This window comes from Olsenella sp. AGMB03486, assembly GCF_040884255.1.
GTDB lineage: Bacteria > Actinomycetota > Coriobacteriia > Coriobacteriales > Atopobiaceae > Olsenella_L > Olsenella_L kribbiana.
Window position 1 is genome coordinate 57,030 of record NZ_JBEVTM010000004.1, and the last position, 112,181, is coordinate 169,210.

Consider the following 112,181-nt stretch of genomic DNA (forward strand, 5'->3'; position numbering starts at 1 on the left):
GCCCACCTCCGATGCATCTGTGCCCCTCTCGTCGCGGAACCATCTGGGCATGAGCGAGAACGCATCGCGGTAGGAGGCGACGGTCTCCGGCGAGAGCTGCCTTCCGGCAGCCATCCACTGGAGGAAGAACCCCTTCAGGAGCTGTGGGAGGATGTCCTTCATGCCCGGTCCGCCTCCATCCGCATCGCGCGGCGGAACGAGTCTGCCGCCACTGCCATGAGCTCGGGGACGCCTGTCAGATACCAGTAGGTATCCGAGAGCCTGCGGTGCCCGACATAGGCCGAGAGGCAGGGCATCATCGCGTTCACATCCTCGCCTTCCGCATGCCAGCGCAGCAGGGTCGACACGCAGAACGAATGGCGCAGGTCGTGCAGGCGCGGCCTCCTTCCTGAGAAGGCCCCGCCCCTCCCGATGAGCGTCCAGCGGATCTCCGAGAACATGCCTTCCGCAGAGTCCCTGCTGAGCGGCCTTCCGCCGGCCGAGACGATCATCCGGGCCGGAGCCCTGCCGCCTGCCTTCCCGCTGCGCCCCTCGACGTATCCTGCGATGCGCTCTGCGGTGCCCGGCGATACCGGGATCGTCCTGGACGATCCGAACTTGGAATCCCTTACAGCAAGGGTCCCGGCATGCGCATCGAAGTCGGCATCCTCGAGACCGAGCGCCTCGCCTATGCGGAGCCCGCATGACCACATGAGCCCGATCGGGAACGAGAGGCCCCTGCCCCTGAGGCCGTCTGGCGAGCCTTCCGAGAGCGCAGCGCGCATGAGCAGGCAGACATCCTCCTCGCTGTAGATGTACGGGACGACCCGGTCGGATGTGCGTCCGAGGAGCCCGGGCCGCATTGCGGGAAAGGCAGGGTCGAGCGCATGGGCGAATCCCGAGAAGCGCCTGACCGTCTCGTACCGCTGTGCCTGGTACGACCTCGGATGGCCGGCGCCGCTGCATGCCCAGGCGAGCGCCGACCCCTCGGTCGCATCGCCGCCGCCGAGGAAGGCCGCGAAGGCGCGCAGCCTCTGGGCCTCTCCGGCGAAGTCGAACCCGAGCGCCTGCTTGGTCTCTATGTATCTGCTGGCCATCTCCTCGATCCCGCTCATCGCAGCCCCTCTCCGGGCCACGGCGCCGCAGCCCTGCGGAGGTTCTCCGTGCTGACCTTCACGTATCCCATCGTCGTGTCCACGCGCTCGTGCCCCAGCACGTCCGCGACAGTCTTCGCGTCGATCCCCGCATTGGCCATGTTCGTGGCCACCATCCTGCGCAGCCCATGCGTCCCGTGGTGCGCCTCGATTCCCGCACGGCCGGCAGCCAGCGACATCGCCGTCTGGACCTGGTGCGACCGCATGGGCGTTCCGGCCGTGCTCAGGAAGAGGGAGCGGGTTCCTTCGGCCTTCCCCCGCATCGTGGCATAGCGCTCCAGCGCCGCTCCTGTCCGCTCGCCCAGGGGCAGCACCCTCCCTGTCCTGCTCTTCGACCCGCGCACGGCGATCGTGCCGTCTGCCCATGAGATGTCGTCCAGGGCCAGGTTCGCGACATCGCATGCCCTGAGTCCGAGCATGCCCATGCACAGGGCCATCGCCGCATCCCTCGCCCCGCGCACCGTGCCGGAATCGCAGGATGCCAGAAGGGCCTCGAAATCCTCCTCGGAAAGCCGCCCGGGAACCGTGCGCCCGCGGCGCGCAGGGCCGTTCAGCGACACCGCATCGAGCGGCACGCACTCCATGCCCTTCCATCTCAGGAAGCGGATGTACGATCTCAGGTCGCTTCCCTGGAGGGCGCGCATCGACGCGCCTTCGGCCGTGGCTGCGGCCGTATGGCAGCCGGCGAAGCCATGCAGAGTGATCGCCCTGCGCTCGAAGGTGCCATCGGGAAAGACGGCGTGCAGGAACAGCTTTATGGAGGCGATCCTGTTCCTGATGGTCACGGGCTTTATGTTGCCGTGGATGGAGAGATACTTCCCGAATTCCGCAAGCTCCGCATCGATGGCTGCATCCGGCCGGAGCTCCGACGGGACGATGCGCTCGCGGTAGGGCTTCCCGAACCTGTAGGTCCACCATCTCCTCACAGCCGCTGCAGGGATGGTCGACGCCGTGTTGCGCGGCAGCTCCGAGATGTAGCCCTCGACGATCCTCCTGGCCTCGTCCTCTCCCGCTCCGAGCGCTTCCGGCCTCCTCTTCAGGAACGTGCTGACCCGGAAGCGGTAGTTCTTCGATGCAGTCTCCGAGTAGCCGTTGCCGAGCAGATGCCTGTGGAAGCCTTCAAGCTGCTGTATCCTGTCCATTCCGTCTCCTCTCTGCAGGATGCAGTCCCGACAGGGAAGACGTTACAGCGTTATGTGCTCAGCGGGTTGCCGATATGCCCCTCCGCCTGCCGTCCGGCACCCACTCGGCACATAATCGCATCCAGCGCATTAGAGGGCTTATGTGCTTGAGCACATAAGCCCTCCGCGACCGCATTGCCGTGGCAGCTGCCCGTGCGGCCCACAGAGAGCCTCACGCCGTGCGCTGCGGCCCAGGCGGCGAGCTCTGCGCCCGCGTACTGGCTGCCGCGGCCGCTGCGGGATATGGCCCCTCCGGCGACGTATCCGCGCGAATATGCCATATCGAGCGCCGAGACGACGAGCCCTGCCCTCATGCTGTCCCTTATGCTCCAGCCGACGACCATGCGCGTGCACAGGTCCATGGCCACGGCCAGGTAGATGAATCCTCCTGTGGTCCTGAGATAGGCTGTGTCGCCCACGAGCCTCGTGGTCGGCACAGGGCATGAGAAGTCCCGCCTGATGAGGTCAGGACGCTCCGGGGCTTCGGGATCGGGCACGGTGGTCCTCTCCGGGGCATTGGGGCAGATGCCGCGTATCCCCAGCTCGGACATGCATTTCCGCACGCGGCAGCGTGTCGTGCCTGCGAATTCGGCGTACCTGGGATCCCCTGCCAGCTTGGACCAGACCTTGCGGAAGCCGAACCGCCTCCCGCTCGCGTCCCATATCTCGATGATGGCCTCCTTGAGGGGACCCCACGGATCCTCCCCGCTGCCGCCCGCCTTCAGCCACCGGCAGGACCCGACCTGCTCACGCCCAGCACCCGCGCCATCATCGAGACGCTGCAGCTCGCCCTCTCCGCCAGCATCAGCCGGAACCTGTCCTCCGTCAGAGGCTCCTGGCGAAGAAGGCTGCTGCTTTCTTCAGGAACCCGTTCTCGCTCCCGGGCTCCCTGATGCGCTTCCTCGCCTCGCCGAGCTCCTTCTGCTCTCCGGTCCTGGCCTGGGTGGCCTTTCCCGTCCTCCCGTACCTGATGGCCCAGTCGCTGAGGGTCTTGTCGCTGGTCCCGAGCTCCGAGGCGCACTCCCTGATGCTCTTCTTCGGATCCGCCTCCCGGGCCTTCCTGCAGTGCCCGGCCGCCTCGAGCCGGTACTCCTCCGTGTACTGCCGGGGGAGCCTGCTCCTGTCCCTCGATTCAGCCTTCTCGATCTCGCCTGCGCTCACCGGCATCTCTCTGCTCCGATCTGCCGGTGGCGATGGGGGCATCTCATCTGAGCATATCGGCTGCAGGTTCCTGCCATCCCGCTGTCCACCAGAAGATTACAGCTCACAGATGCTCTGCATGTGCTTCGCGATCGCGAACCTGCTGATGCTCGGGCGCAGGAGGGTGGCCGTCGCGGCCGCGTAGGCGGGTGCGGGGCAGGGCTAGCCCCGAGACTTTGCCCCGGGGAGCGGCGCGCCCGCAGCCGTAGCCCCGACTGCGGTCAGCCGGACGGCCGCGGCGACTGGTGACAGGGAGGCCCGCCTGCGGCAACCCGATTAATCACCGCTTCCCTAGGTGTCCTTGCTGTCAGTGTGGCATATGCGGAAGGCCTTGCTCTCGACTCACTCCCCTTCGGCACAGGACACTAGGCGAGATGCCAGGCGACAGGGTCTTTCCTGGGCGACCACTTCCTACCCGCTGCTACCGCGCCATTACGTCGGCCGCGCAGATATGAGGCTGAGCGTAACGGCTCCTCCCCTAACGAGTGGCAGATCACCTATCCCTGCATGAGCCGAGCGAGGAGCTCTGCCGCAAAGTCGCGGCCGATGGTGTCGGTGCATAGCATGAGGTCATAGGTCGCAGGATCGCCCCAACGGGTGTCGTCGCCGCCGAGCGCATGCCACGTGCGGCGGCGCGCGTCCTCATGGGCGATGGCGGCGTCAAGCTCGTCCGGGTCGGTAAGGTGCGCGTACACGGGTGAGTACTGCGCACGCACACGCATGGCGGGCCTGTCGCTCGCGTAGGTCATGGCCGACACGCAGGTCTTCCCGAGGCTCTCCACGAAGGCTTTGGTCACTCGGTCATGGATGAGGCAGGGTCCCTGATTGAGGGCACGTTCAGCTGCTAGGCGGAAAGCGCCAGAGATGCGCTTGTACTCGTCGCTTTCGCGCAGGGCCGCAAGGTCGGCACCCTCGACCGTCGCCTCGTTCTCGAATGCCTCCACGTCATCCATCGTCACGCCGCACTCGGGCACCAAGGCCAGCAGAGTGTTGCTGTCATGCATGGTCCACCCAGCGGCATCGCAGGCGCGCAGGGCCACCATGCGGCCCATCGAGCAGTAGGCGCTGTCCAGCACCACGCAGTCGGGCACCACGTAGCCGCGTTCGAACTCGACAATGCCCTCAGGGTTGGCTATCTTGTGAATGTCCTCTGCCATCTCTATTCCTCCTCTAGGCTTGCGCCGTTAGTCTCGCAGACCCTCTTGTACCACTCGTACGAATCCTTCTTGATGCGGCGCAGTGTGCCCTTGCCCGCATCGTCCATGTCCACATAGATGAAGCCATAGCGCTTGGTCATCTCGCCCGTGGAGGCAGCGACGATGTCGATGGGTCCCCAGCAGGTATAGCCCATCACGTCCACGCCGTCCTCCTCGATGGCAAGGCGCAGCTGCTCAAGGTGCTTGCGTAAGTAGTCAATCCGATACGGATCGTGGATGCGCTCCACGCCGTCCTCCACCACAACCTCGTCCACGGCACCCAAGCCATTTTCCACCACCATCACGGGCAGCTGGTATCGGTCATAGAGTTGGTTGCAGATGAAGCGCAATCCCTGCGGGTCGACGCCCCATCCCCACGCGCTCTTCTCGAGGTACGGGTTGTCGTAGCCCGTCTGGATGCCCTGCAGCCCCTTGAAGATGCCACGCGTCTTCTGGCCGGTCACGTGGGAGAGGTAGTAGCTAAAGCTCACAAAGTCCACTGTGCCCTCGCGCAGGATGGCGTCGTCACCAGCCTCAACCGGCAGCTCGATACCCTCGCGCTCAAACTGGCGCAGCTTGTAGCCGGGGTAGCGCCCATGGCACATGACGTCGCAGTAGTACATCATCAGGTGCTCGAACTTCATCGTGCCGATGGCGTCCGATGGGTCGCAGGTAGCCGCATAGGTGAGGTGGCCGTTGTACATGAGGCCCACGCGGTTGGCAGGGTCAATCTCGTGGGCTGCCTTCACGGCAAGCGCGCTCGCGAGAAACTCGTGGTACGCGGCACGGGCGCGTACGCCCTCGTCGGTGGAGTCCACGCCGGCAGCCACCCAGGAGTTGGTGCTCATGTTGTTGATCTCGTTGAAGGTGAGCCAGAGGTGGCAGCGGCCCCGATAGCGCGCGAAGAGCGTGCGCGCATAGCGCACATAGCAGTCCACCATCTGCCGGCTCTCCCAGCCGCCGAACTTCCTGATTACGCCGAGCGGCGTCTCGAAGTGGCTGATGGTTACGAGTGGCTCAATGCCCCAGCGCTCGAGCTCGTCAAAAAGGCGATCGTAGAAGGCCAGGCCTGCCTCGTTGGGCTCAAGCTCGTCGCCTTCTGGGAAGATGCGCGTCCAGTTGATGGAGAAGCGGTAGCACTTCCAGCCCATCTGCCCAAAGAGCGCGATGTCCTCGGCCATGTGGTGGTAGTGGTCGATGGCAACGTGACTGGGATAGTACAGCTCGGGATTGATGCCGTCCTTGGTGACCTGCCGTGCCTTGCCGCGTCCCCCAACCGTCATGACGTCAGCTGTGGAGAGGCCCTTGCCATCGACGTCATAAGCGCCCTCGCACTGGTTCGCGGCGGTGGCGCCGCCCCAGAGAAATCCCTGCGGAAATGCCATAATGTCCCTTTCCAAAGTCTTCGTCCCATAGGTCTCGCAAGAGCCGCTGGGAGACGGGTTCTCCCAGCGCTCTATAGGCGAAGAGGCCTACTTGCCCTTCTCCTCGATGCCCATCACGAAGGTCACGGCAAAGGCGATGGCGAAGGCGATGGCGCAGGCGATGCAGGCGCAGATGAGCGCATGCATGTTGGTGGGATCCTCGGGATTGATGTAGCTGGGGAGGGCGAGAAGTCCGGGAGCCACCTGAGCGAAGCGCCCGACCTTCATGATGCCAAGGAAGAGGCCTGCCACACCACCACCAACCATAGCGCCGATGAGCGGAGTCTTATAGGGAATATTGACGCCGTAGAGCGCAGGCTCGGTGATGCCCAGGACTGCCGTGAGTGAGCAGGAGGCAGCGAGCGACTTAAGGTCGGCGCCCTTGGCCTTGAGGGCGACAGCCAGCGAGGAGCCGCCCTGAGCCACGTTTGAGACGAGCATGCCGGGGCCGACGATGGTATCGACACCGGTGGCAGCAAGCTGCTGGATGCCCATGGGGATGATGCCGTAGTGCATGCCGCACATGACCAACAGCGGAGTGAAGGCGCCCATAAGCGTCGGAACAAGCCAGGGCACGTAGTTGTTGAGCAGGTCGAAGAAGGCGCCAAGGCCGTTGCCGACCCACATGCCGATGGGTCCAAGCGCGCAGAAGGCCGCGATACCGCAGACAAGCGTGGTAATCATGGGAACAAAGATCATCCTGCCTGCCTCAAAGCAGTGCTTGCGCACGAAGGGCTCCACGTAGCTCTGCAGCCACACCGTAAGGATGATGGGAATGACGGAGCTAGCGTAGCTCACGAGCTGCACAGGTATGCCAAAGAGCGCAATGCCGGTGCCCGCCTCCTTGGCTGCCGCGACCATGGAGATGAACGTGGGCGAGATGAGCATGCCGCCGAGGGCGCCCGCCACGTACTTGTTGACCTTGAACTTCTCGGCAGCAGAGACACCAATGAGCACGGGCATGAAGTAGAAGCAGGCATCACCCATAAAGTTGAGCATCTGGAAGGTGCTCATCTCCCTAGTGAGCACGCCAACCGCCACGAGGATGGCCATGATGGCCTTGAGCATGCCGCCGCCCACCATGGCGGGGACCACGGGGAAGAAGATGCCGGCAATCACGTCGAGCACCGCGGCGATGCCCTTCTTCTGCTCATCCTCGTCCTCGACGACCTCAACGACGCCGAAGTGCCCCAGACCCTGCACCGCGATGCACACGTCTGCGGCCGCAGGACCGATCACGACCTGGTATTGCTCGCCTGCCTGCACCACATCGATGACGCCCTTGGTGGACTTGAGCTCTGCGGTCTTGGCCTTGGCTTCATCCTTGAGTACAAGGCGCAGACGCGTGGCGCAGTGGCCCACGGAGGTCACGTTCTCCTCGCCGCCCACGAGCTCGAGGATGGTTTCTGCCAGTGCTTTGTAGTCAGCCACGACTGCCTTCCTTCCGTTGGTCTTGCCTCTGCCGACTTGCTTGCTGAGACTAGTAAACCGCAGGTGAAAGGTATTGCTGCACATGAAGCGCGCGTTTCGAATAGCGTTGCGCGGTTTGGTTTGGAAAACGCCCTGAGACGCGCAACGCTGTTGCCGAAGAACCTCGTCTGAGGTGGGATGGGCGCTACGGACTACTCGCGTCGGTCATGCAGGATGGGGTTGTTCGAATCGCGAAACTGCTCATATGAGCGCGTGATTTTGACACGGCGAACCACGTTACGGTCATAGTCGCGTGCAAGCACGCAGGAGTAGAGCACGTCAAGCAAGAGCATGGTGGAGATGCTCATGCTATAGCACCCAAGCTTCTCCACTAGCTTCTCGCGCGTGGACACGCGCAGTGTGACGTCCGCCAATTCGGACAGGGTATTGCGCCCGTATGAGGTGATGGCAATGAGCTTTCCGCCTACCTCCTTAACCCTCTTGGCAACTCTTAAGGCATTACCGGTCTCACCGGAGTACGAAAGCTCGATGAAGACCTCATCAGGGCGTACCCCCGAAGCTAAGAAGTACGAGGTGTCACCCTTGTACGCCACGACGATGCGACGCCCGATGCGGGCCATCTTATCCACGAAGTCCTCGGCAAGATAGGACTGGGGCCCTGCTGAATGCACGAAGACAGTTCGGGCGTTTGCCACAAGCTCTACTGCACGACCAAGCGCTTCGGTCTCAGTGAGCTGCAGCGTGTCGTCTACCGTCTCGCGATACAGCGTTCCGATCTTGGCCGCGATAGTACGTGCGTCGTCACTTTTTCGGAAGGGCTGATTGGCGTCGATGGAGATGAAGGCAGAGGAGAGATAGCGCAGCTCGTCAAGATAGGCATCCCGAAAGTCCGTGTAGCCTTCATAGCCAAGCCGCTTGCACAGGCGCGACACCGTGGAAGGTGCTGTATGCAGCCTGGCGGCAATGGAGCGAGCGCTCTGGTCATGAAGCGCATCTCCCACTTCAAGGAAGTAGTCGGCGATTGAGCATTCAATCGGAGAGAAGCCCGCCTGTTCACGCAGCTGTTCAACAAGCATACACATCTCCTATATCAGGAAGAACACGGTAGATACATCTTAAGGCAGATTCTCTCTTCAACCTGAGACAGCAAGCAGCCCAAAAGCGCGAAACACCGTTGCGCCACAGCGGCCTGCACGTGCCGCTGTGGCGCAACGGTGTTCGAGGTGTGCCCCCGGCATCATCTCGGACGGGCCTCGCATGCTTCAATGCTCGTAAACAGCATTTCGTTAGTGCCCATGGGAGGGCCAACTATGCAGTACCTGTATGCCAACTACCACGACGACATGATCTTGCGCGACCACCTGGCCTACGATCGCACCAAGTTCGCGCTCATCCGCACCTTCCTCGCCATCGCCCGAACGGCGCTCGGCCTCTATGCCTCGGGCATGGGCCTCATCATCCTGCAGACCTCCGCGGCGCTCATCACCCTGGGCTGGCTCATCATGGCAGTGGCGACAGTCGTTCTTGTCGTAGGCTGCATCTATAGCTGGCATGCTAAGGTGCGTCTCGACGGGCTGAGCACAGAAGCGTAGCACGGGACCAGGCGGGATCAGAAGGTCCGACCCTCTTGTCCCGTGCTTCGATTCTTGATATGGCTACAGCGCGAGCACGTTGGCCACGCAGTTATAGAGCGAGATGAGGGGCAAAAGTGCCATCACGAAGACGTAGATCTTGCGCACGCCTTCCTCAGAAAGCTTGCGGTTGGAGTGGGTGCCGATGAAGCCGTCCGCAATGGCCGGGATCACTATGAACGGAACAACGGTGAGGTCAACGGCCCAAAGCGCACCACACGTGGCAGAGAGCATGAGCTTGGAAAGCTTGCTGAGGAAGATGGCCAGACTGTAGACCGCGCCCTCCTTGGCGCCAAGCGAAAAGAGCAGGCTGAGTGCCGCCACGTTGGGCGGCCCGCCGCCGATGCCCAGAAAGACCGCCAGCGCTCCCAGCAGGAATCCCGCCACAAAGATGGTGACGGGATTGGTAAGCTTCCAGCTGGGCATCTGGTCCTACTTGATGGTGTAGACAGAGATGAGGCCCAAGACCGCGGCCAGAACGCCCGCCAGCACGGCCTTGACCAGATGGTTGTCGAAGGAGCCCGTCAGCGCCGAGAAGACCTTGTCGCCGGCGATGCCGCCCAGAAGCGAGCCGACCGAGACGGAAAGCACCATTTTCTTGTCGAACTCAAACCCCGCACGCAGCTGCTTGGTTCAACTCACGCAGCACATCACGAAGACGGCCACGCTTCTGTTGATGTTGATGGTAGCCGCATCATGAGCGCCAGCCAGATCGAGCAGAGGCTTGATGATGACACCGCCGTCGAGGCCCGCCACCGCCTCAAGCGAGGTTGCCACAATGATGACCAAGGCATAGATGAGATTGAGCATGGAAAGCCTCTTTCAAGGAGAAGTGTGCACCCGCTGGCGAAAAGCCCAAGCAGGTGCACAAAGGCGCAGGTTAGCGCATGTCCTTGCGGTTGGGTACCCAGTCGGCGGTCTCCTGGTACCAGGTGAGCAGGCGCTCACGCATCTGTGCGACCTTCTCGGCGTAGGCCGGGTCATTAATGCGGTTGACCTGCTCATGCGGGTCAAGGTCCAGGTCATACAGGGTGTCGCGCTCGTAGGGGCGCATGGTGTACTTGAGGCTGCCCATGCAAATCATCGTGGCACGGGTATGGTTGGGGCCCTCCTCATGCTGGGTAGAGATGCGCGTGGCAAGCTCCTTGGCGGCCTTCTCCGTGAAGGTCGCTACGAGGATAGCCGAAGGCTTCACGTGCTTCTTGAGGATGAGGTATGCCACACGCTTGACGAGCGTGAAGGTCTTGCCCGTGCCGAGTCCGGCCGTGATGAGCACCGGCCCTTCGGTCGTGGTGATGGCACGGCGCTGCTCGTCGTTTGCATTGCCAAAGTCGAATGCTTGGTCCATGGGCTACAACCTAGCCCACAACCATATGCGGCGAAAAGAATCAATATGTAACAGATTCTACCATCCGAAGAGAGCGGCCGCTGAAAGCCGTATGCCCGCTTGCGTCGTGGCTCAGCTTCCCACAGCGGGGGACGGACTCGCCGACGACAACCCCCTGCTCAGTGCCCATACATGTATGCATGACGCTTGAGGTGCACGCCTTCCACAGCTAGCAACCATCTCGCACCCCCTGTTTCCTGCCTGCTCTTATGCCCTGCCGGAAAGCCTGCAGCCGTCCCGGACCGATCGGCCGTGATGGGGCTTCGGGCCAGCTGGACTACCTCCTGAAGATGGTATTTCAAGCGCGATGATTGCCTTGCGGTGCCGCATCTTCCACGAAGCAGACCGGATGCTGGGCGCTACGTTCCCGATACACTGGCATCCATGACGGGGCTCAAGGGTTAGGATCTTGAATGCCGTTATCTGCTGTCGAGCTGACAGATGTTCGCAAGCTGCGCCCAAGGAGAGACCCATGGCTGTAGAGCAGGAACGCATAGTCACCTTCGACGACGTTATGGAATACCTCTCGTCGCACAACCGCACGAACACCGAGAAGGGCGAGATGTGGGAGCGCGTGACTGCGTGGTACCTCCGCAACGATCCCGCCCTGCGCCAGGTCGTGGGGAACGTATGGCGCTGGAACGACAGCAGCAACCCTATGAGAAACGGCCACGATACAGGCATCGATATCGTGGCCGAGAGGACCGACAGGCCAGGGACATATTGGGCCATACAGTGCAAGTATTACAGCCCGAGCCACAAGCTCTCCTACCAGGACCTCGACACCTTCTTCGCGGCAGCGGAGGCGGATGACAGCTACACGGGCCTCGTGATAGCCTCTGTCGGCGGGGATATCTCGGCCAACATCGAGAAGCATCTCCTCACCCTGAGGCAGAAGAGGGGGATGGATTCCTCCGTCCTGACCCCTGTCGACATGAGGCATTCGAATGTCGACTGGTCGCTGCTCATGCTTGGATATGCCGAGGACGACGCCGCACGCCGTGCAAGGACATACAGCCCCCGTCCGCACCAGCAGGCGGCAATCAACCAGATCCAGTCATGCTTCGAGACGCAGAGCCGGGCCAAGGCCATAATGGCCTGCGGCACCGGCAAGACCCTCATGTCGCTCAGGCTCGCAGAGGAGCGCTTCCGTGGCCAGGGCTGCAAGGATGTCCTCTTCTGCGCCCCGTCCATCGCTCTTGTCAGCCAGGCGATGCGCGAGTGGACGAACCAGGCACGGACCCAGATGCGCTCGCTCGTGGTCTGCTCGGACGCGAAGGCATCGAAGCCCCTGGACGATGACATCCTCGACAGCGTGATAGACCTGTCCTTCCCGGCCAACACGGATCCCCAGAGCCTCTATGGCCGCTATCTTTGGACCCGCGAGAAGTATCCGGATTCCATGATCGTCGTCTTCACCACATATCAGTCCATGCAGGTGATACAGGATGCCCAGGACATGGGACTTCCAAGGTTCGGCCTCTGCATCTGCGACGAGGCGCACCGGACGGCCGGGACCAAGTATGCAGAGGATGACGATGTGGCCAGCTACCAGATCGTGATAGATGGCGAGAGAATCCGCGCCGACAAGCGCCTCTTCATGACAGCGACGCCCAAGATCTATGGCGACAACATCAAGACCAAGGCCGAGGAGAAGGCGGCGGAGCTCTACTCGATGGACGATGAGGGGAAGTATGGCCCCATCGCCTACGAGCTCACCTTCGCATCCGCCGTCGAGCAGGGGCTCCTCTGCGACTACCGCGTCGTCGTCCTGGCAATCAACGAGGATGCAGTCCCTGACAGGAAGATAATCGTCCCGCATGGGGAGACGGACTTCGAGCTCGAGGTCGGCGATGCCGCGAAGATCATCGGATGCTGGCGCGGCCTTGCGACGCATGGCGAGGAGGCCCAGAAGAGGCTTGAGGCCTATGAAGGCGACGAGGCAGGCAGCACCCCGGACTTCCTCCTCATCGACAGCTTCGATGGCAAGGAGGAAGGGGGCGGCGCCGGCGAGGAGGGCGGGGATTCCTCGAGCCTCCATGGCGTCGAGCCGCTGCACAGGGCGGTCGGCTTCTGCTCCACCATACAGGCATCGAAGGACATCGACGCGGCCTTTACGCAGGTGGTGGCGCAGTACGAGCTCTCCACAGGGGACATCGCCGGACCGGTGTGCGAGCTCGACCATGTCGACGGCTCCATGGATTCGAAGGTCCGCGCAGAGAAGCTCGAATGGCTCGCCTCCGGATCGGGCGCGAACGAGTGCAGGATCCTCACCAATGCGCGCTGCCTGGCGGAGGGCGTCGATGTGCCTTCGCTCGATGCAGTCATCTTCTTCAGCCCCAAGAGGAGCAAGGTGGATGTGGTGCAGGCCGTCGGCCGCGTCATGCGAACCTTCACGGACAAGAGGACAGGCAGGGAGAAGCAGCTTGGCTATATCATCCTGCCTGTCGTCATCCCTTCTGAGATGACGCCTGAGAAGGCCCTCAACCATTCCGACACCTTCGATGTCGTATGGGGCGTGCTCCAGGCCCTGCGCTCCCATGACCAGAGGATAGACGCCTACATCAACAGCCTGCCCATGAGGAAGCCCAGGAAGAAGGGGCAGGAGCTCGGCATCGGCAGCAAATCTGGGCATGCCGACGAGGGGGAGGGCTCCGGGAGCGGCGAATCCGCAGCAGCCGGCCAGCAACAGCAGCTTGCCTTGTCCTTCGGAGCGACAGAGCTCGAGCGTGCCGTATATGCCAAGGCAGTCGAGAAATGCGGCTCCAAGGTCTACTGGTCGAGCTGGCAGAGGATGTGGGCAGGATCGCGCGCAGCCATGTCGAGCAGATCGGGCAGGCCATCGCGTCCGATCCTGTCGCCGAGAAGGCCATGCAAGCTTTCCTGAAATCGCTGCGCGACTCCCTGAACCCGGGCGTCACGCAGCAGGCCGCCATCGAGATGGTGGCGCAGCATATGGTGACGCTGCCTGTCTTCGACGCCCTCTTCGGGGACTATGCCTTCGCGGAGTCGAATCCCGTCTCCGTCGCGATCACGCGTTTCCTGGGCGAGCTCCAGGGGCACGGCATTGGCGACATGGCTGACGAGGACAGGCGCAACCTCGATGAGCTCTATGCCTCCGTCAGGCGCCGCGCATCCTTCTGCCGGACGGACTCCAACAGGCAGGCGCTCATCAAGGACCTCTACAACGACTTCTTCTCCAAGGCATTCAAGAGCACCTCGGAGAAGCTGGGCATCGTCTACACTCCAATCGAGATCGTGGACTGCATCCTCCATGCGACGGACCGCGCCCTGCAGCGCGAGTTCGGCAAGAGGCTCTCGGATCCAGGCGTGCATATCCTCGACCCCTTCGCTGGCACAGGGTCATTCATGGCAGAGCTCATCAGCGACCCCGAGCTCATGCCGAGGGAGCGGCTTGAGGACAAGTACAAACACGAGCTGCACAGCAACGAGATCCTGCTCCTTGCCTACTACATCATGGTCGTGAATGTCGAGTATGCCTATCACTCGCGTATGGGTGGCGACTACATCCCCTTCGATGGGGGTGTCCTTACAGACACCTTCCAGATGGATGAGAGGAACGACCAGCTAGATCTTGGCATGTTCGTGGACAACTCCGAGCGCGTGCTGGCCCAGCAGGAGGCTCCTATCAGGGTCATCGTCGGAAACCCACCCTACTCGGCAGGGCAGAGAAACGCCAACGACGATAATCAGAACGAGCACTATCCGACGCTCGAGCAGAGGATAAGGGAGACGTATTCGGTCCATGCCAGCGCCACCAACAAGAACTCCCTGATGGATTCCTATATCGAGGCCTTCCGCTGGGCATCCGACCGCATCGGCGACGAGGGCGTCGTCTGCTTTGTCTCGAACGCCGGGTGGCTGCGCTCTGAGGCTGGCGTTGGCGTGCGCCGCTGCTTCTCGGAGGAATTCAGCTCGATCTATGTCTTCGACCTTCTTGGAAACCAGCGCACGCATGGCGAGGAGAGCCGCAGACAGGGTGGAAAGGTCTTCGGCAGCGGCAGCCGTGCCCCCATCGCAATCACCATGCTTGTGAAGAATCCGGAGTCGCAGGAGAATGGCGCCATCCACTACCATTGCGTGGGCGAATACCTTACACAGCAGCAGAAGCTCTCTGCCGTCGCATCCTGCATAGACCAGGATCCCGAGTGGGAGGCGCTCTCGCAGGACCGTCACGGCGACTGGCTTGACCAGCGAGACGACAGCTGGTACGAGTTCGCTCCCTCTGGCCTGCAGAAGCTCAAGACGCCCCTCGGTATCTGGTCCATCTGGTCATCAGGTCTCAAGACCCAGCGCGATTCATGGTGCTGGAACTACTCAAGCCACGCGCTAAACGAAAATGTGACGAGGCTTGTCGAAGATACCAACGCGGAAATCGCGAGGGTCGACGGCAACGTCGACGAGCTCACGTTCGACACGAAGAGGTATAGCTGGACAGAGGCTATGAGAGGTACGCCAGAAAAAGCACGACCATCCCATTCGACGAGGCCAACCTCATAGTCGGCTCCTACCGTCCTTTCTGCAGGCAGTGGCTCTACTACGAGCCCCATTTAAATGAGAGGGTCTACCAGCAGCAGAGACTCTTCCCGCTCATTCGTCCGAATGAGACCGCCCCGAATGTCGTCATAGACACTGGCGAGCGAGGAACCTTCATCTCAAACCTGCTACCAGATCTCGAGCTCAACCACCATGGTCAGTGCTTCCCCATGTATTGGTACGAGAAGGACGAGGGCTCGACGATGGAGCTCGCGGCAGGAGTCGGCGAGAAGGTCGTCCGCGACGCATGGGGCAACAGGTACGTCCGCCACGATGCCATAACCGACGAGGCGCTCCATATCTTCCAGGAAGCCTATCCCGATGCCTTCGCGGCCCGCTCCAAGAAGGATGGCGGTCCCGGCATCTGCAAGGATGATATCTTCTGGTATGTCTATGGCATCCTCCACAGCCCGCAGTACCGCACGAAGTATGCGGCGAACCTCCAGCGCGAGCTTCCCCGCATCCCGCTCGTCGAGGATTTCGAGAGGTTCTGCAATGCCGGAAGGGACCTCGGCAGGCTGCATCTCGGATATGAGTCCGTGGAGCCCTGGCCCAACCTGCGGATCTCAGGCGTGATGCCTGGCTGCGACCCCGGACCGGTCACGAAGCTCGCCTGGGGCAGGAAGCGCAATCCCGAGACGGGGAAGATGGAGAAGGATTTCACGAAGCTCGTCTACAACAAGCGGGTGACGGTTTCGGACATCCCCAAGGAGGCTCAGGAATACGTGGTGAACGGCCGCTCGCCCCTCGACTGGATGATCGACCGCTACCAGGTGAAGACCGATAAGGCGACCGGCATCGTCAACGACCCCAACAGCTACTCCGACGACCCGCGCTACATACTCGATCTCATCTGCCGGCTCGTCACGGTGTCCATGATGACGAACGAGATTGCATCTGGGCTCTCGCCTCTCGGCGAGACGGTCAAGCCTGCAAGCTGGCCTATCATATGGAGCATGCCGCACTGAGATCGGGCAGGGCATCGGTAAGGAGAGATGATGGCAAGATACTGGAACAGCAGGAGCGCAGCGAGAAGAAATGCCACGCATGCCAGCAGGTCTGCTAAGAAGTACGGAGTGGCTCCGGTTGTCCTCTTGGGGGTGTGGTCGGTTGGCATAGCGGTTATCATGCACAGGTACTACCTCGATTACAATAAGCTTTCCCTTGAGGCTAAGGTCCATTTCGCATCCCTTGAGAACCCGCTTTTTGTCTACAATTTCATCCTCCCCACGGTGCTGATCAGTGCGGCATGCGTGTTTGCAGGAATCATCCTTGACAGGAGGGCGAAGCGTCTGCGGCGCGAGCGCTTGGATGCCCTCATGCGCCGCGATGGCGGCGTCACTCCCGAGGAGTTCCTGAAGAGGAGGCTCTATGACGATGCGGGGGATTTCACTGGCATATATGTGCTGCACAACGAGACGAATGGCAAGTACTATGTCGGCCAGAGCGTCCATGTACTGCAGAGGGTCCATCAGCACTTCGCCGGCCGTGGCAATGGCGATGTCTATGCAGACTGGAAGAACGGCGACTCATTCACCATCCAGACGACAAGGCTTGTGGACACTGATTATGACAACCTGAACAATCTCGAACGTGATGCCATAGAGGCCTACGATGCCTACGGCAGCGGATACAACCGGACGAGTGGGAACAACGCCTGACCTCGATGCCAGCAGGTACCAATACCATACGGGGTGTCCTGCATTTCCCTCCCCTCCGTCGTAAGGTGTTCCTGACGGCGGGGAGGGCGGCCGCGGGAGGGCTTGGCTGCGGCCGCGGCGGGTGGGAAAAGGCCGCCGGGTCAATCCCCGAGCGGCCGGTTTCCTGCCGTGAGCGGTCTTCCTAATCTTCGACCTCCTCCCAAGTCCATGCGCCTACGAGGTGGCGCAGGCGTGCGTGGCGTTCGCCGACAATTGCGATGGATATCGCGTCGTGGCGGACAGAGGACACGTCCTCATGGTCTGCCGCATAGAGCAGGCATGCCCTGCGCATGGCAGCGAAATCCTCGGGCGCCAGCTCCAGCTGCGGGATGGCGGCCGCATCCGGGCCGAGGCAGGCGCGGATGCTCACGAGCACTGCCTGCCCATTATCCTCCGCAACCAGGAGCGGCTCCTCGCAGTCGCAGCTCCAGCTCCCGCAGCGGCTGACCTGGTAGCCGCGGTGCTCCAGGTAGCCCTCTGCAAGGCTCAGGCCAAACTCTTTAATCTCCTCTTCGGGCATGGTCGGCTGGCTCTCTTCGGTCATGGTGACCTCCCTAGGACGTGGGAGCCCTTTGCCCCCGCTGGGGACTGGATGGCAAGCCATGGCAGGGCGGAAGCCGCGTCCTTGCGGGCGTGGCGCGGCGGCTTGCGCCCTACCATGGCGCCAGGGAGCGGGAAGAGGTGCTTGCTCCCTGTGCTAGCCTGTCTCCAGCGGGGGCACCCTGGATGTCATCTCGGCAATCCGGTTTTCCTGGAATCGGCCTGATTCCGCCAAGAACAGCGCATCTGCCTGCGGGAACCATCTAACAGAGCTCTTTTCCCGATATGCCCCGCAGGCCTTCAGCTAGCAGGGCCATCTCCGTATGCTGGATACATGCTGGCTTGGGACCGCAAGGGAGGTGATGCGCGATGGCATGGCTTGACGAAAAGAGACTGTCTGAGACCTATATAGTCGATGGCAAGGAGACCACGCTGCGCGAGATGCTTGCAGATGTGCCCTTCGAAGACTGGCCAGAGGATGAGGAGGATCTGAAGTGACTCCTCTTCTGCTTCGAGGTCACTGACTCGGTCTGATGAAGCATGGCCCGCAGCTTCGCAGCTGCGGGCCACACACATTTGGTCTCAGGAAAACAATCTGTCATGAGAATCGTGAAATTGCTGAGAAACCCTCCACAAATAAACCACTCGAAAAATTCCTCCCAAAATTCCACCCATATACACATGAAAACGAAAACAGGTCAGAAGCAAAACAGCCTCTGACCTGCGAATGTTTGGTCGCGGGGGGCGGACTTGAACCACCGACCTCCGGGTTATGAGCCCGGCGAGCTACCAACTGCTCCACCCCGCAATATTTTGTGTGCGCCTCAGCGCAAGAAAAGATACTATGCTCTTGGCCATGCTTAGTCAAATATGTGAACGATTCTCCACATTTGCTTCTGATATCCTCCTTCCTCCTTCCGGAAGCAGAACAGACGAGAAAGGACTTGCATGCACATCCAGGAGATTGCAAGCTGCACGCCCAATCTCTCAGATGAGCTTCTGGGTGTATGGGAGCGTTCTGTCAGAGCCACCCATCATTTCCTCGCCGAATCCGATATCGTCCGCATCCGGGCTTACATCCCTAAAGCAATTCAGACAGTCGAGCACCTTGCCGCGGCTGAGGACAGCGATGGCAAGACGCTTGCGCTCATAGGTGCGCAGGAAGGCAGGCCCGAGATGCTCTTCGTCGACAGCAGCTGCCGGGGCGGGGCATAGGCTCGACCCTTCTCGATTACGCTCTCTCCCATTGGGATGTCAGCAAGCTCACCGTGAACGAGCAGAATCCTCAAGCCATAGCGTTCTACGAACACGAGGGCTTTGCGGCATACATGCGCACCGATACCGACGAGGAAGGCGAACCTTTCCCGCTCATCTGCATGCGCCTTGCTGATCGCTGAAGCTCATCAGCGACAAGACAAACGGACGTAGAATGAGTTCCAGCTCCACCCTCATGGAAAGGGATGCTGGGATGAAGAGATATGCCATACCAATCTGTCTGCTTGCTGTCTTCGAGGCAGTGGGCATCTCGCTCTGGCTCACAAAGGAAAACCTCTTCTATCTCTTCAACTTCAGCTATATCGGGGCTGCCCTCTCCCTTTCCCTTGCCCTCTTCATCCAGGGCAACAGGAATGCCAGAAGGATTGCCCAGCTCATGGTCGGCCTCTACATGCTTGTCTATCTGGGACTCCTCTCCCATGAGAACATGCAGATCGAAGGGTTCTGGTACTACCTCTTCCTTGGCAGCTTCGAGGCAGCGACCATACACTATGCGGTAGCAAAGATATTCGGCCCGCTCCTTTTTGGCCGCGGCTGGTGCGGCTATGCCTGCTGGACCGCTATGGTCCTCGACTTCCTCCCCTATCCTGTGCCTCAGGAGCCGAGGAAGAAGATCGGCTGGATCCGCTATCTCACGTTCACAGCTTCCCTCATCTTCGTCGCCGCACTCTTCGTGGCGCAGGTAGCCAATATCGAAGACATCATGTTCTGGGCCTTCATCGCAGGAAATGCTGCCTACTACGCCCTCGGTATCGCACTTGCGTTTGCCTTCAAGGACAACCGCGCCTTCTGCAAATACATCTGCCCTATCACAGTGTTCCTGAAGCCCATGAGCTATTTCTCGCTCGTACGGATCACCTGCGACCACACGAAGTGCATCTCCTGCAACAGATGCCGGAAAGTCTGCCCGATGGATGTCGATATGCTTGATGATTCGAGGAAGCGCAGGAATGGCACCGAGTGCATCCTCTGCCTTGAATGCGTGAAGGCCTGTCCGAAGAAGGCACTCTAACCATAGCGGTGCCACCAGCCGACTCATCTGTCCATTAAGTTATTGCACACTAACATCTATCCTGTGCTGATCTAGAATCATCTCAGCATCAGCCGCAGCAGGATGGAGGCCCTTATGGACCAGCGATTCGAAGGCGTTCCAGATGCCCTCTTCATCCCGCTCTGGGCGAGGATAGAAGTTTCGAAGAGATTCCCTGAGCTTCTCTTTGACCAGCGTGCGCTCGCACTCGAGCCGGCACTGGCAGGACATGCTCTTGCCAGCACGACTTCCGAGTTCAATCTGCTCTCTTCTGCCGTCCGTGCCCATGTGATGGACGCGATGGCAGAGGACTTCATCGCAGCGCACGGCCTCTCGACCCTCATCGTCCTTGGCTGCGGGCTCGATGCGGCAAGCTCACGGATAGATGGCAGGGGTTCTGTCTTCTTTGAGCTCGATCTGCCTGATGTGATTGCTTACCGCCGCCAGGTCCTCGGCGAGGATCCGGATGAGCACCTCATCGCCCACGACCTCTTCGACCTTGCCTGGACGGATGCCGTGCCACACGACAAGCCCATTCTCATCTACGCCGCAGGTGTCTTCCAGTATTTCGATGATGAGAGGATTGTCTCGCTCATGCAGGATCTCAGGCGCATCTTCCCCGGCGCCGAGCTCATCTTCGACGCCGTGGACTCCCGCGGTCTCCGCTATGCAGAGCGGTATGTGGAGAAGACCGGAAATGCTTCTGCAGCGATGCATTTTGCGCTCGACGATGCCGCTGCCTTCGCCGAGAAGGCAGGCGTCACCCTGATTGCCCGTGAGCCCTTCTTCGGCGACGCTCTCAGGCTCTTGAAAGGCAAGATCGGCCTCTATACAAGGATTTCCATGCAGGTATGCGACCGCCAAGGCAGGCTCAAGGTCATCCGTGTGAAGCTCTGAGCATCATGCGTGTGCATTGCTCCGCTTCCTTGAGCTCTCAGTGGGTAGAAAGAAGGATGCATGCAATGGAATCGAGGCCGCTATGGAGTGTCTTCTTGCGTTTCCGATCGGCTATGCCTTCGGCTGCTTTCTGACGGCAGATGTCGTCTGCCGTATGTCCGTGCATAAAAGCTGCTTCTCCATAGGAGATGGCAACCCAGGCATGGCAAACGTCGGACATGTGCTCGGCACGAAGGCAGCGCTTGCCGTCCTCGCAGGAGACATCCTGAAGACCCTGCTAGCCGTCCTCATCTCCTGGGCTCTTCTGGGCCATACACTTGCTGTCACGCTCTGGGCAGGCTTCGGAGCCACGGCAGGGCACAACTTCCCGATCTGGCATCGTTTCCAGGGCGGCAAGGGCGTCACGACGACCTGCTCCACGATCATCCTCGCCTCTCCTCTTGCAGGCATCCTCTCCTCTATCGCAGGCTTTGCCGTAGGCGTCGTCGCTCTGGGCTATCTCTGCCTCGGCGCGCTCCTGATTCCCTCGATCTTCTTCGTCTGGATTGCGCTCGCAGGTGCCGGCGCCTGGGCACTCGTGCCGGCAGCGCTCCTCGTCCTTCTCATGTTCAAGGCGCATCTTCCCGCAGCTCTCCACATCAAGGATGGCTCGACGCCCCATGCATCGATAGCCGACAAGACGCTCGAGCTCCTGCACCTCAAGAAGTCCTAGGGCCAGATCGAAAGCGCAATCAGGGTCTGCGCTGCATAGTAGAGGACAAGGCTCCAGGTTCGCCGCACCTGCGTATGCCTCTCGCCGAACGAGTTCAGCACAAGCAGCGTGTCTGACACAAGAAACGAGATGCCGCCGGCAGCAAAGAGCGCCTGCTGAAGAGCAGGCATGCTGAGGCAGGCGGTAGCCGCAAACCCTGCTGTAAGGCCGACGACCGCGATATAGGCAGCACCTGCCAAGGCAAAGAGGCTGCGCTCATGCACGGACTTCGAGAGCCGCCAGAAGATGATGGCCAGGACTGCTGCCGTCACGACGAGCGCCGGCACGGGGTGTCTCACAAGCGAGAGCAGATAGCTGATGTAGCAGAAGTGCCCTGCCGCAAAGAAGAGGGCGCCAATCGTGAAGAGCTTCTTCTCCCGTACCTTGGCCGCCCGCACGTCCGCATCTTTCTTCTGGATGAAGCGCAGGGCATGGAGGATATCTCCGACCATGCCAAGAAGAAGGCCAAGGCAGACCAGAAGCGAAGCCGGAATCCTCGGCGGCACGAAGGCGCCCACCAGACCGAGTGCAACGAAGGCAGCCGAAGCAAGCGCCTTCAGGACCGCCGCAGCAACGTAGCGGCCCTGGGCATCCTTGCGTATGAAGACGCCTTGCAGGATGGCGCCTGCAGCGATGAGCGACGGAGCGATGAGCTCTGGCATGGCATTCCTACCTGTCCACAGGGAAGGCGATGCCGCACTGGCGTCTGATGTCGTCCATCACGGCAAGCGAGGCAAGCGTGAGCTTCTCGTGCTCTGCTGCTTCGGCAAGAGCTTCCGAGTCGCCCTGGATCGCATGGACGAAGGAGGCAAGCTCGAACTGCATGTCGTTTTCCGGCATATCGACAGAGGTGGTCTCTGCCCCTTCCCCGCCAATCGTTCCGTACACCATGCCCTTGTCCACATAGGGCGTGAACGTGAAGGTTCTGGGGCAGGATGTCTCTTTCCAGAAGAGCGTGCCGGCAGAGCCCTCGATCTGGGAGGCGAGATAGTCATTCGACACCTTGCCGTATGAGAGACTCACGAGGAAGCCCGGATAGGAAAGGATGGCCTCTCCCGCAAGGTCGATCGTCGTATAGGGATCGTCGGCGCTCCGCCCCTCCACTTGATGTGTCACGGCAGAGGCCTTGACGGACTCAGGGGCACCGAAGACCTGGAGCGCAGACTCGACGCAGTAGACGCCGATGTCCATGAGGGCACCTGCTGCCATGTGCGGATCGAAGATGTTCACATGCTCGCCCGCTTCGAGCTTCTTGATGCGCGACGTCACCTTCGAGAAGCGGAAGGTCGCAAGGCGCACCTTGCCGGTCTTGGAGACGGCATCCTTCAGATAGGCAGCGCCGGGACCGAACGTGTTCCGTGCTGCTTCGAGAGCGACAAGGCCCTGCTCATGCGCAAGGCCGAAGACCTCTTCGGCGAGCTTCCTGTTTGCTGCAAACGACTTCTCGACGAGCACGTGCTTGCCGCCGGCAAGGAGCGTCTTTGCCTGCTCAGCGTGAAGCACATTCGGCGAGCCGATATAGACAGCGTCTATCTGATCGCTTGCACCGAGCTCCTCAAGCGAGGAGAACGCGAGATGTGCTCCATGTACCTCGGCGAAGGAGCGAGCATCCTCTTCCTTGCGCGAATACGATGCCACATATTCCGCTTCCGGCACCTGGCCGAGCGCATCGAGGAAGCGCTCCGTGATCGCTGACCTGCCGATAGTTGCAATCCGTACCTTGTCCATGCATCCTCCTGACGCCGCATTCACTGCCTCAAGCATACCCGAGGTTGCACCATTCCATAAAGAGGCTTGGGCAGAGCACCCCTCCCCACTTGTGCCATACTTGCAACTGTTATGAAAGATGCAATACTGGAAAGGGGAGATTATGGCTACTGCTGATTCCTTCACCGATTCCTATGCCTCCCGCGCGGAGGTGCCCGAGAAGTATACCTGGGACCTGACATCGCTCTTCGCAGATGAGGATGCCTTCAGAAAGGCACTTGCCGAAGCGCAGGAGCTGCCTCATGCCTACGCCTCCTGGGAGGACAAGGCCTTCGCTTCCGGCGAGGACCTTCTTGCCTATCTCAAGTTCGACGACGAGGCGACGATGCAGTTCCAGCGCGTCTGGAACTATGCCGGCAGGAAGGCCGACGAGGATACCCGCGTGAGCCGCTGGCAGGACACGGTCTCCCAGGTCGTCACGCTCGAGTCCGCTATCGATGCCGCCCGTGCCTGGTTCCAGCCAGCACTCCTTGCGCTTTCCGATTCCGACCTTGCCGCATGGTATGAGAGCACGCCGGGCCTTTCCCTCTACAAGCTCGCCCTCGACCGCATGCGCGCACTCAAGGCCCATACGCTGAGCCCGAAGGAGGAGCAGCTCCTTGCACAGGCAGGCGTGCTTGCAACGCAGCCGGGCCAGATCTTCACGATGATGAACGACGCAGACATGAAGTTCCCGGATGCCGTGGACGCGCAGGGCAAGGCACATCCTGTCACGCATGGCACGTACTCGGCCTTGATCCTGACTTCTCCTGACAGGACGCTCCGCGAGAGCGGCTACCACAGCGTCTATGGTGCGTACGCAAAGGTCAAGAACACGGCTGCCGCCACGCTTGCCGCGCAGATGCGCCAGCTCAAGTTCTTCTCCGATGCCCGTCACTACGAGAGCTCGCTCGAGGCATCGCTTGTCCCGACCGAGGTGCCGGTCTCTGTCTACAACTCCCTCATCGACTCCGTCCATGCGCACGCAGATTCCATGCACCGCTACATGGAGCTCAGGAAGCGCGTCCTCGGCGTCGACCACCTGCGCTACTGGGATGTCTATGTGCCGATCGTCGAGGCGCCAGAGCGCCGCTATACGTTCGAGGAGGCCTGCGACCTCATGTACAAGGCGCTCGCTCCTCTGGGAGACGACTACGTCTCGACCGTGAAGAAGGGCGTGGCCTCCCGCTGGATCGATGTCTTCGAGACGCCGGGCAAGATGAGCGGTGCCTATTCGGCAGACGGCCATGGCATGACGCCCTTGATCCTTCTCAACTACCAGGGCACGCTCGACGAGGTCTCGACGCTCTGCCATGAGATGGGCCACTCGATGCAGACCTGGCTCTCGAACCACACGCAGCCTGCCCGCTATGCGGAGTACGCGATGTTCGTGGCAGAGGTCGCCTCGACGACGAACGAGTGCCTCCTCATCCACTACCTCCTCGAGCATGAGACAGATCCGCACGAGCGCGCCTATCTCCTGAACGAGTACCTCGAGAAGTTCCGTGGCACGCTCTTCCGCCAGACGCTCTTCGCCGAGTTCGAGCGCGACGCAAATGCCGCCTGCGCAGAAGGCACCGGCATGGGCGCAGACGATCTGAGCCGCCGCTACCGTGCCCTCAACGACCTCTACTACGGCCCTGCCATCGAGACCGACGACGAGATCGCCCTCGAGTGGGCACGCATCCCGCACTTCTACTACGACTTCTACGTCTATGTCTATGCGACGAGCTTCGCCGCAGCCGTCGCGCTCTCGAACCGCATCCTCACAGAGGGCCAGCCTGCCGTGGACGACTATCTCGCCTTCCTTTCCGGCGGCTGCTCGAAGAGCCCAATCGAGCTTCTGCGCGGTGCCGGCGTGGACATGGCATCGGGCGAGGCGGTCGATGCTGCGCTCGAGGAGTTCTCGAAGCTCGTGGACGAGCTCTCGAAGCTTCTGTAGCCCATCAGCATCCGCAGGCACGAATCAGGCCAGGAGCACCGCCTCCTGGCCTTTTCTGTTCTGCATCCTCGAGGTCGGCTATCATGGACAGACGAAAAGAGAGCTCACCTGAAGGGCAGAAGACATATGGACGACATCACCGTTATCGGCGTAGCAGGCGGCACGGGATCGGGCAAGACCACCATCACGAATGCCATAGCCGAGCGCTTCGGCGACGAGGTCACGGTCATCTCCCAGGACTCCTACTACCGTGCCCATCACGATATGCCCTTCGAGGAGCGCACAAAGCTCAACTACGACCATCCTGATGCCTTCGAGAACGAGCTCCTGATCGCACAGCTCAAGGAGCTCAAGGCAGGACATGCAATCGAGGAGCCGGTCTATGACTTCACGAAGCATGACCGCTCGAGCGAGACCGTGACGGTCACGCCTTCCCGCGTCATCGTCGTCGAGGGCATCCTCATCTTCTGCGACCTGGCCCTGCGCGACCTTATGGACATCAAGGTCTATGTCGATACGGATGCCGACGTCAGGATTCTGCGCCGCATCCTGCGCGATGTGGAGGAGCGCGGGCGCAGCCTCTCCTCCGTGATCGATCAGTACCTCACGACCGTGAAGCCGATGCATGAGGCCTTCGTCGAGCCCTCGAAGAAATATGCTGACATTATCATCCCCGTCGGCGGCGAGAACCAGGTCGCGCTCGAGATGCTCGTGAACCAGATCAGGGCGCATCTCGACGGAACGGCCCGCGTCTAGGAGTCGATACCTTTCGGCATTGCAAATGTCAGGCTCTCTGCAAGCTTCCGGTAGCGTGCATCGGTCGCAGGATCCATGAAGGCAGGCATCGAGCCGGTCTTTGCTGCCTCTGCGATGTCCTCGAAGGCTGCGCTCACAGAATCGTCGAAGGATGTCCCGATGTGCCAGCGGGCCTTGGCTATGATGTCCTCGAAGCCATTGGCGACAGCAACCGAGTTCGGGATCTTGTCGATCAGGGGCTCGTCGTTTCCGGCATCGCCGAAGGCGCAGATCTCGTCGTGGCTGATGCCGAGCTGGTCTGCAAGCCAGAGCGTTGCCTGCCCCTTGTCCCAGCCATGCGTCGTGATATCGATGATGCCGCCGACCGGACAGGTGAAGTCGAGCTCCGGACATGCCCAGGCAAGCTCATGCATGAAGGCAAGGAGGTCTTCGGTCCTGCCATCGAAGTGGCAGTTCGCCTTCACGGCACGTCGGCCCTCCGGCAGCTCCTCCGAGACGCCGTCTGCCGTCGGCAGATGCCTGAGGTCATGCTCTATCGCATCGTCCAAGGTCGTGCCGGCAATCCAGATCCTGCCGGTATCGTCGAAGAGCAGAAGCCCCGCCCGTTCATCGGTCGTGCAGAGCTTGGCCACCTTCGCGAGGCCCTCTTCGGGAAGCTCGCGCTCCAGGACCTTCTCTCCCTGGTAGTAGACCTTCATGCCATTTGCCACGACCGCTGTGCTATAGAGCGCATGGTCGAAGCGGAAGCTGTAGCCGACACGGTAGATGTCGCGTCCTGTCGCAGGACCGACAACAATTCCTGCACCCATCAGGGCATGCATCGCTGCCTGTCCCCGCTTTGTTATAACCCGCCTCTCGCGGCAGACGAGCGTATCGTCGATATCGGTGACGACGAGCTTGATCATCGGGTCTCCTGCAGGAAGTCGGGAAGGACGCCCGTGCGTGCCGCCTCTGCAATCTGCAGGAATGCCGTGCCGACAGAGTCCTCAGAGGCCGCCGGGATGAAGTAGCGGGCTGCCGCCTTGGCAGCAGGAGACGCGTTCGCGACGACGACCGGATAGCCCACGCAGGAAAGCATCTCGATATCGTTCTCGGAGTCGCCGAAAGCGCAGATCTCGTCCATCGTGATGTGGAGGGCATCGGCAAGCACCTTGATAGCGGTCGCCTTGTTGACGCCGTGAGGCACGACGTCGACCCAGTTCGGAAGCGGCTTCACGAAGTCGAGCTCGGGAATCTGGGGCGAGACGGCGTCGCAGATCTCGTCGCGGCGCGCGGCATCGGTCTCCATTGCGATGCCGAGCTTCGAGAACTCGATGTCAGGCCACGTAGAGACGAAGCTAATGCCTTCAGGGAAGGCCGTCTTGATGATCTCGATCTCGCCGGGGTCCGGGCGCCTTGCATAGGCATGGGCCTTCTTGTCGTAGAGGATGAGGGCTGCCTCATCGGCAAAGGGAGCAAGTGCCTCATCGAGGCGGTAGAGCAGCTCTGGGGCAATCTCTGCCTTCTGGATCACCTTGCCGTCGAGCCTGATCACAAGGCCGTTTGCCGTGATGGCAGATGAGAGGACCGAGAGATTGTCTGCAAAGAAGGTCTTGAGCTCCTCGAAGTCGCGGCCCGATGCCGGAGCGAAGCGGATGCCCTCCTCTTCCATCTCGCGGATGCCTTCCATTGCCCGAGGAGACGCCTTCTTCTGTCCCCAGGGGATGAGCGTGTTGTCCATATCCGTCAGCACAAGCTTGATCATGAGACCTGCCTTCCGGGCTGCATAGCCTTCCATGTGTTTCCTCGACCAGTATGGCAGGTAGGAACGTTCTCCCTCTCTGCCAGCTTCCAGCTGCATGAAGAAAGCAGGCCTGGCAGCTATCCGGCAAGGCGTGCTGTCTTCTGGATGAAGCGGGCAGGAATCGGTCGCTCGAGCTTCCAGATAATGTTCATGGGACGGGAGCCCGAAGCATCCGCACAGTGCACGAAGCCGAGGAACGTATACGGTTCGGCTCCGTACTGGTCAGCCTTCTCCTCGCGCACGAAGAGCGCAATCTTCGCCGGGACCCTGTCTTTCGCGTCCCAGCCCGTCTGGTAGCGCTGGCCCGTCTCCGACTCGGGTGTCGTCTTGTTCTGGCTCTGCCAGTGAAAGTGCCTCTCATCAATCGAGTAGTCCTCATATCGCGTCTCCGGACTGAATTCCTTGTCCGACTTCACGAGCGTATTCAGGAGCACGTCCACATGGCAATCCCTCAGATAGGCGACGCCCTGGCGCATGTTCTGGGGATCCTTGCGTCCAAGCGCCAGGAAGATCTGATCGCGGCTGTACTGGCAGTGGAGGTCGAGCGGGCAGGGGAAGCCCCAGGAAAGCTCCTCATCGATGAAGTCGATATGGTCGAGACGATAGGCAAGGATCCTGCGCACATCGCGTGCCATATGGGGCTCAGAAGCAAGCTCTCGGAGGCACTCGAGCGCATTGTCGAACTCAGGGCTCCCCTCTTTCACCTTCATATGCGCTTCGCGTCTGAACGAGTCAGGCCAGAGCGTGATCTGGAACATGTCGAGCATGCGCTGCTGCTCGCTCGTGAGCTCATCCCATATCAGCTTGTCGGCATTGTCCAAGCAGGACAGGAGAAAGCGTATCCATCTCCTCGAGTCAATCGTGCAGAGTCTTGGGAATGCCTTCGTGAGACCGGCTTCATCTGGTTCTTCGAACTCAGGCTCAAGTCCCGCTTCGACGAGAAGCCGCTCGAAGGGAGCCACCTTGTAGACAGCACGGATATCGAGATGATGGAAGGCAAGGAAGCTCCCGAGCGTCAGCTTCTGTCCCGCATCCTCCTCGAAGGTCGCAAGGGCCGAGACAAGCCTGCTTCTCGTTCCCTGTGCCACAGCGAGGTTCTTGAGGACGTATTCCTGTGCCACACGTTCGAGCCTGATGTAGCAGCCCTTAGGAGCCTCGGGAAAGCCTTCCTCGACCTCGCGCCTGAGCGCATGCGTCGGAGATGCCAGAAGAGCCCTGAGCTTCGGCGCAAAGTCGTATCTCCTGTTCTGCTGGCCGATGAAATCGAGGACGGTCAGGCATTCCTTGCCCGGTGCCAGGCGGAGCCCTCGGCCGAGCTGCTGCATGAAGATGGTGAGCGACTCGGTCGGACGCAGGAATAGCACCGTATCGATTTCGGGGATATCGACGCCCTCGTTGTAGATATCGACTGCAAAGACGATCTTGATGGTGCCGTCAGCAAGATTCGTCCGCGCCTTCTCCCTGCCATCTTCGTCCATATCTGCCGTCACCGCGACCGCAGGGATGCCAGCCTCCTGGAATCTCTCTGCCATGAACCTTGCATGGGCCTTGCTCACGCAGAAGCCGAGTGCATGCATGCGGGAGACATCGGTCACATAGCGGCTGAGCGCCTCAAGGACGAGCGAGCATCTGCGCTCTGCAATCTTCTCGCTGAAGACATAGACCTGCTCGAGCTCTGATGTCTCATATCCTCCCCGCTTCCACGTGAGGCCCGAGAGGTCTGATGGGTCGGAGACGCCGAAATACGTGAAGGGACACAGGAGCTTGCGCTCGATTGCATCGGCGAGGCTTATCTCTGCTGCGATCCTGTTGTCGAAATACGACAGGATGGACTGCCCATCCATGCGCTCCGGCGTCGCCGTGAGGCCGAGGAGCACCTTGGGGCGCAGCGCATTGAATATCGCCTGATAGGAGTCGGCAGCACCATGGTGGATCTCGTCGACGACGATGCAGTCGAAATAGTCTGCCGAAACCTTCTCCCAGAGCCTCTGAGACTGGAAGCTCTGGATCGAAGCGAAGAGATGCGCATAGCTCTCCGGATGATGGTTTCCGACAAGGAGGCTGCCGAAGTTCTGGTCATGCAATATCCCCCGGAAGCACGAGCGGGCCTGTTCCAGGATCTCCTGGCGATGTGCGACGAAGAGGAGATGGACTCTTTGTCCCTCCCTCTCGCAGAAGCGCCTGTAGTCGAAGGCAGCGATGACGGTCTTGCCAGTGCCGGTTGCCGCGACGACGAGGTTCTTCCAGTGCCCGCCGACGGTGCGCTCCGCTTCGAGTGCATCGAGAATCTTCTGCTGGTACGGATAGGGCCTGATATCGAAGGCGTAGGCCGCAGAGGTCAATCCTTCTGCGTCCCCGCCGTGCTCATGAGCGATGGCAGAGGCAAGCCGCTTGCTGTCGGCAGCCGTATAGGGCTCGAAGTCGGGCGAGGCCCAGTAGGCATCGAAGGTTCCCTCGATCTTGTCGAGGGCATCCGCTTCATCGGCACGGCTGATTTTCAAGTTCCATTCGAGCCCGCTTGTCATTGCCGGGTTCGTGAGGTTCGAGGAGCCCACATAGGCCGTCGTGTACCCGGTCTTCCTTCTGAAGACATAGGCCTTTGCATGGAGACGGGTCCGTTTCGTGTCATAGGACACCCTGACCGAAGCCCCTGGCAGCGCAGCGAGAGCGCTCACCGCCTTGGGGTCCGTCGCTCCCATGTACGTCGTTGTTATGACCCGAATCCTGCTGCCACGGTCTGCAAACTCCTGGAGCGCATCCATAAGGAGCCTGAGGCCGCTCCACTTCACGAAGGAGACAAGCATCAAGATCTCGTCTGCCGAGGCAATCTCGCGCCTGAGCTCGCTGAAGAGCTGCGGCTCATGGGCAGCGCCTGTGAAGAGCGAGGTCTGCGCGACCGACGTCAGCGGACGCACGAGTCCCTTCTTCTGCTCTGCCACAGAGGCATTCTGCCTCGGCACGAGCGAGAGCAGCTGCTCGGGCTTCGTACGGGAAAGGTCGACACGCTCGCCTTCGATCAGGTCCGAAAGCCTGCTGTCGCTGTCCTTCAGCTGCGAAGCCAGATTGTCTATCAGGCTGTTCACAAGCCGTGCCTGGCGCACGGGCGCGTCGTCGCCTTCGATGGAATCGAGCGCCTGCTTCACGGCCTCCTCTGCATAGGCAGCAAGCACGCGGGCAGCATCTGCATGGTCGAGACGCCCTGTCTGGGATACGAGCTCGTCGTCCTCTGCGTCGAGTTCGCGCCTGAGGTCTGTGCCTATCGTCTTCTCATAGAGGCCGCGCTCGAGCATGGCTCCCCTCCCCGCCAGATCGGATCATCCCAGTATCTGACGGAGCCCGCCTCAGATCAAGCGCTCGAGAAGAATGCCTGCCCCACGCAGGGGCAGGGCAGGCATTCCATCCTCCACGTCGAGGATTGCCTCTCAGAGGATGGCAGCGCCGATACCGAGGATGATCGGTATCGATACGAGCGAGAGCAGCGTCGAGAGCGAGACGATGCCAGCACCATACTCGTAGTTCGCACCGTACTTCTGGGAGAGCATGGCGACCATAGCACCGATGGGCGTCGAGAATGTGATGAGGACGACCATCTTGATGTCAGACGGGACAAGAGCGGAAGGCACAAGCCAGAGCAGGAGCAGCGTGAGCACAGGCGCCACAATGAGGCGCAGGACGCTCACCTTGTAGGCGCGCAGATCGCGAACAATGAGGGAAAGGCGGGTCTGTGCCAGATAGCAGCCCAGGACGACCATTGCGAGGCCGGTGTTGACTTCGCCCAGGGTGTCGAGCGAGCCCGAGATGAAGTCGGGCACGGGCACGCTGAAGAGGAAGAAGGCAAAGCCGATGAAGAGCGTCACGACGGCAGGATTCGTGAACACCTTCTTGAGCGATATCTCCTTGGTATTGCCCGTCACGAGGTAGACGCCGTAGGTCCAGATCAGGAAGGTCAGTACAGCGATGCAGACCGTCACATAGAAGACGTAGCTCTGCCCAAGCGCATGCTGGACAAGAGGGATGCCGACAAAGCCGGTATTGGAGAAGATGACGCCGAACTGGGAGATGGGATCTTTCTTCCCATAGGCGACATGGGCCACGAGGGCGCAGATGGCAAGGACCGCAACGCTCAGCACAGCGCAGAGGCCAGCATTCATGAGATGCGTTCCATCGAAGGGCTGGATGAATGAGGCCATCATCAGGCAGGGCGATGCGATGTACATGACCGTGCGGGAGAGGTCGCCCACGCTGCCTTCCGTGATGAGCTTCGTGCGGTAGGCGATGTATCCTACCGCAAGCATGAGAAACATCGAGAGGACCTGATTGACAAGGACGGTGAATGTCGAGCTCACGCTGCGCCTCCAAGCTGCTCTGGATCTGTGCAGCAACGCAGACCGCACGCGAGAACTCTAGCGCTTATGCAGCTCGCAAGGCATCAATTTCGCCGTTATCTAAGAATGAACCAGATATGAAACGAGGCTGCAGGATTTCTCCTGCAGCCCCAGATGCAATCCCCTGTCTTCCTTACCAGGCGTAGGTGCCGCGCACCTCGAGAAGGTCGAAGCGGTCGATCGTCGTGAGCACCTGATCGATATCGATGCCGTCCCAGAGCGTCGCTATCCGCTTGTCGCCCACGAAGACATTGATGCTGGCACCAGTGAAGCCGAAGTGGAGACGCGACCACCTGAGCGCGGTGATGTCCGCGTAGGCAATGGTGACCGGACGTCCGACAAACGGCGTCACCACCATATGGTCCTCATACGTCACGACACGGTAGCGCTTCATGCCATACCAGATGCAGAAGAGCACAATCTCGAATGCCGCGAAGAACATCATGACCGACGGGAAGCTCCAGCCATTCTCCGCAGCTTCGATATAGATGCCGGCAACGACACCGAGAAGGCCCATGCCGGCCATCACCACGACGAGGGCATGGAAGAGCGCAGACGGCGCCTCATAGGTGTCGTGGTGGCTATGATGGCGCTCGGAGATGGCAGAGCCAAGCCAGTCCATGACCGTTGCAGCAAAGGGGATGCCGGCGACGACGATGTAGAGAAACTGATAGTCCATGGTCCATTCCGTCCCAAGAAGGGCTTGCCTGTTCGATGCTGACGTCCCCACTGCTGGCTGAAAACGTTTCCATTCCTGTCGGAAACGTTTCCAGCTCTATTGGAAACGCTTCCAGCATACTAGACCACTATGAGCGGCAGGTCTGCCTTGCATCAGCTTCTTGTCATGATCTGGCATGTCAGCGGCATGATTTGCGGGGTGAACGGCAGGTCCTTCATTTCCCGGAACCAAGATTGAAAGATGAATGAAAAGGGAGCCAGCCCACGGCAAGCTCCCTCCACTCAATCCTGCATCTCTCCCCTATGCCTTCTGGGGCACGGCGAACTTTGCGACGAGATGCTCGAGCACGTCGACCGTCTTCTCGAGCGACCTGACCGGGATGAACTCGCGTACCGAGTGGGCATTGTAGCCGCCGGTCGCGATATTCGGGCACGGAAGCCCGCGCACCGTGAGCTGCGAGCCGTCGGTGCCGCCGCGCACTGCCACGACATGGGGCTCGATGCCGGCTTCGCGGTTCGCCTCGAGGGCATTGTCGACGAGGAAGTCCATGCCGTCGAAATAGTCCGCCATGTTCCGGTACTGCTCCTTGATCGTGACCTTGACCGTCCCCTCGCCGTGGCGGCGGTTGAGGAATGCCGCAATGTCCTTCAAGGTCTCCTCGCGTGCCGCGAACTTCTTCCCGTCATGGTCGCGCACGATGTAGGTGAGGCGCACCTCCGATGCCGTGCCCGTGATGGCAATCGGATGATAGAAGCCCTCATAGCCTTCCGCGTGCTCCGGACGCTCGAAGGCAGGCACGAGGTTGTCGAACTCGGCTGCCACGGTGATCGCATTGACCATAACGTCCTTGGCTGTGCCCGGGTGCACCATCACGCCCTTGATATCGACGATGGCCTCGGAGGCATTGAACGTCTCGTAGTTGAACTCGCCGAGGGCCTCGCCGTCGACCGTGTAGCACCACTTCGCACCGAACTTCTTGAGGTCGAGAAGCGCCGCGCCGTGGCCGATCTCCTCATCCGGCACGAAGGCGATCTTGAGCGTCGGATGCGGAAGCTCCGGATGCTCGCCGAGACGTTTCAGAAGCGAGCAGATCTCGGCCACGCCTGCTTTGTCGTCGGCAGAGAGAAGTGTACGTCCGTCGGAGCAGACGATGTCCTGGCCCACAAGCTTCTCGAGATCGGGCACCTGTGCAGGCGTCGTCTCGATGCTTGCCCCGTCCACGACGCCTGCAACGAGAGGACCTCCCTCGTAGTGCACGATATGGGGATGGACGTTTTCTGCCGGCGCATCGGGCGACGTGTCGATATGGGCGCAGAGGCCAAGTGCCGGAAGGTCCTCGGCACCTGCCGACGCCGGGAAGCTCGCCGTCACATAGGCATGCTCGTCCTGCTCGACATCCTCGCACCCAAGCTCCTCGAGGTCATGTGCAAGCGTCTCTGCCATCTTGAGCTGGGACGGCGTCGAGGGCGTCTGGTCCTCATGGGCCTCGTCTGACTGCGAGGGAACCTGCACGATGCGCATGAAGCGCTCCACGACATCCGAAAGCTGATCTGTATCTGCCATCGTCTCTCCTTTTCGGCGAGATGCCCGGAGAGCACATCTGCTCTCCAGGCATCATCATGTCAGTTAGATCATATGAAACGATACAGCGCTTCCGGCTTCGCGGCAAATCCTAGATGAGGCGCGCCGCGATGCGGTCGAGCTCGGCTGCCGGGATGCCGCAGCCGTCCTCGAGATACTTGCGGACACCGCCGTTCTCGCTCACCCAGTCATAGACGAAGGAGCCCATGCGTGCGCTCATATCGATGCAGGCCTGCTGGACTGCCGGAGCGAGCTTCGTCCATTCCTCGTGGACGCCGTCCGCTGCAAAGAGATCCGGATAGGAGCGCATGTAGTCGGCGACGCAGTCCTCGCGGCTCACGCCTGCGAGCATGAGGAGAAGCATCGAGATGACGCCGGTACGATCCTTGCCGGCACTGCAGTGGATCAGGATGCAGGCATCATCCGGCGCCTGTGAGATTGTGCGGAAGATGATGCGGAGCGCCTGCGTGTTCTCGAGCATCGAGGCGTAGAGCTCCTTGGCACGGGGCAGAGCGCCGCCGTGCTCCTGTACCATGCGCTCGACGAGCTTCGGGTCGGACAGGTCCTCTCCGCCCAGCTCAGCATGGATGTAGGCAATGTCGCTCTCACCGCAGGCGCGGTCAGGCGCAGCCTCCACCTCCTTCTCGGAGCGCAGGTCGATGACCATGCGCACACCGTAGCGGTGGAGGAATTCGCAGTCTTCGTCCGTGACATGCTGGAGAGCGCCTGCACGCAGGAAGGCATGCCATTTCGTCTGGCGAAGGCCTACCGGGTATCCACCCAGATCGCGCACATTGTCGGCGCCGGTCAAGGGGAGCCTCTGCCAGTTCAGCTCTGCTGGATGTGCCATGTTATGTACCTCTAATCAGATGGAGAGCACCGGAGCATCCGCTCCTCGCTCGAAAGCAGCCCCTTCCAAGGTTCGCTGCTTTTCATGTGACCACAGGCCCGCAGGATCATCTGTGGCTGCAGGGCGTCATTCCTGCTCCTGCATGCCCCTACTATAGCCACTGGGAGCTAATTGTATTCCAATCACACAATTTTGCTTGATTTCCTCCATCGTTTCTGGATGGTTTGCTGAGCTGCGTAACAGGAATGTTTCAGAACGTGCAATAGTCTTGTACCCGAGGCTGGGTATATAGCCTTGTGGTCCGAAATCCATTGGGAAAGGATAGTTTCATGGCACGCATCTTCATCAGCCCCAGCAAGTACATCCAGGGTCCGGGCGAGCTCGACAATCTCGGCACCTATACGAAGGCCTATGGCGCAAAGCCTCTCGTGATCATCTCCGCAGGCGGCATCCGCCGCTTCGGCGACCGCGTGAAGGCAAGCCTCTCCGATGCAGGCTTGGCGCCTGTCTTCGAGGAGTTCAATGGCGAGTGCTCGCAGGACGAGATTGACCGTCTCTCTGCGCTCGCAAAGTCGAACGAGGCTGACGTCGTGATCGGCCTTGGCGGCGGCAAGATCTTCGATACGGCCAAGGCAGTCGCGAATGCCGTCGACGCCCCCGTCGTGATCGTCCCGACGATTGCTGCAACCGATGCTCCCTGCTCGGCGCTCTCCGTCGTCTATACGCCGGAAGGCCAGTTCAAGGAGTACCAGTTCTTCAAGCACAACCCGAACCTCGTCCTTATGGACTCTGCCGTCATCGCGAAGAGCCCTTTGCGCCTCACGGTCTCCGGCATGGGCGATGCACTTGCCACCTACTTCGAGGCACGTGCCTGCAAGCGCTCCGATGCCACGACCTGCGCAGGCGGCCATGTGACGAATGCCGCCATGGCGCTCGCGAAGCTCTGCTTCGATACTCTCATGTCTGACGGCGTGAAGGCGAAGTGCGCCCTCGAGGCAGGAGCCCTGAGCGAGTCTGTCGAGAAGATCATCGAGGCCAACACGCTGCTCTCCGGTCTCGGCTTCGAGTCTGCCGGCCTTGCCGGTGCCCACGCTATCCACAATGGCATGACAGCCATGCCTGAGACCCACAAGATGTATCACGGCGAGAAGGTCGCCTTCGGCACGATCTCCCAGCTCGTGCTCGAGGATGCGCCGGAGCTCGACGAGGTGCTGCTGTTCTGCGTCGAGGTCGGCCTTCCTGTCACCTTCAAGCAGCTCGGTGTCGAGGATGCCTCCTTCGAGCGCGTGCTCGAGGTCGCAAAGCTTGCATGCGCCGACAACGACACGCTGCACAACATGCCGTTCGAGGTCACGCCGGAGAAGGTCGCCCATGCGATGCTCGCAGCCGATGCCCTCGGCCAGAAGGCGCTTGCCGACTGGAGCGACTAGCTTCGCCCACACAGAGTCAGGACAAGCGGTCCTCGCACCTAGGTGCGGGGACCGCTTTTCTGTGTCGTTGTCTCTCAACTCGACAGGCTTGGAGTACGAACTCGACAGGCACATCATCCAACTCGACAGCAAAGAAGGGCAGGCTCTGCAGCCTGCCCTTCTCCTTGAAGCTATGGATGAGTCCTTAGAGGACGCCTGCCTTGCGCTTTGCCTCGTCGATCTCCTTGAGCTGCTCAGGCGTCAGATGGATGGCACCTTCTCCTGTGCCATACGTCTTTCCGCCGTCAGCATCCGTCGTCTCGCCGTATGACGCATAGGCTCCCGTTGCCTTCGAGCCTTCGCGCACGAAGGAATCCTCGAGCTCGCCCGGGCGGCGCCTGTGGTAGACCGCACGCGGCAGCATGCTCTCATTCGTCACCGGATCGTCGGGGTTCTCGAGATGGAAGCTCTCGGAGCGTCCATTCTTGAAGTTCTCCTTTGCGACCGAGATCATGAGCTTGATGCGGTTCAGCTGATTGACCTCGGAAGCGCCCGGGTCGTAGTCGACAGCGACGATGTTGCTCTCAGGGTGCATCTGGCGCAGGCGCTTGATCACGGACTTGCCGACGACGTGGTTCGGCAGGCATGCGAACGGCGAGCAGACGATGATGTTCGGCGTGCCGGACTCGATGAGGTCGCACATCTCGGCCGTCAGGAGCCAGCCCTCGCCCATCGTGTTGCAGAGCGACAGCACTTCCTTCGCCTTGTCCGCAAGGCTCCAGATCGAGCCATACGGCTCGAAGCGCTCCGACTTCTCGAGCATCTCGTCGATCGGCTTCCTCATGCCCTCGATCGCATCGATGCCGATCTTGTGCGTGAGGCGGCTCGTCGCCTTCGTGCCGAGCTCCTCCTTCATGTTGATCTGGTTCGAGAGGCCGAACAGGAAGAAGTCGACAAGGCCCGGGACGTCTGCCTCGCAGCCCTCGTTCTCGATGACGCGGACAACCTGGTTGTTCGCGGTCGGGTGGAACTTCACGAGGATCTCGCCGACGACACCGACGCGCGGCTTCGAGCGGTCGTTCTCGAGCGGCAGCGCATCGAACGCCTTGACCGTATCCTCGCAGAGACGGTAGAACGGCTTCGGCGAAGCGCTGTGGGAGAGCTGGATCTTGGCACGCTCCATGAACTCGTCGTAGAGCCTGTCGGCGCTCCCCTCTCTGGCCTCATAGGGGCGCACGCGGTACGTGCACTTCATGAGGAGGTCGCCGTAGAGAAGGGCATAGACAGCCTTCGTGAGCAGGCGCGGGTTCTTGAGCGCCTTGAAGCCCGGGTTGCTCTCGTCGAGGTTCGTGGCAGCCGTAAGCGAGATGACCGGCACCTCGGGGTGGCCCGAATCCTTGAGCGCCTTCCTGATGAGGGCGATGTAGTTCGTTGCACGGCAGCCGCCGCCGGTCTGGGAGATCATGACAGCCGTACGGGAGAGATCGTACTTGCCCGAAAGGACCGCCTCCATGATCTGGCCCGTGACGAGGATCGACGGGTAGCAGATGTCGTTGTTCACGTACTTCAGGCCCGTGTCGACGGCCTTGTGGTCGACAGACGGGAGCAGCACGACGTTGTAGCCTTCGGAGCGAAGGATGGCTTCGACGATCTCGAAGTGCACAGGGGACATCTGCGGTGCCAGGATCGTGTAGCCCTCGTCCTGCATCTCCTCCGTGTAGCGTACCTTCTTGAAGGCAGCGCTCTTTGCCTCGCGGTAGACCGGCGTACGACGGGTGAGATCGGTCTTCCTTGCATGCTCGAGCGAGCCGTCAGCCATGTGGACGTTGACCGGTGCCACCTCATGCACCTTGCCGGCACGCGTCTCGCGCTCGAGCTCGGCACGTTCCTCCTTGAGGGCGGCCATGAGGGAGCGGACACGGATGCGGGCAGCGCCGAGGTTCGAGACCTCGTCGATCTTGAGCACGGTATAGATCTTGCCGGATGCCTCGAGGATCTCCTGGACCTCGTCGGTCGTGAGGGCATCAAGGCCGCAGCCGAAGCTCTGGAGCTGGATGAGGTCGAGGTCGTTCCTCTCTGCGACAAAGCGTGCCGCACGGTAGAGGCGGGAGTGGTACATCCACTGGTCGATGACGCGGATCGGGCGCTCGACAGGAACCTTGTGGGCGATGGAGTCCTCGGTAAGCACGGCGAAGCCGAAGCCATGCAGCATCTCGGGGATTGCATGGTTGATCTCGCCGTCGTTGTGGTACGGACGGCCTGCGAGGACGATGCCGTGGGCGTCGTTGTCCTCGATCCACTTCAGGGCATCGTCTCCTGCCTTGTGCATCGCGTTCTTGAAGTCGATGTCTGCCTGCCAGGCATAGTTCACGGCCTCGTCGATCTCTTCGCGCGTGATGTGGGAGCCACGGAAGCGGCCCTTGCCCTTGGCAGCATCCTCCTCGCGCTGGACAGAGACGACCTCGTAGAGCCTGCGCTTGAGCTCGTTCTTCTTGTCATACGGCAGGAACGGATCGAGGTACTCGACAGAGGGATCCGAGAGCTCGTCGATGTTGAGCTCCAGGGACTGCGGATAGGACATGACGATCGGGCAGTTGTAGTGGTTCGTGGCCGTATCGTCCTCGGCGCGCTCCCAGCGGATGCACGGCATCCAGATGAAGTCCGGATTCTTCGAGAGGAGGTTCATGATGTGGCCATGGCTGAGCTTTGCCGGGTAGCAGACGCTCTCGGACGGCATCGACTCGGTGCCTGCCTCGTAGGTCTTCCTCGTCGTCCTGTCGGACAGGATGACCGAGAAGCCGAGCTTCGTGAAGAACGCATGCCAGAACGGATAGTTCTCGTACATGTTGAGGGCGCGGGGAATGCCGACAGTACCGCGCGGTGCTGCATCAGGATCGAGGCATTCGCGGTCGAACAGCAGATGATTCTTGAACTCGAAGAGGTTCGGCGCCTTGCTCTGCTCCTTGACAGGCTTGCCGGAGCCTTTCTCGCAGCGGTTGCCCGTGATGAAGCGGCGGCCGTTGCCGAAGGAGTTGATCGTGAGGAGGCAGTTGTTCGAGCAGCGTCCGCAGTGGGCGTTCGTGTGCTTGACCTTGAGGCTGTCGATCTCCTCGCGGGAGAGGATGGTGGAGACACCGTCTGTACCAGCACGGTCGCGGGCGAGGAGCGCTGCACCGTAGGCGCCCATCGTGCCTGCGATGTCCGGCCTGATCACGTCGCGGCCAGTCAGGAGCTCGAAGGCACGCAGTGTCGCGTCGCTCATGAACGTGCCGCCCTGGACGACGACGTACTTGCCGATCTCGTCGTAGTCGCGCAGCTTGATGACCTTGAAGAGGGCATTCTTGATGACAGAGTAGGAAAGGCCGGCAGCGACATCGCCGATCGTAGCGCCTTCCTTCTGGGCCTGCTTGACGCGGGAGTTCATGAAGACGGTGCAGCGGCTGCCGAGGTCGACCGGGTGCTCGCCGTGGACTGCTGCCTTCGCGAATTCCTGTACCGTCATGCCCATGGAGTCAGCGAAGTTCGCGATGAAGGAGCCGCAGCCCGAAGAGCAGGCCTCGTTCAGGGCGATGTGCTCGATGATGCCATTCTTCACCTGGAGGCATTTCATGTCCTGGCCGCCGATATCGAGGATGAAGTTGACATCGGGCACGAAGGCCTTGGCGCCACGCAGGTGCGCGACCGTCTCGATCTCGCCGGAGTCTGCCTGCAGGGCTTCGATCAGGATGCCCTCGCCGTAGCCGGTCGTCGTGACATGGCCGATCGTGCAGCCTTCCGGCAGATGGTCGTAGATGTCGTCCATGATCTTGCGGGCGGTGCCGAGGACATCGCCGTTGTTGTTGTCATACCACGTGTAGAGGAGCTCGCCGTCCTCGCCGACGACAGCTGCCTTCATCGTCGTGGAGCCGGCGTCGAGGCCGATGAAGACACGGCCCTGGTAGCCCTCGAGCGTGCCCTTCGGCACGACCTGTGCGTCGTGGCGGGCACGGAACTCCTGGTAGTCCTTCTCCGTCTTGAAGAGCGGGTCGAGACGCGCGACCTCGGAGCCCTGCGTGTCGCCGAGGCTGTCGAGCTTGTCGATGACCTCCTTAAACGTCACGGTATCGGTGGACTCGCCCGCAAGAGCTGCGCCGGTAGCGACAAAGAGGTGTGCGTTCTCGGGGACGATCCTGTGCTCCTCATCGAGGTTGAGCGTGATGTAGAAGCGCTTCCTCAGCTCGGAGAGATACTGGAGCGGGCCGCCCAGGAAGGCGACATAGCCACGGATCGGGTGTCCGCAGGCAAGGCCGGAGACCGTCTGGTTCGCGACAGCCTGGAAAATCGATGCTGCCACATCCTCGCGTGCTGCGCCCTCATTGAGGAGCGGCTGCACGTCGGACTTCGCGAAGACGCCGCAACGGGATGCGATCGGATAGATGTGCGTCGCACCCTTGGCAAGCTCGTTCAGTCCCGTGGCATCCGTCTCCATGAGGGAAGCCATCTGGTCGATGAAGGCACCGGTGCCGCCGGCACACGTGCCGTTCATGCGCTGCTCGATGCCATTGTCGAAGTAGATGATCTTGGCGTCCTCGCCGCCGAGCTCGATTGCGACATCCGTCTCGGGAATCAGGGACTCGACGGCACGCTTCGAGGCGATGACCTCCTGGACGAACTCGACACCGAGCCACTTGGCGAGCAGCATGCCGCCGGAGCCCGTGATGGAGACGCGCATCTTTGCATCTCCCAGGACCTTCTGGGCCTTGCGGAATACCTCACGGGCCGTTGCCTTCACGTCCGTGTGGTGGCGCTCATAGTTTGCATAGACCAGATGCTCGTTCTCGTCGATGACAGCGAGCTTCACCGTCGTGGAGCCGACATCGATGCCGAGACGAAGACGGGCGTGGCGGAAATCGGCACGCTGCTTCGGCTTGAGCTCGGCACCCTCCTGCACGAGCGGCATCGCATAGTGGGCATTGCGCTCCGCCTGGACGGAATTGCCATTCTCGGTCATTCCTGCATCTCCTTCTTCTCCTGTGCCAGGTCTGCCAGATCGTCGAGGCAGGGCACGCCGAACTTGATCTTCTTGCCGTAGAGGTCGCCGGGGCGCACGAACATGAGCGCGGTCATCACGCATGCCATGAGGTGCGCCGGCTCTTCCATGCCGCTGCGCATCCAGCGCAGGAGCACGCCGACCTCGGCCGATATCGCGAATGTCAGATAGTAGTCGAAGAGCTCCTGGGGAATATCGAATACGACGCCTTCCTCGGCACGACCGCAGACGATCTCGAAGACTTTCTCTTTGATCTTCTCGACGAATCCCGGATCTCCGCCTGCACCCAGAAGGGCCGGCAGATAGCTTCTGCGCTCCTGGAAGTACTCGAGGAGCTCGACAGAGCCCGGGCACGGCTCGAAGTTCGAGATGGCGTCCTGGAGCTCGTCGAGGTTCGTCCTCGCAAGCCTCCTCACGAGGCAGCCGACTTCGGAGACGGTCTCCTCCTCGATCTGCCCAACGAGATCGTTGATGTCCTTGAAATGCGAATAGAAGGTACGCCTCGTCACGCCTGCCGTATCGGCAACCGCCTTGACCGTGACACGGGAGAGATCTCCTGTCTCCTCGATCTGGCGGGCAAGAGCGTCGCGCAGCGCCTGGCGCGTACGCACCGTGCGCCGGTCCTGGCCGGCACCGACGAGCGAAAGCTGCCTCTCTGCAGTCTGAGCCGTCATTTCAGGCACGCTCGCGGCCTCCTTTCCTGCTCTGTTTTTCACAGTGTGTGCAGAATTGCGCACTGTGCGTAGTATTGCACACCGTGAGCAAGAAATTCAGCCATTTGCGGACTGCACAGAAGCGGCACAGAGATGAAGCCTCAGCGTCCCGCAGCCTGCTGAGAGCAATCGTCGATGAGGCCTGGCTTGCGCGTGAGCGGCAAGGTCTTCTCGAGGTAGGAGATGCTTCTGGGCCAGGATGTCGCACAGACCGAGCCGAAGAGCGTGTCGAGCACATACTGCACAGCAAGATGCGACGCGAACTGCGTGATGCGCCGCTGGTAGCGCTCGGCATCGCTCACGAAGAGATAGCCGTCAAGGCCGGGATTGAGACGCGCTGCAGCAGGTGTTCCCACAAGAAAGGTCGGGACACCCCGCTCTGAGAGCACGGGAAGCGCACGTTCGAGTGCCATGGAGACGCCTGAGTAGGAGATGCCTATCGCGACACAGTCCTTCCCCATCAGGAGGGCGCAGCGGATCTGCCGCTCGGTATCTGCCTCGCAGCGTGCATCGATTCCGACAGAGAGCAGGCGGTCTGCGAACATGCTTGCCGGATAGCGGTTGTGCGATTCCGTGAAGAGCGCGACCTGGCGGGCCATGCAGATGAGGGATGCAGCGTGCTCGACCGTATCCATATCGAGCATGGACTGGGTCTGGGCAAGCGTCTGCTCGAAGACGGAGCGTATGCTTGCAGCCACCTCCCCTGCCGTCCATCCTTCGCCGAACGGAAAGTTGATGTCGGCTGTGCCAGCAGCCTGGGCACGCTCCAGGGAGCGCGCCATCTCGATCTTGAGCTCCTTCATGCCTTCGAGGCCGAGCTTGCGGCAGAGGCGGTGGATCGTCGCGATCGAGCAGTGGGCAGCCTGTGCGAGCTCCTTGATCGAATAGTCCGAAAAGCGCGGTCCGAGGCAGAGGATCGTATGTGCCAGCTCCTGCTCTGTCGGCGTGAAGCCTTCTGCCTCCCGCATCTTCTGCACGACATCCATGTCCCGCTCCTTTCCCCACAGAAGAAAAGTATCAGAAAGTGTCAGCCTGTGCCGTGGCCATCTGCCTTCAGACGAAAAGAAGTCTCCTTCTGCGCCCAGAACCTGGAGGGCGCACCTCTCATTCCCTATGCTTGAAAGCGATGGAGGTGCCTGCACGAGCAGGCAGGAAGAAGGAGGAAAGCTATGGGCAAGGGATTCCCGGAGGGCTTCTATTGGGGCGGCGCTACTGCTGCAAACCAGTTCGAAGGTGCCTGGAACGTAGACGGCCGCGGACCGTCTGTCGATGACCACTTCACGGGCGGCACGAAGGACAGGCCGCGCACGATCACGGTCGATATCGAGCCCGATGTGCTCTACCCGAACCATGACGGAATCGACTTCTACCACCACTACGAGGAGGACATCGCGCTCTTCGCCGAGATGGGCTTCAACATGTTCCGCATGTCCATCTCCTGGTCGCGCATCTTCCCGAACGGCGACGACGAGCAGCCGAACGAGCTCGGCCTTGCCTTCTATGACAGGGTTTTCGACTGCTGCAAGGCTCATGGCATCGAGCCGCTCGTGACGCTTTCCCACTACGAGATGCCCTACCACCTCGTCGAGAAGTACAACGGCTGGGCTAGCCGCGAGCTCATCGGCTTCTTCGAGAAGTACTGCCAGACCGTCTTCGACCGCTATCACGACAAGGTGCGCTACTGGCTCACGTTCAACGAGATCAACTGCGGCACGATGGACATGGGCAACCTCTTTGAGACGTCCATGATCCGCGGCTTCGCAGGTCCTGCCTCCGAAGCGCACACGACCCCGCAGGAGCGCTACCAGGCACTCCATCACCAGTTCGTGGCCTCTGCCCGCGTCGTGAAGTACGCGCATGGGCACTATCCTCAGTTCCGCATGGGCAACATGGACTGCTTCATCCTATCCTACGCCGCAACCTGCGACCCCAAGGACGTCCTTGCAAACGAGTCCGAGATGCGCCGCATGAACTGGTACTGCTCCGATGTCCAGGTCAGGGGCTGCTATCCTTCCTACGCAAAGCGCTTCTGGCGCGAGAACGATATCAGTCTCAAGATCGAGGACGGCGATCTCGAGGACCTCAAGGAGGGCACAATCGACTTCTACACGTTCTCCTACTACATGAGCTCTGTCGTCGGCACGCACGACGTGAAGCAGGCAGCAGGAAACATGACGTTCGGCGGCGTGAACCCCTACCTCAAGAGCACCGACTGGGGCTGGCAGATCGACCCGGATGGCCTGCGCTTTGCCCTGAACGAGATCTATGACCGCTACCAGATTCCTCTGATGGTCGTCGAGAATGGCATGGGCGCCCTCGACAAGGTCGAGGGGGATGGCTCCATCCACGATACGTACCGCATCGATTACCTGAAGAGCCATGTCCGCGCCATGCGCGAGGCAGTGGATGACGGAGTGGACCTCAAGGGCTACACCTGGTGGGGACCGATCGACCTCGTCTCTGCTGGCACCGGCGAGATGCGCAAGCGCTACGGCTTCATCTACGTCGACAAGCACGACGACGGAAGCGGCACCTACAAGCGCAGCCGCAAGGACTCCTTCTACGCCTACCAGAAGATCATCAAGTCGAATGGCACTGAAGGCCTCGACTAGGGCAGCAAGCCAGAGCTGACATATAATACGGACACCAGAGAGGGCCGGGATGCATGTCCCGGCCCTCTCTATGTTCAATGCCCCAGCTTCTATTCAGGAATATATCTCATCTGTGATTACATCGGTACCTGTGCAATATACCAATTAGCAAGGTACCATGCATTTAGACGACGGAAAGACAGACGGACCGCCCCATTTGCCAGCAAGCACGTCCTGCAGCATCTCATCAAACGAGCGGCAGCGTCTGTAGCGCTCCGGATATTCCTTCATTGCATCGAATTCCGCCAGCACTGCCCTGGTCCCTTCAGAAAGGCACACCCCTTCCTCGAGCGGCTTCTCGCTATGCTCAGATAGCTGCTTGGAATCAGCATCATGTGCCAGCATTGCACTGCCCTTTCCGTCTGGAAGTCTGTCATTGCAGCATTCAAAATGCCACTTCCGCATAGACCAATCAACACAAGCTCACTTCATTGAAGGCGATCGACCTGCCTCCGAAGAAAGGAATCCATCTTATGGATACGAACAAGACGAACGAAGAGAACGAGAATATCGGTACCGAAACTGCCACAACGGCAGAGGCTCCCCGCCACGACCACCGCCATGAAGCCGGTCATCATCACGATGAAGATAGCCGCCACATCCATAGCCATCATCATGGCGGAGATGCCGCCGAAGCCGGATATCATTGCCACCACCATCACCACCACGATGGAGAAGATGGCGCAGACGAGCACCATTGCCGCCACCATCATGGTGATGCAGCCGGAGATGAACATGAGCACTGCCATCACCACCACGGCGACGACGATGAGTTCCATGGCAAGCATCGCCACCATCACGGTGAGCACGGCCACTTCAATGGAGAGGATGGTGCTGCCCATCACGGGCATCGACACGATGACGAAGAGATGGGTGATGGCCACCGCGGTGGCGGCTACAGCGCCGACGAGGAGGGGCTCGTCTGTCCCTGCATGGGAACGACGAAAGACGAGATCTTCGAGGCTGTGGCAGCAGGAGCGCGGAACATCGAGGATGTCGAGCGCGCAACTGGCGCAGGCACCCGTTGCGGTCGCTGCCGCGCTGCCGTCGCAGCAGTTGTCGAGGAGGCACTTGCCCAGACTGCATAGGCTGCAGAGGCAGGCAATGGCATCCGAAGGAGGCAGGGCTTAGGCTCTGCCTCCTTCTTCCCGTCAGAAGCTTTCTGCCGTATCCGGCGTGAGCGATTCGGCCACAGCCACGCAGACCTTGGCCGCTTCCTCGATATCATCGAGGGCGCAGATGGCACATCCTGCATGGACATAGCGGCAGGGAACTCCTGCCACGACGCTCGGCACATCGAGCATATGTGCAGGGCCTCCATCGGTGCCGCCGCCCTCGCGCACGCTCGTCTGCACCTTGAGGCCATGCTCTCTTGCCGTAGCCAGCACGTAGCGCTGGTACCTTGGGTTCGTTATCATGCAGCAATCGAAGTAGCGAAACATCGGGCCTTTGTGGAGCGCTGCCTGGATATCGTCTGCTTGCTGGAAGGTGTCATCTGCCGGGCAGCCCTCGAACATGAAGGCAAGCTTTGGCTGGAAGGTCCTGACCGCAGCGGCAACACCGCGCTCCCCTACCTCCTCCATCGACGAGATCGAGGCCACCACATCGAAGGGCAGGTCTTTCTTCGAGAGCTCCCGGAGTGCAAGGAGCATTGCCGCGACACCTGCCCGGCAGTCGAAGGCCTTGCCGAAAGCAATGCCGTGCTCCTTGTCGTATTCAAACTGCGTCGCCGGCACGAAGGGCTCGCCCATGCCCATATGGAAGCGTTTGATAGCCTCTTCCTTCGATGTGGCACCGCAGTCGAGGATGAGCTCCTCTCTGCCGGCAGCCTTCTCCGCTTCGCTCATGAAGTGCGGCGGCTTCACGCCGATGACGGCACGGACCCACGTGCCTTCTGTCGTGCGCACGAAGACATCCTGTCCTGCCAGCACGTGGGGCGAGAAGCGCCCGAGCTCGACGAAGCTCATGGTGCCGTTCGAGCGGATCGAGCGGACCATGCCGCCGACCTCGTCTCCATGGGCATCGAGCATGAGGACCGGCTTCGTGCCGCTGAAGCTCCTGGGATAGATCAGGGCATCCATCAAAGAATTCGTCTTCACATCAGCCCAGCCGGCGCAGAACTCCTTTGCTACAGCCACCGTCTCATCCTCGAAGCCCGAAGGCGACTTCGCAGAGCTCAGCTTTCCCAGAAGCTCTGCCACCTCATCGCGTACCAGATCCATTGCATCCTCCCTCTCCCAGATTCGGCCTCTACCATAGCCCAAGCCCTGGCATCTCGCAGCAGGCACGTCTCTTCAGTCACCAGCTGGAAATGCATCGCGGCAGCACCTCATGCCTTCGAGGAGTACAGTCGTTATGCACGGAACTCCAGAGGAAGGCAGGGACATATGCCAGAAGATTCAGCAGGGACAGGCACGTCTGCAGGCAGGAGCGCGCTTGCCGATGCGGCAGCGCACAAGATCTCGTCGCTTCTTGCAGCAGCATTCCTCGAGCAGGAGCAGCGCACTCCTGACGAGTCAAGGATCTATGGTGCAAAGCTCCGCGAGGAAGTGCCAGCAGAGGCCCAGGCCATGTGGCCGCCGAAGAGCCAGGCACGTCCCGATCCGCTCGGACTCCTCGAGAGCCAGGCAGCCGATCGCGTCCCGGAGCTCCTGCCGATCCGCTACGAGCGCATGGCACAGGATCCCTTTGCGTTCTACCGAGGCTGTGCCCTTCCGATGGCAGGAGACCTTGCCACGACGCCTATGACGCCTTTGCGTGTCCAGGCATCGGGAGACGCCCATATCGCAAACTTCGGCATCTTTGCAACGCCGGAGCGCCAGCGCGTCTTCGACCTCAACGACTTCGACGAGACAGCACGCGGCCCCTGGGAGTGGGACCTGAAGCGTCTCGCAGCCTCTGTCGATGTCTGTGCCCGTGTGCTCGGACTCTCAAGAGAGAAGACCGACAAGGCCGTACGTGCCTGTGTGAACACCTATCACCAGGCAATGGCACAGTTTGCCGAGATGGGCAATCTCGAGGTCTGGTATGCCCAGGCAGACACAGACCATCTGAAGGCCCTTGCCGAGGAAGTGGGCGGCAAGTCGGAGCGCAAGGCCTTCGAGAAGACGCTCAGCAAGGCAGAGCGCAAGAACAGCGCCCGCGCGGTCCAGAAGTTCACGGAGGTCGTGGACGGGAAGCTCAGAATCGTGAGCGACCCGCCCCTCATCGTGCCGCTGCGCGATGTTGCCCAGAAAAAGGTCTCCGAGAGCGGCTTCAAGGAGACGATCATGCGCGAGCTTGCCCTGGACACGAGGTTCGCTCATGAGGACTCGGCAGCCAGACTCATCCGCCTAATCTTGAAGGGATACCGCGCTTCCCTGCCCGATAACAGGAAGGCGCTCCTTGACTCCTACCACGGTGTCGATATTGCCCGCAAGGTCGTGGGCGTGGGGTCTGTCGGTCTCAGGGCCTGGATCTGCGTCTTTGAGGGAGCGGATGCTGACGACTCCCTCGTGCTCCAGATCAAGGAGGCCGTGCCCTCCGTCCTCGAGCGCTATGTCGGGAAGAGCGGCTATGCCGAGCAGGGGCAGCGCGTCGTAGAAGGACAGCGCGCCATCGAGGTCTCCTCGGACCTCCTTCTGGGCTGGACGAGGCTTCCTGCCGAGGATGGCCGCATGCATGACTACTACGTACGCCAGCTCTGGGACGGCAAGGGGGCGCCTGACCTCACGAAGATCGATGCCCACCGCCTGACACATCTTGCTGCCCTCTGCGGCTGGACGCTTGCCCGGGCGCACGCAAGAACCGGCGACCGCTTCGCTATTGCCTCCTATCTGGGACGCGACACGGCGATGGACGATGCCTTCTGCACGTTTGCCCATGCCTACGCCGACCAGACCGAAGAAGACTATGAGGCGTTTCTCGCTGCCAGGAAGCAGGGCAGGTTCTGCTAAGAGACGCATGGAAACGCAACAAAGCGGAGAAGCCCATGCTTTCGGGCTTCTCCGCTTTGCCATCTCTTGAAGTGCTTCTCTAGCCTGCAAACGGCGTGAGGTTGGCTACAGCTTCCTCGACGCTCATGCGCCTGCCGTCGTGATCGAGATCGATCAGCACGTAGCGGTCATTGCCGATGCCGAGCTCCTTCATATAGGAGAGCTGCCTGAGCCCGTGCCTTGTTGTCATCCTCTCCACGAGGTCGTGGTTCTCTTCCGGCTTCATCGCGAAGACCATATCGACCGAAGCCTGGTCTGCCGCAAGCATATCCGTCGAGGCAAGGATGCCGACATTCGGCGTCACGACCGGCTGGGCATGGACGCCTTCGCAGTCGCAGGAGACCGACATGTTCCTGAGCACGTTCACGAAGGTGATGGAGCGTCCCTCAGACGAGAAGAAGTCTACGGTCGCCTTTGCAGACTCGCTGATGCGCTCCATGAGCTCCTCTTCGGCAATATCCCACATGTTGGACGACCCCGGCGTCGTATGGATCTGTGCCTTGCCGCGGCGGCCGTCAGCGCAGCCGATGCCGATGTTCTTGTTCGAGCCGCCGAAGCCACCCATCGTATGGCCTTTGAAGTGCGTGAGCACGACCAGGGAGTCATAGCTCAGCATGTGGTCGCCCACACCGATCGTGTCGAACCATTTGCCGCCCAGAACCGGCAGGTCTGCCACGCCGTCCTCATCCATAATGTCGACAGGGCAGAACGTCCAGCCATTGACCTCGAGCGTCTTTCGGTGCTGCTCGGTCGTATAGCGGTCGCCCTCGTAGTAGGTGTTCGTCTCGACGATATGGGAATCCTGAAGCTCAGGCTCCTTCTCACGAAGAGACTTGACCCAGTCCCTAGGAAGGATGTTCGGTCCATGCTGCTCTCCGGTGTGGAGCTTGAGCCCCACCTTCCCGTGGATGTTGCCATTCACCTGCTCATAGGCACGTGCCAGGCCCTGGGCAGAAAGATCGCGGGTGAAATAGACGATCGATTCGTTGCCCGTGCGTTCCTCATAGGGGACATAGATATTCCGCCTGTGCCGGGCTGGGGCTTCGCTCCCATGCTCCACCTCTTCCTTCCGAAATCCGTTGCTCCCATCATGGGGACAATGGATGCATCCAGACCGTCCTCTTTAGGCATACTGCTCTACAAGCTTCGCAAGACGAGCATCCGATGCGCCATTCAGGAGCACGCCTGATTCGACGTGAGCTCCCGGAGCAGACGGCGCAAGGTCGCGCGTAGAAGCTGCTGCATTGCTTCCGCCCGAGGTTGCAAACGGCACGATCGTCTTGCCCGAGAAATCAGCTGACTCGAGGAACGTGTTCACGATGTTCGGTGCCGTGTACCACCAAATCGGGAATCCGACATAGACGACGTCGTAGCCAGACACATCAGGCATCGTGCCCTTAAGGGCAGGACGGATGCTGCGGTCATTCTTCTCCTGTGTCGTGCGCGAATGGCGGTCGCGCCAGTTGAGGTCTGCCGACGTATAGGGCGTCTCAGGCTCGATCCTGAAGAGGTCTGCCCCTGCCGCTTCTGCAAGACGTTCTGCCACGCGCTTTGTCGTGCCCGAAGCGCTGAAATATGCCACCAGGGTGTGGGCCATCTGCAATATCCCCTCTCTTTGTTTTCTGCATCAAGCGTAAGCCAGCCTGCCGCCCGTGTGAAATGCCTAGAGAGGAAGCTTGCCATGCTCTGTCCGTATGGCAGGGCTGCCCGACCAGCTCAAGCCGCATCTCCTGAGACGGCCCGAAGCCTCAGGAACGGGACCGGCCTGTCTGCCAGATTACTGCAGCATGAGAGGCAAAGCAGGATCCGAAGGATCCCCTGAAACACGCCTCTCATGCCATAAGCCAGGACAGGAACTGGAAGAGATGGCATGAGCCGCTATTTCTTCAGGACCTTGCGGAAGGACGAGGATCCATGCCCGAAATGCACATCGAGGCGGTAGCGGTCTGCACGGGACAGGATGTAGGCAAGCTCGTAGGGAATGCCAGACGAAGAATAATTGATGCGCACGAGCTTGAGCGCTGCGGCATTGCGCCGGGTCCCGAGCATCCGCGCCTGCTGGGCATCGAGCGTCACTGCTTCATATATGCCATCCATCGAAGCGGGGACCAGACCTTCCCTCTCTGCCAGCACACGCTGCAGCGACCCCTCCAGATCCTTTCTCTCGAGGCAGGAAAGGCGGCATTGCGGTATATAGATGCAGTGGTAGGATACGGGCATCCCGTCGGCAAGCCTGACCCGGCGTATCTCCCAGAGCGGGTCTCCTTCCGCGACTTCGAGCGCGGAGGCCTTCTCCCGGTCTGCTGCAATCTGGCCGAAGCCGATGATGCGGGAGCCAGGCGTTCTTCCTTGGGCAAGCATCTCTGCCGTGAAGCTGTAGCCATAGCCATCCGAGGCGTTCGAGATGGCAGAGAGGACATACGTGCCACGTCCGGGCGTCCTTGAAACCAGGCCGTCTTCCGCAAGCGCCTCATAGACAAGCCGTATGGTCGTCCGCGACACGCCCAGGCCATCTGCCAGCTGCCGCTCCGCAGGAAGGCGGCTCCCCTGTACAAGGGCGCCTGCCGCTATGAGCTGCCGTATGCGGCTCTCAATCTGTGCCCGAAGTGTCAGGGAAGATGCCGGATCGAGTCCGTCCTGCACGATGAGCCCAAGCGCATCCATTGCCGCTCCTTTGGTTTCATCTTGGCATCATTGGTATGTATCCATAATACCTTTTGTGCTGGCAGCGCGCAGTGACGCTGCCGCCTCCTCTACGCTGGTGCCACAGAGCATGAAAGGGAGGATCTTCATATGGCAGCAATCAAGGCCCTGTTCAGCGATATCGATGGCACGGCCATCAGAAGCGACCACACCATGAGCAAGGCGGTAGCGCGCTCTTTCAGGGACTGCATGGACCGAGGATGCACGGTCGTGCTTGCCTCTTCAAGAAGCCCCCAGGGCATGATGCCGCTCGTCAGGTCGAACGGCCTCGAAGGCGTCTGGATATCAGCGTATGGCGGAGGGCTTTTGGTCGACGAATGTGGCAGGACGCTTGCCGAGCACGGATTCGGCCGCGCACTTGCGCTTTCCATCGTGCAGTTTGTCGAAGAGCGCTTTGGCGATGCCGCTGCTGCAGGGGTCTACACCGCACAGCACTGGTATGTGAAGAGCAGAAAGGATCCCCGGATTGCGCGCGAGGAGCGCATTGTCCAGACGACTTCCCAGGAAGGAGGGCCCGAAGCGCTCGAAGAGGACGAGACCGTCGGAAAGATCCTCTTCATCTGCAGACCCGAGGCCACCCTTTCTGTCCGCGATGCCCTGAGGCAGCGCTTCGGCGCGCTCCATGTCTCGACATCCTCCGACATCCTCGTCGAGGTGAATGCCGCGGGTATTTCGAAGGCAACCGCCGTCGCCGATGTCTGCTCCAACCTCGGCATAGCCCCCGCAGAGACTGCCGCCATAGGCGATGCAGCGAACGACCTTCCGATGCTCGACGCGGCGGGCATAGCCATTGCGATGGGAAATGCAGTCCCTGCGGTCAAGGAGAAGGCAGACTTCGTCTGTGGCACGAACGACGAAGACGGCGTCGCCGAAGCCTGCGCCAGGCTCTGGAGGAGCTAGCTGCCATCCGGCAGGAACATGAAGCCGCCTCCCCGGCGGAGCGGAGAGGCGGCGATGAGATCATTTCTTCTGGGGCTGCCGTCCATAGAGGATCTTGAGCGCCTGCTTTGCCTGTGCAAAGTCCGAAGCAGCCGATCTTTTGGCAGGAGCTTTCTTCTCCTGGGGGGCGCCGATGGGCTTTCCGGTCTTCTCGTCGATCGGGCGTCCTGTGGCAAGATCGATGCCTGCCGCACGCAGGAGCGCCGCGACGTTTGTCTTGGCATGCGCGATGCCGACATGGAAGACGGCACTGATTGCGCCTGCGAGGACAACGACGATGATGCCTGCCACGCCCGCTTCGAAGGGTCCGCCATAGGTGAAGTGCCACAGGCCGAGGATGACACCCAGTGCCAGAAGGCCGTAGAAGAGCCGGGCCCAGGTCTCAAGCCGCTGGATCGCATCGGTCTGGGCCCTTGCCTCGCTCACGAGCTGAGCGCGCTTTTCAGCCTGTGCATCGTGTCCTGCCATCGAAGTGCCATCCTTTCAGATTCTGGCCAGATACAAAAGGAAGGCAGGTATATACCCTGCCTTCCTTCTTTCCAAAACAGCAGCTGTGCCTAGTAGGACAGGCCCGGATCGAAGAAGCCGACCAGGACGCCGACGAAGGCGATAACGACCATGATGAGCATGACCTTCGTGGCGGAGACCTTCTTCTTCGTCATGAGCCACCAGCAGAGGTAGACGAAGACGAAGTTCAGGATCTTCGGGTAGATGCCGGAGCCAAAGACATTGAGCGTGACGGCGCCGGAAGAAGAGAGGGCATCGGCAGAGACAGTCTGCGAGCTTGCCCAGAGAACCTTGGACAGGGGTCCGAGGCCCGGGAGGATGAGTGCCGTGTCGATGGAGATCCACGTTGCGGCAACGGCGCCGATTACGATGGTGCCGACCATGATGATGGAGTTGCGCAGAGCTTCGGACTGCGGGCCGACCAGTGCCTCGACTGCCGATCCGCCGAGCTCATAGCCACGGCGATAGGCGAACTTCATGCCGAAGTACATGATCGCGTTCCAGGCCACGATGTAGAAGATCGGGCCAAGGACAGAGCCGCCCTGGGCAAGGCCGAGTGCAATGCCCAGAAGGATGGGGATGAAGGTGCCGACGATGATGGAGTCGCCCAGTCCGGCGAGCGGGCCCATGAGGCCGGCGCGGATGCCGTTGATGGTCTCGTCCTCGACAGGCTCGCCGTTTGCACGTGCCTCTTCGAGGCCTGCGGTCAGGCCGACGACCATGGTGCCGATCTGCGGCTCGGTGTTGAAGAAGGTCGTGTAGGTCGTAAGCGCATTGACCTTGTCTTCATCCTTCTCGTAGAGATCCTCCACGATAGGAAGCATTGCGTACAGATAGCCGAACGTCTGCATGTGCTCCTGAGAGAAGCAGGTGAGGTTGCCGTAGGCCCAATTGTGGAAGGACTTCGCAAGCGCCTTCTCGGACAGCTTCTTGTTCATATCTGCCATGATCAGATGTCCTCCTCTTCGTCGTCATCGTCGTCGCCGGAAGAAAGGGCAACGGTGCCATTCTTGAGCTGCGTCCTGAGCTGCTGGATCTCGAAGTTGATCATTGCGAAGAAGACAGCGATGATTGCAGACGCGATGAGGTTGCAGTGCAGCACTGCAGCGAGCGTGAAGCCGAAGGCGAACGTGATCCAGTCAAGCGGCTTAGTGATGACCTGCTTGCAGAGGATGCCGATACCGACAGCAGGAAGCAGGGAGCCGACGGTGAACAGCGTCTTCATCGCGATGCCGTCCATAGGCAGGTAGTCCTTCATGACCTGGACCATGCCAGCGCCTGCGAGGCAGATGATGAAGGTCGGGAGGAAGGAGAAGAGGATGTGGGAAATCCAGGGGTAGACGACGTCGACCAGAGGAATGGTCTTCTTGATCTTGTTCCAGTCCTTCGTCTCCATGACCTTCCAGCCAATGCCCTGCCAGACAAGGTTGAGCGTTGCGGTGCCATAGAACAGGACGGTGCCGAGGGTGCCGACTGCTGCGCCGAGTGCTGCAGCGAGGTTCGCGGCCTCAGTGGAAGCAGGGTCGAGCCCCTGTGCGTGGATAGCAAGAATCGAAAGCGGGATGCCGATATAGGTGACGGCACGCACATCGGCGGAGACCGTTCCGCCCGGGGTCACCAGTGCGATGTAGACGACCTGGATTGCAGAGCCGACGATGATGCCGGTCTGGACATCGCCCAGGATGAGGCCGACGACAAGGCCGCCGACCAGAGGACGGCCGAGCGTATAGTTGCCTATCGTCGTGCCGCCCATGCCGGGCAGAGATGCCAGGCAGGCAAATACGCCGAGCAATGCTGCCTGGAATACGTTGATTTCCATAGCGTTCCTTTCTTCGTACAGAGGCAGAAGCTGTGCCTACTTGAGATCGAACTGGCCGCGGAACTTCGACCAGGGGCCAATCGAGTTGTCCTTGAGAAGCGCGAAGACAACGTCGTAGCCCTTCTTCGTGATGTCCTCAAGCGCCTGTGCCTCCTCGGGAGTGATGGACTGGTTGTTGCCCAGCTTCACGGCACCCGGACGGTCGTTGCACGGACCGACGATGACGGTCTTCACGTCGGAGGGGACAAAGCCCAGGTCGCAGAGGATCCACTTCATATCGAGCGGGTTCTTCGTGATGAGGAAATAGCGGGAGCTGCTCTCGAGCACCTTCTGTGCCTTCTCCTTGAAGTGCTCCTTGGTCCAGACGAAGATCTTCTTGTCAGGAGCTGCGCCTTTGTAGGCAGACTTCAGCACCTTGTTCGATGCCGCAGCATCGTTCACGGCAATGATGCCGTCGCAGGGGTACTCCAGTGCCCATCTGGTGACGGTCTGACCATGGATCATGCGATCGTCGATGCGGACAAATGAAATCATGTCCCCTCCCCTTTCTTTGCCCGGAGCCCTTCTGGCTCCGTTCTGCGCCTCTTACAGGTCTTCCTCGTCGTCCTCGTCGTCGCCGAGGTCGATCTCGATTTCGCGGATGGCCGCACGTCCCTCATCGACAATCTGGGAAGCCAGCTCGTCGAAGGCGACGTCGTCGCCCATCACAGCAGTGATTGCCATAGGCAGGCTCAGGCCGCCGAAGGCATGGGTATGAGCAAGAAGGCCCTTTTCGGTGAGGACATTCATCGTGTTCGTCAGCGGAGAGCCGCCGATAACATCGCCGAGCACGACAATCTCGTCGTCTGCGCCAACAGGCGCCAGAACCTCCTTGAGGTTCTCGACGAACTTGTCTGCCCCCATGCCGTCAGGCATGTTGCACACGAGCACGTTGTCGTGATGTCCCACCAGCATGTCTAGAACGCTCGATACGCCTGGTGCCATCGTTCCATGGCTTACCAGTAGCAGGTATCTCATAGCCAATCCTCCCACTCGGCCAAGACGCTGCAGATGCAGCACACTGTTCCAGCTCCCGGGCAGCTGCAGTACAATGTACTGTGACATTTATAGCACGGCTCCAGTACGTTGTACTGGGTATTCTTGAACAGCGGTGAACGGTAGCCTATTTAGCGCAAGCGGTATTTTCGTTAACCAATGCAGGTCTGTAAGTCATCAATGCAGAAGTTCTCCACAACAGCAACCGGGGACCGCATGGATGCGGTCCCCGGCGGCAGAAGTCACATCAGCTGACTGGACGAATCAGAACGAGACCCCGTGCTGCTCGCAGATCGAGATGTATTCATCCCGGTGTTCCGGCTCGATTGCCGGAAGCAGGACGCCGCAGAGCGCATCTGCCATGCGGATCGGGCGGGCATTCTTCGTATGGTCTGCCTTTGCGTCGAGCACCCAGCTCGACTCGACCGTCACGATCGTCGATGCCATCACGCCGAGACTCCAGTCCGAGAGCTTGGTGCTCAGATAGCCATCCTTGCGCAGGCGCTTGAGCCCGCGGGTATAGTAGCTCTGGAGCTCGCGGGACAGGAGCGAGCTTGTGAGACGGCGCGACTTCTTCTGGCCATTCTTTCCCCGCTTCGTGACGGGGACCGCCGTTCCGAGCTTGAAATAGAAGGGGTAGCGTTCTGCCATCTCGCTGCCCATGACAAAGAGGTCGACGAAGCGCTCAAGCAGCTCATGGCCTTTGAGCGTCGTATCCAGGAGCGCGATATAGCCTTCAAGCGGCTCCGACATGACGGCTTCCAGAAGATCTGCTTTTGTATGGAAGTGATAGGTCAGGTTGCCGATCGTCGTGTCTGCGGCAACGGCAATCTCTCTCAGAGAGACTGCGTCATAGCCTTCCGCATTGAACAACGTGACCGCTGTTTCCTCGATTCTTTGACGCGCACTATCCATTGAGCAACCTCGTCGTCGAGCCTCTCGCTTCGCTGTGTAGGATACCCTAACTCTTCAGGACGGTCGCAGGACCACGCAAACTGAACATCGCGTCTCTTCCACAGCAACTGCACTGAACCGGACTATCATGGATGAGTCTGTGTCAGCAGAAATGCCATGCAGCCAGCCAGTGCTTCGGAATGCGCCGCTCGACGCCCATCCTCTGCGAGACCGGCTCGAACCTGCTGGCCGCGAGGGGCACGCAGTCTTCCTGAGACATGGCCACCCATCTAGGCCTCAGGATCTGATGCCACCAGAGATTCCGAAGGATTGCCTGGCGCCTGCCTCCCTGCTTTGGCAGACCCTTGCCCTTCTGCATAATTGTAAAGTTGCTATACTAATAAATCCATATCAAATATTAAATATGCGTTGGATGCATACCCTGCTCGGCAGCAACGAAAGCCTTGGTACGCAGCAGGGAGGCTGCGCCTGCGCTCCGGGCAGCGTTCGGACATATTGCCAGGACAGCCAGGCGTGCCTCCCCTAAGAGCATCAGAGTCGGTCCTCCCTGAGCGCATGGGCACGGCACTGGATCATGAGGTGCCTTGCACAGGGCTGCGAATGGCCTGTGCAGATTCGATGACGGCTGCTGAAAAAAAGCAGCAGACCTGTCCAGAGAACATGTCCCGCTCCGCATGCCGATGATTTGTCTCGGAGCTCCTCCTCAAAGGCTCAGGTTCGATGATTTCTTGCCATTCCATCCAGGGCTGGTCTGCCAGAGAGCCTCACGGCCTCCAGGAGCAGCCAGCCTCATCGAACCGGCACAGATCCGCTCTGGAGGACAGGTCTTCGCCTGTCCAGGCAACGTGCCGCCAGGCACCCATTCGGCCATGTCTCTCCAGCTTCCCTGCTCGCTGAGCAAGCGCTGCATTCCCGCCGGACGGAAAGGCCGGCGATACCATCGCCTTGCCGTGCCATGGCAGCACAGACTGTCATGACGTGTTTTCTGCCGTTCTGGACAGCTGCAGCCACTCCTTGGCTGATAATTGTTCTGAACTGGGAAACAGGTCGTTTTGATGCATCTTGCAGTGGAGCGTTGCTATGGAGATAAGGACTCTCAGATACTTCTTGGCGGTCGCCCGCGAAGAGAGCATGACAGAGGCAGCCAATGTCCTGCATGTGACACAGCCGACGCTCTCGCGCCAGATTGCGGAGCTCGAACAGGAACTGGGATGCACACTCTTCAGGCGCACGAACCGCTCGACGACGCTCACCGAAGACGGCATGAGGCTCCGCCAGCGTGCAGAGGAGATTCTGGCGCTTGTGGAGCAGACCGAGTCCGAAGTGGGTCCTGGTGCAGAGCTCCAGGGCACGGTCCGCATCGGCGCAGCAGAGACCCAGGCCATGTCTTCTGTGGTCGAGGCATTCCGCCAGCTCCAGGCACTCCACCCCAAAGTCAATCTCAACCTCTCGACCGGCAATGCCGACACGATCGAGGAGCAGCTCGAACGGGGCGTCGTGGATTTTGCTGTCGTGCTCGATCCCTTCAAGGTCGACAAGTACGACCACCTCGAGCTTCCCCGGAAGGAACGTGTCGGTCTCCTTGTTCGTCCTGACCACCCGCTGGCACGAAAAGCCAGCGTCCATCCGGAAGACCTCGAAGGCCTCGACCTAATGGTCTCCTCCCGTACGGCACACGAGACCTTCGACCTCATCTCCTGGTCTTCTGGTGTGCTCCAAGAGGGAAGCTGCCACATCGTTGCCCGCTTCGATATGATCGGCAACGCCCTGCTGCTTGTACGCGATGGCCTGGCTTCTGCCATCTCGATCGAAGGCGTCTGCCCTGACGACCTTGTCTTCGTGCCTCTCGAGCCGGCGCTCACAGCAGGCGCCCACCTCATCTGGAAGAAGTTCCGTCTCCTCTCGAAGACAGGAGAGGCCTTCATCAGCGAGATGCGCCGCGTCGTAGCCGAGTGCTGAAGAGGTTCCTTTCCTTGTGCAGTTCAGACAGGATTGCAGAGTCTCAGAACGTGGCACTGTCATCCGGCTGCCGAGCAGGAGCCTGGCAGGCGCGAAGCAGCGGATTCTGCCATTTAGTCCACGCGTCGCAGGCACGCTCCTCCAAGATCTGGCTGGCTGCAAGACGACTGTCAGTGCTTGGTTGTGCCGCCATGTCCCGGACGCGGCTTCTTTGGCTTTGCGGCAGCTGCAGCTGGTGGCAAAAGCACCTCATGCATGCTGCCAGCATCTGATAGCACGGAGCAGGAGAGCCCGACAGCTCTTCCCGTCTTTGCCTTCGTGCAGAGGAACAGGCAGCCTTACCTCTGCCCGTTCCGTGCATGCAGAGCCTGCCCGCTACCGGATAAGCCACACAGCAGACTCCGGATGCCGAGATGTTCCAGCTATGGGAAGAGGGCCTGGAGCAATGGTGCCTCCAGGCCCTCCCGTCTGGCCATCTCTAGGCAAGTGCCAGGTAATCCTTGTCCTCGACCGGCTCGAGCCACTCGTTCGTGGCGCCCTCTGCCGGCACCGCGAGCGCGATGTGCTGGAACCAGGAATCCTTTGTTGCGCCATGCCAGTGCTTGACCTCGGGTGCAATGCTCACGACATCGCCCGGCGTAAGCTTCTGGACCGGCTTGCCCCACTCCTGGTACCAGCCCTCGCCTGCGATGCAGATGAGGACCTGGCCACCCTTGTGATGCACGTGCCAGTTGTTGCGGCAGCCCGGCTCGAAGGTCACGTTGCAGGCACCAAGCTGCGGGTCTCCGAGCGATGCCAGATAGCTGTTGCCGATGAAGAACTTCACATAGGCCGTATTCGGGTCGCCCACCGGGAAGTCCTCGGAAAGGCCTTCGGGAGAGGTCACGGCGCCTTCCTCGTCCTCGGTCCAGACCTGCTTCGCGAGGTTGAAGACAGCCCAGCCCTTCGGCCAGCCGGCATACATCGTGACATGGGTGATGAGAGCTGCGATCTCGGCACGCGTCACGCCGTGCTTCTTTGCGTTCTGGAGATGGTAGAGAAGCGAGGAGTCCGTGATGCCCTGTGCCATGAGGGTCGTGACTGTGAGCATGCACTTCGTCTTCGTGGAGAGCGCTTCCTGGTCCCACACCTCTCCGAAGAGGATATCGTCGTTCAGATGGGCGAACTCCGGTGCGAAGGTTCCGAGCTGATCGCGTCCTGCTGTCTGCTTCATTGCAATCCCTTTCCTCATCCTGCTCTGCGCAGGAAGCCTCATGCGTTCTCCGACTTCTTGAGCATGTAGATCAGATAGTCGAGATGTTCGAGCTTCTCCTGCTCTGCGTGAAGGCTCTCGAGCCTTCTGTTCCGGCAGCGGCTCAGAAATGCAACCTGGGCAGCCGTGCCAGAAAGGCCTGCGAAAGCCTCGACGTCCGCTTCGGTGAGCCCAGTATCTTCAGGCCTGACTGCGCTGTATGCATCCATTGCCGTCCCTTCCTCTCTCTTGCCGCTTACAGCATAGGATTGGACAAGCGCAATGTGAAATGCCTATCATGCTGACTCTGCAATAGTAGATATGCATAGCAAGAGAGGCATCAAGAAAGAGCCTTGCGCACCTCATCCTGGAGCGCCGGCACAACCTCCGACTCGAACCAGGGGTTCTTCTTCATCCAGATCTGGTTTCTGGGAGACGGATGGACAAGAGGGAAGGCTCCTGGCAGATAGTCCTCATATCCCCGCACGATATCGGTGAGCTTCACCTTCTGCGGCAGCTCCAGATAGTGGTGCACGGCATAGGTCCCCACAAGCACGAGGAGCTTCACGTCGGGCATCTGAGAGAGCAGAAGCGGGTGCCACTTCTCGGCAAATCCTGCACGTGGCGGCAGGTCTCCTGACTTCCCTTTGCCCGGGAAATAGAAGTCCATAGGAAGGATTGCGACCTGGGCAGGGTCGTAAAAGACGGAAGGCTCCATCCCGAGCCAGGACCTCAGGCGCTCGCCGCTCTTGTCGTTCCAGGGGATATGCGTCTCCTCTGCGATGCGCCCCGGTGCTTGGCCGACGATCACGACACGGGAGGTAGCAGAGGCCGTGTAGAGCGGATCTATCCCCCGCTCTGTATAGGACACGTTCTGCTCGTCCTGCCTGATTGCCTCATAGATCTCTGCGAAGTCCATATGCACCCTCTTCCCTGCGAAAAACGGGCTCCCGGCTCGCTGCCGGAAGCCCGTCTCAGATCCAGTCTTTGAGATCCTAGCCGATGAGGAGCTTGAGGTCGTCGTCGACCGTCGTGATGCCGGCAATGCCGAAGTTGTCCACGAGGACCTTTGCGACGTTCGGCGAGAGGAATGCCGGAAGCGTGGGGCCGAGGTGGATGTTCTTGACGCCGAGGGAGAGCAGGGCAAGAAGGACGATGACGGCCTTCTGCTCATACCAGGCGATGTTGAAGGCAAGCGGCAGGTCGTTGATATCGTCGAGGCCGAAAATCTCCTTGAGCTTGAGTGCGATCAGGGCAAGCGAGTAGGAGTCGTTGCACTGGCCAGCGTCGAGCACGCGGGGGATGCCATCGATGTCGCCGAGGTTGAGCTTGTTGTAGCGGTACTTCGCGCAGCCTGCCGTGAGGATGACAACGTCCTTCGGGAGCTTCTCTGCGAACTCCGTGTAGTAGCTCCTCGTCTTCTGGCGGCCGTCGCAGCCTGCCATGACAACGAACTTGCGGATGGCGCCAGACTTGACAGCAGCGACAACCTTGTCGGCAAGCGCGAAGACCTGCTCATGGGCGAAGCCGCCGACGATTGTGCCATGCTCGATCTCAGTCGGAGACGGCAGTGTCTTTGCCTGCTCGATGATCGGCGTGAAGTCCTTGTAGCCGTTCTCATCTGCCTCGATGTGGCCGCATCCCGGATAGCCTGCAGCACCCGTCGTCCACATGCGGTCCTTGTAGCTGGCCTTCGGCGGCACGATGCAGTTCGTGGTCATGAGGATGGCGCCATTGAACTTCTCGAACTCGGTCGTCTGCTGCCACCAGGCGTTGCCGTAGTTGCCAGCGAAGTGAGGATACTTCTTGAAGGCAGGATAATAGTGGGCAGGAAGCATCTCGGAGTGCGTGTAGACATCGACGCCGGTGCCTGCGGTCTGCTCGAGGAGCATCTCGAGGTCCTTGAGGTCATGGCCGGAGATCAGGATAGCGGGGTTCTTGCGAACGCCGATCTCGACCTCGGTCACCTCCGGGTTGCCATACGTCTCGGTATTGGCGGAATCGAGCAGAGCCATGCCCTTGACGCCGAAGGAACCGGTCTCGAGCGTCAGCGCCACGAGATCGTCGACTGTGAGGCTGTCGTCCGTGACCTTGGCAAGCGCCTGCTGGATGAAAGCGTCGATCTCGTCTGCATCGCGGCCGAGGACATTGGCATGCTTCGAGTAGGCAGCGAGACCCTTGAGGCCGTAGGTGATGAGCTCGCGGAGGGAGCGGACATCCTCATCCTCGGTGGCAAGGACGCCGACCGTGCGTGCCTTCTCCTCGAAGGAATCGCGCGTGCCCTCCCAGAGCGCTGCCTCAGGCAGGCCCTCGGTGGAGGAAAGCTCGGCGAGAAGCTGCTTCTTTGCGACGAGGGTGTCCTCGATGCGCTTGATGATGGCTTCCTTATCGAAGTTGGCGTTCGTGATTGTGGTGAAGAGGTTCGTCGTCACGAGGTGGTTCGTGTCCTTCGTGACCTCCTTGCCCTCGGCACGGAGTGCCGAAGCAACCTGGGAGATACCCTTCGTCACGTAGATGAGCAGGTCCTGCATTGCTGCCACATCAGGGGTCTTGCCGCAGACGCCCGAACGCGTGCAGCCCTTGCAGCCGGCAGTCTCCTGGCACTGGAAGCAGAACATCGGCGTATCCATGCTATTTGTCCTTTCTTTCACTGCAGGCATCCGTACCTGCAGGCCTCTCCATCCACCGAATATGTTTCATATCCGGTATCATTTCCTCTTCATTGTTGGCCGCATCTCTGCTAGAGTACGTTGCCAGGACCACATTTTGAGAAAATTGCGGCAAAGGGGATACAATGGATCTGGCCGTCCTCTCAGATATCCCGCTCTTCAGGGGCATCAGCGCCCAAGCGCTCGAAGAGATGGCAGAAGCGCTCCGGATGCATGAGGAGCGCTATCGCAAAGATGAGCTCATCCTCAAGGCCGGCACGTTCACGCAGTCTCTGGGCATCGTGCTTGCCGGATCTGTGACGATCGAGAGCAACGATGTTTGGGGCACCCGCACGATTCTCGGCTTTGCTGGCAAAGGCGAGGCCTTCGCAGAGACCTATGCGCTCCTGCCGAAGGAGCCGCTGCTCGTCGATGTGCGCTCACATGAGTCCTGCCGCATCCTCTTCATCAGGATTTCGCTTCTTGCGCACTATGCAGAAGCGCAGAAGCTCTGGACCACACAGCTCTCCCAGAACCTCCTCATGAACGCTGCCAAGAAGAACCTCATGCTCTCGCGCAGGAGCTTCCTCATCGCCTCGAAGAGCGTCCGCGAGAAGGTCATGGCCTATCTCAATGCGGAGTCCATCAAGCACAAGGCCAACACCTTCGAGATCCCCTTCAACCGCCAGCAGCTTGCCGACTACCTGAATGTCGAGCGTACGGCGCTCTCGAAGGAGCTCAGCCGAATGCAGGCAGAAGGCTATATCAGCTACCGCAAGAACCGCTTCACGATCCTGGCAAAGACGCCCACCCGCTAGGGCCATCCCTCCTGGCCTCATGCCATCCCCCAGCTCCTTCTCTCATGCGTTGGGATGAAGCAACAGATCCCTCTTTCCGCCATGCTTCTGGCCATGGGACTCTGTACTGGCCACCCCTGCCAGGCAGGAGAATGACAGGGCATTCGGCTTCAGGCTCAAGACCATCAAGACAAGCAGGGTTCGGCAGCCAGAAGGAGCTCTTCAACCGCATCAAGGATGAGACCTTCATGAAGGCAGGCCCAATCCCGTGGAGGACGGCTTTGCCGACACGATCGTGTCCGCACCCTTCGACCGCCAGAGCCAGGTCTGAGTCATGCTCCAGGGGAAGAACAGGATCATCGTCCAGAAGAACCAGACAGCAGTGTTACCGACGTGCTCATCAACGCCGCGCTCGGCGTGGCCACAGACGACATGTTCGCAATCGGCTCCGCCTTCGTCGCCAATGCGAAGAAGACCGAAAAGTTTGTCGAGATGACCGCCTCAGAGCTCAAGGCCCTCAGCCTCTGAGGCAGAAGAGCCCCCTTCGCTGGGCGCCCCTGTCTGGGCCTTCCAGGAGGGGCGCCTTCCTGCATGCCAGCATTGCTGCGGGGACCTCTGAGGCAGCATGCCGCACAGAACGGCTGTCCTCAGGTACATGCCGTCAGGAGACAGAACGCCGTGTAAAGCGCAAGCACGGCGAGCGTGAGCTTCATGAAGACGGCGCGCTTCAGGTCCACATAGGCCACCCATTCGCGCACGAGCGCATTGAGGGCGAAGTAGAGCCGCACCTTGGCGCCTGCTCCGTCGGCAGCGATGCCGAGGGTGCGGGTGATCAGAAGCGCACGGAACACATGGTAGTCATCAGAGACAACAAGAAGCCGTCCTTCAGAAGTGAGCTCTTCTTGTTCGCGGAGCCTCTCGGTGAAGGCAAGGTTCTCGCGCGTGTTTGCAGAGCGGTCCTCGACAAACACTGCATCTTCGGGCACACCCTGCGCAAGCGCGAAGGCACGCATGGCATGGGACTCAGGCTGGAGCTCATCTGCACCTTGCCCGCCTGACATGATGAGCTTCGCTTCGGGATGGAGATGCCAGAGCTCGATGCCGCGCTTCACCCTGTTTGCCAAAAGCGGCGTGACCGTGCCGTCCTCCATGAGGGCAGCGCCGAGAACGACGACCGCATCGTAGCGGCGATGCCGGTGCGGCCACTGCACGGCGACGCCTGCCACGGTATAGAAAGCGAAGGCTGTGCCCAGAAGAGCGATGAGAAGAGCTATGAAGCCGAAGATGAAATCGAAGACATTGCCGAAAACCGGAACGTCGCTGAGAGCGCTCCGCACAAACGGCCAGATGGTCACATAGGCGACCATCGCGCATCCGAGGCCAAGCGAAAGCATGTTGCGCAGGCTTCTTCCCTCGCTCCGGACGAGCCGTATGCCCGTAGCGATGAGCGTCACGACGAGGACGATCGGAAACATGAGGAGGAAGATGAAGAAGATAGCAAGGATCGCCAGGACGAGCGTCTGCACCCAAGGGAAGACGCCCTCAGGGAAGATGACAACAAGCAGGATGGAGAGAGCCATGACAGCAGTGCCAGCCGCCACAAGCGCAGCACATCCAAGCCAGATCGTGCGCTCCTCGCCGAGACGGAGCCGCCAGAACCAGAGCTGTCCCAGACCGGCCATGACTGCTGCCAGAGCGACGAAGATCCCTTCGCCTGCAAGGTCCACTGCCGCCGCCTTTCCTCTGCGCCTCTGGGCACAAGCATAGCATCTCAGAGATAGCGGCCCGTCACCGACGCCGGACAGCTGCTGGCACCAGCCGGCACCCCTGCATAGACGATGCGGCCGCCTGCCTCGCCGCCTCCCGGTCCCATATCTATCATCCAGTCGGCATTCGCGATCATATCGAGATCGTGCTCGATCACAAGGACCGTCGCCCCATGGTCGATGAGGGTCTGAAGCACCCCTTCGAGCACTTCCACATCATGGGGATGAAGGCCGATCGTCGGCTCATCGAAGACGAAGAGCGCATCCTTCTGGTCGCGCTCCATCTCCCCGGCAAGCTTGAGCCTCTGCGCTTCGCCGCCCGAAAGAGCAGGCGTCGCCTCGCCGAGCGTGAGATAGCCAAGGCCCAGATCGTGGAGCACCTGGAGCTGGGCATGGACGCGCCTGAGCGAGGATATGGCTGCAAGTGCCTCGTCGACCGTCATCTCCATGAGCTCGGGAAGCGCAAACGACCTCGGCTCTGTCCCTTTCTTCGCACGGGCGAAGCTGCGTCTTATCTGCCATGCTGCCTCGCCGAACCTCCCGCCGTGGCAGGAAGGACAGGCAATCTCGACATCCGGCAGGAACTGTACATCGAGCGAGATCGTGCCGGTGCCATCGCAGACGGGGCAGCGCAGAGACCCCGTGTTGTAGGAGAAGTCTCCCGCATGGAGACTGCGTTCCTTGGCAGAGGGAGCCTGCGCGAAGGCACGTCTGAGCTCGTCCATCACGCCCGAATAGGTGGCGACTGTCGAGCGGACATTCGCGCCGATCGGCGTCGAATCGATCAGATGCACCCTGCGGATGCCGGCAGGAGCGAGGCTCCTCACCTGGGAGGGAAGCTTCTCTCCCTTCGAGAATGCTTCGAGTGCCGGCACGAGGCATTCGAGGACAAGCGTCGTCTTGCCGGAACCGGAGACGCCCGTGACGACCGTCAGCGCTCCCAGTGGCAGCTCCACATCGAGCGGATGCACGGTATGGAGCGCGTTCGTGGAAAGCCTGAGCGCACCGTGCGAGAAGATGTCTTCCACCGAGCGGACAGGCCGTATCCTTTTCGGCTTTTCCTGCAGCAGATAGGCAGCGATGCGGGAGTCGGGGCTTTCTGCCACTTCGGCAGGCGTGCCCTGGGCGATGATGCGGCCGCCTTCCTTGCCAGAGCCTGGCCCCACTTCGATCAGATGCTGCGCATGCTCGAGCACATGGACATCGTGGTCCACGACGACGACCGAATTGCCGTCTGCCAGAAGGTCGTCCATCACGCCGAGGAGTCCCTCGACATTTGCCGGATGCAGGCCGATCGAAGGCTCGTCGAGCACGTAGAGAACGCCTGTCGTCCTGTTGCGCACCGAACGCGCGAGCTGCACACGCTGGCGCTCTCCTGTCGAGAGCGTATAGCCCGCGCGGTCAAGCGCAAGATAGCCAAGGCCGAGCTGCTGGAGACGGGAGAGAGGCTCATCGAGCGTCGCGACGATGGATGAGCCTATCGCCTTCACCTCTTCGGGCAGGCTCGGCACGACCTTGGGCAGCCAGCAGGCAAGCTCATCCACCGTCTTGGCTGTCGCCTCAGCCAGATCGATGCCCAGGACCTGGGGATTGCGTGCCGCATCGGAGAGGCGCGTTCCTTTGCAGGCCGGGCAGGGCTCCTCCTTCAGGAAGCGGGCAATGCGCTTGACCGCGCTTTCCGTCTTTGCCTTGGCAAGCGCATTCTCGACCGTAGCGACGGCGGAGTAGTAGGTGAAGTCAAGCTCTGTTGCCGTATTCGAGCTCTTCATATGCACGACGATATGGCGCTTCTCCTGAGGGCCATGGAAGACGATTTCGCGTTCCTTCGGCGTCAGCTCCGAGAATGGCACGTCGGTACGCACGCCCATCTCGCGGCAGACATCCTTCATCAAAGACCACATGAGCGTGCCCCAGGGCGCGACCGCTCCCTCGTCAATCGTCTTCGACTCGTCCGGCACAAGTGTGCTCTCGTCGACGACGCGCATCGTGCCGGTGCCACCGCAGGCAGGGCAGGCACCATCGCTGTTGAAGGCAAGCTCTTCCGCGCCAAGGCCGTAGAAGCTCGCGCCGCAGACCGGGCAGACGATCGGCTTCTCGAGCGCCACATTCATCGACGGCGCGACCCTGTGTCCGTTCGGACACCTATAGGAGCCGACGCGGGAGAACAGGAGCCTGAGCGAGTTCAGCGCTTCTGTCATCGTTCCGAAGGTCGACCTGATGCCTGGTACCGGTGGCCTCTGATGGAGTGCCAGCGCTGCCGGCACATAGCGCACCTCGTCGACGTCGGCCCTGGCTGCCTGCGTGAGGCGGCGCCTCGTATAGGTCGAGAGCGCCTCAAGATAGCGGCGAGATCCTTCTGCGTAGAGGACGCCAAGCGCAAGCGAGCTCTTGCCGGAGCCCGAGACGCCGGCAATGCCGACAATCTCGTGGAGCGGCACACGCACATCGACCGACTTCAGGTTGTGGACCCTCGCGCCTTTGACCTCTATCGCTTCAGGGATGTTCTGCATGCATGCCTCCAGGACTCTTCAGGTCCTCTTAGGATATCTCGCATATATGATGCAGGACAAGCCTGCTACTCGTCCCAGGCCCTGATCTCTGCCGTATGGGGATAGCGGCGCAGGACCGCCTGCCAGCCAAGAGCAGCACAGATCATGCTGACAAGAATTGTCCAGGCAAGAGATGACACATAGTCCGTGCCGATAGCGCCGACAAGAAGCATGCCGCAAGACCCCTGGACCGTGCTTGTGAAGTTGATGGCAGAAGCCGTCGTGCCGCCGGCATCGCGGAACTTGGACAGCAGGATATTTGTCGAGAGCGGACGCAGGCTCGCCTCCACGATTGCAAAGACAGCGAAGGCGGCGCAGAAGAGCCAGGGTGCAAGATGGCCAAAGACGAGAAGAGCCGCCCCTGCCGCCACAGCCACGCCGATCTCTGCTGTGATGAAGGTCCTGGCCTGCATATGGCGGGAAGCAAGCTCCCAGGCAAAGGGGCCAAGCACGGTCACAAGGGCAGCGATTGCATAGTACATGCCATAGCCAAGCTCAGAGAGCCCGAAGTAAGACTCATAGACGAAGGAGGCCACCGACACATAGGCCATGAAGCCGAGGTTTGGAAGCGTGAACACGAGAAGGGGCAGCGTGAAGGCAGGAACCTTGAGGACAGCAGCGAACTGCCGCACCGTCTCCCCTTTCTCGCTCGAGACATAACGCTCGGACACAGGAAGCGATTCCTCGAAGGCACATGCCAGGACGGACAGGAACACGCCCGACGCCGTCAGAATCCAGAATGTAGCCCGCCAGTCGAGGGCCATAACGACCCAGGCGCCGACAAGGGGTGCCACGACAGGACCCAGGATGAACATGAGCTGGATGAAGGAGATGGCAAGCTGGCGTCTCTGCTCCGTGAAGGCATCCTTCACGATCGCGTTTGTCATTGCATCGGCAGCTCCCGCCCCAAGCGACTGGACGATGCGCGCCACAATCAGCACCTCGATCGAAGGAGCGAGGGCACAGGCAAGAGATCCGGCCACATAGAATGCCAGCCCGCTCAGAAGGACCGGACGCCTGCCGCGCCTGTCAGAGAGCGGACCGAAGATCAGGAGCCCCACTGCGAAGAAGAAGTTGTAGCCCACCAGCGTCAGGTTCACCATCGCCGTGGTCGTGAAGAGACGTTCTGCCATATGGGGAACGGCAGGCGTATACATGTCGAGGGAGAGCGGCATGAGCATCGAGGTACCGACGAGCAGGACCATGAGGCCCAACGTGCCAAGATGCTCCTGCGGGCGTGCCAGCCAGCTGCCTTGCGTCTCCATAAGCCATCCTGTCGAAGTAGGGGCATCTGCCCATAAGGCAGGTTCCACGTATATGCAGTGCCGTCTATGGTAGCAGGTACAGCACAGAGGGCAGCCTCGCCCAGAAACCTGCCTGCTTCATGCCGCGCAGCGGACAGGCGTGCCTGCTCGGACCAAGGCCTTGCTCCGAGCAGACACCATCTATCTTCTGCATTCAATGTCCCACAACGCTGCATCGCACGGGCATTCCGTCAGCACCTGCAGCCTGCGCGCTGAAAGCGCTCCAGAACACTCCTGAAAGGCACTTCCTTCAAAGCATGCGCCACACTGCCGGACCTGGCCAGGACCAGAGCCTCGGCACAGCGCTCCTTTCCGTCGGTGCCCGCCGGACAGGATGAGAGGCACCATAGCCAAGACAGCCACACCAGCCGCTTGTGGTCCATCGACAAGGCTCGACGCCTTTGGGGCCAGTCACGCATGCATGCGCAGCATGAGAGATGCTGTCATCCAGCTTCCTGTCAGCAAGATCCTCCGTATTTGGTGCCTTCCTGTTTGTCTGGATTCTCTGGAAGATGCAGGATCGTCGGCACAGGCACAAGCTTGCGCCAGGATTCGCGCCCGCGCGGACATGCAGAGCTTCTGCATTGGATTGCAAAACGAAACGCAGGGGATACCGCACGGCCGCAGATTTCGCCTACACTGGTGCAGGACGGCGGAAGAGAAGGAGCGAGGCCATGCTCAGGCTCATGATCGGATCGGACATCCACCGGAAGCTCGACCATCTCAAAGAGGCACTGGACAATGCCAGGTCCGAAGGCGCGCTCGATGCCATCCTCCTCGCAGGCGACTTCGAGGCAGCGCAGGAAGATATCGACCGCCTGGACATCCCCGAGCCTCTCTATCTCGTCCACGGAAACAACGATGCGCTGCTTGCGCCATCAGATCCTGCCGACGAGCTTGTGATCGATATCGAAGACGACAGGATCTCAGGCGTCCATGCAGCTGGCTACACAGACCCGCTGCCGCCACGTCCTGCATCCTCTGCCCACCGCATCCTCATGACCCACGGCCATAGGTACCACGCGCCGCGGCTTCTGGCCCTGCGCGCCCGGGCCCTTGAGGCGGGAGCCGACATCGTGGTATATGGGCATACACACCGCTATCAGGAAGATGCCGGAGAGCCAGGAGATGCCCTCGTCCTCAATCCTGGCACCCTCATGCCGGCACCAGGCTCGGGGCGCTGCACCTACATGATCCTCGAGATTGCAGGCAGCAAGGTCCGTCCCCTCAGGCACGAGCTCTGAACCTCGAAGCGATGCATGCAGCTCCGATAAGGAGGGGCTGCCCGCTGCACCCTGTCTGCATCATGCAGACAGGCCCAACCCTTCATATCCTCGTGCATGGTACTCAAAAGATGTTTGGCTTGTCTTGAGGGCATGACGTCAAGACAGGGCGCCCCACACCCCGGTCTGGAATCTGGACCTTGCTGCATAGCATCGCTTGCTTCCACCCGCTCGGTGGGTGGCTTTCTGTGCCGCGCTGCGCCTGCACAGGCTGAAGCTTTTGACAAACGGGGCGCAGTTTACGGCGCCAGCCCCCTCCTTGGATCCTGCGAGCCTCATGCCTTTTCGAGAAGGCGTGCCACGGTATCCATCGCTGAGGCCAGCTCCTCGCGCTCGGATGGACTCAGATGTCCGAGCAGACGACGCACCTCTTGGGAACCCTCTTCGATATGGGCTTCCACATAGGCCCTGCCGGCATCGGTCAGGCAGACCTTGCGGCAGCGGCTGTCCTCATCGTCTGGCACCTGCCTCGCGAAGCCACGCCCCTCGAGCCGCGCTGCAATCTTCGATGCATGCTGCTTCGTGATCCTGAGGGCTGCTGCGAGCTCCTGCTGGCGGAGCTCCCCTGCCTGGTAGAGCTCTTCCAGGGCTTCGACCTGGGCAGGCCCAAGATCGCCCCGGTAGGTATCGCGGTAGGGCGCCATCACCTTCTGCTCGAAGACAGCGCGCATGCGCCAGGCCGGCTCCAGGGCATGGTCCTTCCAGGATGCGGACAGCTCCTCTTCTGCCATACGCTACCAGGTCCTCGAGCCCATGGCACGGAACTGGGCCACTGTCGAGGCATGGGAGTTCATGCCGCCATCCACATTGATGATCTGCCCGGTGACATAGGCGCTCTCGTCGGAGGCGAAGAAGAGGCATGCCTGCGCGATATCGTCCGGGCAGCCATAGCGGTTGACCTCGATGTTCGAGAGGAAGATGTCCTTGAGCTGCTGCGGCACATGGGCCTCGTTCTGCGGCGTCACGATGAGCCCGGGACGCACGCAGTTGCATCGGATGTTCTCCTTGCCATACTGGAGCGCGACCGACGAGGTCAGCATATCGACCGCAGCCTTGCTGCAGGCATAGGCTGTCGAGCCCAGATCCCCTGCAACCGATGCCATCGATCCGATGTTCACGATCGAGCCCGCCTTCTTCTTGCGCATGTAGGGCAGGGCTGCCTTGATCGCATAGAAGGTGCCACGCACGCCGGAGGCAAACATGGCATCCCAGTCCTCGAGCGAGATCTCGTCCACCCGGCCATCTGCCAGGCCGACGCCGGCAGCATTGTTGATGAGGATATCGATGCGGCCATATTCCTGGGCAGTATCTGCCATCAGCGCATCGACCGTCGCCAGATCGTTCAGGTCCATGCGGTGGAAGCTGGCGCTTCCGCCTGCCTCATGGATGGCCTCCACGACCTCCTGCCCCCGCGCTTCGCGCCTGCCGCATACGACCACATGGGCGCCTTCCTTGGCAAATGCTTCGGCGATGCCGATGCCGATGCCGCTTGTCGAACCGGTCACGATTGCGATCTTGCCTTCAAGCCTCTTCATGTAGACCTCCCATACAGCAGTCTATTGTCATATCTATATGACCTTTAAGGAGATAGTAACATAGATATGACCAAAGGGTCAGGAAATCCGGCCTCCATGGTTCCGCCATGAGCCAAAGCTACTCCCCTGGCAGCAAGGCCCTCCGTCCATCCCTGGCAGGCAAGCCCGGCACAGAACAATGTGGCAGCAGGGCCATGCCGATTGCCAGGATCTGGATGGCAGCAGGCGGGTCCGCAGCCTCGTTTCTGCCTCTCTCGATCAGGCAGCTGCAAGAAGCTTCGTGATGCGCTCCATGAACTGGGAAAGGAAGCGTTCGGTGTCGACGGCGACAGCCACCTTCATGGTCTTCTTCGCATCGTTCAGCCTGGTCTCGTCGCCAATCGTGCGCCCCCTGGTCGCTCCTTCGGTATCCACCTTCATGTTGATGGCAAGACACGTCACCAGCGTCGGGTCGAGCGCCACAGCAGCTGCCAGAGGATCGTGCAGGCCGCATCCTCCAAGATAGGGAGCGGTCTTGGCATAGGCGCCGATATAGTAGTCGACGATATCGGCGTAGGCATTTCCTGCCTTCGTCCCGAGCGCACGCCACTGCCCTGTCTCCTGCTTTGTGAGAAGCGTCTGGAGCGTGACGTCGAGCCCCACCATCGTGACATCAGTGCCAGAGCGGAATACCTCGTCGGCAGCTTCGGGATCCTGGCTGATATTGGCTTCTGTCCAGGCATTCACGTTGCCGGGCACCGTGAGCGCGCCTCCCATCATCACCACGTGCAGGCATGCTGAAAGCGAGGGGTCCTTCCTGAGCGCAGCAGCCAGATTGGTAAGCGCACCGGTCGGCACATAGACAAGATCGTCTCCCAGACGATGCGCTGCCTCAATCAGGAAATCGACTGCCGGCGTCTTCTCGGCAGCACGCCGGGAAGCAGGCACCTCGACCCCGCCGATGCCATTTCTCCCATGGATGAAGGCAGAGGCCTCGCTCACGGCGAAGCCATCCTGTGCCAGCGCATGGGTCTTGCCCGGAAAGACCGGGACCTCGGGATGGCCCAGAAGCTCGGTCAGGGCAAGGCTGTTGGCAAGGCCCTGCTCCATCAGGACATTGCCGTAGGTGCCGGTGATGCCGATGAGCTCGGCGTCAGGGCTTCCGAGCACATAGGCGATTGCGAGGGCATCATCGATGCCGGTATCGAGGTCGAGGATGATCTTCTTCATAGCAAGCCTCTCATGTCTTTCCGCCATCTGGGAAGCCTCGAAACCATCAGGGACTTCCTGCGTCTGTTCAGCATATAGAGTATAGCCAGGAACAGATATCCGCCAGATTGCCGCCGCCTGACGGATCGGAGAGGAGAGCTACATGATCTGGTTCACCGCAGACCTCCATCTGGGACATGAGAGCCTCGCCACCCAGAAGCGCGGCTTTTCCTCCCTGGAGGCTATGGAGCACACCATCATCCAGAACATCAATATCAAGGTTGCTCCGACCGATACGCTCTATATCCTCGGCGACTTCTCCTACCGCTGCACGGTCGAGCATGCCCATGCGCTCAGGAAGAAGATTGTCTGCCGCAAGGTCCACCTGATTTCAGGCAACCACGACAAGGACTGGTCGCGTCCGGAGGCTGCCCACACCTTCATCCTGGATCCGCCGCTCATGCGCATGAAGACGGAGGACGGGCAGATCCTCGTGCTCTGCCACTATCCACTGCTCTCCTGGGAAGGCATGCACAGGGGCGCCATCATGCTGCATGGCCATATCCATTCAGGCCAGGACGAGCAGGCACCCGGCTCCTACAACATCCGTATGAAGGAGGAAGGGATCTTCCGCTACGACGTGGGCGTCGATGCGAATGCAATGGCACCGGTAGCGCTCGGCGATATCCTTGCCTGGTTCAGGGATGCAGATGCCCAGGTGCCGGAAGGCCTCTAGAAGCTAGCGCCAGATGTGGGCACGCAGCCACTCTGCCGCCTCGCTCACGACCTGCCAGTAATAGGGGTCGACAAAGCCATGGCCACCGCCTGGAATCACATGGAGCTCGCAGCGCGGGAAGAGTGCCTGCGCCCGCTGCGAATAGGAAAGCGGCACTGCCTGGTCTGCGTCCCCATGGAAGATAAGGACATCCTGGGGAAATGCCGGGATATGCTCGAAGAAGTCGTAATCCCAACAGGAGCGCAGGAAGTCTCCCGACGCGTCCATGCTCATGATGTGGAAGCGCTCGGGAAGATCCTCCCTCCTCTGGCAGGCAGCATGCACTGCATCATGCAGGTTGAAGGCAGGATAGAGCAGAAGGCAGGCCTTCACGAGCTGCACATTCGCCCTTGCTGCCATGAGCGCGATTGTGGCACCGAGCGAGGCACCGCAGAGGAAGAGGTTGCGCTCGTCGACGAAGGGCTCGCGCGAGAGCTCCCAGGCGACAGCCTCGAGGTCGTGCTGCTCCGTGAAGAGTGACATGTTGTCCTGCCAGCTGCTCCTTGAATAGCCGCCACCACCGCAGAAGTCGAAGACATAGCTCACCATGCCCCTATCGGCAGCTGTCCTCGCATACGGCTCCATGTCCCCATGGTTCGTCGAGAGTCCATGGGCAAAGATGGCCGTGGCACGCGGACGCCCGTCATCCCAGCCATCCGGCAGGAAGAGCTTCCCGTAGATCTTCTTGTCATCCCGCTGGCACCAGTGCTCGCGCTCCGTATAGCCCATGGCAGCCTCCTGAATCGCTCCCGGATGGTCGGCATCATGTGCCCATTCTGCATGAAAGATGTATAGCCTCTTTACCATCCCGCATGATTCGGACGTCTGTCCCGGAACAGCCATCTGTCGTTTCAAGGCTCTGAGCTGGCACTTCTCCATACAGAAGATGCCCCGGAAGCCTGAGCCTCCGGGGCATCCCACAGATCCATCACACGTATGGCTAGTGCGTCGTGCCAGTAGCTGTCTTCACATCCTGGTCGTGCTCCACCGCTGCTGCAAGCCCGAGCTCGATGCCGCGTGCCATCATGTCGAGCGACATGCTCGGCGTGGAGGATGGCAGATGGCAGGCCTGCTCCGTCGCATACGGCACATGCAGGAAGCCGCCACGGACACCGGGATGCTTCGTTGCAAGCGTATGGAGCAGCGAGTACATCACATCGTTGCACACGTAGGTCCCTGCCGTATAGGAGACCTCTGCCGGGATGCCGGCCTCTGCCATGGCCTGGACCATGGCCTTGACAGGAAGCGTCGCGAAGTAGGCGTCGGGACCATCGGCGGCGATACGCTCTGCCACCGGCTGGTTCCCGTCATTGTCCGGGATGCGGGCATCGGCGTAGTTGATGCCGACAAACTCCGGCGTGATCTTCGCACGGCCGCCCGCCTGGCCCACGCAGAGCACGAGGTCGGGCTCGACCTCGTCGATTGCCTTGTCCACAGCCTCGGGGCCCTTGCCGAAGACGACCGGGATCTCAACCTTCGTGACGGAGGCTCCGGCAATCGTGTCCGGAAGCCTGCGGACAGCCTCCCAGGCTGGGTTCATGGTCTCGCCACCGAATGGCTGGAAGCCGGTCACGAGAATCTTCTTCATTGCGAACCTTCTCTCTCCCGAAAGAGCCTGCCGCGAGGCAGGCTCTCATTCTTTGCTTTAAAGGTCTCTACCCAACTACAGCGCGACAAGGCAGATCATGAGGATGATCTGGAAGGCGAGCATGATGAGGGCAGGAACGATCTGCTTCTTGATGACACCGTACTCGTCGTCCATCTCGAGAATCGCGACAGGGACGATGTTGAAGTTAGCTGCCATCGGCGTCATGAGCGTGCCGCAGTAGCCGCAGGTAAGGGCCAAGGAGCCGACGATGACAGGATCGGCACCGAGCGACAGCACGAACGGCGCTCCGATGCCTACCGTCATGACCGTGATGGCGGCAAAGGCATTGCCCATGATCATCGTGAAGAGGGCCATGCCGAGGCAGTAGACGACGATGCCGACGACCATGTTGCCCTGAGGGATGATGGCGCCCACGATATCGGAGATCACGTTGCCGACGCCTGCCGCCGTGAAGACCGATCCCAGGATTGCAAGGAGCGTCGGAAGCATGATCAGCGTGCCCACGATATCAATCATGCGGCGGGAATCCTCGAGATAGACCTTCATCGTGTTCTGCTTCGGACGCATGAAGTGCAGGACGACCATGCCGATGAAGACGCCGACGGTGATGCCGACAAGCGAGCTGATCTTCGTGAAGAGGGCAAAGATCAGGGCAACGACGCCGATGGAGAAGGCAGGGATGAAGATCTTCGTGCCAAGGTCCTTGTAGCCGGCATGCGCCTCAGTGTCGGTCGGCTTCGTGCGGTCTGCGCCCTTGCCGACCTGCTTTGCAATCGGCGGAATGACCATGAGGATAACGAGGACGCCGTCCACCTCATACGGCACCCAGGGGCCGACGATGAAGAGGATGCCGAGAATGCACCAGAAGAAGGCCGTGCCGATCCTCTTTTCGTTCGTCTCGTCCTTTGCATTGCGGATTCCTGCATAGATGCAGACGAGGCCAATGATCAGGTAGACGACCTCGAGGAGCTTCTGGGAAAGCGTCACATCGGCGCTCTGGAAGAATTCGATGACACCCATCAGTCTTCCTCCTTCACGCCGGCCGCAGCCTCAGCCTCGAGCTGCTTCGGATCTTCCTTCGTGAGCTTCTTGTCGCAGATCGCGTAGTAGATCGTCGTAACGACGACCGCGACGACGGCGACAGGGATCTGGATGGCAGCGAGCTGGGGAAGGTCGACCGTGTAGCCGAGGTCGGCCATCGTGCCCTGGACAAGCAGCATGCCGGACGTGCCGACGAAGAGCACCTGGCCGAAGAACCAGGCGACATTCTCCATGCCGGCTGCCATGGCCTTGAGCTCCTCATGATGCTTGCGGGACATCTTGTGGCCACCTGCCTCGTCTGCCGCCTCTGCCATGGGCATGACGACAGGCTTCACGAAGCCGGCAACGCCACCGAAGCTGACATTGAAGGCAGCAAAGATCACGCGGAAGACGCCGTAGGCACCGAGCACGATGCCGGCTGTGGCATTCTTCACCTTTGCCATCACGTCTTTCGCCGCTTCCTTCAGGCCGTTCCTCTCGAGCGTGCCCGTCAGCAGGAACACGACGACCGTGATGAGCATGTTGCGGTTCGAGACGAAGCTCTTGCCCAGCGTCTGCAGGAATACCAGAGGATCCATGCCGGCAATGAGGGCAGTGACGACAGCGGCAGCCATGATCGTCAGGATCGAATCCCATTTGAGGGCAAATCCGATCACGACGATCAGGATGCCCAGGAGCTTGAGCGCTTCCATCTGCACCCTTTCTCGCGAAGGCAGGGCACAAAAGCCAGAGTTCCTCGGATGCCAGGCCCTGCCACCATCAGTTGCAGCACGACAGTATCCCAGCACATCCCTGCTCCTTCAAGAAGAGTTTATCGTGTTGACATGCCAGCCAGCAGGATGTCTGCGCATCCGTGCAGAGGCACGTATCTCAGTGCCTGCATGCCCCTGCATGCGTGCAATGCCGGCACAGCCTAGCATATCCTTTATGCATGAGAATCCAGATGCCGAGCACCCCCAGCCCATAGGGCACCAGATAGCCTGGCCAGCCGAAGAGCTGGAAGAAGGCCTCGAGAGGGGAGCCTTCTGCCGGCACGCGCACGAACATGAAGTTTGTCCCGAAGCGGGCATTCACCGCAAGGCAGAAGACAAGATAGGCACCTGTGAAGGCAACCGCCTGCCAAAGACGTCCGAGGCTGGGCCGAAGCTCGCCGGTCGCAAGCTTCATGAGGACCAGGGCAAGCATCAGGGAATGCTCGGCAAAGCCACAGACGACCGGCCATGACAGAGGCGGACACCATGCCCAGCCAGGGAACAGCACGGCACAGATGGCTCCTGTGGCAGAAAGGCAGAAGAGCGTCTCCCCTATCCAGGCGGCAGGCCATATCGCATAGATGATGCCGAGATACTCGCAGGCATTGCAGGAATGGAGCGGCCACCAGCTGGGCGTGAACGTGCCTGTAGCGATGAAGCCCAGATCCTGCAAAGCCAGAAGGATGAGCGGCACGATCGTCACGACGTATGTCATCCGCTTCCGCGCTTGCCCAGCAGACAGCGCACGGTAATGGAGGACACAGAAGGCGATGAGAGCACACGATGCCGCGAGCCAGGCAACATGCACAGCTCCAAAGAGCGGCCAGCCCTGGCCTTCTGCCAGAAGGGTCGCCGGCATGAAGAGGTTTTCAAGCCATGAGACAACGGTTCCCATCTCAGGCCCCCTCCAAGGCCATGTCGGCCAACCCTTGAGCCATCGATTCCCAGCTTCTCAGGCCTACTCCGCCCAGAAGACGCGGCCGTCCTTGCGTGGCTGCGGAGCAGCCACCTTGTCCTTCACAGGATAGCCCAGAATCAGATGTCCCACGCCTTCATAGCCTTCAGGCACGCCGAGCGAGGAGAGCCACTCCTGGACTTCCGGCATCTCCGATTCTTCCTTCGCGCGATGGATCCAGCAGCTGCCGAGACCCAGCTCTTCCGCTGCGATTCCCATGGTGCCGATCATGAGGGAGCCATCGCAGACATAGGTCGGCATGTCCTTCTTGCCGAGGACCATGAGCACGACTGGTGCCCCATAGAAAGGATCGAACCCCTCTTTCCAGCCGCCAATCTTCCTGTTGAGCTCGGAGAGCCAGGAGATCTTCTCCTTGTCCGTGACAGCAACAACGATGGCAGACTGCCTGCCCATGCCGCTTGGCGCCCAGAGTCCAGCATCGATAACCTTGTCTATTAGGTCCTTCGGCACCGCCTTGTCCTCATAGGCGCGGACGCTGCGGCGGTTATGGATTGCTTCAAGAGCATTTTCCATAAGTACCTCCTCCAAGAGAAAGCCTGCATCATTCATAAGGACTCATACCCTATGCGCTTCCCCGCTTGCGCTTAGCTAGCCACAAGGACGAACCTGAAAACATCCCAATGCAGATGTGCCCCTGAAGCTGTCAATGGCTTCAGGGGCACTGATCCAGATGTTGATGAAGCTACTTGCTCGTGCTGCTGTCTGAGCTTTCCTCGTCCTCGGCAGCTTCAGCCTTGCGGCGCTTTGCCCCGCGGACAATAGCGTAGATGCCTGCCGCAGCACCGACCGCTGCTGCCACATCGATTCCCGTGAGTGCCATCTGCCATGGCGCCATGACAGAGACGACCTTTGCCGTGGAAGAGATGCCATTCATGGCAAGGCTGCGGGAGACGGCATAGAGGATGTGCTTGGAGGCCTGGCGCAGCTGCGTCATGACCGTCGGATTCGATGCATAGCCATCGATCTGCCAGTTGTCGGTACCGGAGTTGAGCCACATGTCAGTACCGCCAGCAAGGCCTGCACGGATGGCCAGCAGCGGGAAGGCCTGCGGGTAGGATGCCTGGTCGGTGATGATGGCACCCTTAAAGCCCCACTCGCCGCGTACGACATTCGTCGTGAGACCCTTGTTGTCGCCAGACCAGACAAGGCCGACGCGGTTCATGCTCAGCATGATGCCGAGCGTGCCCTCGTCTCCTCCCGAGATGCTTGGCTCGAAGGCTGCAAGGTAGATCTCTCTGATTGCCTGCTCGTTGGAAAGCGTGGCGATAGTCGTACGGCTGGTCTCCTGGTCGTTCAGAGCGAAGTGCTTCACGAATGTCATGACGCCCTTGGAGCGGGCACCTGCAACCGTGGCAGCTCCGAACTGTCCGGAGAGGAAGCCATCCTCTGAGTAGTACTCGAAGTTGCGTCCCGAGAATGGCGTACGGTGGATGTTCATCGACGGCGCATACCAGCCCGCAAAGTTGAGGTCGCCCTGAGCAAGGCAGTCCTCGCCGATCTGCTCTCCCATTGCCTTGGCGCAGGCAGGATTCCAGGTCGAGGAGATGACGACCTCGGAGCACCAGGCATAGGTCTTCTCGACAGTATTGACGCCTGTCGTGCCAGCATTGCCGACATAGGCAGGGCCATCGACACAGACCGTTGCTGGAGCGCCCACCGAGTTGACCGCCTGAGTCTGGTAGCCGCCGACACGGACCAGGTTGTACATCTCTTCGGGTGTCAGCTGGTCAAGAAGATCGTCCCATGCCGGATCGTCCGCATCGACCTCACGGAGCATCGCGAGCGTGAGGTCATTCTGGGCACCTGTCGTCGGCATCACCGCGGAAGGATCGTCCTGTCCCTCCTGTACAGCAAGCGCCTGGAGCACCTCATCAGTTGCCGTGAAGGCATAGGTCGTGGGATAGCTGGCTTCCCAGTCGCTGCGCGTCAGATAGGTGAAGCTTGCGTCATAGCTCCGCATGTCCGCATCCTCGAACTGGTTCTGAACTGCAGCGCCGGTATAGGGAGAAGTGGCGTAGTCGCTGCTCTCCCCAAGCGAGAGCTTCACGGCCTTTCTTGCATCGCTCTCTGCATCCATGCCAGATGCACCCTTGGCAGCAAGGATGTTGTTGAGGGCGTCATGGACATCCGTACCGATTGCGAGGTAGTAGTCGCCTGCCTCGAAGATGTAGGTCCCCTTGCCGCCCTCGTCGTAGCTCTTGAGGCTTGCAAGGGAGACGGCCACCTCGAGCGTCTGCGACTGACCAGGTGCAAGCTCATCGGTCTTGGCCAGGCCCACCAGCTGGACAGCAGCCTTCTCGACACCGTTTGCGCGGTCATAGTCCGTATAGGGGCTCTGGCCATAGACTTCGACGACATCCTTGCCTGCAAGAGACCCCGTGTTGGTGACCTTGACGGTAAGGGTCACCGTATCATCCTTCTGGGCGCTTCCGGAAAGCACCTGCTCGAAGGAGGTATAGGAAAGGCCGAATCCGAACGGGAACTGCACCTCGCTGCCATAGCTCCACTTGTCTGCAGAGCCGGATGCTCCGACTGCGGAATCTGCGTTGCCCTGTCCGAGCACGCAGTCCTCGTAGCGGGTCTCATAGTACTTGTAGCCGACGTAGATGCCTTCCTGGTAGACAACGAATGGCGCATTGTCTGTGCCAGCGATGATATTCGAGCCGAAGTTCATGAGCGACGGCGCAGACAGGGAGTTGCGGGCGTAGGTATCGACCGTCTTGCCAGATGGATTCACGGCGCCTGTCAGGATATCGCCCACGGCATAGAGGCCGTCCTGGCCTGGGTTGCCGATCCAGAGGCAGGCATCGACGTTGAAGCGGCTGCTGTCGAGGAACGAGAGCTCCATAGCATTGCCGGAATTGATCAGCACGATAACCCTGCCGAAGTGCTGGGAAGCATACTCCAGAAGCGCTTCCTCATTCGAGGTGAGCTCCAGATAATGACGTCCAAGATCGTCATCCGAATCGAGCCTGCTCGAATGGACCGTGCCGGTATAGCCTTTGATATCGACGTCCTGAAGATACGACTCATCATATGTCCTCGGGACATCCGAGCTCTCCGAGCCGGAGCGGGCAAAGACGACGATGGCAGCATCGCTGTAGTCGCCGAGACTTGCGGTCTCCGTATCTGTGAAGAGGTCCGGAGATGCCTCATGGATGACATAGCGGCCCGTGCCTGCGATATCGGCGACATCCATGCGGATAGAGCTGCCCGCGCCTTCAGTGTAGAAGCTCCACATCGTCGGGTTGACCTCGAAGCCAGAAGCCTCGAGCGCAGACTTCAGGGTCGGAGCAGTCGAGGAGTCGACAGCGCCGGAGCCGCCACCGCCGTAGAGGATGTCTGCAGAGCTTACACCGAGAAGCGTGACCCTGCCTTCTGCCATCGGAAGCGCGCCATCATTCTTGAGGAGGACGAAGCCTTCCTGCGCAACTTCTTTGGCAATGGATGCATCTGCCGCAAGACGCTCCGACTCGCTGCTATAGGACGCCTTGAAGTAGACGCTGTCCTCAGCTCCTGCGCCACCATCCTTGACTTCGTAGCTCTTCTGCCCGAGATAGGTATTGATGACCGGCGCATACTTGTTCGCATAGTAGTTGCCGACACCCAGGGCAACAGCACCGGCTCCGATGCCTCCCAGCCCCAGCACAGAGCGCCTCGTAAGTCCGCCTTTGGTCTGCGGCTTCTTCGAATTCGTCATCTGATGTCCTCCCTCATCCTGATGGCTTCACTTATGGTCCTCCAAGCCCTTTCTTGTTGATGCCATCTTCTTCGGAAGCAGGATGCAGATACAGCGGGCTGGCACGTTTCGGCAGCGCGCTGGCAGGATTCGACGGAAAAGCACCGTCTGCGGATTCCGGAAGGTCGAACGGTCGCCGGCACGGCGAATCCGCCCCCGCCGATAGGCTAGGATGTAGCGAGGATGCAAACTGGAAAGGGGATGCATGCAGGCTGCAATCGTCGACGATTCAAGTCTCGACAGGGACAATCTCGTCCGCTATATCGATGAGTACGCAAAGAGCCATGATGCCGATATCGAGCCCATCGCATTTCCGGATGCCGCTTCCTTTCTGCGGGAGGATTCATCCCAGTTCTCTCTTGTGTTCTTCGATATAGACATGCCAGGCATATCCGGCATGGAAGCCGCAAGGCTTCTGCGCAGCGTGAATCCCGATATCACGATCGTCTTCGTCACGAGCATGCCGCAATATGCCCTCGAAGGCTACGAAGTGGAGGCCGCCGACTATCTGGTCAAGCCGATCTCCTACCCGACCTTCTCGCTCAAGCTGACGAGGGCTTTGGCCCGCGTCCAAGAACGCTCGGAGCAGTCTCTTGTCATCAAGACTGCTGATGGCATGATGATCCTCCCGATCCGCGATGTGCTCTACATCGAATCGCATGGTCACTACCTCATGTATCACACCGCTCATGAGACCTACCGCACACGCGAGACCATGACGGCATGCGAGAAGAAGCTCGAAAGCTCAGGATTCGCCCGCTGCAACAGCTACTACCTTGTGAACCTCAAGCAGGTCAAGGCAATCTCAGGTTCCAGCGTAAAGGTCGGCACAGACGAGCTCGCTATGAGCAGATCGAGGCGCGAGGCCTTCACCGAGGCCTTCATTGCCTGTGCAGGAGGAATCTGACGTGGCTGCCTTCCTTGCTGCTGCAACCCCTCTCGCTATCTTCGAGGAGCTTCGCTTCGTCTGGGAATACCTTGCCGCTGCCTTTGTCCTGCTTGCTATCCAGGCAGAGCCGAAGCCGAAGGCCGCACTCAAGGCTGCGGGCCTCATTGCAGGCTTCTCTTTCGTCTCGCTTGGCTATTTCCCCTTCAGGGAATTCGTTGTCTCGGCAGCGCTGCCCAATGCCATGAACGTCCTCTGGTACCTATCGCTTGTGTTTGCTATGACGTTCTCGCTGCAGTGCTGCTTCCGTATAGGCCTGACCGATCTTCTATGGAGTGCAGCCACCGCCTACACGACCCAGCACATTGTCTACATCGTGGTGCATGAATGGCTTGCACTCTGGATATGGCCAAGCCTCACCCAGAATCTTGCGCTCTATTTCTGTCTGAGCGCCTTTGCCTGCATCGTCTGGTACACAGCCGTCCGGCTGATATTCAGGGATGTCCTCTCCAGGACCGGAGGGCGGCTCCTCGAAGACGAACCCTACGGCGTGCTCGGAGCCTCTGCCCTTCTGGCCATGCTTTTCCTCTGCACCTTTGGCTTCCAAGGGCTGTTCCAGCTGGATGATTCTCGCTTCAGGTCCGTATGGATGAGCCTTCTGGTCTGCATCATGGTGCTTTCGCTTCAATACATGGCCTGCCAGAAGGTCATCTCTTCGCGGGAAGCGCGGGCAAGCGAGCAGATACTTGCCGATGCGCAATCCAGTCTCGATCTTTCCCATGCCCTCTTCGAACGGCTGGGCAGCCTCATGCACGATGTGCGGCATATTGTCGCGGGTGTGCGTGCAGAGCAGACCGAAGGATTGGGAGGATATCTCGACCGTGTCGAGAAGAATCTCAGAAGCTACGATGCAACACTCCGGACGCACAGCGAAGCCATCAATGCAGCGCTTGCAAAGATGGAGCTGCTCTGCGGGCAGCAGGACATCACGCTTGCGTGCATGGCAGGCAGGATTGATGGCGGGGCACTCCGCAGCACAGACCTCTATGCATTGGTCACGGGCATTGGACGCCTTGCGATGCTTGTTGCCAGCCGAGGCAAGAATCAAGAAGAACGGGCCATAGACCTTTCGCTGAAGCAGCACGGCGGGATGCTCTTCATCTCATGCGATATGCCTATCCCCGCCTCAGCAGAGAAGCTCTCAGCCCTCGAAGACTTCCAGGCTGTGAAACGTCTTGCCACTCAGCATGGAGGCTCTTTGATTGTCATGAGCGAAGGCGGACTCACTACGCTCCGTCTGGCGGTAGCGCCAGGCTGCTAGACCCTGAATGATGGGAACCCCTCGAGCTGTTCATCTGCCTCCGAGGTGTCCTGCACAATGCTTGCGCCCCGATACCCCATCACATAGAGCCCCGCAGCCTTGGCGGCATGGATGCCGACAGGAGAATCCTCGACGGCGATGGAGTCTTTCGCATCCTTTCCCAAGAGCCTCAGCGCCAGAAGATAGGGATCGGGCTCTGGCTTGTGATGCTCGCACATGTCCCCTGTGACAATCACGTCAAAGCAGGACGTAAGATGGAGCCTGTCGAGCGCAAAGAGGATGGAGGAAGCTGCTGTCGTAGAGACCAAGCCCGTCGGGATATGGCGGGCACGAAGGTCTTTCAGGACATCCAGAAGGCCTGCTTCTGCCTCGAGCGGGAAATCACGGTAGATGCAGGTGTTGTCACGGCGCTTTGCAAAGAACTCCTGCGCCGTGACCGTGAGGCCATACCTCCTGAAAAGTGCCGGGATGGACTCAAGCCCCGTCGTGCCGACAAGCGACTGCATCTCCTCTTTCGTGGGATTGATGCCGTAGAGCTCATACACCTCTCTGTCGAGCTCTATGCCATACCTCTCGGTATCGGCACAGACGCCGTCGAAGTCGAAGAGGACGCATGCGGGCGTATCCGGCTTTATCATCAGTCTCTCTCCTATCTTTCCACTCGGGCTCAAGTCTCACTTCACGAAGCAGGCATCGAGCCATTCGGCTCCAGGACGTGCAATCAGGCGCGCATCCTTGTATGCCATCTCTGCCGTCAGTATCGTCTGGCCGATGTAGCGGCCCGACTGCGTCCGCTCGAGCACGAGCGCGATATCGGGCTGCTCGTCCTCTGTGAGGTCGAGCGGCAGAAGCAGGCTCACACAGTCTCTGGCAGGATAGTAGATAGGCACCGCCCACCTCCAGTTCCAGGCAACCTGCTTGACCGACAGCCTGATGGCAGCATCAAGCCGGTCCTTCAGGCGCCGGAAGCGCAGCTGGTCGGCATCCAGAAGCTTTGCAAGCGCATCGAAGGCATCCCTGCGCGCATCCTTCTCCTTCGCTGCGAACGCGCGCTTCGTGCATGCCAGCTCTTCCTCATTGTCTGCAAGCTCGCGCACGAGGAAGGCCTCAGGCAGCCGGTCGATATTGCCGATCAGGATATGGCCATAGTCAGGCGTCGGCACCTGGTCCACGTCGTAGAGCACATCCTCTGCCTTGAAGAGATAGCGCGCACGCTCCGGCAGGTCGTGGAAGCTCCTGAGCAGCCTGTCGCCGAGCCTGTCTGCTCCTGCCGCAGCGAAGCCTTCGAGATACCAGGGCTGCCTGTCCGGAATCCTGTTCGGCGTGAAGCAGGCAAAGATGTCCTCATACGATTCATCGACAAGGCCGGTATTGAAGGCGCAGAAATCTTCATCATCGCTGATGAGGACCTTGCCCTCACGCTCGAGACGAAGGAACGTGAAGCGCAGATAGTCGCTCAGGATCTCGTAGCTGCGAGGCCCTGTTCCGGCGAAGTCCCACCGCTCAGGCAGGGTCATCTGTGCCAGGCGCGCAGAGGTCTCTCCCCACTCGCCGAGATAGGCGAAATCAAAGAGCGAAATCTCGTCCCGGCCCTTCTCCATCGGCTGCTCCTCTCTGCACATCAGCCTTCTTCTGTATCATACGCCTGTGAGAGCATCCGATGGAATTGAGCGCTACACGAGCCCCAGGCCGACCTTCATCTTGAGGATGCGGCGGATGGAGTCATCGATCCTGTCCTCGGAGATGTCTCCTGCCTCCACAGCGCTGAGCACAGCCGCATAGGCCCGGTCGAAATCGCTTGGCATGAGCAGCATATCAACACCGGCATCGAGCGCTGAGAGTACAATCTCCTCGATCGTGTAATCCTGGACGATGGCACCCATCTCGAGCGAGTCGGTGATGATGACACCGTCAAAACCAAGACGATCGCGGAGCATGTCGGTCACGACTTCCCTCGAGATGGAAGCAGGTGCATACGTGCCTGTGATATTGGGACAGGAGAGGTGACCGACCATGATCATGGGGACACCGGCCGCGATGGCAGCCTGGAAGGGCTTGAGCTCCTCTTCTGCCATCTCGTCTGCCGTCTTCTCGGAGACGATAGGCTCGGTCTCCGAGTCGCCGACCGCACCCCCTATGCCCGGGAAGTGCTTCGCGCAGCACCCGATGCCGGAAGAGACGAAGCCCTCGACCTGCGCTGCCACCATAGGAGCGACAGTGGCAGCAGTCGTTCCGAACGAACGCTGTGCCATCGTGTAGCTGTCCGGGTTGTTGCAGATGTCAGCATCTGGTGCGAAGTCGAGATTGAAGCCGAGTGGCAGGAGATAGCCCGTAATCGTCTCCGCCACGTCCCGTGCTGCCGAGACGTCGCCGGCATCGCCGATAGCGCGCATGTCGCCGACATTGGCAATGCCGAAGCCAGGAGTTCCGCCGATACGCGAGACCGTGCCACCTTCCTCGTCGGTAGAGCACAGAAGCGGTATGCCGCAGGCATCCTTCGAATACGTCTTCAGGGCGGAGAGCATCTGGACTGTCTGGTCCGTATCCTCGAGATTCTTTCCGAAGAAGCACATGCCACCTACGGGATAGGCCTGGAGTGCCTGCTGCGCCTCCGAACCTGCTTCCGTCATCGTATCCGAGACAAGGCTTTCGGGCCTCAGGAAGAAGAGCTGGCTTACCTTCTGCTCTGTCGTGAGGCCACCCAAGAGCTCCTCTATATGCTGTGCCGCAAGCTCCTCAGCCGTTGGCTCGGGAGCTGCCTCTTCCTGCGTCCCGGCATCGGTGCTGTCTGTTGCAGCAGGGCTCTCCTGCGCATCTGAAGCTGCGTCTGCAGCGTCATCCGTCTTGCCGCAGCCGGAGCATCCAGCTACGCCGAGCATTGCGAGGCCTGCCGCAAGGCCAAGCGCTCCCCTCCTTGTCATGGCACACCCTCTGCCGGCATTGCCGATATCTTCCTTGCTGTTTCTGGGCTCCATTGGCGCCTCCTTGTCCGGACAGCGCGCCCGCACCCGCCCTGCCGCTATCAGGTCCCTCTTCTGTTACCCGCCCGTTCAGCATTCGCAGCATGAGGAAGGCCCTTTTCGGCAGGCGACATTCAGAATTATGAAGATAGCTCTTTTCTGAACGCCGCGCAGCACCGGATGAATGGTTAATGCATCAGAGAGAATATCCCCGCTATCTTTCCTGGATATAGCCAGCTGTCTGAAAGATTCATTGCAGAACAGTACCTCTTCGGCCAATGGTTGAATACTTAATGCCACTACGGCGGTATAAGTAACGCACTATCTCTTTTGCCATGGCTTCCGAGACAGGGGAGCATGATTTGCGGAAGCCAGAACAATGAAAAGAAAGGCACTGACATGCGCAAGCTTGACAATCTTCTTCTCACCAGGCGCCAGGCACTCGCAGCAGGAGCTGGCACCATTGCAGCAGCAGGCCTCTTCGGCCTTGCAGCCTGCGATTCTTCTGACACCTCTTCGAGCACAGCGTCTTCATCCTCGTCCTCGAGCTCGTCCGACACGTCGAGCGCATCGACCGACCTCGATATCGACGCCTATGACTCCCTGATTGCTGGCGGCGCCACCGCAGACGACGCAACGATCTCCGCAAATGCCTGGGCCAAGAAGATCAAGGATGCCGGCACGTTCCGCGTCGGCGGCACCCGCACCTCCACCCTCTTCAGCCTCCTGAACGAGACGGACAACAAGGTCCGCGGCTTCGATGCCGGCCTCTATCAGCTCCTGGCCCGCTACATCCTGGGCGACGAGACGAAGCTCGACCTCACGCAGGTCACATCCGATACCCGCGAGTCCGTGCTCCAGAACGACCAGGTCGACGCCGTATTTGCAACCTACTCGATTACGGACAGCCGCAAGAAGGTCATCTCCTTCGCAGGCCCCTACTTCGTCTCCCAGCAGGCCATCCTGGTCCTCGCAGACAACACCGATATCAACAGCGTCGATGACCTCGCCGGCAAGAACGTGGCTGTCCAGTCTGGCTCCACGGGTCCCAGCATCGTGAGCGAGCTTGCCCCTGATGCCAAGCAGCAGGAGTTCAGCACCGACGAGGAGGCACGCCAGGCCCTCGAGCAGGGGCGCGTCGATGCCTATGTGATCGACGAGACGCTCCAGATGGGCTCTGTCGTCAAGAACCCAGGCAAGTACCGCATCGCAGGCGACCCGTTCGGTCCGGACGATCCTTACGGCATTGGCCTCCCGCTCGGCTCCGACGGCGTCGATTTCGTCAACGCCTGGCTCAAGAGCATCGAGGATGACGGAACGTGGGAGCAGCTCTGGAAGATCGCTATCGGCGACCGCACGGGCCTCGACAACGCCCCCGAGCCTCCTGTCATCGAGGCATAGGCACCCTATCCAGCATATTTCCTGGCTGTTAGCACACTATGAGGTTTCCGCTGCACCCGGGCGGAAACCTCATACTTCTAGAGACACGCCTTCTTCCAGAAGGCACCTCACAGAAAGGAAGGAGAGGATGCATGAGCTTCGCTGAGCTCTGGAGCGCCTATGGCTCGGACTACATCACGGCCCTTCTCACGACCTGGCAGCTTACCGCCATCTCGTTCGTCTTCGTGATGCTGCTCTCTGTCATCATCACGATCATGCGTGTCTGCCCGATCAAGCCTCTGCGCGTCGTAGGCGACCTCTATGTGCAGATCTTCCGCAACATCCCCGGCATCTCGCTTCTGATCATCTGCGTCTATGCGCTGCCGTATCTCAAGGTCCTTCTGTCCTACCGCGACTGCGTGATCATTGCGACAATCCTTCTGGGCTCTGCCTTCGGGTCGGAGAACTTCATGAGCGGCATCAACACGATCGGCGTCGGCCAGATCGAGGCAGCACGCTCCATCGGCCTCACGTTCACGCAGATCCTGCGCCGCATCGTCATTCCCCAGGCCCTGCGCTCGTCCGTGCTGCCGATGACAAACCTGCTCATCGCCGTCATGCTGACGACAGCTTTGGGCTCCCAGGTCCCGCTCGATCCCAATGAGCTCACCGGCATCGTCTCTTCGATCAACACCCAGGTCGCTGGCGGCATTGCCACGTTCTTCATCTCCGCGCTCGGCTATGCCCTGACCGCTCTTGCTATCGGCTTTGTCGGCAATGCAATCGACAGGAAAGCGAGGATCCTGAGATGAGTGCCACGACTGTCTCCATGCGCGACGCCCTCTACGAGGCACCCGGTCCCAAGACCCGTCACCGCATCCGCATCTGGACGGCCATAGCGCTCGTCCTCGTCGCCCTGGGCATCTTCGCGATCGTCCAGCGCTTCTATGTCACAGGCCAGCTCGCCCCGAAATACTGGGCCTTCTTCACGCGCTGGACGACCTGGCGTTTCCTGCTCCAGGGATTTGTCGGCACGGTCGAGGTCGCTGTCGCGGCAGGCATCATCGCCCTTGCTCTCGGCCTTCTCCTCATGATGGGCCGCATCAGCGAGAACAAGATCCTGGCCGGCATCTGCCATGTGATCATCAACTTCTTCCGTGGCGTCCCGAGCCTGCTTCTGATCTACTTCTTCTTCCTGGTCATCCCCCAGTACGGCATCAAGATGTCCTCGTTCTGGATGATCACGCTGCCGGTCGCGCTTGCTGCCTCAGGTGTCCTGGCCGAGGTCTTCCGTGCCGGCATGTACGCCGTGCCGAAGGGCCAGACGGAGGCTGCCCTCTCTCTCGGCATGAGCCCGCTCCACGTCAAGCTCAAGATCGTGTTCCCACAGGCCATCCGCATGGTCATACCGTCGCTCATCTCGCAGCTGGTCGTTGTCGTGAAGGACACGACCGTCGCCTACGTCGTGTCGTTCCCCGACCTCCTGCAGAATGCGCGTGTCCTCATCACAAACTACGATGCACTCGTCTCCACCTACTTCGTGGTTGCAATCATCTACATCCTCATCAATTACGGCATCAACCAGTTCGCCATCTCCCTTGCCCGGAAGCAGGGCTCCTCGATCGTGGCCCGCACGAACGAGAATCCCGTCTAGCAAGGAAGATAGGCAGACATTGGCAATGGATAGGAGCCATATGGATACACAGGCAGCCACAGTACCCGTCATCGAGCTCAGGCATGTCGAGAAGCACTACGGAGACCTCCATGTCCTGAAGGACATCAATCTCTCCGTCCACAAGGGCGAGGTCGTCGTCGTGATCGGCCCTTCCGGGTCGGGCAAGTCGACGCTCTGCCGCACGATCAACCGCCTCGAGACCATCGATTCAGGCGAGATCTTGATCGAAGGCAAGCCTCTTCCCCAGGAAGGCAAGGAGCTCGCTGCGATGCGTGCCGACCTTGGCATGGTGTTCCAGCAGTTCAACCTCTTCGCGCACATGACAATCTTGGATAACGTGACCTTGGGTCCCATCGATGTCCTGCATGAGCCGAAGGAGCAGGCCAAGAAGGAGGCCATGGACCTCCTGGGACGCGTCGGCGTGGCCGAGCAGGCAGGAAAGGTCCCCGCCCAGCTCTCCGGTGGCCAGCAGCAGCGTGTCGCGATTGCCCGCTCCCTTGCGATGCATCCGAAGGCCATGCTCTTCGACGAGCCGACATCTGCCCTCGACCCCGAGATGATCAACGAGGTCCTGGACGTTATGGTCGAGCTTGCAAAGCAGGGAATGACGATGATCGTCGTGACGCATGAGATGGGCTTTGCCCGCCGCGTTGCTGACCGCGTCGTCTTCATGGCAGACGGCCAGATTGTCGAGGAAGGCACACCTGACGAGTTCTTCGAGCATCCGAAGAGCCAGCGTGCCCGCGACTTCCTCGACTCCATCATGGGCCACTAGCCAGGATATCCCGCACTGCACATCTGGCGCCCCGCATCAGCCGCAAACGATGCGGGGTGTCCTCATGAAAGGTCCTTTTCCATGTCTGTATCTTCGAAGCGTCCTCTTATCGGCATCGCTCCCCGCTGGGAGAGGAAGGTGCCGACCGCACAGGTCCCCGACCAGCTTGCCCCGACCGAGGGGATGGCAAGCTGCTTTCCTGATGCAATCGTCGATGCAGGAGGCACGCCTATCCTGCTTCCGCTGACAGATGACGCAGATGCAATCAACCAGCTTGTAGAGCTCTGCGACGGCTTTGCCCTGCAGGGCGGCCCCGATGTGGACCCTGCCCGCTTCGGCAGCACCGAGCCATACGATCCGGCCCTCCTCTGCCCCGAGCGCGATGCCTTCGAGCTTCCGCTCGTACAGAAGATCCTCGCTGCAGACAAGCCGCTCTTCACGACCTGCCGCGGCACGCAGCTCCTGAACGTGGCACTCGGCGGCACGCTCTGCATGGATGTGCCGAGCCTCAAGCCACGGGAAGGCATGCAGCTCTGGCGCCATGCCAAGGTCCTGACCGATCCGGTCCACCCTGTCGAGGTGAAGCCAGATACGCTTCTTGCCTATATTGTGGGAAAGCCAGAGATCCAGGTGAACTCGGCCCACCACTGCTGCGTCGGGAAGCTGGGAGAGGGGCTCATCCTTTCCGGCGAGGCAACAGACGGCGTGCCTGAGTGCATCGAGCTTCCTGAGGCACGTTTCGTCCTCGGCGTGCAGTGGCACCCTGAATACACGTGGCCGGCACTCGCCTCAGACCGCGCGCTCTGGCATGCCTTCGTGGATGCCGCACGCAAGGCCTAGGATCTAGCCGCGCTTCCTCGAAGCGAATGCGTGCAGAGCCTCTTCAAATGTCCGCTTCTGCTCTTTGCTCCAGCTGCCCATATCATCCGACGTGAAAAGGACGCTCCCCAACGAGGCATCTGCCTCAAGGAGCGTCTTCTTCTGTGCTTCAGAGAGCTTCACATCGTCTCTCAGGAAGAAGACATCGGGGTCGTTGAGGAACGCCACGCCATCCATATGCGCACGTCCCCGGATATTGCCGAGAGCATTCTTCGTGCTCACGCGCTCACGGCCGGATATCCTCATGTACGGCGCGCCATCCCAGTCAAGCCCCACGTCGCAGCCGATGCGGCAGTACTCGGTGCGGCCGATAGCAGACATGATGGGCACGCCGCAGAGATCGAAGAGCGTGCCTTCAGGAACGGAATCCCTCAGAAGGTCGAGCGCGTCTGCCATGAGCTCGCCCCGGTTCTTCCCGCCATGCGGCAGGAGCGCTGCCGCATAGAGAAAGTCGAGCTTGAGAAGCCGGAATCCCCAGGTATCTGCAGCAAGTCCCAGCACCTCATGCACATAGGAGCGGACTTCAGGGTTCAAGGTATCGAGCGCATAGCCGCCTGACCAGTGAGAGCCGCTCATCACGGGGTTTCCTGCCTCATCGCGCAGAAGCCACTCCTGATGCTCATGGAAGAGCCGAGAGTCCTTCTCGCAGACGAAGGGTGCGATCCAGAGCCCCGGAAGAAGCCCCACTGCAGCAATCTTCTCTGCCATGGAGCCCATGCCATGAGGGAAGCGCTCTGTGCTTGGATGCGTCCAGTCCCCTACCTTCGTGTAGCCGTCGTCGATCTGAAAGACCGGAAGGATGCCTTCGGGCACCTGCCTGGAAAGCGCTGCCTTGACACCAGCGAGGTCCTGCACAAGCTTTTCCTCATCGATATCCCCGTAGTGCCTGTACCAGCTCGTGAAGCCGACGAGGGGCTCAGCTGGCCTGCGCCTCTCCCCTATGCATGTCACAAAGCGAGCGAATGCCTCTTTTGCTGTTCCCTCCAGAAGGCAGAGCGCAAAGACGCAGATGCGCTCGCCGGGCTCGATGAGACGGGCTGGCCCTTCCTTCACGATCCTGAACTTCTGCGCATCGAGATCTTCCTGGATCGTCGTGAGCCCAAGATCGGGCAGGCATTCTCCGAAGAGGAGCGTCTCATCTCCGTAGCGCAGATATCCATAGCCTTCGCCGTGCTGATGTCCACTCTTGGGATTCTGGGGGCAGAAGCGGTAGTCACCCGAGGCATCGAGCACCCAATGGCGGATGGCCGCCTTCGGCGTATGGGCAAGGCCGGCCATCGAAGCATCGAGCGGACGCTCGCAGGAGTCGGTCCAGGAGTTGTAGCCATTGAGGAAGAGCGCCGTGGCCTTTTCCATATCTGGCTCGATCGTCGCCTCGACGGAGGCCACCATCAGAGGCTCAAGAGGCTCAATCCACAGGCGGCAGCCGTTCTCTGTCTCCTCGAGCTCCGCCATTAAGGGAAGCCTAGGCACTCCCGGCACGAGGACGGATGCCGTTCCTTCCTTTCCGGCAGCTGTCCGCCAGGAAAGCTTCCAGGAAGGCGCCTTCAGGATATGTGCGAGCAAAGCCATCCTATCTGCCTTCCTCTGCAGAAGCCGACTCCGTGGCGCCAATCGTCCTGAGCACCTTGGCTTCGTGATAGCGCGTGAAGACAAGCCCCGCCACGAAGCAGAAGATGGTCGCGACGATTGCCGTGAGACGGTAGCCCATCTGTCCCCCTGCAGCCGTCGAGAGCGACGTGAAGAGGACCATCGCAAGCGTCTGCCCCAAGGTCATGCTGAACGTGCGTGCGGCATAGAACATGCCCTCGCGGTTCTCTCCAGACGTTATGGCATCAGCCTCTGCGATATCGGCAAGCACAGCCTGCGGAAGGATGCCAAGCATTGCCATGGGCACGGCGGCAAGCACGGCCACAAGGATGCCCCAGACAAGCGAGGGGATGCCGAACTGGCCGCAGACCGATGTCACAGCAAAGGCGAGGCAGAAGAAGAAAAAGGCGAAGGCAACAAGCTTCTTCTTGCCCATCTTCTTGGCCAGGATGTTCACCGGTGCATAGAACAGGAGCGATATCGCCGTCATCGCAGCGAAGAAGATGAAGGTCCAGGAGTCGTCGAAGCCCATGAGCTCCGTGACATAGTACGGAAGGCCCGTCTGGAACATCGTGATTGAGACCCAGTAGAGGACGTCGGACCCTTCGAAGATCTGGAACTCGCGGTCCTTGAAGGTCTTCACGACCGACTGCCCCATGGGAGTCGAGCTCGGCTGCGTATCGGCGTACTTGACCTCGTCGATCCCGAAGGCAGCAACGAGCATGCAGATGGCAGCGACGACAGCAAGCACGGCGACCGTCGCACGGAATGCATTGGCAGGGCCCAAGGCCGGCTCGAGGAAGCCTGAGATCATCGTCACGAGATATGCCATGGCAGTGCCGACGAAATAGGTCACAGAGATATAGGTCGAGATGTTGATCCTGAGCTCCTGCGTACGTCCGAGCTCAGGAATCAGGGCATTGAACGGCGTGCAGTAGAGCGAGAGCGTGATGTAGAAGAGCATGAGACAGCAGAAGAGCAGGACATTGTTCGCCACCGCAGACGAAGTTCCCGGCAGCACGAACACGAGCACCGTCATCGCTGCAAACGGAATCGCCGCCCTCCTCATGAACGGGATCCTCCTGCCGTGAGGGCTGGCAAGAGAGTCAGACTTCGAGGCGATGAAGGGATCGATGAAGCCATCGAGCAGGCGTCCGCAGCCCGTGATGATACCAATGACGGTAAGGCCGGCACATACGATGCCCTGGGTGATGAAGATGGGCATGCCTTCTGCGACCAGGGTATCGGAGGGCATGTAGTAGTAGACGAGCCAGTTGCTGATGATGCCCGAAAGTATTGCCCAGCCAAGCTGTCCGATCGCGAAGAGGCGGATGGTCTTCCCATCTGCAAGCGGCCTGCTCTCCATGGATATCCCTTCTCGCAGAAACGTGCCTAGATCCTGATGAAACGCACTGCCATATCGACAAGGCAGACAAGCTCTGAGGGGTCTTCCTCGAAACGGTCGGAGGGGATCACATCGCCCCGGGAGATCTTCTCTGCCAGGCCCGTAAGCGCATGGGCAACCGTGCGGTAGAACGTCCTGAAATCGTCGATCTGCCTGACCGTGCCATCGGAGACGCCGAGCTGGTAGGCATCGACGAAGATGAGATAGAACGAGTCGACCTCGCGTCCATAGTCGGCAAGCGCCTCAAGGCCGACATGCTCTGCAAGCATCAGATGGTCGAAGTCGTCGAGGAAGCGCACGAATTCCCTGTTTGCCGCATAGTGCGCTGCATACTCGCGCAGCAGGCACTCGAGGCGGTCTGCGCCCGACATGGCAAGGAAGCAGTCCGATTCCACGATATCCATGATGCGGTCATTGAAGCGCTGCCAGAGAAGCGTCGCTGCCGCAATCGCAAGATTCGTCTTCGTGGAGAAGCGGCGATAGAGCGTGGCTACGCCGACACCAGAAGCATCGGCAATGTCGGTCATCCGGACCTCTCCCAGGCCATCCTTCAGGAAAAGCGCCGCTGCACAGGCCACGATATGGGCATCGCGGCTCTCTTCGGCAGAGCCCGAAAGGTCACGCATCCCCCGCTTCAGCAGGCTTGTGTCGAGACCTGCGTACTCCATTCTTGACTCCTTTGCCGCGTGAGTGATAGTCTGTCTATCACTTTGATAGTCAGACTATCAAGCATGCCGCCACCCGTCAAGGAGGAATCCATGGAGAGAGACGAAGACCGGGCGAAAAGCGCCTTCGGAAATGTCCAGGACGAGCACACCTATGAGAAGGCCGTCCGCTCCAAGGAAAGCTATCTCAAGCGTTTCGGCGATGACTCGAATGCGGTCTACCACCTTGCGGCCAAACCGGTGCCGGTAATCTCAGACGCCCTCGGCGTCCGGAACCTCGCGCTCTCAGGCACCGGAGATGCCTTCGATATCAAGGCAGATGCCGCAGCGGCACCCATGCCTCCCGAGACCTCTGCCACGCAGGAAGACGCCCATGGCGCTCCTCTCATTGTCGGCAATATCCGCATGGGATTCGGGCACTACCGGATTGCGATGGCCATGGCATCGGCTGCTCATGCGATGGGATACACCCCCTACTGGATGGACCTTGCCTCATTCAAAGGCTCAACAGGATCTGCTGCCATCGCCTGGCAGAACAGCCTCTATTCCAAGGGCTCGAAGGTCTCGCAGCAGGTTCCCCTCTTCAACAAGCTCTTCTGGGAGCCGCTCAACAGCGAAGGATTCCGCAAGCTCTCCTACAACGCAGGCGACCAGAAGATGAGCGAGCTTCTGGTGCCGCTCTTCCGCGACATCGCAAAGGACACGCCCTTCATCGGCACCCATGCGTGGTGTGCACAGGCAGCAGTCCATGCCGGGATGACGCACGTCGTGAATGCGATTCCCGACAACTGGCCAATGGCGCTGCATCTGGCAGAAGGCTCAATCCACACCGTGCAGACGCCGAGCGCCTATCTTGGCTACCACCAGCTCCGCGGCATGGACCCGAAAAGGCAGCTTGCCCCCATGCCGGAACATTCCCTCTTCTATACGGGCCACTATGTGGACCACGAGCTGGTCTCAGCGATACCCGAGGATTGCAGGTCCCGTCGCGAGCGCGTGCTCGGAGGTGGCCCTGTGCGCTACCTCCTCTCTGTCGGCGGCGCAGGAGCGCAGCAGGAGCTCTTTGCTGCCATTGTCTCCCACCTCATCCCCTACGTGAAGAAGCATGAGGCCGCCGTCTTCATCAATGTCGGCGACCACAAGGATGTCTGGGAAGGGCTCGTGAAATCCGTCGATGGGCTCTCCGCTCTCGCTGAGACCCACTTCGGCGACTTTGCCGGCACGGAAGCCTTCGCCGAAGCAGCCTATGCAGGAGATGTCCAGGGCATCCATGCCTTCTGCGATGAGGACATCTTCTCAGCCGTCTACAGTTCCAATGTCCTCATGCACTGCTCCGATATCCTTGTCACGAAGCCAAGCGAATTCTCGTTCTATCCCATCCCGAAGCTCATGATCCACCGCATCGGCGGCCATGAAGCATGGGGAGCTATACGTGCCGCAGAGGTAGGAGACGGCACCTACGAGATGGACAGGACCGAAGAGGTCCTCTCGATGATCGACTCCTTCCAGCATGACAGGAACCTCATCTCGTTCATGTGCGACCGCATCGAGGAAGCGAACCAGATGGGCATCTACGACGGTGCCTATCGTGCGGTCGACCTCGCTGTGCATGGCCTCAAGTCTTCCTGGGCGAAAGCGAGCAGATAGAAAAGAAGCAGCGCCAGCCACAGAGGGCTGGCGCTGCTTTCATGAATACGTCTTGCATCTAGGTACGCATGCCCGGACCTCCCGGGCCGCCGCCTCGCCCATCAGGACCTCCTGGACCTCTTCTGTCCGGCGCCCACAATGAGGGCCACGGGGGCCGCCTTCAGATTCCCAGCCACCACGCATGCCAGGATCTCCCCGGCCGGCACCTCTGCCCCAGTCACCGAGCCAGCCTCCCATGCCCATGCCGCCACGGAAGAAGAGGCCACGGATGAGCTGGAAGCCCACCATGAGCAGAAGGACAAACATGACAACGAGCAATAGCATCTCACCCGCCTCCGATACGCCAGCAGCTGGAGCGCCTTTGGTTCCGCAGCCCCGATGAACTGCCCTGTGCTGCTTGAACGTCGGGTGAGCATACCCACCCCGATAAGGCCGATGCATATTCCAGTCCGGTACCATGTCTCAAGCTCAAAGCTCGATGCATGCTGAGCGTCTGCCAGATATCAGCTGAAATAGCCGCAGCAGGCTGCATGAAATAGCGAGTCTGGCCGCTCTTGACAGGAGGCGGTGCCGGAGCAGACGCTGGCATCAGCGAGAAACGTTCTGTCGGAGAGGAGAAGGCCATGTCGAGCTTCAAGACGTTTCAGCAGACCATTGCTGCCAAGGCGCTGGACGCAAGCCATGTAGAGGCCACCTTCGAGAACGGCAGCGCTGCCATCCTCGACCTCTCCGACATCAAGGGCCAAGGTCCCTGGGCAAAGCTCCAGGATCCGGCCTTCTTCGAGCGCGCACATGCCGCCTTCGGCACCATCGTCTGGCCAGACGGCATAGACCTCGCGCCCGAAGAGGTCTGGGTCCGCGCGCAGAAGGCTGCCTGCTAGATACGAGGCAGTCCGAGATAGGCTCCTTCCGGAAGCACCGTCTTGCTCTGAAGGCCACAGGCAAGCACGAGCTTTGCCTGCCTCACCGCATCTTCCGTGCCTCTGTCTGCGGCGAGTCCCGCTGCAATGGCGCTCGAGAGCATGCATCCCGTTCCGTGGGCAGAGCCACCCGCGACAGGCGGAACCGATATCCAGGAGACGCCGTCCTCTTCAGCCAGGCAGTCATCGGCAAGTCCCAGATGCCCGCCCTTGAGAAGGACAGCGCAGCCGAAGCGGCGCTGGAGCTCAGCAGCTGCAGCGACCATGCCATTCCGCGAAGCGATCTCATGTCCCAGGAGCTTCTCCGCCTCAGGCACATTCGGCGTGATGAGCGTAGCCAGGCGGAAGAGGGAGAAGAGCCCTTCTTCTGCATCCTCCTCGAGAAGCAGGGTCCCGCTCGTTGCCGCGAGCACGGGATCGACCACGATGTTCTGCGCACCGACCTGCCTCAGCGTCTTCGCTGCTACAGCAGCTATCTCTTGCGTGCCGAGCATGCCGATCTTCACGGCAGAGGGCACAAGGTCTTCGAAAGCAGCACGGATCTGCTGCTGCACAAGCTCGGGCGGAAGCGGCGTGACCACATGCACTGCCGCAATCGACTGCGCCGTCACGGCCGTGGCTGCCACCTTGGGATGAAGGCCCATTCCCGAGATGGTTGCCACGTCCTGCGCCAGGCCTGCCCCGCCCGAGCTGTCAAGCCCTGCTATAGCAAGGACCGCTTTCATGCGGAGACGACCTTCTGAAGCTCTGCCTTGAGCTTCTCTGTCGCCGTACGGCAGTCATCTGCGGCAAAGATGGCAGAGACGACTGCCCCTCCGGCAACGCCCGTGCCTTCGAGCTCATGCGCCGTCGTGGCATCGACGCCGCCGATACCGATGACGGGAATGGGGACCGCCGCGCAGATGCGGGTCAGCTCCCCATAGGTCACATCGACCGCGTCGGGCTTCGTCGGCGTCGGATGGAGCGCACCGACGCCGAGATAGTCGGCACCTGCCTTCCAGGCAGCCACAGCCTCATCCACGGTCTGGGCAGAGACGCCGATGATTGCATCCTCGCCCAGGATCTCGCGGGCCTTGCTGCAGGCAAGGTCTTCCTGTCCAACATGCACGCCGTCAGCGCCCACCTTCTTTGCAAGCTCGACATCGTCGTCGAGCACGAAGGGGACGTGGTGGGCAGCGCAGATGTCCTTGAGTTCGAGCGCAAGCTTCTCCGTCTCCTCGACGGAGGCCTTCTTCTCGCGGAGCTGGATGAAGGTAGCGCCTCCTGCAATGGCATCCTCGACACAGGAGGCAAGCGTCCTTCCGCGGAGCCAGGCTCTATCTGTCACGGCATAGCAGAACATGCTCTTCCTGATAGCATCGGCAGACCAGGGGCCTCTCTGGCAGGGTCCGAGCCTCTTCTCTCCCGCCATCAGAGATCTGCCACCTTTGCGGATGCCACAAGGTCTCTGCCCTGGACATTCGAGAGCGCATCGATCAGATAGACGCGGAAGCTACCGGTGCCGTCCTCTCCTGCCATGCGTGCGCGTGCCTTCTCGCCGCAGATGCCCATCATCGAGATGCCGGCAACCGTTGCCATATATGCATCCTCATTCGCTGCCAGGTAGGCCGGAAGCATTGCCGAGAGCATGCAGCCTGTGCCGGTGATGCGGCCCATCATCGAGACGCCATTCCTGATGGCGCAGGTCCTCATGCCGTCGCTCACGATATCGATAGCGCCCGTCACGGCAACCGTGCACTTCCATGCCACGGCAAGGCTCTTCACGAAGGCAGCTGCCTCGGCAAGGTTCTCCTCTGTCGCCACGTCAGCAGCCGAGGCATCGACGCCACGGGTCGAGGACGAGGCTCCACCAAGCGTACGGATCTCGCTCATGTTGCCGCGGACCAGCTGGGGATGGTAGGTATCGAGCAGGTGCTGTGCCGTCTCGGTACGGAGCTTCGAGGCACCGGCACCGACCGGATCGAGCACGATTGCATGGCCCAGAGACGCTGCCTTTGCGGCGGCATGGTTCATGCCTTCGATGCTCCGGCGGTTCAGGGTGCCGATGTTGAGGTCGAGCCCATTGCAGATGGATGTGATGTCTTCCACGTCGTCCGGCTCGTCGCTCATGATCGGGCTGGCACCGATAGCGAGGACCGCATTTGCGCAGTCATTCACCGTGACATAGTTCGTGATGCAGTGCACGAGAGGCGACGTCTTCCTGACATTGTCGAGGCAGGCACCAAGCTCTTCCGTATTCATAGGTATGCTCCTCCATGCAGCGAGAAGCAGATGCTGCCATCCGCCCTGCTGCTTCATGTGCTTTTCTTCTCTTCGCTTCTAGCCGAGGTCGACCGTAAGACCTGCCATGATTCTGTTCACGGTGCGGGCGGCGCACATCTTGCCGCACATCGTGCAGGTGCCATCCTCCTCAGGAGGCGCCTCCGCAATGATCTCCTTCGCACGGTCAGGATCTATTGCGCATGCGAACATGCCATCCCAGTCGACACGGCGGCGGGCATCGCTCATCTTGTTGTCGATGTCGCGGGCTCCCGGAATGCCCTTCGCGATATCTGCGGCATGGGCTGCGATGCGGGTGACGACGAGGCCTTCGCGCACTTCCTTTGCATTGGGGAGCTTCAGGTGCTCGGCCGGCGTCACATAGCAGAGCCAGTCAGCACCGGAAGATGCGGCGACGGCACCGCCGATAGCGGCCGTGATGTGATCATAGCCCGGCGCGACATCCGTTACGAGAGGTCCGAGCACATAGAACGGCGCACCATGGCAGAGGCGCTTCTGGAGCTTCATGTTTGCCTGGATCTCATCCAAGGCCATATGTCCCGGTCCTTCGACGACAACCTGGACACCCTTCTTCCAGGCACGCGTCGTGAGCTTGCCGAGCTCGACCAGCTCTGACACCTCGGAGGCATCCGTCGCGTCATACGTGGAGCCGCCACGCATTGCGTCGCCGAGGCTGATTGTCACGTCGTGGTCATGGAGGATATCGAGCACGTCGTCGAAGTGCTCATAGAAGGGGTTCTCCTCCCCTGTTGTCATCATCCACCCGAAGAGGAGCGAGCCGCCACGCGACACGACATTCGTGAGACGCTTCGTCTCGAGGAGAGTATTCAGGACCGAGCGGTTGAAGCCAGCATGGATGGTCATGAAGTCGACGCCGTCTTCGGCATGCGCTTCCACGACGTCCAGGAAGTCCTGGGCCGTGAGCTTCACGAGAGGCTTGTCGTTGTAGCCGATTGCATCGTAGATGGGGACCGTGCCGACCATGAGAGGAGTCTTGGAGATAAGCTCGCGGCGGAACGGACGGGTCTTGCCAGAGTTCGAGAGGTCCATGATCGCATCCCCGCCGAGCTCTTCTGCAATCCTGACCTTCTCCCACTCCTCCGGTGCATTCTGGATATCGCCGGAAATGCCGAGATTCACGTTGACCTTCGTGCGCAGGCCTGTTCCCACGCCGCAGGGCTTGAGTGCCTTGTGTGCCGGATTCGCAGGAATCGCGATTGTTCCTTTTGCGACACCGTCTCTGATGAATTCGTCGGATCTGTGTTCTGCCACTGCTACTGCGTGCATCTCGTCGGTCACGGTACCTGCACGCGCAGCATCCATCTGCGTCATGGCGCTCCCTTCGTTGGCATTACCCACATCAGGTTCCAAGGGTCGGCACCGCATTGGATGCCCTCTCAGCCAGCGTGCGCCAGCTCCCCTATCGAGTTGTAATGGTAGCACGTATCCCTTCTGCTGCAGCCTTGCCCGCATGACGGAAACGATATCGTCTCATCGGATGCGGGCGTCACTCCGCAACGCACGGCAAGTGGCCCCAGGCGGCCCTAAAGAACCGAGTCACGAGTTCTCCACAAGCCAGAACGCCCATGCCCGCAGCAGGCGCAAGCCCGAAGGGCGTTCGCCCCTCTTCGAAGACGCCTCCAGCTACTGCTGGCGCCTCCTCGCGACGAACCGCTGGTTCTTGCTACGAGGCCTGTCCGGCAGCGTTCGGACGAGCTCGCCCGCGTCCGCGAGGGGGTTCAGGTACGCATGCGCGACATAGCTCACGTTGACGCCGAAGTGGTCCGCCACCTCCTGCCTGCTTCGCGGCACGTCGCAGAACGCGATGAGCGCCTCCCTGGACAGCTCTTCCATCCCGCCAATGGACTCGTGGCGCCCCTCGGGAAGGCTGTAGAGCCTCACCGTGAACGTGTCCCTCGAGTCAACGAACACCGGCTGCCTCAGGCCAGCCCTTCGCATCTCATCGCGTATGACGGGAATCCCCGAGTGTCGGTTCTCCGCGACCCTCATGATCTCGAGCAGGGACACGAGCGTGGGATTCCTCGTCGGCATGTTCTCGTGGCCGAGGTCATCGACGCTCTGCCCGCCATAGATCCCGCCGGGGTTCCAGCACTCGAGCCGATCGGAGTAGATGGCGAGCCGGCAGGGGGTGCCGTCACTGTAGGGTCCGTAGTCGCGGTGCATGAGCGAGTTGGTGACCACCTCCCTTACGGCGTTCTCTGGATACTCGGGAATGTCTCTTCTCCTGCCCTCCTCGACGACGACCTTCGTCCTCGTATTCCTGCGGACGAACGCCATCGCGTCCTCGATAATCTGGTCGACGGTTCCCTCCAGGCGCTTGGAGTCAAGGAAGCGGGTCCCGTCCTCGGCCTGCGTGATCTCGGTTCCCGCCACAGCCACAGCCGTCATGCACAGGTTGGGATATACCTGCTGGGGATAATCGCCGAGGCACATGAGGCCGGCCAGCGTCGGGGCGCCCCCGCGCTCCGCACCCGTGAGCGACAGAACCTCGCTGGCATCCCTATGCGACAACCTGGGGCGACCCTCCTTCGCGTCCCTTACGAAGGCGTCGACGCGCTCCTCGTCCATCATCTCGTGAGTCGCCTGCGGACTCACGCTCACGTCGCTGCGCACGCCATCCTTGAACGACTCGATGGAATAGAGCTCCGCCTGGGTCATATGGAGGTCCTGGTCCCCGACCCTCACATAGGAGCCCTTCGTGATTCCCGCCGTCCTTCGGTAGGCCGGACGCATCCCGGCGGGCAGCCCCTCGAGGAACGCCCCCACGAGGATCGCTCCTTTCCAGACCGTCGTTGCGAAGGATGGGTGGAGCTCAGGCTGCATCTCTTTGCACTGCTCGACGACGTCCTTCTGCAGGCGCTGAGGGTCGAACACGCCGCAGACCTCGTAGCCTGCATCCTCGTCGATTCCGAAGATGACGATGCCCCCGTCCGCCTGATTAGAGAAGCTGGACAGGGTGTCGTAGAGGCGCGGCGTGCCCCCACGCGCGGCCTTCACCTCTATGCTCTGGGTCTCGCATCTGCGCAGAAGGACCAACTCGATCACATCATTAAGTGCCCTCTCGTCCACACTGCCCCCTCCCCTTTCATTCTTCTTGCGAGTATCATATATCTACGTTGTTTTTCTTAGATATACGAAAAACAACGTAGATATATGATTCATCCATGAAAACAAGCTGCGCCTGAGATACCTCTTGTCCGCTCGCCGATTCGGCGTACAGTCCAGACGGCCTCGTGGACTGCCCTCCGTGCACTCTCGTGGACCGCAAAAGAAAACAGCAGCTCAGAGGCCGCCGTCATTGCATTCATGGGTCATAGTCATTGCCCACATCAGGTTCCAAGGGTCGGGACCATCTGTCCCCTCTCAGCCGGCCCATGCCAGCTCCCCTCTATGTCTGCATGCTTCAGCTGACCCATCATCTCAAGCTGCAAGGCGGATTGTAGCGCCGATAGGCTGCAGAGCAAAATGGCGAAGAACCCGGTCCTGCACCGCCAGATTGCACGACGGCGCCTCTTGGCCAGGCGTCTCCTGCCGAATGCTTCCTCCCGAAAGCTCTGGCAGCCGTCCTGCCCTCTTCAGGGCATCGCGCAGAAGGTATTCGACCTCGGTGCGAGGCATCGCGTCGTGCGACAGTGTCGCGACATGCATGCGGCACTATGTCGCCTCGCCATCCTGACCCGTGTTACGCAGGACATATCGGTGGGGGTCGCGCGCGCTCGCTTTGAGCTTCCCGCCCTCAGTCAGCCTCCTGATCCAGCGCTGGGCCGTCCTCACCGACACGCCTCCCACCTTGGCGAGCTCGGCGGCGGCAGGGGACCCGTCTCGCTCGATGATCGACGCGACGAGGTCGCTGATCTCGTCGCGGCCCGACCCGGCCACGGACCACGCCACCGGCACGCTCGCGCGGAACACGGCGTCGGTCTTACGATGTCTGCTATATAGCTCATTGGATGGGGAGATTGCAGCCTAATCAAACACGCACAGGAAGGCGCCCGCAAAGGCGCCTTCCTGCTACTGCCCTTCTTCCTTGTTCTTCGGGCCGCCCTTCTTCGGCAGCCTTCCTGCCCTCTTCAGGGCATCCCGCAGAAGATATTCGACCTGTCCGTTTGCGCTCCTCATGTCGTCGGCTGCCCACTTCTGTATGGCATCCCAGATGTCCGAATCGATGCGGAGCGGATACTGCTTGCGGCTCACGCCCAAGCCCTCTTTCCTTTATGCATAGAGGCTTCCCGTATTGAGCACCGGCTGTGCATCGGACTCGCCGCAGAGCACGACCATGAGGTTCTGTGCCATCGCTGCCTTGCGCTCATCGTCGAGCTCGATGGCGCCGCCTTCAGAGAGCCTGTCGACTGCCATCTCCACCATCGAGACAGCACCTTCGACAATCTTCTTGCGTGCTGCGAGGATAGCGTCAGCCTGCTGGCGGCGGAGCATGGCCTGGGCAATCTCCGGTGCATAGGCAAGGTGCGTGAGGCGTGCGTCTTCGACGGCGACACCGGCTGGTGCGAGCCTCCTGTCAAGCTCTGCCTTGAGCGCATCGCTCACCTCTTCGATGTTCGAGCGCAGCGTGATCGAGGAAGCAGACTCGTCCTCATCCTCCATGTGGTCGTAGGCATAGATGGAAGCGACATGGCGAAGGGCGGTCTCGGTCTGCATGGAGACATAGGACTCATAGTCATCCACATCGAAGACAGCCTTGGCCGTATCGGAGACCCTCCACGACACGACCGTGGCGATTTCGATCGGGTTGCCCATCTTGTCGTTCACCTTGAGACGTTCGCCGTTCAAGGTCCTCAGGCGTGTCGAGATGACAGAACCGCGCACGCTCTTCAATCCTCCCTTGCCGCGCTCGGGCTTCTCGCTGTCAAGCCCTGCCTCGGCGAGCCCCAGGTTCTTTGCGTAGAGCGGGTTTGCCCACCTGAGCCCTTCGTCGGTGACCGTGCCGACATACTTGCCGAAGAGCACACAGACGCGGGCCTGCCCCGGCTGGAGCGAGAAGAAGCCATTCGAGAGGAAGCAGGCGGCGGCGAAGACGACGATTGTGAAGATCAGGAGAGGCATGCTGAAGGCAGGCTCAGGCAGCAGCAGATCGTCTGCTCTTGCAAGAGATGTGACATCGAAGATGAAGAGCGCGACAGATACGACGAACATGGCAAGTACCACGAAGAACATGAGCCAGCCGCTTGCGGCATGGGCCTTCTTTTCGACACTCATGGCTGAGCATCCTTTCTCTCGGAAATCCTGCCTACCTGGCAGCCCGACCTCCGAATCTGATTGCATTGTGATATCACATAGATCTCATGTCAAGCTAGTTGCACAGCAGCTGACGAAAGCCTTGCACATGCTGGCGGAAAGAATGGGCAGGCCAGAAGACCTTATACCGCGTCTGCCGGAAAGATTCCGTATGCCTGCTCCCCCGCATGGGCGAAGCGCACAGCTGAGATGCCGAGCGATGCGGCAAGGACAGAGCTCCCTGCAATCTCTTCCGGAGTGCCTTTCGCCAGAAGCTGGGTCGGACGGGCACTGCCGAGCACGCAGATGCCATCGGAAAAGCGCAGGGCCAGATCCACATCGTGGGTCACGCAGACGATGGTCGTCCCCTGCTCATCCGCAAGCCTTCTCACGAGCTGCATGAGATCCAGGGCTGCTCTCACATCGAGATAGGTCGTCGGCTCGTCGAGCAGGAGCGTACACGCTCCCTGCGCGACCGTCATAGCGAGAAACGCGCGCTGGCGCTCCCCGCCCGAAAGCTTCCTGGCATTCCTGTCTCTGAGCCCTTCCAGTCCCATGAGCGAGATCGCTTCGTCGACCTTGTCCCAGTCCGCCTTCTCCAGCTGACCGAAGGGCCCCATATGCGTATAGCGCCCGCAGGCAACCAGGTCCCTTACCTTCATCGACGGCGTCCTGTGCACCTGCGGAAGCATCGCCAGAAGCCCTGCCCGCTCCTTTGCAGAAAGGGAGAGCGTATCTGTGCCCGAGAGGAGCACCGCTCCGCAGGCAGGCTTCAGCATGCCCTCCGTCAGGGCAAGAAGCGTCGACTTGCCGCAGCCATTGGGGCCGAGCACGGCCGTGATACCACCTTCGGGAATGGCAAGGGAAAAGCCCTCGAAGAGCTTGCGCTCCCCGTAGCCGAACGAGATGTCCTGGAACGTGAGCACATCACTCATCGCGGTACCCCTTCCCCTTCATGAGGAGGAAGATGAAGAAGGGACCGCCGACAGCAGACATCAGGATGCCGACCGGCAGTTCGTAGGGTGCAAAGAGCGTACGTGCCAGAAGATCTGCCAGGAGCGTGAAGGCAGCGCCCCAGAGCGCGGAGACCGGAATCACGCGTCTCAGGTCGTGCCCGACGAAGCGTCTTGCCACATGGGGCACCATGAGGCCAATGAAGCCGATGAGGCCCGAGAAGCTCACGGAGGCTCCTGCCAGAAGCGAGGCAATCGTGAGGCCTGCTGCACGAAGGAGAGCCACCGGCACGCCGACCGCATGCGCCGCCTGGCTGCCGAGCGAAAGCACATTGAGACGTGGCGCCAGAAGAGAGGCAAGCACGATGCCTGCGCAGATGAGGACGGCAGGCAGGCCGAGATCTGACATCACGATGCCGGAAAGCCCGCCCACAAGATAGGTGGAAGAGCCCAGATAGGCATTCGGCGCGATGATGAGGATGGCATTCATGCCTGCTGTGAAGACGGCATTCACGGCGACCCCTGCAAGCACGACCGTAAGCCTGGAGACGCCGGCCCTAGATGACACAAGCAGTATGAGCCCCGAAGCGAGAAGGGCGCCCAAGAAGGCAGCAGCCGGAAGAGGCAGCGGCAGCGCGATACCGACCGTTGCCAGCGCGCTCACCGTGAGCACGGCGAGTCCTGCGCCCGAGTTCGCGCCGATGATGTTGGGGCTTGCGAGCGGATTGTCGAGCACCTCCTGGATGAGGGCACCCGAGACCGAGAAGGCGGCGCCCGCAAGGACTCCTGCCAGGACGCGGGGAATGCGGATCGAGACGAGGATGCTTCTTGCCTTTGCCGCCATATCCTGTCCTGTCGCAAGCGCCCAGACGTCGCCGACGCCGACACCGGAAGCGCCAAAGACAAGACCCAGAAGGATCGCTGCCAGAAGCGCCCCGACAGAAAGAAGTGCCAGGGCACCGAAGCGTCTGCCTCTGTGCCCTGTCCTCTTCATCTCTTTGTTCTCAGCTGCAGCCACGACTTTCCTTACTTGCTGAGCGCCTGGCCCACGATCTCATAGGACTCGGCCCACTTGTCGAGCGGCTTGTAGAGGAAATGCGCCGCATCGAGCATCGTGACATGTCCTTCCTTCACAGCGGTCAGGTCTGCCCAGGCAGAATCAGAGCCGACTGCGTCCTCATAGTACTGCTGTGCCGTCGCCTCATCGTCAGAAGCAGCAAGCACGAGGATGTAGTCAGGATCAGCCTCAACCACAGCCTCCGTGCTGAAGTCGGAAAGAAGGCTCGGATTCTCGTCTGCGATATTCACGGCACCGAGGTCACGCACGATCGCTCCGGTCATGCCCGAGGAGTCCTGCACGACAAGGCCCTTCGAATAGGCGCTCACGACAAGCACGGTCGGCGCCCTTCCGGCGACGGAATACGTCTGGATATCGGCGTCGATCTGGCTCTTCACGGCAGCGACATGCTGCTGGTAGAGATCGTCCCTGCCCGTGATCTGGCAGAAGATTCCCATGACGCGCTCATAGTCTGCAAATGTCGTGACCTTGAAGAAGGCGACAGGGACGCCGGCTTCGCCGAGGGCCGTCTCCATATCCTCCTGGGAGACCCCTGTCGCGTGCTTGCCGTCGGAGATGCCGGTCATAATGACAAAATCGGGATCGAGGTCGAGGATGCTCTCGAGATTGAGCGCTGTCGACTTGCCGACACCGGAAACGGCCGAAGAATCAACCCCGTAGTGCGCAAAGGCATCGTCGGAAGCGCCGACAAGGGTGCCGCCTGCGAGCTGCCAGGCGCCCGCAAAGGAGCCCATACAGGCAACAACGCGCTGCGGATTCGAGACCGTGACTTCGCGGCCCAGATCGTCCGTGAAGGTAACGCTCTGCGTGTCGGAAGCAGCAGACGTGCTCTGTGCATCGGACGAGGATGTGGTGGTCGAGGTCTGGCTGCAGGCAGGAAGCGCCACGAGGCTCGAGGCAAGCAGGAGCGTGGCTGCCACCGCGGCAGGGCGCACAAGACGGCTGTCATTCAGCATGGAACGCTCTCTTTTCTGTCGATATCGGTATCGATGAAGATGCAGGCTGTCTGTCTCAACGGATAGCTTCGGCTTCCCGTGCATGGCGGACAAAGATGGCACTCACGCCCGGCAGGGAGCCAAGGCCCGCCAGCGTGCAATCCGTAGCAATGCCAGCTGCGTTCAAGCGCGATGTCCAGCTTGCTGCGCCCTCTCCCGCAAGCTGGCGGCGCACATGGCTTCCTGCCGTGAGCATGAGCGGGACAATTGTAGCCGAATGCGTACCATTGCGTACGAGCTTCTTCGCGACCTCGTCTGCATCGGGCGTGCCTTCCATGAGGCCGAGGGCAAAGTCGGTGCGCCCTGCTGCATGTAGCGCTTCTACAACACCTGCATAGGCGGCATCTGCCACGCCATTTGTCCCATGGCCCACCAGCACGAAGGAATGGCCCGGGACAGGCGGCAGGGCTTCGGCAAGAACCGAAGCCACCTCCATCTGGTCGCGCCAATCTGCGAGAAGCGGGCGTCCGAGGAGAAGGCCATCCGGAAAGCGTTCAGCAAGAGCCTGCGCTTCTGCTGCAAGCTTGTCCCACGCATCGCCGCAGACGATGAGGCCTGGCTGGACGATGGCTCGCGTGACGCCTTCGTCTGAAAGAGATGCAAGCGTCTCGCCGAGGCTTGTGGATGCAATGCCACGCTTTGCGAGATGCTCCCTCACCCAGGCACTTGTATAGGCCTCAGCAAAAGGCAGGCCGGCAAACGCATCCGCGAGTGCCTCTGCGACAGGCGCGATGTCGGTCCTGCGCGCTTCATCCACAAGCGTGCCATAGCTTGCAAAGACGATGCCCTCACGCATCATGGCTTACCAGCACTCTCGAGACAGCGCCGGATGCATCCTTCTGGTAGGCAACGATGGAGGGCCAGGCAGGCGCTTCGAGCGAGATGATGCAGTAGATGGCAGAAGGGTCCTGCGCAAGCCGCAGATCCTCCTCAGATGGTCTGGCAGGAGTCTCAGGGTGCGAGTGCCAGTTGCCCAAGATCTCCATGCCGGAGCTCCTGGCTTCCTTGAGGATCTTCAGCTGCTCTCTGGGTGAGATCGTGAAATGCTCTGCCGTATGGTCGGCATTCTCGCAGAAGAACACGTGCTCGACGAAGGCTTCGCCTTCCTCGTCGCGATAGCCAGCCAGAAGGCCGCAGGCCTCCTCTGGTGCATGCGAGCGTGCCCACTCTGCCATGCTGTGGAAATCGTCGCCGCTCAGATGGAGCATGCCTCTCCTCTCAGTCGAGCGCGGTGCCATGCTGCGCCAAAGAGCATGCTGGCTGCTCGTAGTCGATGAGCTCGGTCACGGTCGGATGGTCTCCGCATACCGGGCAATTCGGATCTCTCGGCGGCAGCTTGATCGTGTGGAAGTCTCCCTTGAGCGCATCGAACGTGAGGAGCCTTCCTGTCAGAAGCTCACCTATGCCGCAGATGTATTTTATGGCTTCAAGCGCCTCGAGGCAGCCGATAACACCGGCAATGGTACCGATGACGCCCGCCTGCTTGCAGGTCGGCACGGCATCCTTCGGCGGCATGTCACGGAAGACGCACCGATAGCACGGCCCCTCTCCCGGCACATAGGTCATGAGCTGGCCCTTGAAGCGGATGATGCCAGCATGCACGAAGGGCTTATGTCCCATCACGCAGGCGTCATTGATCAGGAACTTCGTCGAGAAATTGTCGACGCCGTCGATAACGAAGTCATAGCCGGCAATGAGGTCGGCGATGTTCGAGGAGTCGAGGAACTCGCGATACGTCACGACGTTCACGCCGGGATTGATATCGTGCAGGGTCTCTGCCGCGCTTTCCACCTTCGGCTTGCCGATGTCGGACGTCCCATGGATGACCTGGCGCTGGAGGTTCGAGAGCTCGACCTCATCTGCATCGACGATGCCGATCGTGCCCACGCCAGCCGCACCCAGATAGAGCGCAGCAGGAGCGCCGAGGCCACCAGCACCGATGATCAGGACCTTGGCAGCACAGAGCTTCTTCTGGCCCTTGACGCCGACCTCCTTGAGGATGATGTGGCGCGAATAGCGCTCGAGCTCGTCAGGCGTGAATGCCATGTCAGCAGCCTCCGCCCATGAAATAGAGGAATTCGACCGTATCCCCCTCGTGGAGCGCCGTCGTGGCAAAGGCGGAATGGTCGACGAACCCCTCGTTCACCGCGACCGTCACATATTCCGCGTTCTCCACCTTTTCGTCTGCGATGAGCTGGGCAAGCGTCTCCCTCTCGGGCACGCTCTTCTTCTCTCCGCCTACCGTGATGTTCATGGCTGTCCTTCCTGCATATCCAGACATCAGCTATGCACTATTCGTCTTCGAGCTTCTTCACGTCGAGGTCGTAGGCGCCGTCCTCTGCTTCCTTGAGAGAGAGCACCTTCTGTCCGTCATCGGCAAAGCTCCTCGGCACGTTCTGCATCGGTTCGCCTGCCGCCAGATGCACCCTCAGCACCTTGCCGATCTCGAGCTCAGCAAGCGCTGCCTTCGCCGTCACGAATGTCATCGGGCACACCAGGTCCGTGATATCGACGGCATCTGCTATCTCGTAGGGTTCCTGTGCCATCGCTCTCTCCTTGCTGCTATGCCACCGGGGCTGGCGGCTCGACCTCTACCGAATCTGCCTTGGGGCATCCCTCAGGCGCTGCCTCGTCGTAGGCCTTCCTGATTACCGGCACGAAGCTCTCCCAGCCTTCGCGGTCGAGACAGAACTTGAAGCGGTCGCCGGGAATTGCATGGTCGTCGTACCACTGGATCGTCGCATCGGCCACGGCGAGCAGCTGCTCGTCGGACTCGACCGGCGGCAGGAGCTTCCTGCCCTTCGTGATGTGGTTGCCGAAGAGGCCGCCGAACGTGAGGTTGTAGACCGTCTGGTAGTTCCAGGAGGCGACCGGGCACTTCTGCGAGCACTTGCCGCAGGAGACGCACTTCGTGTAGTCGACGACGATTCTCTTCCCGTCATCCGTGATGGCGCCCGGCTTGCAGACCTTGGAGCAGATGCCGCAATGGATGCAGGCATCCGGCTTCCACTGGACCTTCCTGCCGCCCTTGATACCGAGATCGTTCTCCTCGGCCTTGAGGCAGTTGTTCTGGCAGCCCGTGACGCCGAACTTGAACTTGCCGGGAAGGTCGCGTCCGAAGTAGCGCTTATCGAGCATCGTCGCGACCTTGCAGGAATCGATATTGCCCGAGGGGCAGACAGCAGATCCCTGGCAGCCCGTAACCGTGCGCACACGCGCTCCGCAGCAGCCCGGCTCGACACCGTACTCGGCGAGCATCGCCTTCACGGCATCAGCGTCCTCAACCTTGATGAAGGGGATCTCGATGGCCTGGCGGCTCGTCAGATGGATGTAGCCATGGCCGAAGGCGTCAGCCACCTTGGAGATGCCGATAAGCTGGCGTGAATCCAGATGTCCTGCCGTGATATGGAGACGCAGCGAGTAGAAGCCTTTCTGCTTCTGCGCCATGAAGCCGCCCTTCTTGAGCGCGGCATTGTCGATCTTTGCCATGTCCTCTCTCCTCTCCAGCCGGAGCTGGTCATAGATTTCAGCATAGGCGCCCAGATGGGCTCTCCCCTACTACCTCTTTTCTATGTTTGGCTATCGCTTTGGCAGATCGCAGAATTCATTGTTTCCTAT

At 60.5% G+C, this 112,181-nt stretch carries 108 protein-coding genes, 1 tRNA gene, 2 pseudogenes and 1 riboswitch (1 of these 112 only partly in view); of the genes and pseudogenes, 31 read left to right on the forward strand and 80 right to left on the reverse strand.

Annotated features, from left to right (window positions below):
* The 10 genes and pseudogenes from ABVS03_RS02980 to ABVS03_RS03025 all read right to left on the reverse strand — a co-directional run.
* Positions 1–162, reverse strand: partial view of a tyrosine-type recombinase/integrase gene (locus tag ABVS03_RS02980; RefSeq protein ID WP_368017969.1) — the 5' end (the start) only. 843 nt of this gene lie to the left of the window's left edge; 162 of the gene's 1,005 nt are visible here — the first part of the coding sequence; it begins with the start codon at positions 160–162; its stop codon lies beyond the left edge, outside the window.
* The gene (locus ABVS03_RS02985; RefSeq protein WP_368017970.1) at positions 159–1,094 is read right to left on the reverse strand and encodes a tyrosine-type recombinase/integrase; all 936 of its coding nucleotides are present in this window, start codon (positions 1,092–1,094) and stop codon (positions 159–161) included. Before ABVS03_RS02985 ends, ABVS03_RS02980 begins: the two co-directional genes overlap by 4 nt.
* Positions 1,091–2,275 (reverse strand): tyrosine-type recombinase/integrase, encoded by a 1,185-nt coding sequence (locus ABVS03_RS02990; RefSeq protein ID WP_368017971.1) that lies wholly within the window; start codon positions 2,273–2,275, stop codon positions 1,091–1,093. The genes ABVS03_RS02985 and ABVS03_RS02990 overlap by 4 nt, the downstream gene beginning before the upstream one ends.
* A gap of 50 nt (positions 2,276–2,325) precedes the next feature.
* The gene (locus tag ABVS03_RS02995; RefSeq protein WP_368017972.1) at positions 2,326–2,811 is read right to left on the reverse strand and encodes a DDE-type integrase/transposase/recombinase; all 486 of its coding nucleotides are present in this window, start codon (positions 2,809–2,811) and stop codon (positions 2,326–2,328) included.
* 30 nt (positions 2,812–2,841) lie between these two features.
* A pseudogene (locus ABVS03_RS03000) lies at positions 2,842–3,099 on the reverse strand (transposase); the annotation flags it as partial.
* Positions 3,100–3,139: 40 nt separating this feature from the next.
* Positions 3,140–3,475 (reverse strand): transposase, encoded by a 336-nt coding sequence (locus ABVS03_RS03005; RefSeq protein ID WP_368017973.1) that lies wholly within the window; start codon positions 3,473–3,475, stop codon positions 3,140–3,142.
* A gap of 536 nt (positions 3,476–4,011) precedes the next feature.
* A complete protein-coding gene (locus tag ABVS03_RS03010) occupies positions 4,012–4,671 on the reverse strand; it encodes a hypothetical protein (RefSeq protein WP_368017974.1) in 660 nt (219 codons plus the stop codon).
* A gap of 2 nt (positions 4,672–4,673) precedes the next feature.
* Positions 4,674–6,095 carry a glycoside hydrolase family 1 protein gene (locus ABVS03_RS03015; RefSeq protein WP_368017975.1) on the reverse strand — a complete coding sequence of 474 codons (1,422 nt, stop codon included), beginning with the start codon at positions 6,093–6,095 and terminating at the stop codon, positions 4,674–4,676.
* A gap of 87 nt (positions 6,096–6,182) precedes the next feature.
* Entirely contained in the window at positions 6,183–7,565 is a 1,383-nt protein-coding gene (locus ABVS03_RS03020; protein ID WP_368017976.1) for a PTS transporter subunit EIIC, read from the reverse strand.
* Between the two features lie 191 nt (positions 7,566–7,756).
* Positions 7,757–8,641, reverse strand: a complete 885-nt coding sequence (locus ABVS03_RS03025) for a MurR/RpiR family transcriptional regulator (RefSeq protein WP_368017977.1) — start codon at positions 8,639–8,641, stop codon at positions 7,757–7,759.
* A gap of 234 nt (positions 8,642–8,875) precedes the next feature.
* On the opposite strand from ABVS03_RS03025, the gene ABVS03_RS03030 reads away from it, so the two are divergent.
* Positions 8,876–9,157: a hypothetical protein gene (locus tag ABVS03_RS03030; protein ID WP_368017978.1), complete on the forward strand. Its 282-nt coding sequence runs from the start codon at positions 8,876–8,878 to the stop codon at positions 9,155–9,157.
* Between the two features lie 63 nt (positions 9,158–9,220).
* Here ABVS03_RS03030 and ABVS03_RS03035 read toward each other — a convergent pair whose 3' ends face one another.
* The 4 genes from ABVS03_RS03035 to ABVS03_RS03050 all read right to left on the reverse strand — a co-directional run bounded on the left by ABVS03_RS03035 (position 9,221) and on the right by ABVS03_RS03050 (position 10,544).
* Positions 9,221–9,622 carry a TSUP family transporter gene (locus ABVS03_RS03035; protein ID WP_368017979.1) on the reverse strand — a complete coding sequence of 134 codons (402 nt, stop codon included), beginning with the start codon at positions 9,620–9,622 and terminating at the stop codon, positions 9,221–9,223.
* Positions 9,623–9,628: 6 nt separating this feature from the next.
* Positions 9,629–9,787, reverse strand: coding sequence for a hypothetical protein (locus tag ABVS03_RS03040; protein WP_368017980.1), 159 nt, complete (start codon positions 9,785–9,787; stop codon positions 9,629–9,631).
* A gap of 42 nt (positions 9,788–9,829) precedes the next feature.
* Positions 9,830–10,006, reverse strand: coding sequence for a hypothetical protein (locus ABVS03_RS03045; RefSeq protein ID WP_368017981.1), 177 nt, complete (start codon positions 10,004–10,006; stop codon positions 9,830–9,832).
* A 70-nt stretch (positions 10,007–10,076) separates the two neighbouring features.
* Positions 10,077–10,544 (reverse strand): UvrD-helicase domain-containing protein, encoded by a 468-nt coding sequence (locus ABVS03_RS03050; RefSeq protein ID WP_368017982.1) that lies wholly within the window; start codon positions 10,542–10,544, stop codon positions 10,077–10,079.
* 511 nt (positions 10,545–11,055) lie between these two features.
* Here ABVS03_RS03050 and ABVS03_RS03055 point away from each other — a divergent pair.
* From ABVS03_RS03055 to ABVS03_RS03065, 3 genes and pseudogenes are all read left to right on the forward strand, one after another.
* Positions 11,056–13,470: a DEAD/DEAH box helicase family protein gene (locus ABVS03_RS03055; RefSeq protein WP_368017983.1), complete on the forward strand. Its 2,415-nt coding sequence runs from the start codon at positions 11,056–11,058 to the stop codon at positions 13,468–13,470.
* A 188-nt stretch (positions 13,471–13,658) separates the two neighbouring features.
* Positions 13,659–16,108 (forward strand): annotated as a pseudogene (locus tag ABVS03_RS03060) (type ISP restriction/modification enzyme).
* Positions 16,109–16,135: 27 nt separating this feature from the next.
* Positions 16,136–16,801, forward strand: a complete 666-nt coding sequence (locus ABVS03_RS03065; protein ID WP_368017984.1) for a GIY-YIG nuclease family protein — start codon at positions 16,136–16,138, stop codon at positions 16,799–16,801.
* Between the two features lie 181 nt (positions 16,802–16,982).
* Here ABVS03_RS03065 and ABVS03_RS03070 read toward each other — a convergent pair whose 3' ends face one another.
* On the reverse strand, positions 16,983–17,384 hold the full coding sequence (locus tag ABVS03_RS03070) for a hypothetical protein (RefSeq protein WP_368017985.1): 402 nt from the start codon (positions 17,382–17,384) through the stop codon (positions 16,983–16,985).
* Positions 17,385–17,749: 365 nt separating this feature from the next.
* Here ABVS03_RS03070 and ABVS03_RS03075 point away from each other — a divergent pair, with 365 nt between their 5' ends.
* Positions 17,750–17,878, forward strand: a complete 129-nt coding sequence (locus ABVS03_RS03075; RefSeq protein WP_368017986.1) for a hypothetical protein — start codon at positions 17,750–17,752, stop codon at positions 17,876–17,878.
* A 234-nt stretch (positions 17,879–18,112) separates the two neighbouring features.
* On the opposite strand, the gene ABVS03_RS03080 is transcribed toward ABVS03_RS03075, so the two are convergent.
* Positions 18,113–18,188, reverse strand: a tRNA-Met gene (locus tag ABVS03_RS03080).
* 140 nt (positions 18,189–18,328) lie between these two features.
* Between ABVS03_RS03080 and ABVS03_RS03085 the strand changes: the two genes are divergently transcribed.
* The 5 genes from ABVS03_RS03085 to ABVS03_RS03105 all read left to right on the forward strand — a co-directional run bounded on the left by ABVS03_RS03085 (position 18,329) and on the right by ABVS03_RS03105 (position 21,294).
* Positions 18,329–18,595 (forward strand): hypothetical protein, encoded by a 267-nt coding sequence (locus ABVS03_RS03085; protein WP_368017987.1) that lies wholly within the window; start codon positions 18,329–18,331, stop codon positions 18,593–18,595.
* Positions 18,592–18,777, forward strand: a complete 186-nt coding sequence (locus ABVS03_RS03090) for a hypothetical protein (protein ID WP_368018072.1) — start codon at positions 18,592–18,594, stop codon at positions 18,775–18,777. The genes ABVS03_RS03085 and ABVS03_RS03090 overlap by 4 nt, the downstream gene beginning before the upstream one ends.
* A gap of 71 nt (positions 18,778–18,848) precedes the next feature.
* Positions 18,849–19,667: a 4Fe-4S binding protein gene (locus tag ABVS03_RS03095; RefSeq protein ID WP_368017988.1), complete on the forward strand. Its 819-nt coding sequence runs from the start codon at positions 18,849–18,851 to the stop codon at positions 19,665–19,667.
* Positions 19,668–19,781: 114 nt separating this feature from the next.
* Positions 19,782–20,582: a class I SAM-dependent methyltransferase gene (locus tag ABVS03_RS03100; RefSeq protein WP_368017989.1), complete on the forward strand. Its 801-nt coding sequence runs from the start codon at positions 19,782–19,784 to the stop codon at positions 20,580–20,582.
* Positions 20,583–20,664: 82 nt separating this feature from the next.
* Entirely contained in the window at positions 20,665–21,294 is a 630-nt protein-coding gene (locus ABVS03_RS03105) for a glycerol-3-phosphate acyltransferase (RefSeq protein ID WP_368017990.1), read from the forward strand.
* Here the strand turns inward: ABVS03_RS03105 and ABVS03_RS03110 are convergent.
* Both ABVS03_RS03110 and ABVS03_RS03115 read right to left on the reverse strand, forming a co-directional pair.
* Positions 21,291–21,995 carry a lysoplasmalogenase family protein gene (locus ABVS03_RS03110; RefSeq protein WP_368017991.1) on the reverse strand — a complete coding sequence of 235 codons (705 nt, stop codon included), beginning with the start codon at positions 21,993–21,995 and terminating at the stop codon, positions 21,291–21,293. The two genes, ABVS03_RS03105 and ABVS03_RS03110, sit on opposite strands and share 4 nt — an antisense overlap.
* A 7-nt stretch (positions 21,996–22,002) precedes the next feature.
* Positions 22,003–23,061, reverse strand: a complete 1,059-nt coding sequence (locus tag ABVS03_RS03115; RefSeq protein ID WP_368017992.1) for a Gfo/Idh/MocA family protein — start codon at positions 23,059–23,061, stop codon at positions 22,003–22,005.
* 142 nt (positions 23,062–23,203) lie between these two features.
* Here ABVS03_RS03115 and pepF point away from each other — a divergent pair, with 142 nt between their 5' ends.
* Together pepF and udk are read left to right on the forward strand one after the other, a co-directional pair.
* Positions 23,204–25,021 carry an oligoendopeptidase F gene (pepF, locus tag ABVS03_RS03120; protein ID WP_368017993.1) on the forward strand — a complete coding sequence of 606 codons (1,818 nt, stop codon included), beginning with the start codon at positions 23,204–23,206 and terminating at the stop codon, positions 25,019–25,021.
* A gap of 126 nt (positions 25,022–25,147) precedes the next feature.
* Positions 25,148–25,777 (forward strand): uridine kinase, encoded by a 630-nt coding sequence (gene udk / locus ABVS03_RS03125; protein WP_368017994.1) that lies wholly within the window; start codon positions 25,148–25,150, stop codon positions 25,775–25,777.
* Here the strand turns inward: udk and ABVS03_RS03130 are convergent.
* The 7 genes from ABVS03_RS03130 to ABVS03_RS03160 form a co-directional block, all read right to left on the reverse strand.
* On the reverse strand, positions 25,774–26,682 hold the full coding sequence (locus ABVS03_RS03130; protein ID WP_368017995.1) for an HAD family hydrolase: 909 nt from the start codon (positions 26,680–26,682) through the stop codon (positions 25,774–25,776). The genes udk and ABVS03_RS03130 overlap by 4 nt on opposite strands.
* Positions 26,679–27,521 (reverse strand): HAD family hydrolase, encoded by an 843-nt coding sequence (locus tag ABVS03_RS03135; protein ID WP_368017996.1) that lies wholly within the window; start codon positions 27,519–27,521, stop codon positions 26,679–26,681. Before ABVS03_RS03135 ends, ABVS03_RS03130 begins: the two co-directional genes overlap by 4 nt.
* A gap of 116 nt (positions 27,522–27,637) precedes the next feature.
* Positions 27,638–30,850, reverse strand: coding sequence for a DUF3427 domain-containing protein (locus tag ABVS03_RS03140; RefSeq protein WP_368017997.1), 3,213 nt, complete (start codon positions 30,848–30,850; stop codon positions 27,638–27,640).
* A gap of 132 nt (positions 30,851–30,982) precedes the next feature.
* On the reverse strand, positions 30,983–31,906 hold the full coding sequence (locus ABVS03_RS03145) for an AEC family transporter (RefSeq protein ID WP_368017998.1): 924 nt from the start codon (positions 31,904–31,906) through the stop codon (positions 30,983–30,985).
* A 172-nt stretch (positions 31,907–32,078) separates the two neighbouring features.
* The gene (locus ABVS03_RS03150; RefSeq protein WP_368017999.1) at positions 32,079–32,624 is read right to left on the reverse strand and encodes a hypothetical protein; all 546 of its coding nucleotides are present in this window, start codon (positions 32,622–32,624) and stop codon (positions 32,079–32,081) included.
* Positions 32,625–32,924: 300 nt separating this feature from the next.
* Entirely contained in the window at positions 32,925–34,187 is a 1,263-nt protein-coding gene (pepT, locus tag ABVS03_RS03155; protein ID WP_368018000.1) for a peptidase T, read from the reverse strand.
* Between the two features lie 109 nt (positions 34,188–34,296).
* Positions 34,297–35,055: a tyrosine-protein phosphatase gene (locus ABVS03_RS03160; protein ID WP_368018001.1), complete on the reverse strand. Its 759-nt coding sequence runs from the start codon at positions 35,053–35,055 to the stop codon at positions 34,297–34,299.
* Between the two features lie 329 nt (positions 35,056–35,384).
* Here ABVS03_RS03160 and ABVS03_RS03165 point away from each other — a divergent pair, with 329 nt between their 5' ends.
* Complete coding sequence (locus ABVS03_RS03165; protein WP_330973035.1) at positions 35,385–36,485, forward strand: glycerol dehydrogenase; 1,101 nt, start codon at positions 35,385–35,387, stop codon at positions 36,483–36,485.
* A 184-nt stretch (positions 36,486–36,669) separates the two neighbouring features.
* On the opposite strand, the gene ABVS03_RS03170 is transcribed toward ABVS03_RS03165, so the two are convergent.
* The 3 genes from ABVS03_RS03170 to ABVS03_RS03180 form a co-directional block, all read right to left on the reverse strand.
* Entirely contained in the window at positions 36,670–41,454 is a 4,785-nt protein-coding gene (locus ABVS03_RS03170) for an acyl-CoA dehydratase activase-related protein (RefSeq protein ID WP_368018002.1), read from the reverse strand.
* The gene (locus ABVS03_RS03175) at positions 41,451–42,167 is read right to left on the reverse strand and encodes a TetR/AcrR family transcriptional regulator (RefSeq protein ID WP_330973037.1); all 717 of its coding nucleotides are present in this window, start codon (positions 42,165–42,167) and stop codon (positions 41,451–41,453) included. The genes ABVS03_RS03170 and ABVS03_RS03175 overlap by 4 nt, the downstream gene beginning before the upstream one ends.
* Positions 42,168–42,307: 140 nt before the next feature.
* Complete coding sequence (locus tag ABVS03_RS03180) at positions 42,308–43,192, reverse strand: MurR/RpiR family transcriptional regulator (protein WP_368018003.1); 885 nt, start codon at positions 43,190–43,192, stop codon at positions 42,308–42,310.
* Positions 43,193–43,375: 183 nt separating this feature from the next.
* On the opposite strand from ABVS03_RS03180, the gene ABVS03_RS03185 reads away from it, so the two are divergent.
* Entirely contained in the window at positions 43,376–44,818 is a 1,443-nt protein-coding gene (locus ABVS03_RS03185) for a glycoside hydrolase family 1 protein (protein WP_368018004.1), read from the forward strand.
* 467 nt (positions 44,819–45,285) lie between these two features.
* Here the strand turns inward: ABVS03_RS03185 and ABVS03_RS03190 are convergent, their stop codons facing one another.
* Positions 45,286–45,741, reverse strand: coding sequence for a hypothetical protein (locus ABVS03_RS03190; RefSeq protein WP_368018005.1), 456 nt, complete (start codon positions 45,739–45,741; stop codon positions 45,286–45,288).
* On the opposite strand from ABVS03_RS03190, the gene ABVS03_RS03195 reads away from it, so the two are divergent.
* Entirely contained in the window at positions 45,727–45,945 is a 219-nt protein-coding gene (locus tag ABVS03_RS03195) for a (2Fe-2S)-binding protein (protein WP_368018006.1), read from the forward strand. The genes ABVS03_RS03190 and ABVS03_RS03195 overlap by 15 nt on opposite strands.
* A 63-nt stretch (positions 45,946–46,008) precedes the next feature.
* On the opposite strand, the gene ABVS03_RS03200 is transcribed toward ABVS03_RS03195, so the two are convergent.
* A complete protein-coding gene (locus ABVS03_RS03200) occupies positions 46,009–47,079 on the reverse strand; it encodes a M42 family metallopeptidase (protein ID WP_368018007.1) in 1,071 nt (356 codons plus the stop codon).
* A gap of 165 nt (positions 47,080–47,244) precedes the next feature.
* On the opposite strand from ABVS03_RS03200, the gene ABVS03_RS03205 reads away from it, so the two are divergent.
* Complete coding sequence (locus tag ABVS03_RS03205; protein ID WP_368018008.1) at positions 47,245–48,792, forward strand: DUF2252 domain-containing protein; 1,548 nt, start codon at positions 47,245–47,247, stop codon at positions 48,790–48,792.
* A gap of 79 nt (positions 48,793–48,871) precedes the next feature.
* On the opposite strand, the gene ABVS03_RS03210 is transcribed toward ABVS03_RS03205, so the two are convergent.
* From ABVS03_RS03210 to ABVS03_RS03220, 3 genes are all read right to left on the reverse strand, one after another.
* Entirely contained in the window at positions 48,872–49,891 is a 1,020-nt protein-coding gene (locus ABVS03_RS03210; protein ID WP_368018009.1) for a DUF362 domain-containing protein, read from the reverse strand.
* 63 nt (positions 49,892–49,954) lie between these two features.
* On the reverse strand, positions 49,955–50,428 hold the full coding sequence (locus ABVS03_RS03215; RefSeq protein ID WP_368018010.1) for a flavodoxin: 474 nt from the start codon (positions 50,426–50,428) through the stop codon (positions 49,955–49,957).
* A 281-nt stretch (positions 50,429–50,709) separates the two neighbouring features.
* Positions 50,710–51,495: a GntR family transcriptional regulator gene (locus ABVS03_RS03220; RefSeq protein ID WP_368018011.1), complete on the reverse strand. Its 786-nt coding sequence runs from the start codon at positions 51,493–51,495 to the stop codon at positions 50,710–50,712.
* A gap of 129 nt (positions 51,496–51,624) precedes the next feature.
* On the opposite strand from ABVS03_RS03220, the gene ABVS03_RS03225 reads away from it, so the two are divergent.
* Positions 51,625–52,434 (forward strand): Cof-type HAD-IIB family hydrolase, encoded by an 810-nt coding sequence (locus ABVS03_RS03225; protein WP_368018012.1) that lies wholly within the window; start codon positions 51,625–51,627, stop codon positions 52,432–52,434.
* Positions 52,435–52,494: 60 nt separating this feature from the next.
* On the opposite strand, the gene ABVS03_RS03230 is transcribed toward ABVS03_RS03225, so the two are convergent.
* The 6 genes from ABVS03_RS03230 to ABVS03_RS03255 form a co-directional block, all read right to left on the reverse strand.
* Positions 52,495–52,941: a hypothetical protein gene (locus ABVS03_RS03230; RefSeq protein ID WP_368018013.1), complete on the reverse strand. Its 447-nt coding sequence runs from the start codon at positions 52,939–52,941 to the stop codon at positions 52,495–52,497.
* Positions 52,942–53,030: 89 nt separating this feature from the next.
* Positions 53,031–53,927 carry a PTS system mannose/fructose/sorbose family transporter subunit IID gene (locus ABVS03_RS03235; RefSeq protein WP_368018014.1) on the reverse strand — a complete coding sequence of 299 codons (897 nt, stop codon included), beginning with the start codon at positions 53,925–53,927 and terminating at the stop codon, positions 53,031–53,033.
* Between the two features lie 2 nt (positions 53,928–53,929).
* Complete coding sequence (locus ABVS03_RS03240) at positions 53,930–54,799, reverse strand: PTS mannose/fructose/sorbose/N-acetylgalactosamine transporter subunit IIC (RefSeq protein ID WP_368018015.1); 870 nt, start codon at positions 54,797–54,799, stop codon at positions 53,930–53,932.
* 36 nt (positions 54,800–54,835) lie between these two features.
* Entirely contained in the window at positions 54,836–55,333 is a 498-nt protein-coding gene (locus ABVS03_RS03245) for a PTS system mannose/fructose/N-acetylgalactosamine-transporter subunit IIB (RefSeq protein WP_368018016.1), read from the reverse strand.
* 51 nt (positions 55,334–55,384) lie between these two features.
* Positions 55,385–55,816: a PTS sugar transporter subunit IIA gene (locus ABVS03_RS03250; protein WP_368018017.1), complete on the reverse strand. Its 432-nt coding sequence runs from the start codon at positions 55,814–55,816 to the stop codon at positions 55,385–55,387.
* A 282-nt stretch (positions 55,817–56,098) separates the two neighbouring features.
* Positions 56,099–56,749: a TetR/AcrR family transcriptional regulator gene (locus tag ABVS03_RS03255; RefSeq protein WP_368018018.1), complete on the reverse strand. Its 651-nt coding sequence runs from the start codon at positions 56,747–56,749 to the stop codon at positions 56,099–56,101.
* Between the two features lie 1,080 nt (positions 56,750–57,829).
* Between ABVS03_RS03255 and ABVS03_RS03260 the strand changes: the two genes are divergently transcribed.
* A complete protein-coding gene (locus ABVS03_RS03260; RefSeq protein WP_368018019.1) occupies positions 57,830–58,708 on the forward strand; it encodes a LysR family transcriptional regulator in 879 nt (292 codons plus the stop codon).
* 478 nt (positions 58,709–59,186) lie between these two features.
* On the opposite strand, the gene ABVS03_RS03265 is transcribed toward ABVS03_RS03260, so the two are convergent.
* The 4 genes from ABVS03_RS03265 to hcp all read right to left on the reverse strand — a co-directional run bounded on the left by ABVS03_RS03265 (position 59,187) and on the right by hcp (position 62,569).
* Positions 59,187–59,921: a carboxymuconolactone decarboxylase family protein gene (locus tag ABVS03_RS03265; protein ID WP_368018020.1), complete on the reverse strand. Its 735-nt coding sequence runs from the start codon at positions 59,919–59,921 to the stop codon at positions 59,187–59,189.
* Between the two features lie 38 nt (positions 59,922–59,959).
* The gene (locus ABVS03_RS03270) at positions 59,960–60,169 is read right to left on the reverse strand and encodes a hypothetical protein (protein WP_368018021.1); all 210 of its coding nucleotides are present in this window, start codon (positions 60,167–60,169) and stop codon (positions 59,960–59,962) included.
* 110 nt (positions 60,170–60,279) lie between these two features.
* Entirely contained in the window at positions 60,280–60,858 is a 579-nt protein-coding gene (locus tag ABVS03_RS03275) for a uracil-DNA glycosylase family protein (RefSeq protein WP_330972815.1), read from the reverse strand.
* 76 nt (positions 60,859–60,934) lie between these two features.
* Positions 60,935–62,569, reverse strand: a complete 1,635-nt coding sequence (gene hcp, locus ABVS03_RS03280; protein ID WP_368018022.1) for a hydroxylamine reductase — start codon at positions 62,567–62,569, stop codon at positions 60,935–60,937.
* Between the two features lie 164 nt (positions 62,570–62,733).
* Here hcp and ABVS03_RS03285 point away from each other — a divergent pair, with 164 nt between their 5' ends.
* Together ABVS03_RS03285 and ABVS03_RS03290 are read left to right on the forward strand one after the other, a co-directional pair.
* Complete coding sequence (locus tag ABVS03_RS03285; RefSeq protein WP_368018023.1) at positions 62,734–63,405, forward strand: Crp/Fnr family transcriptional regulator; 672 nt, start codon at positions 62,734–62,736, stop codon at positions 63,403–63,405.
* A gap of 372 nt (positions 63,406–63,777) precedes the next feature.
* On the forward strand, positions 63,778–63,912 hold the full coding sequence (locus tag ABVS03_RS03290) for a hypothetical protein (RefSeq protein ID WP_368018024.1): 135 nt from the start codon (positions 63,778–63,780) through the stop codon (positions 63,910–63,912).
* A gap of 119 nt (positions 63,913–64,031) precedes the next feature.
* Here the strand turns inward: ABVS03_RS03290 and ABVS03_RS03295 are convergent, their stop codons facing one another.
* The 3 genes from ABVS03_RS03295 to ABVS03_RS03305 form a co-directional block, all read right to left on the reverse strand.
* Positions 64,032–65,111 carry an ElyC/SanA/YdcF family protein gene (locus tag ABVS03_RS03295; protein WP_368018025.1) on the reverse strand — a complete coding sequence of 360 codons (1,080 nt, stop codon included), beginning with the start codon at positions 65,109–65,111 and terminating at the stop codon, positions 64,032–64,034.
* A 44-nt stretch (positions 65,112–65,155) separates the two neighbouring features.
* Positions 65,156–67,660, reverse strand: a complete 2,505-nt coding sequence (locus tag ABVS03_RS03300) for an excinuclease ABC subunit UvrA (RefSeq protein ID WP_368018026.1) — start codon at positions 67,658–67,660, stop codon at positions 65,156–65,158.
* Positions 67,661–67,725: 65 nt separating this feature from the next.
* Positions 67,726–68,964, reverse strand: coding sequence for a Bcr/CflA family efflux MFS transporter (locus tag ABVS03_RS03305; RefSeq protein WP_368018027.1), 1,239 nt, complete (start codon positions 68,962–68,964; stop codon positions 67,726–67,728).
* A gap of 713 nt (positions 68,965–69,677) precedes the next feature.
* Here ABVS03_RS03305 and ABVS03_RS03310 point away from each other — a divergent pair.
* Positions 69,678–70,247 (forward strand): YfcE family phosphodiesterase, encoded by a 570-nt coding sequence (locus tag ABVS03_RS03310; protein WP_368018028.1) that lies wholly within the window; start codon positions 69,678–69,680, stop codon positions 70,245–70,247.
* A gap of 314 nt (positions 70,248–70,561) precedes the next feature.
* On the opposite strand, the gene ABVS03_RS03315 is transcribed toward ABVS03_RS03310, so the two are convergent.
* The 3 genes from ABVS03_RS03315 to ABVS03_RS03325 all read right to left on the reverse strand — a co-directional run bounded on the left by ABVS03_RS03315 (position 70,562) and on the right by ABVS03_RS03325 (position 73,030).
* Positions 70,562–71,017: a MarR family transcriptional regulator gene (locus ABVS03_RS03315; protein ID WP_330972807.1), complete on the reverse strand. Its 456-nt coding sequence runs from the start codon at positions 71,015–71,017 to the stop codon at positions 70,562–70,564.
* Positions 71,018–71,020: 3 nt separating this feature from the next.
* Positions 71,021–71,821, reverse strand: coding sequence for an SDR family NAD(P)-dependent oxidoreductase (locus tag ABVS03_RS03320; protein ID WP_368018029.1), 801 nt, complete (start codon positions 71,819–71,821; stop codon positions 71,021–71,023).
* A gap of 258 nt (positions 71,822–72,079) precedes the next feature.
* Entirely contained in the window at positions 72,080–73,030 is a 951-nt protein-coding gene (locus tag ABVS03_RS03325; RefSeq protein ID WP_368018030.1) for a nucleoside hydrolase, read from the reverse strand.
* Positions 73,031–73,172: 142 nt separating this feature from the next.
* On the opposite strand from ABVS03_RS03325, the gene ABVS03_RS03330 reads away from it, so the two are divergent.
* Entirely contained in the window at positions 73,173–73,745 is a 573-nt protein-coding gene (locus ABVS03_RS03330; RefSeq protein WP_368018031.1) for a metallophosphoesterase, read from the forward strand.
* A 3-nt stretch (positions 73,746–73,748) separates the two neighbouring features.
* Here the strand turns inward: ABVS03_RS03330 and ABVS03_RS03335 are convergent, their stop codons facing one another.
* The 7 genes from ABVS03_RS03335 to ABVS03_RS03365 form a co-directional block, all read right to left on the reverse strand.
* On the reverse strand, positions 73,749–74,513 hold the full coding sequence (locus ABVS03_RS03335) for an alpha/beta hydrolase family protein (RefSeq protein ID WP_368018032.1): 765 nt from the start codon (positions 74,511–74,513) through the stop codon (positions 73,749–73,751).
* Positions 74,514–74,724: 211 nt separating this feature from the next.
* Positions 74,725–75,372 carry a pyroglutamyl-peptidase I gene (gene pcp / locus ABVS03_RS03340; RefSeq protein WP_368018033.1) on the reverse strand — a complete coding sequence of 216 codons (648 nt, stop codon included), beginning with the start codon at positions 75,370–75,372 and terminating at the stop codon, positions 74,725–74,727.
* A 75-nt stretch (positions 75,373–75,447) separates the two neighbouring features.
* Positions 75,448–76,413 (reverse strand): DUF979 domain-containing protein, encoded by a 966-nt coding sequence (locus tag ABVS03_RS03345; protein ID WP_368018034.1) that lies wholly within the window; start codon positions 76,411–76,413, stop codon positions 75,448–75,450.
* Positions 76,413–77,126: a DUF969 family protein gene (locus ABVS03_RS03350; RefSeq protein ID WP_368018035.1), complete on the reverse strand. Its 714-nt coding sequence runs from the start codon at positions 77,124–77,126 to the stop codon at positions 76,413–76,415. The genes ABVS03_RS03345 and ABVS03_RS03350 overlap by 1 nt, the downstream gene beginning before the upstream one ends.
* A 178-nt stretch (positions 77,127–77,304) precedes the next feature.
* The gene (locus ABVS03_RS03355; protein WP_368018036.1) at positions 77,305–78,081 is read right to left on the reverse strand and encodes a YwaF family protein; all 777 of its coding nucleotides are present in this window, start codon (positions 78,079–78,081) and stop codon (positions 77,305–77,307) included.
* Between the two features lie 63 nt (positions 78,082–78,144).
* The gene (locus tag ABVS03_RS03360; protein WP_368018037.1) at positions 78,145–78,675 is read right to left on the reverse strand and encodes a nitroreductase; all 531 of its coding nucleotides are present in this window, start codon (positions 78,673–78,675) and stop codon (positions 78,145–78,147) included.
* A 169-nt stretch (positions 78,676–78,844) separates the two neighbouring features.
* Positions 78,845–81,862, reverse strand: coding sequence for a glycoside hydrolase family 3 C-terminal domain-containing protein (locus tag ABVS03_RS03365; protein ID WP_368018038.1), 3,018 nt, complete (start codon positions 81,860–81,862; stop codon positions 78,845–78,847).
* Positions 81,863–82,106: 244 nt separating this feature from the next.
* On the opposite strand from ABVS03_RS03365, the gene ABVS03_RS03370 reads away from it, so the two are divergent.
* Entirely contained in the window at positions 82,107–82,808 is a 702-nt protein-coding gene (locus ABVS03_RS03370; RefSeq protein WP_368018039.1) for a LytR/AlgR family response regulator transcription factor, read from the forward strand.
* A 1-nt stretch (position 82,809) separates the two neighbouring features.
* Positions 82,810–84,108: a hypothetical protein gene (locus ABVS03_RS03375; protein WP_368018040.1), complete on the forward strand. Its 1,299-nt coding sequence runs from the start codon at positions 82,810–82,812 to the stop codon at positions 84,106–84,108.
* On the opposite strand, the gene ABVS03_RS03380 is transcribed toward ABVS03_RS03375, so the two are convergent.
* From ABVS03_RS03380 to ABVS03_RS03390, 3 genes are all read right to left on the reverse strand, one after another.
* Positions 84,105–84,746 (reverse strand): HAD family hydrolase, encoded by a 642-nt coding sequence (locus ABVS03_RS03380; protein WP_368018041.1) that lies wholly within the window; start codon positions 84,744–84,746, stop codon positions 84,105–84,107. The genes ABVS03_RS03375 and ABVS03_RS03380 overlap by 4 nt on opposite strands.
* 36 nt (positions 84,747–84,782) lie before the next feature.
* Positions 84,783–85,709, reverse strand: coding sequence for a DUF3825 domain-containing protein (locus ABVS03_RS03385; RefSeq protein WP_368018042.1), 927 nt, complete (start codon positions 85,707–85,709; stop codon positions 84,783–84,785).
* 72 nt (positions 85,710–85,781) lie between these two features.
* Positions 85,782–87,083 carry a glycoside hydrolase family 3 protein gene (locus ABVS03_RS03390; RefSeq protein ID WP_368018043.1) on the reverse strand — a complete coding sequence of 434 codons (1,302 nt, stop codon included), beginning with the start codon at positions 87,081–87,083 and terminating at the stop codon, positions 85,782–85,784.
* 384 nt (positions 87,084–87,467) lie between these two features.
* Between ABVS03_RS03390 and ABVS03_RS03395 the strand changes: the two genes are divergently transcribed.
* The 5 genes from ABVS03_RS03395 to ABVS03_RS03415 all read left to right on the forward strand — a co-directional run bounded on the left by ABVS03_RS03395 (position 87,468) and on the right by ABVS03_RS03415 (position 91,738).
* Positions 87,468–88,469, forward strand: a complete 1,002-nt coding sequence (locus tag ABVS03_RS03395) for a glutamate ABC transporter substrate-binding protein (RefSeq protein ID WP_368018044.1) — start codon at positions 87,468–87,470, stop codon at positions 88,467–88,469.
* Positions 88,470–88,600: 131 nt separating this feature from the next.
* Complete coding sequence (locus ABVS03_RS03400) at positions 88,601–89,260, forward strand: amino acid ABC transporter permease (protein WP_368018045.1); 660 nt, start codon at positions 88,601–88,603, stop codon at positions 89,258–89,260.
* A complete protein-coding gene (locus tag ABVS03_RS03405) occupies positions 89,257–90,102 on the forward strand; it encodes an amino acid ABC transporter permease (protein ID WP_368018046.1) in 846 nt (281 codons plus the stop codon). The genes ABVS03_RS03400 and ABVS03_RS03405 overlap by 4 nt, the downstream gene beginning before the upstream one ends.
* Before the next feature lie 40 nt (positions 90,103–90,142).
* Positions 90,143–90,898: an amino acid ABC transporter ATP-binding protein gene (locus ABVS03_RS03410; RefSeq protein ID WP_368018047.1), complete on the forward strand. Its 756-nt coding sequence runs from the start codon at positions 90,143–90,145 to the stop codon at positions 90,896–90,898.
* 81 nt (positions 90,899–90,979) lie between these two features.
* A complete protein-coding gene (locus ABVS03_RS03415) occupies positions 90,980–91,738 on the forward strand; it encodes a gamma-glutamyl-gamma-aminobutyrate hydrolase family protein (protein WP_368018048.1) in 759 nt (252 codons plus the stop codon).
* Positions 91,739–91,741: 3 nt separating this feature from the next.
* On the opposite strand, the gene ABVS03_RS03420 is transcribed toward ABVS03_RS03415, so the two are convergent.
* From ABVS03_RS03420 to ABVS03_RS03430, 3 genes are read right to left on the reverse strand one after another with little or no spacing between them, the layout of a single operon-like run.
* Positions 91,742–93,349, reverse strand: coding sequence for a glycoside hydrolase family 36 protein (locus tag ABVS03_RS03420; protein WP_368018049.1), 1,608 nt, complete (start codon positions 93,347–93,349; stop codon positions 91,742–91,744).
* A gap of 1 nt (position 93,350) precedes the next feature.
* Entirely contained in the window at positions 93,351–94,733 is a 1,383-nt protein-coding gene (locus tag ABVS03_RS03425) for an MFS transporter (RefSeq protein WP_368018050.1), read from the reverse strand.
* A 26-nt stretch (positions 94,734–94,759) separates the two neighbouring features.
* Positions 94,760–95,440, reverse strand: coding sequence for a TetR/AcrR family transcriptional regulator (locus ABVS03_RS03430; protein WP_368018051.1), 681 nt, complete (start codon positions 95,438–95,440; stop codon positions 94,760–94,762).
* Positions 95,441–95,530: 90 nt separating this feature from the next.
* Between ABVS03_RS03430 and ABVS03_RS03435 the strand changes: the two genes are divergently transcribed.
* Positions 95,531–97,084, forward strand: a complete 1,554-nt coding sequence (locus tag ABVS03_RS03435; RefSeq protein ID WP_368018052.1) for a hypothetical protein — start codon at positions 95,531–95,533, stop codon at positions 97,082–97,084.
* Positions 97,085–97,123: 39 nt separating this feature from the next.
* Here the strand turns inward: ABVS03_RS03435 and ABVS03_RS03440 are convergent, their stop codons facing one another.
* Positions 97,124–97,408 (reverse strand): hypothetical protein, encoded by a 285-nt coding sequence (locus ABVS03_RS03440; protein WP_368018053.1) that lies wholly within the window; start codon positions 97,406–97,408, stop codon positions 97,124–97,126.
* A 299-nt stretch (positions 97,409–97,707) separates the two neighbouring features.
* On the opposite strand from ABVS03_RS03440, the gene ABVS03_RS03445 reads away from it, so the two are divergent.
* Entirely contained in the window at positions 97,708–97,965 is a 258-nt protein-coding gene (locus tag ABVS03_RS03445; RefSeq protein ID WP_368018054.1) for a DUF2442 domain-containing protein, read from the forward strand.
* On the opposite strand, the gene thiD is transcribed toward ABVS03_RS03445, so the two are convergent.
* The 17 genes from thiD to ABVS03_RS03530 all read right to left on the reverse strand — a co-directional run bounded on the left by thiD (position 97,962) and on the right by ABVS03_RS03530 (position 112,052).
* A complete protein-coding gene (gene thiD, locus ABVS03_RS03450; protein ID WP_368018055.1) occupies positions 97,962–98,729 on the reverse strand; it encodes a bifunctional hydroxymethylpyrimidine kinase/phosphomethylpyrimidine kinase in 768 nt (255 codons plus the stop codon). The genes ABVS03_RS03445 and thiD overlap by 4 nt on opposite strands.
* Positions 98,726–99,415 (reverse strand): thiamine phosphate synthase, encoded by a 690-nt coding sequence (gene thiE / locus ABVS03_RS03455; protein WP_368018056.1) that lies wholly within the window; start codon positions 99,413–99,415, stop codon positions 98,726–98,728. The genes thiD and thiE overlap by 4 nt, the downstream gene beginning before the upstream one ends.
* Positions 99,415–100,245, reverse strand: coding sequence for a hydroxyethylthiazole kinase (gene thiM / locus ABVS03_RS03460; protein ID WP_330972935.1), 831 nt, complete (start codon positions 100,243–100,245; stop codon positions 99,415–99,417). Before thiM ends, thiE begins: the two co-directional genes overlap by 1 nt.
* A gap of 78 nt (positions 100,246–100,323) precedes the next feature.
* Positions 100,324–101,616, reverse strand: coding sequence for a phosphomethylpyrimidine synthase ThiC (thiC, locus tag ABVS03_RS03465; RefSeq protein ID WP_368018057.1), 1,293 nt, complete (start codon positions 101,614–101,616; stop codon positions 100,324–100,326).
* Positions 101,604–101,716: riboswitch (TPP riboswitch) on the reverse strand. (Overlaps the previous gene by 13 nt.)
* 212 nt (positions 101,717–101,928) lie before the next feature.
* Positions 101,929–103,374 carry an ATP-binding protein gene (locus tag ABVS03_RS03470; protein ID WP_368018058.1) on the reverse strand — a complete coding sequence of 482 codons (1,446 nt, stop codon included), beginning with the start codon at positions 103,372–103,374 and terminating at the stop codon, positions 101,929–101,931.
* Positions 103,375–103,959: 585 nt separating this feature from the next.
* Positions 103,960–104,217: a hypothetical protein gene (locus tag ABVS03_RS03475; RefSeq protein WP_368018059.1), complete on the reverse strand. Its 258-nt coding sequence runs from the start codon at positions 104,215–104,217 to the stop codon at positions 103,960–103,962.
* 99 nt (positions 104,218–104,316) lie between these two features.
* Positions 104,317–104,499, reverse strand: coding sequence for an Arc family DNA binding domain-containing protein (locus ABVS03_RS03480; RefSeq protein ID WP_368018060.1), 183 nt, complete (start codon positions 104,497–104,499; stop codon positions 104,317–104,319).
* Between the two features lie 18 nt (positions 104,500–104,517).
* On the reverse strand, positions 104,518–105,519 hold the full coding sequence (locus tag ABVS03_RS03485) for an SPFH domain-containing protein (protein WP_368018061.1): 1,002 nt from the start codon (positions 105,517–105,519) through the stop codon (positions 104,518–104,520).
* Between the two features lie 161 nt (positions 105,520–105,680).
* The gene (locus ABVS03_RS03490) at positions 105,681–106,472 is read right to left on the reverse strand and encodes an ABC transporter ATP-binding protein (protein WP_368018062.1); all 792 of its coding nucleotides are present in this window, start codon (positions 106,470–106,472) and stop codon (positions 105,681–105,683) included.
* Entirely contained in the window at positions 106,465–107,508 is a 1,044-nt protein-coding gene (locus tag ABVS03_RS03495) for a FecCD family ABC transporter permease (RefSeq protein ID WP_368018063.1), read from the reverse strand. The genes ABVS03_RS03490 and ABVS03_RS03495 overlap by 8 nt, the downstream gene beginning before the upstream one ends.
* 8 nt (positions 107,509–107,516) lie before the next feature.
* A complete protein-coding gene (locus ABVS03_RS03500; protein WP_368018064.1) occupies positions 107,517–108,524 on the reverse strand; it encodes an ABC transporter substrate-binding protein in 1,008 nt (335 codons plus the stop codon).
* 55 nt (positions 108,525–108,579) lie between these two features.
* On the reverse strand, positions 108,580–109,362 hold the full coding sequence (locus ABVS03_RS03505) for a sirohydrochlorin cobaltochelatase (protein WP_368018065.1): 783 nt from the start codon (positions 109,360–109,362) through the stop codon (positions 108,580–108,582).
* Complete coding sequence (locus ABVS03_RS03510) at positions 109,352–109,771, reverse strand: Mov34/MPN/PAD-1 family protein (RefSeq protein WP_368018066.1); 420 nt, start codon at positions 109,769–109,771, stop codon at positions 109,352–109,354. Before ABVS03_RS03510 ends, ABVS03_RS03505 begins: the two co-directional genes overlap by 11 nt.
* A gap of 10 nt (positions 109,772–109,781) precedes the next feature.
* The gene (locus tag ABVS03_RS03515) at positions 109,782–110,609 is read right to left on the reverse strand and encodes a ThiF family adenylyltransferase (protein WP_368018067.1); all 828 of its coding nucleotides are present in this window, start codon (positions 110,607–110,609) and stop codon (positions 109,782–109,784) included.
* 1 nt (position 110,610) lies between these two features.
* Positions 110,611–110,817, reverse strand: coding sequence for a sulfur carrier protein ThiS (gene thiS / locus ABVS03_RS03520; protein ID WP_330971587.1), 207 nt, complete (start codon positions 110,815–110,817; stop codon positions 110,611–110,613).
* Between the two features lie 37 nt (positions 110,818–110,854).
* Positions 110,855–111,109 (reverse strand): sulfurtransferase TusA family protein, encoded by a 255-nt coding sequence (locus ABVS03_RS03525; RefSeq protein WP_330971588.1) that lies wholly within the window; start codon positions 111,107–111,109, stop codon positions 110,855–110,857.
* Positions 111,110–111,125: 16 nt separating this feature from the next.
* Positions 111,126–112,052 carry a 4Fe-4S binding protein gene (locus ABVS03_RS03530; protein WP_368018068.1) on the reverse strand — a complete coding sequence of 309 codons (927 nt, stop codon included), beginning with the start codon at positions 112,050–112,052 and terminating at the stop codon, positions 111,126–111,128.
* Positions 112,053–112,181: the final 129 nt, after the last annotated feature.

Excerpts from the sequence above, each read along its gene's own strand:
- ABVS03_RS02985 (WP_368017970.1), bottom strand. The coding sequence starts at position 1,094 with ATGAGCGGGATCGAGGAGATGGCCAGCAGATACATAGAGACCAAGCAG.
- ABVS03_RS02990 (WP_368017971.1), bottom strand. The coding sequence starts at position 2,275 with ATGGACAGGATACAGCAGCTTGAAGGCTTCCACAGGCATCTGCTCGGC.
- ABVS03_RS03010 (WP_368017974.1), bottom strand. The coding sequence starts at position 4,671 with ATGGCAGAGGACATTCACAAGATAGCCAACCCTGAGGGCATTGTCGAG.
- ABVS03_RS03015 (WP_368017975.1), bottom strand. The coding sequence starts at position 6,095 with ATGGCATTTCCGCAGGGATTTCTCTGGGGCGGCGCCACCGCCGCGAAC.
- ABVS03_RS03025 (WP_368017977.1), bottom strand. The coding sequence starts at position 8,641 with ATGCTTGTTGAACAGCTGCGTGAACAGGCGGGCTTCTCTCCGATTGAA.
- ABVS03_RS03030 (WP_368017978.1), top strand. The coding sequence starts at position 8,876 with ATGCAGTACCTGTATGCCAACTACCACGACGACATGATCTTGCGCGAC.
- ABVS03_RS03035 (WP_368017979.1), bottom strand. The coding sequence starts at position 9,622 with ATGCCCAGCTGGAAGCTTACCAATCCCGTCACCATCTTTGTGGCGGGA.
- ABVS03_RS03045 (WP_368017981.1), bottom strand. The coding sequence starts at position 10,006 with ATGCTCAATCTCATCTATGCCTTGGTCATCATTGTGGCAACCTCGCTT.
- ABVS03_RS03050 (WP_368017982.1), bottom strand. The coding sequence starts at position 10,544 with ATGGACCAAGCATTCGACTTTGGCAATGCAAACGACGAGCAGCGCCGT.
- ABVS03_RS03055 (WP_368017983.1), top strand. The coding sequence starts at position 11,056 with ATGGCTGTAGAGCAGGAACGCATAGTCACCTTCGACGACGTTATGGAA.
- ABVS03_RS03065 (WP_368017984.1), top strand. The coding sequence starts at position 16,136 with ATGATGGCAAGATACTGGAACAGCAGGAGCGCAGCGAGAAGAAATGCC.
- ABVS03_RS03070 (WP_368017985.1), bottom strand. The coding sequence starts at position 17,384 with ATGACCGAAGAGAGCCAGCCGACCATGCCCGAAGAGGAGATTAAAGAG.
- ABVS03_RS03075 (WP_368017986.1), top strand. The coding sequence starts at position 17,750 with ATGGCATGGCTTGACGAAAAGAGACTGTCTGAGACCTATATAGTCGAT.
- ABVS03_RS03085 (WP_368017987.1), top strand. The coding sequence starts at position 18,329 with ATGCACATCCAGGAGATTGCAAGCTGCACGCCCAATCTCTCAGATGAG.
- ABVS03_RS03095 (WP_368017988.1), top strand. The coding sequence starts at position 18,849 with ATGAAGAGATATGCCATACCAATCTGTCTGCTTGCTGTCTTCGAGGCA.
- ABVS03_RS03100 (WP_368017989.1), top strand. The coding sequence starts at position 19,782 with ATGGACCAGCGATTCGAAGGCGTTCCAGATGCCCTCTTCATCCCGCTC.
- ABVS03_RS03105 (WP_368017990.1), top strand. The coding sequence starts at position 20,665 with ATGGAGTGTCTTCTTGCGTTTCCGATCGGCTATGCCTTCGGCTGCTTT.
- ABVS03_RS03110 (WP_368017991.1), bottom strand. The coding sequence starts at position 21,995 with ATGCCAGAGCTCATCGCTCCGTCGCTCATCGCTGCAGGCGCCATCCTG.
- ABVS03_RS03115 (WP_368017992.1), bottom strand. The coding sequence starts at position 23,061 with ATGGACAAGGTACGGATTGCAACTATCGGCAGGTCAGCGATCACGGAG.
- pepF (WP_368017993.1), top strand. The coding sequence starts at position 23,204 with ATGGCTACTGCTGATTCCTTCACCGATTCCTATGCCTCCCGCGCGGAG.
- udk (WP_368017994.1), top strand. The coding sequence starts at position 25,148 with ATGGACGACATCACCGTTATCGGCGTAGCAGGCGGCACGGGATCGGGC.
- ABVS03_RS03130 (WP_368017995.1), bottom strand. The coding sequence starts at position 26,682 with ATGATCAAGCTCGTCGTCACCGATATCGACGATACGCTCGTCTGCCGC.
- ABVS03_RS03135 (WP_368017996.1), bottom strand. The coding sequence starts at position 27,521 with ATGATCAAGCTTGTGCTGACGGATATGGACAACACGCTCATCCCCTGG.
- ABVS03_RS03140 (WP_368017997.1), bottom strand. The coding sequence starts at position 30,850 with ATGCTCGAGCGCGGCCTCTATGAGAAGACGATAGGCACAGACCTCAGG.
- ABVS03_RS03150 (WP_368017999.1), bottom strand. The coding sequence starts at position 32,624 with ATGGACTATCAGTTTCTCTACATCGTCGTCGCCGGCATCCCCTTTGCT.
- pepT (WP_368018000.1), bottom strand. The coding sequence starts at position 34,187 with ATGGCAGATACAGATCAGCTTTCGGATGTCGTGGAGCGCTTCATGCGC.
- ABVS03_RS03160 (WP_368018001.1), bottom strand. The coding sequence starts at position 35,055 with ATGGCACATCCAGCAGAGCTGAACTGGCAGAGGCTCCCCTTGACCGGC.
- ABVS03_RS03165 (WP_330973035.1), top strand. The coding sequence starts at position 35,385 with ATGGCACGCATCTTCATCAGCCCCAGCAAGTACATCCAGGGTCCGGGC.
- ABVS03_RS03170 (WP_368018002.1), bottom strand. The coding sequence starts at position 41,454 with ATGACCGAGAATGGCAATTCCGTCCAGGCGGAGCGCAATGCCCACTAT.
- ABVS03_RS03175 (WP_330973037.1), bottom strand. The coding sequence starts at position 42,167 with ATGACGGCTCAGACTGCAGAGAGGCAGCTTTCGCTCGTCGGTGCCGGC.
- ABVS03_RS03180 (WP_368018003.1), bottom strand. The coding sequence starts at position 43,192 with ATGGATGTCGTGCAGAAGATGCGGGAGGCAGAAGGCTTCACGCCGACA.
- ABVS03_RS03185 (WP_368018004.1), top strand. The coding sequence starts at position 43,376 with ATGGGCAAGGGATTCCCGGAGGGCTTCTATTGGGGCGGCGCTACTGCT.
- ABVS03_RS03195 (WP_368018006.1), top strand. The coding sequence starts at position 45,727 with ATGGGTGATGGCCACCGCGGTGGCGGCTACAGCGCCGACGAGGAGGGG.
- ABVS03_RS03200 (WP_368018007.1), bottom strand. The coding sequence starts at position 47,079 with ATGGATCTGGTACGCGATGAGGTGGCAGAGCTTCTGGGAAAGCTGAGC.
- ABVS03_RS03205 (WP_368018008.1), top strand. The coding sequence starts at position 47,245 with ATGCCAGAAGATTCAGCAGGGACAGGCACGTCTGCAGGCAGGAGCGCG.
- ABVS03_RS03215 (WP_368018010.1), bottom strand. The coding sequence starts at position 50,428 with ATGGCCCACACCCTGGTGGCATATTTCAGCGCTTCGGGCACGACAAAG.
- ABVS03_RS03220 (WP_368018011.1), bottom strand. The coding sequence starts at position 51,495 with ATGGATGCGCTTGGGCTCATCGTGCAGGACGGACTCGATCCGGCATCT.
- ABVS03_RS03225 (WP_368018012.1), top strand. The coding sequence starts at position 51,625 with ATGGCAGCAATCAAGGCCCTGTTCAGCGATATCGATGGCACGGCCATC.
- ABVS03_RS03230 (WP_368018013.1), bottom strand. The coding sequence starts at position 52,941 with ATGGCAGGACACGATGCACAGGCTGAAAAGCGCGCTCAGCTCGTGAGC.
- ABVS03_RS03235 (WP_368018014.1), bottom strand. The coding sequence starts at position 53,927 with ATGGCAGATATGAACAAGAAGCTGTCCGAGAAGGCGCTTGCGAAGTCC.
- ABVS03_RS03240 (WP_368018015.1), bottom strand. The coding sequence starts at position 54,799 with ATGGAAATCAACGTATTCCAGGCAGCATTGCTCGGCGTATTTGCCTGC.
- ABVS03_RS03245 (WP_368018016.1), bottom strand. The coding sequence starts at position 55,333 with ATGATTTCATTTGTCCGCATCGACGATCGCATGATCCATGGTCAGACC.
- ABVS03_RS03250 (WP_368018017.1), bottom strand. The coding sequence starts at position 55,816 with ATGAGATACCTGCTACTGGTAAGCCATGGAACGATGGCACCAGGCGTA.
- ABVS03_RS03255 (WP_368018018.1), bottom strand. The coding sequence starts at position 56,749 with ATGGATAGTGCGCGTCAAAGAATCGAGGAAACAGCGGTCACGTTGTTC.
- ABVS03_RS03260 (WP_368018019.1), top strand. The coding sequence starts at position 57,830 with ATGGAGATAAGGACTCTCAGATACTTCTTGGCGGTCGCCCGCGAAGAG.
- ABVS03_RS03265 (WP_368018020.1), bottom strand. The coding sequence starts at position 59,921 with ATGAAGCAGACAGCAGGACGCGATCAGCTCGGAACCTTCGCACCGGAG.
- ABVS03_RS03270 (WP_368018021.1), bottom strand. The coding sequence starts at position 60,169 with ATGGATGCATACAGCGCAGTCAGGCCTGAAGATACTGGGCTCACCGAA.
- ABVS03_RS03275 (WP_330972815.1), bottom strand. The coding sequence starts at position 60,858 with ATGGACTTCGCAGAGATCTATGAGGCAATCAGGCAGGACGAGCAGAAC.
- hcp (WP_368018022.1), bottom strand. The coding sequence starts at position 62,569 with ATGGATACGCCGATGTTCTGCTTCCAGTGCCAGGAGACTGCCGGCTGC.
- ABVS03_RS03285 (WP_368018023.1), top strand. The coding sequence starts at position 62,734 with ATGGATCTGGCCGTCCTCTCAGATATCCCGCTCTTCAGGGGCATCAGC.
- ABVS03_RS03300 (WP_368018026.1), bottom strand. The coding sequence starts at position 67,660 with ATGCAGAACATCCCTGAAGCGATAGAGGTCAAAGGCGCGAGGGTCCAC.
- ABVS03_RS03305 (WP_368018027.1), bottom strand. The coding sequence starts at position 68,964 with ATGGAGACGCAAGGCAGCTGGCTGGCACGCCCGCAGGAGCATCTTGGC.
- ABVS03_RS03310 (WP_368018028.1), top strand. The coding sequence starts at position 69,678 with ATGCTCAGGCTCATGATCGGATCGGACATCCACCGGAAGCTCGACCAT.
- ABVS03_RS03315 (WP_330972807.1), bottom strand. The coding sequence starts at position 71,017 with ATGGCAGAAGAGGAGCTGTCCGCATCCTGGAAGGACCATGCCCTGGAG.
- ABVS03_RS03320 (WP_368018029.1), bottom strand. The coding sequence starts at position 71,821 with ATGAAGAGGCTTGAAGGCAAGATCGCAATCGTGACCGGTTCGACAAGC.
- ABVS03_RS03325 (WP_368018030.1), bottom strand. The coding sequence starts at position 73,030 with ATGAAGAAGATCATCCTCGACCTCGATACCGGCATCGATGATGCCCTC.
- ABVS03_RS03330 (WP_368018031.1), top strand. The coding sequence starts at position 73,173 with ATGATCTGGTTCACCGCAGACCTCCATCTGGGACATGAGAGCCTCGCC.
- ABVS03_RS03335 (WP_368018032.1), bottom strand. The coding sequence starts at position 74,513 with ATGGGCTATACGGAGCGCGAGCACTGGTGCCAGCGGGATGACAAGAAG.
- pcp (WP_368018033.1), bottom strand. The coding sequence starts at position 75,372 with ATGAAGAAGATTCTCGTGACCGGCTTCCAGCCATTCGGTGGCGAGACC.
- ABVS03_RS03345 (WP_368018034.1), bottom strand. The coding sequence starts at position 76,413 with ATGGGTGTCATCGAATTCTTCCAGAGCGCCGATGTGACGCTTTCCCAG.
- ABVS03_RS03350 (WP_368018035.1), bottom strand. The coding sequence starts at position 77,126 with ATGGAAGCGCTCAAGCTCCTGGGCATCCTGATCGTCGTGATCGGATTT.
- ABVS03_RS03355 (WP_368018036.1), bottom strand. The coding sequence starts at position 78,081 with ATGGGAACCGTTGTCTCATGGCTTGAAAACCTCTTCATGCCGGCGACC.
- ABVS03_RS03360 (WP_368018037.1), bottom strand. The coding sequence starts at position 78,675 with ATGGAAAATGCTCTTGAAGCAATCCATAACCGCCGCAGCGTCCGCGCC.
- ABVS03_RS03365 (WP_368018038.1), bottom strand. The coding sequence starts at position 81,862 with ATGACGAATTCGAAGAAGCCGCAGACCAAAGGCGGACTTACGAGGCGC.
- ABVS03_RS03370 (WP_368018039.1), top strand. The coding sequence starts at position 82,107 with ATGCAGGCTGCAATCGTCGACGATTCAAGTCTCGACAGGGACAATCTC.
- ABVS03_RS03380 (WP_368018041.1), bottom strand. The coding sequence starts at position 84,746 with ATGATAAAGCCGGATACGCCCGCATGCGTCCTCTTCGACTTCGACGGC.
- ABVS03_RS03385 (WP_368018042.1), bottom strand. The coding sequence starts at position 85,709 with ATGGAGAAGGGCCGGGACGAGATTTCGCTCTTTGATTTCGCCTATCTC.
- ABVS03_RS03390 (WP_368018043.1), bottom strand. The coding sequence starts at position 87,083 with ATGGAGCCCAGAAACAGCAAGGAAGATATCGGCAATGCCGGCAGAGGG.
- ABVS03_RS03395 (WP_368018044.1), top strand. The coding sequence starts at position 87,468 with ATGCGCAAGCTTGACAATCTTCTTCTCACCAGGCGCCAGGCACTCGCA.
- ABVS03_RS03400 (WP_368018045.1), top strand. The coding sequence starts at position 88,601 with ATGAGCTTCGCTGAGCTCTGGAGCGCCTATGGCTCGGACTACATCACG.
- ABVS03_RS03405 (WP_368018046.1), top strand. The coding sequence starts at position 89,257 with ATGAGTGCCACGACTGTCTCCATGCGCGACGCCCTCTACGAGGCACCC.
- ABVS03_RS03410 (WP_368018047.1), top strand. The coding sequence starts at position 90,143 with ATGGATACACAGGCAGCCACAGTACCCGTCATCGAGCTCAGGCATGTC.
- ABVS03_RS03415 (WP_368018048.1), top strand. The coding sequence starts at position 90,980 with ATGTCTGTATCTTCGAAGCGTCCTCTTATCGGCATCGCTCCCCGCTGG.
- ABVS03_RS03420 (WP_368018049.1), bottom strand. The coding sequence starts at position 93,349 with ATGGCTTTGCTCGCACATATCCTGAAGGCGCCTTCCTGGAAGCTTTCC.
- ABVS03_RS03425 (WP_368018050.1), bottom strand. The coding sequence starts at position 94,733 with ATGGAGAGCAGGCCGCTTGCAGATGGGAAGACCATCCGCCTCTTCGCG.
- ABVS03_RS03430 (WP_368018051.1), bottom strand. The coding sequence starts at position 95,440 with ATGGAGTACGCAGGTCTCGACACAAGCCTGCTGAAGCGGGGGATGCGT.
- ABVS03_RS03435 (WP_368018052.1), top strand. The coding sequence starts at position 95,531 with ATGGAGAGAGACGAAGACCGGGCGAAAAGCGCCTTCGGAAATGTCCAG.
- ABVS03_RS03440 (WP_368018053.1), bottom strand. The coding sequence starts at position 97,408 with ATGCTATTGCTCGTTGTCATGTTTGTCCTTCTGCTCATGGTGGGCTTC.
- ABVS03_RS03445 (WP_368018054.1), top strand. The coding sequence starts at position 97,708 with ATGTCGAGCTTCAAGACGTTTCAGCAGACCATTGCTGCCAAGGCGCTG.
- thiD (WP_368018055.1), bottom strand. The coding sequence starts at position 98,729 with ATGAAAGCGGTCCTTGCTATAGCAGGGCTTGACAGCTCGGGCGGGGCA.
- thiE (WP_368018056.1), bottom strand. The coding sequence starts at position 99,415 with ATGGCGGGAGAGAAGAGGCTCGGACCCTGCCAGAGAGGCCCCTGGTCT.
- thiM (WP_330972935.1), bottom strand. The coding sequence starts at position 100,245 with ATGAATACGGAAGAGCTTGGTGCCTGCCTCGACAATGTCAGGAAGACG.
- thiC (WP_368018057.1), bottom strand. The coding sequence starts at position 101,616 with ATGACGCAGATGGATGCTGCGCGTGCAGGTACCGTGACCGACGAGATG.
- ABVS03_RS03485 (WP_368018061.1), bottom strand. The coding sequence starts at position 105,519 with ATGAGTGTCGAAAAGAAGGCCCATGCCGCAAGCGGCTGGCTCATGTTC.
- ABVS03_RS03490 (WP_368018062.1), bottom strand. The coding sequence starts at position 106,472 with ATGAGTGATGTGCTCACGTTCCAGGACATCTCGTTCGGCTACGGGGAG.
- ABVS03_RS03500 (WP_368018064.1), bottom strand. The coding sequence starts at position 108,524 with ATGCTGAATGACAGCCGTCTTGTGCGCCCTGCCGCGGTGGCAGCCACG.
- ABVS03_RS03505 (WP_368018065.1), bottom strand. The coding sequence starts at position 109,362 with ATGATGCGTGAGGGCATCGTCTTTGCAAGCTATGGCACGCTTGTGGAT.
- ABVS03_RS03510 (WP_368018066.1), bottom strand. The coding sequence starts at position 109,771 with ATGCTCCATCTGAGCGGCGACGATTTCCACAGCATGGCAGAGTGGGCA.
- ABVS03_RS03515 (WP_368018067.1), bottom strand. The coding sequence starts at position 110,609 with ATGGCATTCACGCCTGACGAGCTCGAGCGCTATTCGCGCCACATCATC.
- thiS (WP_330971587.1), bottom strand. The coding sequence starts at position 110,817 with ATGAACATCACGGTAGGCGGAGAGAAGAAGAGCGTGCCCGAGAGGGAG.
- ABVS03_RS03525 (WP_330971588.1), bottom strand. The coding sequence starts at position 111,109 with ATGGCACAGGAACCCTACGAGATAGCAGATGCCGTCGATATCACGGAC.
- ABVS03_RS03530 (WP_368018068.1), bottom strand. The coding sequence starts at position 112,052 with ATGGCAAAGATCGACAATGCCGCGCTCAAGAAGGGCGGCTTCATGGCG.